Here is a 114,143-nt window from a genome sequence, read left to right as displayed (position 1 = left end):
CTCCGACAGCCTGGCCACCGTGCTCTCCAAGACCGTGCCCGGCATGGCCGACTCCAGCCGCACCATGACGGACTACGGCCAGACCCTGCGCGGCCGGGGCGTGCTGGTGCTGGTGGACGGAATCCCGCTCAACACGAACCGGGACTCGTCGCGCAATCTGGCGAACATCAACCCTGCCACCATCGAACGGGTCGAAGTGCTGCGCGGCAGCAGCTCGATCTACGGCGCTGGCGCGACGGGCGGCATCGTTTCCATCACCACCCGGCCCGCCGGCGGCGAGCCGGTATCCGAAACCACGGTGACGGCAGTCAGCCCCCTGAGCCGCCTGCGCGCCGACGGCCTGGGCGGGCAGCTGCAGCAGCACTTCGCGGGCAGCCAGGGCAAACTGGACTATGCCCTGGACCTGGGCGCGCGCCACAACGGCGCCTCGTATGACGCGCAAGGCAGGCGCATCGCGCCCGAGCCCAGCCAGGGCGACCTGTTCGACTCCAACATATACAGCCTGGGCGGCAAGCTGGGATTGCGCATCGACGACCAGCAGCGCCTGCAACTGTCCGCCAGCTACTACAACGCGGACCAGGACTCCGACTACACCTCGGATCCCTCCGTCGGGCGCCTGCCGCCGGGTTCGGCCCGCGCCCTGCCGATGAACGGCCTGCAATTGGCCGATCAGAACCAGATCCGCAACACGCTGTTGAACCTGGAATACGAGCATCTGAACGTACTGGGCAGCAAGGTCACGGCCCAGATGTATTACCGCGACTACTTCACCCGCTTCACACCCTTCGACGCGCGCGCCGTCGTCACGCGCGGCAACAACGTGGACCAGGTCACACAGAACACCAAGGTATTCGGCAGCCGGCTGACCGTGGATACGCCGCTGGGCGAGCAATCCAAGGTGCTATGGGGCGCGGACTTCAACCAGGAACGCAGCGACATGCCGATCGACATCTTCGATCCGGCGGCCTACGATCGCAGCGGCGGACGGGTGTTCAACAGGATCGGCAGCCTCACCTACATGCCCGAATTGACGACCCGCAGCACCGGCCTCTTCGCGCAGCTTGAACACCGTTTCAACGAGCAATGGTCGGTACAGGGCGGCGCGCGCTACGAATACGCCTCCGCGCGGTTCGGCGACTTCGTGCCCTTGTCGCAGCTGCGCGTACCCTCCCCCGGCACGGTCCAGGGAGGCACCGTCAACTATGACGCCTTGCTGTGGAATTTCGGCATCGCGTACGCTCCGGTGCGCGGCCAGGAGTTCTACGCCAACTTCAGCCAGGGCTTTCAGCTGCCCGACATCGGGGTCCAGATGCGCAATGCGCGCCCCGGCTTCGACATCGGCTCGTCGGACCTGCAGCCGGTCAAGACCAACAACTACGAGCTGGGCTGGCGCGGCGGCGCGGGCAACACCTCGGCGTCGCTGGCCGTGTTCTACACCACCTCGAAACTCGGCGACGTGCAGAGCTTCAACAATGGACTGATCCTCACGCGCACCGAGGAACGTATCTACGGCGTCGAAGGCACCATCGACACCACCACCGACGACGAAAAGTGGGGCGCCGGCGGCACCTTCACCTGGATGAAGGGCCGCGAGCAGCCGGATGGCGGCAACTGGCAAGGCATGACCGGCTACCGCATTCCGCCGCTCAAGCTGACGGCCTATCTGCAATACCGGCCGAACGAGCGCTGGAGCGGCCGGCTGCAGGCCAATTACTTCGGCGCCAAGGACTACCGCCTGGACGGCAAGGACAGCTTCGGCCGCCGGGACGTCAGCAGCTACTTCACCGTGGACCTCATGGGCCGCTATCAGCCCAACCCGCGCAACACCTTCATCCTCGGCATCGAAAACCTCTTCAACCGCGACTACTACCCGCAGTACAGCCAGCTATTGCGCAGCAACACCAATACCAGCCGGCTCCCCGCAGCCGGCTCCGTGCTGACGCTGACCTACCAGCACAGGTGGTGACCCGGGTCGCTCGAGTTCAACGGCCGCGGCCGGACCCGCCGCTACGCGATCGGCCATTTCGGCAGCCTGGCCTTGCGGTACGGCAGGCTGCGCCAATCCGGGCTGGCGGAACCGGGCGCGGCCACATACAGCACTGCCTTGGCCAGCGGCGCGTACTTGGCATGGAAGTGATGCGCGGACTTCACCACGATCAGGCGCTGCGCAGTCAGATCGCAGCCCAGCTGGGTGAACAGGTCCGTGTGATAGGCCTGGGTACGCAGCGAGACCAGCGCGACCAGGATGCCATCCACGTCGACCAGCGCACAGTCGCCCAAGGCGATGCGGGTGTTGGAGTTGCCCGTCATGAACATGTCCGCATGCGTGGACACCACCACGCAGCGCGCATCCACCGGGCTGCCGGACAGCGGACCGACCTTGCCGCCGATGCGCAGGTCCAGCGTCGCACCGGGGCCGGCGTCGAAGGCGATGCGCGCCGCCACCGGATCCCACATGGGACCGATGGCGGCATTGCGCATGCCGCGCTCGCGCATCCTGGCCAGCAGATAGGTAGAGTCGCCGGCCGCGCCGCTGCCGGGGTTGTCCGAACGGTCCGCCAGCACCACGGGACCGTCGCCGTAGGCCAGGGCTTCGTCCAGCGCCTGGTCCACGCCGCGGTACGGCACCATCAACTGTTCGCGCATCGCGATGAGTTCATCGGCCAATTGGCGCGCCAGCGCTTGCGCGCGGGCCGCGTCGCCATCGGCGTAGACCAGCACCTTGGTGCCCATTTCCGGCACGTCGCCGGTGGCGAAACCCTGCGCCGCCGAGACCGACAGGATGCCGTCGCGGCCTTCCAGCGCCTTGATGCGGCTGACGAAGCCCTGCGCCGGTTCGCGCGTGGTGTGCATGGGCACGATCATTTCGCAGTCGATCAATGCCGCGACGGGCCGCGTGCGGCCGGCCTGCGCGTCCAGGCACAAGGCCAGCAGGTCTTCGGCGCGTTCCAGCACGTCGATGTGGGGATACTCCTTGAACAAGACCAGCACCGTAGCCTGCTCGACCATCAGCGGACTCAGGTGCGCATGGGGATCCAGTTCGGCGCCCACCACCACGCCGGGGCCGACGATCTCGCGCACGCGGCGCAGGAGGTCGCCTTCGCAATCGTCGTAGCCGTCGGCCACCATGGCGCCGTGCAAGCCCAGCAGCACCATGTCCACCGGCAGCGCCGCGCGCAGGTCGGCAAGGAGTTCGTCGCGCAGCGTTTCATAGGCGGCGCGCGTGGTCGTGCCGCCGGGCTGCGCGGACGCCACCAATCCTTCGATCAGCGTCCACCCGCCGTCCCGGGCGCGCTGGCGCGCGGCCCACAGCGGCCCCGCGTAGAACGTCATGTGGTCGGGATGGGTGCCGCCGGGCAGATACTCCCGCGACTTGAACGCGGCAAGTCCGGTCGGCAAGGGCGAGAACGTGTTGGTTTCCGTGGCAAGGGCGCCGGTGAATATGCGCATGGGAGCGGCTCCAGGGCGCGGCGCGCCGCGCCGCTCAGGGATGGAAAGACAAGGGGCCGCGCTAGGCATGCGGCCCGGATCAGGGTTTGATTCTGGTCCGGCCTGCGCAAGCCTACAAATTCCAAATCGTGAACTGTCCATAACCTTTCATATGCGCGCGCAAAGGCTTCCGGCCGCCCTATCGTTTTCCCTTAAAAGCCGCCGATCTGCGTGCTTTTCACCGCGATTTCCCCCGAAAAACCGCACACCATAACCTTGGGTTATCCATGGGCGCACGTTAGCTATTTGTGCCGCGCTTGTGTGCCACCGATGATCCGCGGTACGGAACGCAAGGCCCCCTTTCATGTGGCGGCAGTGACGAATTTCCGATCCATACAAGGGGAAAACGATGTCGTCGACCTGGAACGCCGCGCGCGCCGCGGCGCATGCAGCAGCCTGTCCGGGGGCCCGGCCATGAAGATCTTCAGCGCCGGCCTGGGCACGGAAACCAACACCTTCGCGCCCATGCCCACCAGCCTCGCCTCCTTCCAGGACCGCGACTACTATCCGGCCGGCACGCATCCGGACACGGTGACCTTTGCAGGCGCGCCGCTATACGTGGCGCGCCAACGCGGCCGCGAAGCCGGCTGGACGCTGGCCGAAGGCCTGGTCACCTCCGCGCAGCCCGGCGGCACGACCACGCGCGCCGCCTTTGAGACGCTGCGCGACCAGATCCTGGCCGACCTGCGCGCGGCGCTGCCGGTGGACATGGTGCTGCTGGGCTTGCACGGTGCCATGGTGGCCGACGGCTACGACGATTGCGAAGGCGACCTCCTGCGCCGCGTGCGCGAGATCGTCGGCCCCGGCGTCGTGGTGGGTGCGGAACTGGACCCCCATGCGCACCTGAGTCCGCTGATGGTGGAACAGGCTACGGTGCTGGTGCTGTTCAAGGAATATCCGCACACCGACATCCGCGAACGCGCGGAAGACCTGCTGGCCTTGTGCCTGGACGCGCAGGCCGGCCGCACGCGGCCCGTCGCGGCATTGATCGACTGCGAAATGATCGTGCCCATGCACACCACGCGCGAACCGGCGCAGGGCTTCGTCAGCCGCATCAAGGCGCAGGAAGGCCGCGACGGCATCCTGTCGATCTCGGCGGCGCAGGGCTTCGCCACCGGCGACGTGCCGGAAATGGGCACCAAGGTGCTGGTCTACGCCGATGGCGATGCCACTCTTGCACAAACGCTGGCGCGCCGCCTGGCCGATGAGCTCATCGGCATGCGCGAACAGCTCATGGTGCCCTACCGCAGCGTGGACCAGGCGCTGGATGAAGCCCTGGCCTTCGGCGACGGTCCGGTGGTGCTGGCCGACCGGCCCGACAATCCCGGCAGCGGCGCGCCCGGCGACGCCACCTTTGTCCTGAGCCGCATGCTGGAACGAGGCGTGACGAACGCGGCGCTAGGCCCCATGTGGGATCCGGTGGCGGCGCGCATCGCCTTCGACGCCGGCCCCGGCGCCGAGCTGGACCTGCGCATCGGCGGCAAGGTCGGCCCGCTGTCCGGCGATCCGCTGGACCTGCGCTGCACGGTCAAGGCCATCAAGGCCGACATGATCATGACGGGCCTGTCCGGCGCACCGGCGGCCATGGGCGATTGCGCCCTGGTCGAGACCCAGGGCATCGAGATCGTGCTGACCTCGCTGCGCAACCAGGCCATCAACATGGACCTGTTCACGCAACTGGGCTGCGATCTTTCTTCCAAGAAGATCGTGGTGGTCAAGTCCGCCCAGCATTTCCATGCCTCATTCTCGAAAGTCGCGCGCCACATCATCTATGTCGGCGGCAAAGGCGTCGCCACGCCCGACTGGAAGACGCTCACGTACCGCAATATCCGGCTGCCCAAGTGGCCGCTGTAAGACCCTGCCGGCGCGCGGACGCCGGCGTATCCACCAACACGATGGGAGCCTAGCGCGATGAAAAAACGCCTGCTTTGCCTGTTCTCGACGGCCACGCTCGGCCTGGCCTTTACCCTTGGCGCCGCGCCGGCGCACGCGCAGCAGGCCAAGACCCTGCGCATCGTGCCGCACGCCGACCTGAAAGTGCTGGACCCGACTTTCACCACCGCCTACATCACGCGCAACTTCGGCTACATGGTTTACGACACGCTGTTCGCGATGGACTCGCACAGCAAGCCGCAGCCGCAGATGGTCGAGAAGTACTCGGCCAGCGATGACAAGAAGACCTGGACCTTCACGCTGCTGCCCGGCCTGAAATTCAGTGACGGCCAGGCGTTGACCACGGCCGACGTGATCGCGTCCCTGCAGCGCTGGTCCGCGCGCGACAATATCGGCCAGGCCATCACGCGCGCCGGCGGCAAGTGGGAAGCCGTGGACGGCAGCACCTTCAAGCTGACGCTGGACCAGCCGTTCGATCTGGTGCTCGACGGGCTGGCCAAGGTCTCCAGCTACCCCGCATTCATCCTGCCTCAGCGCCTGGCTTCGCTTCCTGCCGACCGTCCGCTGACCGAGGTCGTTGGCTCCGGCCCCTACGTCTTCAAGCGTGCCGAATGGGTGCCCGGCAGCAAGATCGTGTTCGAGCAGAATCCGAACTACCTTGGCCCCAAGGCGCAGGCCGACGGCCTGGCGGGCAACAAGACTCCGCATATCCCGCGCGTGGAATGGCGCGTGCTGCCCGACTCCAACAGCGCGACGGCCGCGCTGACCAACGGCGAAGTCGACATGATCGAACAAGCGCCGGCGGACTACATCGACGCCTTGCGCGGCAACAAGAACGTCAAGATCGGCGTGATGGAGCGCGCCCAGGGTTACATCATCCTGAACCAGTCCATGCCGCCCTTCAACAATGAAAAGGCGCGCCAGGCCGTCGCCCATCTGGTGGACCAGGACAAGTTCACCGCCGCCATGGGCTACCCCGACGATCTGCGCATGAAGTATTGCGCCACGGTCTTCATCTGCGGCGGTCCTTATGACACCACCGCCGGCGCGGCGCCCTACGCCAAGCCCGATCCCGCCCTGGCCAAGAAGCTGCTGGCCGAGGCCGGATACAAGGGCGAGAAGGTCGCGATCCTGTTGCCCACGGACCTGGCCTACCTGAACTCCGCCACGCTGGTCGCCATCCAGGCGCTGCAGGATATCGGCGTGAACCTCGACATCCAGTCCATGGACTGGGCCACGCTGACCGCCCGCCGCGCCCGCAAGGAGCCCATCGACAAGGGCGGCTGGAACATCTTCCTGTCGGCCGCTTCCGAATTCAACGTCGACTCGCCCATCAGCAACACCTACCTGGGCGCGGTGTGCGGCAACAGCCTGCCCGGCTGGCCCTGCGACAAGAAGCTGGACGAACTGCGCGCCCAATGGATCGCGGCCACCAGTTCGGACGAGCGCAAGCGCGTCCTCGACCTGTTCCAGGAGCGCGCCTATGAAGCCTTCCCCGCAATCTCGGTGGGTCAGTATTCGCGCGCGTTCGCCTCACACAACAGCCTGAAGAACGCGGACAAGATCTGGAGCCTGCCCAACCTGTGGGTGCTGGACAAGTAGTCCGCCGCCAGCCTAATCGATACGCGAGACGACCATGGGTTACATCATCCGGCGAGTGCTAGCCATCGTGCCAGTCATGGCAGTGGTGGCGGTAATCGTCTTCCTGCTGATCCACCTGTCGCCCGGAGACCCGGCGGCGCTCATCGCCGGGGACTTCGCTTCAGCGGACGACATCGCCAAGCTGCGCGTGGCGCTGGGCCTGGACGAGCCGCTGTGGCGGCAGTTCGGGCTGTGGGCGGGCAAGCTGCTGCAGGGCGACCTGGGCACGTCCATCTTCACCCAAGTGCCCGTGACGCAGCTGCTGGCGCAGCGGGTGGAGCCCACCTTGTCCATCGCCGCGCTCACGATGCTGGTGTCCATCGCCGTGGCGGTGCCGCTAGGCGTGCTGGCGGCCTACCGGGCCGGCACCTGGATCGACCGCCTGGTCATGCTGTTCGCGGTGCTGGCCTTCTCGGTGCCGGTGTTCCTGGTCGGCTACCTGCTCATCTACGGCTTCGCCATCAAGCTGCAATGGCTGCCGGTGCAGGGCTACGTCAGCCTGGCCGAGGGCGTGATCCCCTGGCTGCGCAACCTGACCTTGCCCTGTATCAACCTGGCATTGGTGTACATCGCGCTGATCACCCGCATGACCCGCGCAACCGTGGTGGAAGTGCTGCACGAGGACTACATCCGCACGGCGCGCGCCAAGGGGCTGGCGGTGCTGCCGGTGCTGGAACACGCGCTGCGCAACGCCGCCATTCCCATCGCCACCACGGTGGGCGTGGGCATCGCGCTGCTGATCGGCGGCGTGGTCGTGACCGAGACGGTGTTCGCCATCCCCGGCATTGGCCGGCTGGTCATCGACGCGGTCCAACACCACGACTATCCGGTGATCCAGAGCGTGCTGCTGCTATCGGCGGGCACCTACGTGCTGATCAATCTGCTGATCGACCTCAGCTACCGGCTGTTCGATCCTCGCATCCGCTACTGAGCCGCGCAGGAAAAAACCATGTCTGAAAGTTCGATTTCCACCAACGCGCCAGGCTCGCCCATCGTGCTGCACGAGGCGCTGAGCGCCAGCGGCCGCCGCTGGCGCTGGATACGCAAGCACCCCACCCTGATCCTGGGCCTGCTGCTGCTGCTGATCGTGGCGGGCCTGGCGGCCGCCGCGCCCTGGATCGCCACGCACAACCCCATCACCATCAATCCCCTGCAACGCATGAAGCCGCCGTCGGCCGAACATTACTTCGGCACCGACGCGCTGGGCCGCGACGTTTTCAGCCGCGTGGTCTGGGGCGGCCGCGTGTCCCTCGTGGTCGCCATCGTGGTGGCGCTGATCGCCACCGCGGTCGGCGTGGTGCTTGGCCTGCTGGCGGGCTTCGTGCGCTGGGCCGACGCCATCATCATGCGCATCATGGACGGCATGATGGCCATCCCCGACATCTTGCTGGCGATCGCCCTGATGGCGGTGATCCGCGCCAGCCTGACCACGGTGATCATCGCGATCGCGATTCCGCAGGTGCCCCGCATGGTGCGGCTGGTGCGTTCCCTGGCGTTGACGCTGCGCGAACAGCTGTACGTCGAAGCCGCCCATGCCGTAGGCACGCGGCTGCCCGTCATCCTGCGCCGCCACGTGCTGCCCAATATGGTCACGCCGCTGGTGGTGCAGGCCACGTTCATCGCCGCCACCGCGGTGCTGACCGAGGCCGTGTTGTCGTTCCTGGGCGTCGGCGTGCCGGCCCAGGTTCCCAGCTGGGGCAACATGATGGCCGACGCCCGCAACTACGTTGCGGTGGCGTTCTACACCATCCTGTATCCCGGCATCATGCTGGCCATCACCGTGCTGGCAATCAACCTGATGGGCGACGGCCTGCGCGATGCGCTCGACCCACGTCTGGCCAACCAGCGCTAGGAGCACGCCATGGCAATATCCCCCGCCGCCGTCGCCCCTGGCGACGTGCTGCTCGAAGTCGACAACCTGCGCACCTACTTCGATACCGTGTCCGGCACCGTGCGTTCGGTGGACGGCGTGTCCTACCAGGTGCGGGCCGGCCGCACGCTGGGCGTGGTCGGTGAATCCGGATGCGGCAAGAGCGTCACGGCGCTGTCCATCCTGCGGCTGATCCCGACTCCCCCCGGACGCTATGCCGGCGGCCAGATCCGCTACCGCGGCACCGACCTGCTGGGCCTGACCGAAAAGCAGATGCGCCAGATCCGCGGCAACCGGATCTCGATGATTTTCCAGGAGCCGATGACCTCGCTGAACCCGGTGCTGACGGTGGGCCGCCAGATCGCGGAAACGGTCATGCTGCACCAGAAGCTCGGCCGCCGCGACGCCTACCGCCGCGCCGAGGAAATGCTGCGCCTGGTTCAGATCGCCGAGCCCGAGCGGCGCGTGCACGAATATCCGTACCAGCTGTCCGGCGGCATGCGGCAGCGCGTGATGATCGCGCTGGCCCTGGCCTGTAACCCCGAGGTGCTGATCGCCGACGAGCCGACGACGGCGCTGGACGTCACCATCCAGGCGCAGATCGTGGACCTGCTGCGCAGCCTGCAGCAGAGCCTGGGCATGGGCATCGTGCTGATCACGCATGATCTGGGCGTGGTGGCCGAATGCTGTGACCGCGTGGCGGTGATGTATGCCGGCCGCAAGGTCGAGGAAGCGCCCGTCACCGAGTTGTTCGACCGCCCCTTGCACCCGTACACGCGCGCGCTGATGGCGTCGATGCCCTCGATGAACACCTCGACGCAGCGGCTGGCCGAAATCCCCGGCATGGTGCCCGCGCCCAGCGAGCTGGGCAAAGGCTGCAGCTTCGCGCCGCGCTGCGTCTACGCCACCGACCGCTGCCGCGCCGAAGCGCCGCAGCTGATGGAACATGGCAGCGACCACATGGTGGCCTGTCACGAAGCGGCGCGTGTCGCCGCGCAACCGGCCCCGCAGGCGGCGGCTGCCGCGACGCCTGGCGCCGCCCTCACTGGAGTCCAAGCATGAGCGCCCGCAACGAGCCCGCCGCCCCGGCCACGCCTTTGCTGGACGTGCGCGACCTGAAGATGCATTACGCCGGCGCGGGCGGCTGGTTCAAGCCGCGCCGCAAGGTGATCCAGGCCGTGGACGGCGTATCCTTTTCCGTGTCCAAGGGCGAGACCCTGGCGCTGGTGGGCGAGTCCGGCTGCGGCAAGACCACCACCGGCAAGTCCGTGCTGAGGCTGATCCAGCCGACCTCGGGATCGGTGCGGCTGGAAGGCGAAGAGATCCTGGCGCTGACACCCGAGCAGATGCGCAACCGTCGGCGCGACATGCAGATCATCTTCCAGGATCCGTATGCCTCGCTGAATCCCCGCCTGACCGCCGGCGACATCGTCGGCGAGCCGCTGGAGAACTTCCCAGCCTCGGGCGGCCGTTCGCGCGCGGACGAGATCGCCTGGCTGTTCGCCAAGGTAGGCCTGCGTCCGGAAGCGATGAAGAAGTTCCCCCATGAGTTCTCCGGCGGCCAGCGGCAGCGCCTGGGCATCGCGCGCGCGCTGGCCCTGCGGCCCAAGCTGATCGTGTGCGACGAGCCCGTGTCCGCGCTGGACGTGTCGGTGCAGGCGCAGGTGATCAACCTGCTGATGGATCTGCAGGAAGAAATGGGCATCGCCTACCTGTTCGTGGCGCATGACCTCGCCGTGGTGCGGCACATCAGCCATCGGGTCGCGGTGATGTACCTGGGCCGCATCGTCGAGGTCGCCGACCGCGACACGCTGTTCTCTCGTCCACTGCATCCCTACACCGAGATCCTGCTGTCCGCGGTGCCGGTCCCGGATCCACACAAGCCCGCGCAGCGCAAGCTGCTGCAGGGCGACCCGCCCAGTCCGGCGAATCCGCCCAGCGGCTGCCGCTTCCACACGCGCTGCCCGCTGGCGCAGCCCCTGTGCAAAGAGAAGCAGCCGGTCCTGACGCAGCGGCCGGGCGGCTCGGAAGCCGGGCAGCATTGGGTGGCGTGCCACTTCCGATGAGCGCGCCGCGCCTGCTGGCGGGCCCCTTGCCTGGCCGCGACCCGGTCTTTGGCCGCGGCATTGCCGAGCTGCGGGCGTCCATGGCGGCCGGCAGGCTCAGCGCCATGGACCTGGTGCGCGCCTACCTGGCGCGCATCGCGGCGCACGATCAGGCCGGACCGGCGCTCAACGCGGTCATCGCCTTGAACGGCCGGGCGCTGGCCGAAGCCGCCGAGCGGGATGCGCAGCGGCAACGCGGCGCGGCGCTGGGGCCCTTGCACGGCATGCCCATCCTGCTCAAGGACAACATCGATGCCGCGGGCATGCCCGCCACCGCAGGCTCGCTCGCGCTGGCCGGGCGCCGACCGCGGCGCGATGCCGACATCGTGCACCGGCTGCGCGAAGCAGGCGCCATCGTGCTGGGCAAGACCACGCTGCACGAACTGGCTTGCGGCATCACCAACGTTTCTTCACTATCCGGCCGCACGCGCAACGCCTACGACGCCGCGCGCGTGCCGGGCGGATCCAGCGGCGGCAGCGCCGTTGCGGTGGCGTCCAGCTTCGCGGCGGCGACGATAGGCACGGACACCAGCGGCTCGATCCGCATCCCCGCGGCCTTCAACCAGGTATGGGGCCTGCGCCCCACGGCCGGACGCTACAGCAATGCCGGCGTGGTGCCGTTGTCGCCAACGCTGGACACTGTCGGCCCCATGGCCCGCAGCCATGCGGATCTCGAAATCCTGTGGTCGGTGATGGCAGCGTTGGACAGTCAGCACGACAGCAGCCGCGGCGCGCACCCAGGCTGGCGCGTAGGCGCGCTGGACGCGTTCTTCGGTTCCGCCTCCTCAGAACAGGAAGTCTCCCGGCATGCCCAGGCGGTTCTCGCCTGCTGGGAGGCCGACGGTGCGCATATCCAGCCTGTCGCGCTGGCTCTGGAAGACGCGCGGCTGACGGCCGCCAACGTCACCGGCTATGAATTCCGCGATGCATTGGCGCGCTGCCTGCGCGAAGCCGGCCTGTCCGTGCGCAGCCTCACCGACATCCTGGACGGTGGCTATCCCCACCCGGAAGTCGCGCCGTTGCTGCGCGAACGCGATGCGCTGCGCGATCCCGATGGCAGCGGCCGCTTGGCGGTACTGGCACGCGCCCAGACGCTGCGCGACGAGGTGTTGGCGGCCATGGAGCATGGCCAGCTGGACCTGCTGGCCTATCCCAGCGTGCGCGGCGCGCCGGTACTGCTGGGCGAAGCGCAGCGCGGCGGCAATGGCCTGCTCGCGGCGGTGACGGGACTGCCGGCCTTGAGCGTGCCTGTCGGTTTCACGAAAAGCGGCATACCCGTCGGCCTGGAACTGCTGGGCCGCGCGGACAGCGAGCGCCTGCTGTTGCAGGCAGCGCAGCGCTTCGAGATCGGAGGATCGGTCGCGGTGTAGGAAATAGCGCGCAGCGTTTGCAGGGGAAACGCTGCGTCATTTTAGATTTCCTAAACTCAACATCGAGAAATGATCGCTGTACTCGCTCTAGCGGGGGAAGGAGAATTTCTGGATCGCAGCGGATCCTGAAAATTTAGCCAACCTCAAATGAGCAAGCGCATGCTGAATCTATACACCGATAGTTCTCCGAACGGCTACAAGGCCACGATCGCCCTCGAGGAACTGGAACTGCCCTATCGCCTGCATCACGTGCGCATCGCGCAGGGCGAACACCGCCAGCCCGACTTCCTGGCCCTGAACCCGCATGGCCGCATCCCGGCCCTGACCGACGAAGACACCGGCGTCGCGCTGTTCGAATCGGCGGCCATACTGCTGTATCTCGCGGAAAAAACCGGGAAGCTGCTGCCCCCTGACACCCAGGGCCGGTGGGAAGCGATCAAGTGGCTGCAATTCCATTCCAGCAGCGTCGGCCCCATCATCGGACAGCGCGTGAATTTCGAGGTGTTCGACAAGGCGCGCAACCCCGCCGCGCTCGAACGCTACCAACGCCTGACCGAGGATGCGCTCGCGGTGCTGGACCGCAGGCTGGCCGAACATCCCTATCTTGCCGGCGACACCTACTCCATCGCCGACATCGCGCATTTCGGCTGGAGCCACATCGCGCGGATCATCGATTTCGATTTCAGCCATCACCAGCATCTGAGCGCATGGCACGAACGCGTGGCGGCCCGGCCCGCGGTCGCCAAAGGCATCACGCTGCCCGCGCCGGCAACGGGCGCTTGAAAGAAACAAGGACAGTCGAAATGGATACCACCCACTCTCTCCACGGCGCGACCGGAGCGTCATACTTCGCCTTTTCCGCGCACCCCGGCTATCGGCGGATGTTCGCGCCCGAACGCCTGACCCTGGGCATCTTCCTGCCGCTGCGCTTTTATGAAGGCAGCATGGCGGTCCTTGCGGGCCAGGCGGAACTGGTGCGGCAGATTGACCGGCAGGATTTTGCCGCCGTCTGGGTGCGCGACGTGCCCTTGTATTCCCCGTCCTTCGGCGATGCCGGCCAGGTCTTCGATCCATTCACCTACCTGGCTTTTCTGGCGGCGCAAACGAAGAAGATTGCCTTGGCGACGGGCAGCGCGATCTTTTCCCTGCGCCACCCCATCGATCTGGCCAAGGCGGCGAGCACCATCGACCAACTGTCGGGCGGCCGGCTGGTGCTGGGAATCGCCTCGGGAGACCGGCCTGTCGAGTTTCCCGCTTATGGACTGCAGCATGACGACCGCGGCACGCGTTTCGCCGAAGCCGTCTCGTATTTCCGCCAGTTGATACGCCCAGGGCGTCTTGAGATCGATTCGCCGCTGGGGCGTTTCAGCAATGCGGAATTCCTGCCCAAGCCCGCCGCAGGCGTCATTCCGCTCATCGTCACGGGTTCATCGGGGCAGTCGCTGGCGTGGATTGCCGAACACGCCGATGGCTGGCTGACCTATCCCGACGCCACCGATACGTCGATAGGACCAAAACGCCTGGGGGAAAAAATCCGCGCCTGGCGCGCCCAGATACCCGACGGCGGCTTCCGTCCGCACATGACCAATGAATGGCTGGACCTCGCCGAAGACCCCGACCATCCGCGCACGCCCTTGCACAACGGCTTCGTGCTGCGCACGGGCAGGAAGGGCTTGATCGCCTTGCTGGAAGAATGGCAGGCGGCAGGCGTCAATCACGCCGCGATCGGAATCCAGTTCTCGCAACGGCCCGCCGCGGAAGTACTGCAGGAACTGGCTGAAGAAGTGCTTCCGCATTTCCCCACGCATCAAGGGCCGGCCAACATGCCGGACGCTTGGTAACTCACGCAGGCCGCTACGCTATGCTTGACGGTTTTCATTCCGAATCCCGTCATGGCGCAGCCCTCCGCCCGCGTACTCGAAGGAACCTTCGATCAGCTCCGCCTCGCGGTGCCGCTCGTGCGGCGCGATGCGTTCCTGCGCATCGGAGCAGAATCCGTGATCGCCGCCGGGCTGGAGGCGCCGCAGATCAACCAGCTGCATCGCTTGCATCAGCAAGGCATCTCCGCGCGCGTGGGCGTGATGGACGGCGAAGAAGGACTGGCGGTCTTCTCCTGGGCCGTTCCAGCGCGCGGAGAACCCATCCCGCCGCGCTGCTACCAGACCCTGAAACGGCGCGGCTGGCGCGAGGTCGCCGTCGGCGGCGCGGTCGGCGCGGCGTTCGTGTGGCTGGCGTGGCTGCTCGGCATCGGCAGTCTCACACGCGTGTTCCTGATGGTCTTCTCGCTGGTCGCCGCCCTGGTGGCGCTGGTGGTGGCGGGATCGGCCTTGCATGGCCTTTGGCACAACCGCCGCCACCGCCCGCTGATCCTGGCGAGCGAAGCGCTCTACGACCCCAAGCAACGGCCGGCGGCCGGCACGCCCGCCCCGCCGCCGCAGCCGCCCCGCCAGGAGCCGCTATCGGCGCAGGACGAGGGCGAGCCGCCCATCGGGCATGTCCGCGGCCACCTTGCCGGCCTCACGCACGAAATGCGCCAGGTCCACAAAGGACCCAACTACGGCATCTACCGCTACGCCGTCAACGGCGTGGACTACGCGATGATTGCCCAGGAAGCATTCGGCGACGCCCTGCCCTTCCTGGCCGAGGACGACCGCGTCGAATTGGCGGTGCGCGCGGCCCCCGTCCACCCGGATGGCCGGCGCGCCGTCTATGCGCTACGCAATCTGGAAGATGGCCGCTGCTATATGTGCCACCGCTACTACGGCGGCGAGCAAGGCAGGGACACGCCCATCCGCGTAGGCATGAGCCAGCGCGCGCGCATGCTCAAGCTGATAGGCGGGCTGCTGCTGACGGCGTGGCTGTTCGTGGTCGGCCTGCAGTTTTTCGCCGAACCCGGCGATGGCTCGTTCCAGGACTTGCCCGAACTGGCGGTCTTCCTGCTGGCGCTCTTCTTCATCGTGTGGCTGGGCTTCGCCCTGCCCCTGCTGTGGCTGGACACCCGCTGGCGCATGGGCAGGCCCACGCGGCGCCAGCGTTTCACGCAACGGATCTACGCCATGCTGGATCTGGGCACGCCCTTGGCGCCGTCGCAGCGCATCGAAGACCTGTAGGGCGCACGCAGGCTTCAGTTGTCCAGCAGCTTCACGGTCTGCGGGTTGTAGCCGAAATACGCGCCGCCGCAGCCCGTATAGGCTTGCGCGGCGGCGGGCAGGCCGGTGGAGCGGATGGAGAGTTCTCCGCGCACGCGGATCTCCCTGTAGCGCTCGGCGGCCACCGTTTCATCGGGCAAGAAGTACAGGCGCACGCGCACCAGGCCCTTGTCCGGATCTTTCCTGCTCGCCGCGCTGAAGGCCGGCACGGTCGCCATCGCCTCGCGCCAGGTCCCGGGCGCTTCCATCGTCTGCCAACGCACCCGCAAGGGCTGCTCCAGATCGAGCAGGACCGGACTGCCGCCGCGCGCCGGATCGCAAGGGCCCGGCAACACGCCGCGCGCCGCGTACGAACCCATGTCGTAGGCCTGGCCGTTGATCTCCACCCTGGCGATGGTCTGCGGCGTCAGGTTCTCCAGACCGAATATCGCCAAGCCGGGAATCCCGGCAGCCTCCATCTGGTCCTCGGTCGTGCCGGCGAAGCGCGCAATACCCGGCGCAACCTCGACGTGGTCGGCATAGTGGTAGTACTGGTAGACCACCAGCGCCGCCTCGCCATATGCGAACGCCGAGGGCAGCTTGCCGAGATCCGGGTATGGCAAGCGCTGCAGCGGCACGGATGCGCCGGGCGTTCCGTCCTGGCTGGAGTACACGTAGCGGTCCACGCCGCCCTTCAGGCGCGCGCCGTCGTAGGGAAACGTCTCTCTGGCCGCTGGCCCCTGATTCGGATAGCGGTGAAAGCGCGAAAACATGCGTTGCTCCGCCGACCCGGGCTCCAGGTACGGCGATGCGCCGGAAGACAGGCTCCCGCCGCGACTGTCCGGCCAGACGGTGCGGCCGCTCAGATTGATGTGCGTCTCCGCGATCGCGGGGTGTGACTCCCGAAAGCGGTCCTGCCTGCCCTGCTCGATGGAGTCGCTGACGGGCACGATGGCCAACGCAAGCACCGAGGGCACGAACAGCAACGCATGGACGCGGCCCGGCACCTGGCCCTTGTCGCGCACCATGTACACGATCCAGCACAGCGCCAGCGTCACGGCCAGCGGTCCGCCGAACAACACGCCATAGCCCAGCAGCGCCTGCGCGCCCCAGCCGAGGTTGGGGCTGGAAACGAACACGATGCCGAGGAATGCCAGCAATCCTGCCAGCAGGAGGGAGACGATGATGCCAAGCAGGTAGTGCCGGATTTGCTTCAAGTGCGCAGTCCTCGCCGGTTGCGGCCTCGGCGCCATCCCGCTGGGAATGGCAGCCGACGATCTAGTCTGGCGGCAGGATAACGCTAATTCCAGTTCCGTTCTGGATCAGAAGCGGGCCTATCAGCTAGCGGGGCTTGATCCCCGCCGCGGAAATCTCCTTGCCCCATACCTCATAATCGTTCTTGATGCGCTGCTGCAACTCTGCCGCAGTGGACGACTGTGGCTGCATCCCCATCGATTTCAGGCTTGCCGCCACCGACTCCTGGCCGACCGCTCGTTCCACGGACGCCTGCAGGCGCTGAACAATCGGCGCGGGTACGCCAGCGGGCGCGATCACGCCGTACCAGGAGTTGAGGCCGAATGGTATGCCGAGTTCCAGGAACGTCGGCGCATCGGGGAACATGCTGGCCCGCTCGGGAGACGTCACGGCCAGGATCCGGACAGCCCCCGCCTTCGCCTGCGCAGAGGCCAGCGCCCAGCCTCCGAACGTCGCGTCCAGATCCCCGCCCAGCATTCCCATCAGTGCCTCGCTCGACCCCTTGTAAGCGACGTGCTGAATGCTGATATTGGCGTGCCGCTTCATGATCTCGCCGCTAATGTGCCCGGCGCTGCCGTCCCCCCAGGAGCCGAAGTTCATCGTTCCGGGACTGGCCTTGGCGCGCTGTACCAAGTCCGCATAGGAGGAAATGGGCGACTTCGCGGGAACCATCAGCGCATTGCCGGAAACTGAAATCAGCCCGATGCCCGCAATGTCCGTCAAAGGGTCGAAGAGCTTCTTCACGAGCAGGTGCGGCGACAACGACAAGGCTGCCTGATAAGAAACGCCTATCGTGTAGCCATCGGGCTTGGAATTGGCCAGGGCGGCGATTCCGATCAATCCGCCCGCCCCCGCCTTGTTCTCCACGATGACAGGCTGCCGCAGATCGGCGCTCATCTGCTGCGCCACCAGCCTTGCCAGCGTGTCCGGCTCTCCGCCCGCGGGTGACGGAACAATCAGTCTGATTGGTTTCGTGGGGAAGGCCGCATCACTTTGCGCCCAGGCGGGAGCCGTGACGCAGCAAAGTGATGCAAAAACGATGAGTCCTCTGATGTGTTTTTTCATGGTTTTTCTCGAAAATTGTTATGCGTGGCCTGCATCTTCCAGAATCATGTCAACCGCCTTCTCCCCAATGGCGATCGAGGGTGCGTTGGTATTTGCCGACGGCATGGTCGGCATGACGGAAGCATCTGCTATCCGCAGGCAGGAGACTCCCCGCACGCGCAAGCGTTCGTCTACGACCGATTCCGCATCGGTTCCCATACGGCATGAGCCGACCGGGTGATATGAGGTCTGGCCCAGCGCACCGACGTAGTCCAGCAAGGCTTCATCCGAAGTGCAGCCAGGACCCGGCCTCGTCTCCCGTACGATGAATTTCGACAACGCGGGCTGTTCGGCGACCTGGCGCGCGAGCCGAAGCGCTCCCAGCGTCGAACGCACATCTTCGGGATGATGGAGATAGTTCCCACGGATGGAGGGAGAGGCGTTGGGATCCTTCGATGTAATGTGAACCGAGCCTTGTGACTTCGGCCTCAGCGCGAAGGTGCCGATCGAGAATCCGGGGAAGTCGTCGAGCACCAGCTTGCCTGCGGTTCTGGCATCCTCGCTGGACAGATAGTGCAACTGCAACTTGGCGTCGGGTTGATCCAGTCCGGGATCGGTCCGGACCAAGGCATGAGCAACGGCGCTTGCGCTGCTCATCAAACCGTCTCCGCTCGCCGCCAGCCGCAATGCCATCAGCGCCTTACGCCACGGACTGGGCACAATCTGGTTGAGCGTCCGCGCATTGCGGCATTCATAGGTCAGCCGCACATGAAGATGATCGCGCAAGCCCTCGCCCACCAATTGCGCATGATGCCGGACGGAAATCCCCAACCCGGAGAGACGCTGCGGGTCGCCTATCCCTGAGAGCTCCAACAATTGCGGCGATTGCAGCGCGCCCGCTGACAGGATGACTTCCTTGGCTGCAAGGACTCGGCAACGCGCCCCATCCTTGCGGTACTCGACGCCGCATGCGCGACTGCCTTCGAACAGGATTTGCTCAACCATCGCCCCTGTAATCACATGCAGCGCGCTCCCGCGCGGCAGCGACTTGAGATACGCGTCGCGAGCGCTGACCCGGAGTCCTCGCCGGGTGTTCATCTGCAGATATCCGACTCCCTCGTAGTCCTTCCCGTTGTAATCGGAATTCGCCGGTACGCCGGCTTGCACACACGCGGCCACGAACGCATCCATGAGCGGCTGGCGAGGACCATACTCGCTGACGACGACGGGACCTCCCCGGCCGCGGATCGCAGGGTCTCCAGCCCGGAAATTCTCAATGCGCCGCAGATAGGTCTTGAACGAATCACCGTCCCAGCCGGAAAGGCCGTACTCGTCGCGCCAACGGTCGTATTCCTTGGGATCGCCATGTACCCAGATCATGCCGTTGACCGCGGACGATCCGCCCAGCACGCGACCGCGCGGCCAATAGATCGGGCGATCCTTGAGACGGGTCTCCGGCTGCGTGTAGAACTTCCTCACGACCCGCTCGTCACGGATGAGGTAGGCGACCCCTGCGGGCACTCTTATCCAGATGCTCCGCTCGGCCTTTCCGGCCTCCAACAACATGACACTGTGCTTGCCGCAGCGGGCCAATCCGGCCGCAACGGCGCAACCTGCCGACCCGCCTCCAACCACCACATAGTCTACGATTTTTGGCGAACCCATCATGCCGTTCCCAGCGCGCGCATCAATCGCCGCGCTTCCGTTCCCATGCGCGCGAAGCGCGCGTCGCCTTGTTCCGGTTGCGCAAGTTGCGGGCCGAATCGGGCCGGGATGGGTTCAATCTCAAGCTCGATCAGCACGGGCGCCGGCGCTGCAAGCCATGCGCCTATTCCAGCGCGAAGCTCGTCCTCCTGCCTGAACCGGATCGCGCCCGCGTAGCCCGAAGCCAAGGCCGCCGCCCGGAAGTCGACCCTCCCTTCCCCCGCCACCGCCAGGTTTGCGCCGCCGTTGAACTGCACGCCGTTGGCGAACACGAAATGGTAGAAATTCGACGGCCGCATGCCCGCCACCGTGGCAAGCACGCCAAGCTCCATGAGCAAACTGGCGTCGCCATCGAGAATGATGATTTTGCGTTCTGGACAAGAGAGCGCCAGGCCCAGTCCCAGGCCGGCCGCCCCCCCCATCAGCGGGACCGATGAAAGGCCGAAGGCGTATTCTGGATCGATCTGGTCCATGCTGTGCATGGCCGACATCGTGCTGATCACGATGGCATCAGCCCGTGCTTCTCGAATTATCTTGCAGGCGTCTTGCGTTGAAATGCTCATGGCTAGTTCCAGGCTGTGTAGTGGCCGATCAGCACCGCGGCAGGCCCCGACCGGGCAGCGCAGGATTCGATTGCCATGTCGATGTTGGGCAAATCTTGCGGGCCGTCCAGGCGCCAATGATCGATGCCCATGACGTCCAGGACGGGTTCCACCAGGTTGACTACGCGGCGCCGCGACAGGGAGGGATCGTTCCCGACATTGGAATACTCCCTGCCAAATTGGCCGATCATCAGCAGCATGGACAGGCCCGCATCCAGGCCCACCGCCCGCAGGCTGTTGAGGCAATTGAGCAAGCCCTGGTTCTGTATCAGCACGGCGACTCTGTGGCCTCCGATATGGAGACCTCCCGCGACATGGATCGCCTGGTTTTCATCCGAGCAGCGGATAACCTGGAAGTTCGGCGTCTTGTCGATCAGGTCATGGACCGAGAGCTGCACGAAGTCGGGCACGGTCACGATCTTGTGGAATCCGCCTGCATCGAGCCGTTCGACGATGGCGGTGGCGGGCACGGAGGCTAGCAAAGTGGTCACGGTGTCATCTCATCTACGCAGTGATCCAAATTCTAGGAATCTGATCAATAATCCACCATTCATTTAATTTGATACATCGATACGAAAAACGGATCGAGGAGATGATGGAAAACGCTGATTCCAACCTGCTCAAGCGCCTGAGGATCCGGCACCTGGAACTGCTCAGCCATTTGCGGGAAGTTTCGACGGTGCATGCTGCGGCGGAACGCATGCATCTCTCCCAACCCGCCGTGACGCGGATGATCAAAGAGATAGAAGAGGTCTTCGGCGGCCCTCTTTTTGACCGCATGGCGCGCGGCATAGCCGCAAACCACATCGGGGCAGAGCTGATACGCCGTTCGGACGTCTTGATGGCCGGCCTCGGCGCGGCTCAGGAAGAGGCGGCCATCATGAGGTCCGGCGGGTCCGGGCTGATCCGGATCGGAACGTTCTCCGGTTCCAACATGCTGCCTTCCGGCATCGTGGAACTGCGCCGCCGCATGCCCAATCTCGTGGTTCAGATCCGCGAGTTCCAGATAGACCTGTTGATCGCGGAGCTGTTGCGGGGAGAGCTCGATTGCATCGTTGGCGCGCTGGCGCCAGACGAGTTCAACAACGAACGCCTGGACAGGCTGCAGGTCAATCTGCTGGCCAGCGACCGCCTCAGCGTGGTGGCGGCCAGAACGCACCCGCTTGCACGCCGGAAGAAAATCTCCTGGGCCCAACTGGCCAACGAGGACTGGATCCTGCCGCCACGCGGATCGCTGCTGCGACGCGCGGTCATAGCGGCCTGCCTGACCGAGGGGGTCACGCCCCCTCAGCCCAGCATCGAATGTCTTTCCACGCTGACGGTGTTGACGTTTCTTCGTTTGGATCCGGGCGGCATCGGACCAATGCGGGAACAACACGCATTGGAAGAAACCAGACTGAACAAGGAAATGGTCATTCTTGACGTAAGGCCGGGCGCCACCATGCCGCCATTGGCGTTGATTGCGCGCAGCGGCCCGGAGGCAATGCGTCATCCCGTCAAGGAATTGCTCGACATCCTCAGGGGCCTGTCCTCACCCCCAAAAGGGGCTATCGACTAATCTGCCTGCGGCAGGAGTACGGTCACTACTTTCCGGCGCCCCGGCTGGTCGCCTACTTGCCCTTGCGCAGCGACAGCGGCACGCCCCAGACCGGATCCTCCATGCCCTGCTTGACCAGGGGCGTGATCTGCATGGGGATCATTTTGGACAGCAGCTCACGGTGTTCCGCGCTTACGTTCGCAAGCCGCTCGATGTACTTCTGCGTGAACTCCATGGGCGCCGGCCGAGTGTAGACGGTCAGGTCTTCAAGCGGACATTCGATCATCTTGGGATCGACCGCGCGGCAGGCCGATTGCCGGTATTTGTAGCTTGGCGTCTTCAGATGCATGCGCTGGCTCAGCACCAGTTGGCCGCCCTGGAGGGTGAAGCTTGCCAGCGCCTGCTGCGGCGGGATGCGCGCCTGCACCTTGATCGCGGGAATATCGCGGGAATCGGTCTCTTCGCGGTAGCCGGCGGCGCCGAGCTGCGTGGTCTCGCTGTACTGCTGCTCGCCCCAGCTCACGCAGGCGCCCGAGGCCATGTGCACGGCGGTGCAGACCTTGCGCGTCTTGGTCTCGGTGCCATAGGTGGCGTCGCGCCAGTTGGTTTCCCTGTAGAACTCGCGATAGAGCTCGGGCGACAGGTAGGCGGTGCCGTTGGCGCCTCGGCCCGACCCGACCTTGCCGTCCTGGGCGCCGACCTGCTCGAGCAGCGCATTCAACTTGTAATCGTCACCGCCGGTCAACAGGTATTTTCCGGGCGGCAGGATATGCACCTCGAAGGCCTGGAACAGGTAGGTCGTCTTCTTGTCCCGCTGCAGCGAATTGGTCTCGAAACCTCGGCTGAAGGTTATCCGCGGATCCTTTTCGTACATCCAGATGACGCGCGAGGTCCATTTGGTCATTTCCAACGCGTCGCCCAGCGAACGATGCGGCATGATATCGGCCACCAGCACCACGGCCATGTTGTCCTTGAGCGCCGCGTCGATCAGGTCCAATAGCTGGGCATAGCGCGGATCGTTCCGGGTGCCCTCCGCGCTCAGGAACGGGTGGGGCGCGCAGCCCGACAGAGCCAGCATGAGCGTCAGGGCGGACAAGGCTAGTCGCGGTCGCATCAGGGTCATGGAGCGGTCCTTGGGTTAGGCGGGATCGGTTTGTTGTGCGCGGATACTAATGGCTTGGGGCTGGATCGCAACGTTTACCTGAGGCCTGAAACATGGCGCAGATAGGGCCGCTCCGAGCCGCTGCGGCCCCGCGCCAGCGGCCTGGCACGAAACACGGCTGCAGCGCCAGCAATGGCGCGGCCTGCTGGCGCGTCAAGTCTGGCAGCCACAAAAAAAAACGTAACGGCTGACACAAGCGGTTTGAAATTCTTTGTTGCGATTGTTTCTCGTCTCGGCGATGCTAGGCCTCGTCTGTCGCCATCCCGCCTGGAGACCCCGCCATGTCGCTCGCGCTTTACGGTCATCCCTTCTCTTCCTACACGCAGAAGGTGCTGATCGCGCTATACGAAAACGGCACCCCGTTCGAGTTCCGCTGCATCGGCCCCGACACGCCGCAACACGCGGCCGAATGGCTGCGGCGCTGGCCCCTGCACAAGTTTCCGCTGCTGGAAGACGGGGACCGCAATGTCGCCGAGACCAGCATCATCATCGAGCACCTGCAGCTGGAGCACCCCGGCCCGCAGCCCCTGCTGCCGGCCGATCCCAAGGCGGCGCTGGAGGTGCGCTTCCTGGACCGGTTCTTCGACCTGCACGTCATGAACTGGACACAACATGCCGTCGGCGGCGCACTGTCGGGCGACGAGGCCAAGCGCCGGGAAGCGCTGGCGCTGGCCGTCGAAAAGCTGGAAGTCGCCTACGCCTGGCTGGAGAGCCATCTGGCCGGCAGAACCTGGGCCGCTGGCGCAGACTTCACGCTGGCGGACTGCGCCGCCGCGCCCTCGCTGTTCTATGGGGACTGGACGCACCGTATCGCCGAGACATATCCGGTGCTGCGCGCCTATCGGGCACGTCTGCTTGCGCGCCCATCGTTCGCGCGGGCCGTGGAAGAAGCGCGGCCGTATCGGCCGCTGTTCCCGCTGGGCGCTCCGGACCGGGATTGAGCCCGGCCCGGCAGACACATCACTCGTTGCCGGCCGCCATGTCCCATACTTTCTGGGCGATGGGGTTCTTCTGTTCCTCGATGATGTGGGCCATCAGGCCCACGGAGCGGCCGATCATCGTCAAGGCCTTGCCCAGTTCAGGCGTCAGTCCCATGTCCAGCACGATGGCGCCCTTGGCCCCGGTGGCATTCAGCGGAATCTTGCGGCCCGACTGGCGAGCGGCCGCCGCGGCCAACTCCACGGCAAAGCGCGAATAATTGCCGTAATAGCCGCAGTCCCTGGCGATCTCGAACATCTTTTCACAACGGGGATCGCCATCCACGTGTATCGGATGCCCCACGCCGGGGATCTTGCGCTTGGCCGCCTTGTTGGCCGCGACGCATTCCTCGGCATAGCGGCGCAGCTCCTCGTCCGTGTAGCTGTCCTGCTTGGGCAGCGCATCGCGCAGAAAGCGCGCGGCGTATTCGATCACGCCGAGAAAGCGGCTGCCGGCGCCCAGCAGGCCCGCTGCAAGGGCGCCCTGCATGGCCTCGGGCGCGCCGTGCAGGGTCAGCCGCGCCGACAGGGCGCTGGGCGTGAGGCCGTGGTCGGTGGCGCTTACCAGGAACAGGTTGAGCATGGTCTTGAGCTGGGGCGTGGGAAACTCGCCCAGCAGCTCCAGGGCCAGCACGTCGATGAAGTCGCGCTGGAACAGGTCTTGCACCAGATCATGGCCACGCACCAGGATGGTATGGGCGTCGCCGCCTCCAATCTTGCTGTCGAACATCAGAAATCTCCGTATTTTTTTGTGGGCTGCGCCCGCTTGCTATTCGATGACCGCGTCCAGAGCCACCACACCCCGGCCCTCGTCCAGCACCACCAGCGGGTTGACTTCCAGCGATTGCACGCCGTCGCCCAGGGCGGTGAACAAGGCCGCGATGCGCTGCACGGCGTCCACCAGGGCCGCCCTGTCGCGCGCCGGCAGGCCGCGATGGCTGGCCAGGCGGCGCGCGATGCGCGTCTGGTCCAGCGCGCGCCCGATCTGCTTGCGGCTGGCCGGCAGATGGCAGCGCGCCACATCGGCCTCGACCTCTACCCACACGCCGCCCGCGCCCACGCTCAACACGGGACCGAAGACCTCGTCGCGATGCAGGCCCACCAACATCTCCACGCCGTCCACCACCATTTCCGATACCAATACGCCACGGATGGCGGCGGCCGGCACCTGATGCCGCGCCGCGTTCGCGAGGATGCTCGCGAAGGCCTGGCGCACTTCGGCTTCATCGCGCAGCCGTAGCTGCACGCCGCCGATCTCGCTCTTGTGCAGCACGCCGTCGGCCACCAGCTTGAGCGCCACCGGAAAGCCGATGGCGCGCGCGGCTGCAGCCGCCGCTTCGGCGGTGGCAGCCTGGGATTCGCGGGGTGCCCGCACGCCGTACTGCGCCAGCAGCGCCTTTGCCTGCGCTTCGTTGCACGGTAGCGGCACGGCAGGCGCGGCAGCCGGCAAGCCCGCGGGCGGGGCATCCTGGACCTCATCCGCGGCCTGCTCCGCGTACGCGCTGACGCGCTTGAGCGCCTGCATGGCGTTGCGCAGGCTGTAGACCGGTGCGAATCCTTCCTGGATGAGCAGGTCGTGCGCCGGTCCGCGGCGGCTGCTCATCCAGACAGGCACGAAAGCCTTGGCGCCGCCCTGCGCCACCGCCAGCATGTTGCGCACCAACCCCTCGGTGCTGGCTGAGTAGTTGGAGGTGATGGGATAGAGCACGGCATCCACGCCCGGGTCCGCAAACAGCGGCGCCAGGCAGCGCCGCGCCAGATCCGGATCGGTGAGCGCCTTGGTGGTCAGGTCCACGGGGTTGGTCAGGGCCGCATAGGCGGGTGCATGCCGCGCCATCTCGGCCACGGTTTCATCCGCCAGCACGGCCATGGACAGCCCGGCTTCGCCCACCTTGTCGGCCGACAGCACGCCCGCGCCGCCCGACGACGAATACACGCAGATATTGCGCAGACTTCGCACGCCCACGCGCGATATCAGGCTGGCGACGTCCAGCAGCTCGTCCAGGTCTTCCACGCGGATGACGCCGTACTGCGAGAACACCGCGTCGTTGACGGCGTCCTCGCCGGCCAGCGACGCGGTATGCGACTGCGCCGCCTTCTTGCCGAAATCCGAGCGGCCGATCTTCAGCGCGATCAGCGGCTTGCCTGCGCGGCGCGCGGCGGCCGCGGCCGCGATGAAACGCGGGCCGCTGCGTATGCCTTCCATCACGGTGCAGATCAGGTCAGTGCCCGGATCATGCGCCAGCCAGTTGATGAAGTCGGCGCTGTCCAGGTCCAGCTCGTTGCCGGTGGAGAACCAGCGCGAAAAGCACACGCCCCGCTCGTTGCCCTGCATGAGCGAACGGCCCAGGCCGCCGCCCTGCGTCACCAGGCCGATGCGCGAAAGCTTGCCGGTCCTACCGTCGTTGCGGAATTCGGTGGAAAAGGTCAGGCCCAGACGCGGCGCCAGCATGGTCATGCCCGCGCAGTTGGGACCGTACAGGCGCATGCCGCTGCGCTGCGCCAGCGCCAGCATCTCGGCCTCGACCGTGCGCCCCGCCTCGCCCAGTTCGGCAAAACCGCCCGTGAACACGATGACGTAGCGCACGCCCTTGTCGGCGCAGGCGCGCAGCGTGGCGACGGCGGACTCCGCCGGCACCAGCAGCAAGGCCACGTCGATGCCTTGCACCGGCACCGCGTCCACGCTGGCATGCAAAGGCTTGCCGAAGAGTTCGCCGCCCTTGGGGTTGACGAGGTGTACCTCGCCGTCAAAATCCGAGTGCTCCAGCACATTGACCACGGTGGTATGGCCCAGCGTGCCCGGCTTGCTGGAAGCGCCCACGATCATGACCGAACGCGGCCGCGTCAGCGCCACCAGATCGTCGAAGCGGACGTTGGGATCGAACGGGGACGAACTGGCGCTCATGCGGCCTCCGGTCGGCATTTCATCAGGGTGGTCCATTCCGACTCCACCACGACCTCGTCGTTCTGGTTCTTCACCGTGCGCAGCATGGTCACGCGGCCCGTGCCGGGGCGCTTCTGCGACAGTGTCTTCTCACCTATGCTCAGTTCGACGTGGATGGTGTCGCCGATGAGCACCGGCTTGCGCCACACGCAGCGCAGTTCGGTCAGCGCCAGCCGCGTGCCGTCCATCAGGCGGTACACCGGCATGCGGGTGGTCAGGCCCGAGGCGATGGCCAGGGTCAGCATGCCGTGCGCGGCGCGCTGGCCAAAGGGATGGCCGGCGGCGAACACGGCATCCGTATGCAGCGCGTTGTAGTCGCCGGACAGCCCGGCGAACTGCACCACGTCGGCCTCGGTCACCGTGCGGCGCGGGCTTTCCCAGGACTGCCCGGACGCCAGATCCTCGAAGTACAGGCGGCGGCCCAGGTGTTCGTCCAGATCGAATGGCGTGCTCATGCGTAGCGCCCTCCGGTCACGTGCACGGTCTCGCCCGTGGTGAAACCAGCCAGGCGCGATGCCAGGAAGGCCACCGTGGCGGCCACGTCGGCCGGATCGCCCAGGCGGCCGACCGGCGTGTTGGTCTTGGCGCGTTCAGTCAGCTCTTCATAATCCGGACGCTTCTGCATGCGCGGCGTCGAAATGACGCCCGGGGCGACCGCGTTGGCGGTAATGCCGAACTTGCCGGACTCCAGCGCCAGCGAACGGGTGAAGCCGATCAGCCCCGCCTTGGCGGCCGAATAATTCGTCTGCCCCGGATTGCCCAGGTGGGCGCGCGAGGCGATATTGACGACGCGGCCGAAGCGCTGCTCCATCATCAGCGGCAACACGGCGCGCGAGCAATGGAAGGCGCCCAGCAGCGTCACGTCCAGCACCGCGTGCCAGTCTTCCTCCGACATCTTGGTCAGGTAGCGGTCGCGCGCGAAGCCCGCGTTGTTGACCAGGATGTCCACCTTCTTCCAGCGCTCGACCGCCTGCTGCACGGCGCGGCCCACCTCGTCCTTGTTGGTCACGTCGGCGCGCACGCCCAGGACGTTCCCGCCCAAGGCCGACAGTTCCGCGCAGGCGGATTCGATCGCCTCTTCATTGGCGTCGCACACCACCACGTTGCAGCCTTCCTGCACGAAGCGCCTGGCCATTGCCATGCCCAACGTCCCCGCGCCGCCCGTGATGAAAGCGGTACAACCATTCAGTTCCAGATCCATGATGCCATTCCATTCGAGTTTCGATGTTCCTGCCGCGCCGGGCCCCGAAGGGCCCGCCGTTCAATCGACCTGCAGGCGCGCCTGCTCCACCAGCGCGCGGGCGCCGGCTCGTTCCTTGGCCCAGAACGCCGCGAAGGCTTCGGGCGTGCTGCCCACCAGCGGCGTGTAGATGCGTGCAAAGCGCTCGCGCACTTCCGGCATCTGCAGCGTTTCACGCAGCGCGCCGGAGAACTTGTCGACGATGGGCTGGGGCGTGCCCGCCGGCATGACCACGGCCTGCCAGGTGGTCACCTTGAAGCCGGGCACGCCGGATTCCGCGACCGTGGGCAGGTCGGGCATGTCGGCCACGCGCTGGTCGCCGCTGACGGCTAGCGCGCGCAGGGTTCCTTCCTTGATGAAGGGCGCGGTGGTGGAGCGGCTGTCCACCATGAAGGACAAGCGCCCGGCGATGAGGTCCTGCAATGCCGGCGCGCTGCCCTTGTAGGGCACGTGCGTCATGGGCGCGTTCAGGGCCAGCGACAGCGCTGCGCCAGCTACGTGCATGGAACTGCCGTGTCCCGCGGACCCATACGACAGCCCCGCGTCGGGCTTCTTCGCCGCCTGCACCAGATCCTGCATGGTCTGGAACGGCGAATCCTTGGGCACCACCACCACCAGCGGCGAATCGGTCAATTGCGTGACCGGCGCGAAAGCCTTGCCCGGATCGATCTGCACACCCTTGTAGAGATAGGTGTTGATGGCCAGCGGCCCGACGTTGGCCCACAGCGCCGTGTAGCCGTCGGGTTCGGCCGTGGCGACTGCCTGGTTGGCGATGTTGCCGTTGGCCCCGGGTTTGTAGATAGGCACGACAGGCTGCCCGAGCTTTTTGGACAGCTCGTCCTGCACCATCTTGAAAGCGATGTCCGAAGCGCCCCCGGGCGCGAAGCCGATGACCATGCGGATGGGACGGTCGGGCCATTCCGCGTGCGCGCCGGCCGCCAGCATGCAGGCGGCCAGGCCCGAGGCCAGTTTGACGATGAACTTCATGTTGTCTCCTGTGGGCGCTACGCTAGATCGTGGTGTCGTACTTGATGTTCTTGAGCTGCGTGTTTTCGTAGATGGCTTCCAGTCCGCGCTCCTTGCCGATGCCGGACTGCTTGTAGCCGCCGAACGGCGCGTCGAACGAGGTGCGCAGGCCGGTGTTGATGGCCACGCTGCCCGACTGCAGGCCGCGCGCCATGCGCAGGGCGCGGCCGCCATCGCGCGTGTACAGCACCGCCGCCAGCCCGTAGCGCGTGTCGTTGGCAATGCGCAGGGCGTCGGCCTCGTCGCGAAATCCGATCACGGATTGCACTGGGCCGAAGATCTCGTCCTGCGCGCTCTGCATGCGTGCATGGGAGTTCAGCAGCAGCGTGGGCGGCACGAAGTAACCGTTTGCCGTGTCGCCTTCCAGCTGCATCTTGCCGTGGCGCGCCGGCTGCGCACCCTCTTCCTGCGCCAGCGCCACGTACTGCTCGACGCGCTGCTTCTGGGCCGCACTGACCAGGGGACCCATCTCGGTGGCGGGGTCCGTGGGCGATCCGATGCGCACGGCGTCCAAGCGCTGTTGCAGCAGGCCGAGGAATTCCTCGCGCACGGAATCCTGCACCAGCAGGCGCGTGCAGGCGATGCAGACCTGACCGGAATTCTTGATGATGTCGCCCGCGGCCACGGCCGCGGCCTTGTCCAGCGGCGCATCCTCGAACACGATCAGCGGCGATTTTCCGCCCAGCTCCAGCGTGACACGCTTCACGTCCGCGGCCGCAGCCGCCTGGATGCGTGCGCCGGTCACCGTGCCGCCCGTGAACGACACGCGCGACACCAGCGGATGCGTAACCAACTGCTGACCCACCGTGCCGCCCGGGCCGTTGACCACATTGATAACGCCGGGCGGAAAGCCGGCTTCCTCGAACAATCGCGCCAGCGCCATAGAGGACAGCGGCGTCACTTCCGAGGGCTTGAGAATGACCGTGTTGCCCGCGGCCAGCGCCGGACCGAGCTTGTTGACGGTCAGCGTCATCGGGTAATTCCACGGCATGATGAGCGCGCACACGCCCAGCGGCTCGCGTATCGTGAAATTCAGCACATCGGCATTGCCCACCGGTATGGTCTCGCCGCGCAGGGCCGGGATGATGCCCGCGAAGTATTCCAGCGATCCCGGCATGCCCTTGAGCGAATCCAGCGAATGCGTGATGGGCTTGCCCACGTTCAGCGTTTCGATCCAGGCGAGCTTTTCCCGGTCCCGCTCGAAGAGTTCGGCCAGGCGCCGCAGCAGCTTGCCACGCTGGGCCGGGGTGGTCTTGCGCCAGTGCGTTTCAAAGGCGTTGTGCGCGGCCTGCACGGCGGCGTCGACGTCGGCCGCCGACGCCTCATGCACGCTCGCCAACACCTGCGCCGTGGCCGGATTGCAGGTATCGAACGTGCGGCCTTCGGCGCCAGCGCGCCAGTTTGCCCCGATCAGCAGTTCATAGGGTTGGGAATCAATGACATCCATGCGGGCGCTCCTTACGCGGCCATTTGCAGGTATAGGGATTGGATTTCTTCGAGCGCAAGCACGCGCGGATTGATGGGCATGGACGCGCTCAGCATGGCCTGGCTGGCCAACTGCTGGGCGTCCTGCTCCGACAGCGACAAGCCGGTAAAGCGCAGAGGGATGCCCGCCAGCCGCGCCAGCGACTCGACCGCCTCGATCAGGGCCAGGGCGTCCTGCTGTTCATCGCCCGTGGCGGCGATGCCCAGCGCGCGCGCGGCTTCGGCGTAGGGCGCGGCGGCGGTCTGCGCCGTATGGCGCGACACCACGCTGAAGATCGGGCCCAGCGCTTCCGCGTGCGCCATGTGGACGCGCGATTCCAGCGGCGTGCACATGGCATGCACGGCATCGACCTTGCTCATGCCGATCGCAAGCCCCGCCATATAGGCGCCCATCTGCATGTCGGCGCGCGCACGCAGGCTGTCCGGCGCGCGCAGCACGTCGGGCAGCGCCCGCATGCACAAGCGCAAGGCCTGCAAGGCCATCGCCTTGCCGACGGGGGAAGGATCGGTATTGATCCAGGCGCCCAGCGCATGCAGCACGGCGTCGAAACCGCCCTGCGCGGTGGGGCGCGGCGGCAGGCTAAGTGTGAATTCGGGCTGCAGCGCCACCAGGGACGGACGCGCGCGGAGAGAGCGGTACAGGCGCTTGCGCCCGTCATCGCCTTGAATCAGCGCGGCCGAGCTGCTTTCGCTGCCAGTGCCCGCAGTCGTGGGCACGGCGATGAAGAGCGGGTCGTCGGTCCCAGCAGCGGAATTCAGCCAGGCTTGCCCACGTGGCGCCTGCAATTCGTCGGCATCCAATCCGCTCGCCAGGCAGGCGTAGACCGCCTTGGCCACGTCGATGGCGCTGCCCCCGCCCACCGCCAGCACGCTGGCGCAGCCCTGCTCGCGCGCCACGCGCAGCGCGGCCCGCACCTGATCCATGGCGGGATTGGGCACCACGCCGTCAAATACATGCCATTGCAATCCCGGCACGGCGGCAAGCGCCTCCTCGACGGCGGAGCCCACCGCGCCCCAGGTGCCGGCGTCGGTCACCACCAATGGCAGGCGCAGGCGCCGGTCCGCGGCCGCCAAGGTTCTGGCCAGGGCATCCTCGCCCCAATGGCAAACGCCCGGCCAGGCCATCACGCCCTGGGCCCGTAGCGCACAATCCAGCTCACCGCTCACATCGTCCTCCTGATCTTGCATAATTTGCTATGCGAATTTATAATTCATTTAGTGAATTGATCATAAAAAAGGAGCTTGCCCATGTCAAGAGCCTCGACTCGCGCGTCCAAGAACGACGTGACTGAAGATTCCGCGGAACCCGACCGCCAATTCGTCACCGCGCTGGCCCGCGGGCTGGACATCCTGCGTTGCTTCAGCGCCGAACGGCGCATGCTGGGCACGACGGAGCTGGCCCATCTGACCGGCCTGGCCCAGCCCACGGTCTGGCGGCTGTGCCATACCTTGCAGAAGACCGGGTTCCTCACCGCGGTGCCGGGCAAGGACAAGCTGCAACTGGGCATCGCCGCCATCGCGCTGGGCGGCGCCGCGCTGGCTGGACAGGAAGCGCTGGACGTCATCCGGCCGCTGCTGCAGGCGCTGGCCGACCGCTACCAGGTGGCGGTGGCGCTGGGCCGGCGCGACGGCGACAGCATCGTCTACCTGCTTCGCTGCCAGGGAAATTCACCGCTGCTGATGAACCTGCGCGTGGGTTCGCGCATACCGCTGTTCCACAGCGCGATCGGCTGGGCCTACCTGGCCTGCTGCTCACCCGAGGAACGCGACGCCCTGCTGCAAGAGGCCCGCGCATCCGGCAAGGCTGGCGATGCCGCGGAACAGCAGGCCACCACCGACGCCATCGCCCAGTATCCCGAGCGCGGCTTCGTCTATCACGAGCGCCCCGCCTACCAGATCAACACGGTCGCCGCCGCCATCGAACTGCCTGCCGGCGAACGCTACGTGGTCAGTTGCGGCGGCCCGGCGGCGCTGCTGCCGCGTCGACTGATGCTGGACGAAGCCGGCCCCACGCTGCGGCAGCTGGCGCGCGAACTACAACCCATCCTGCTGATGGGGAGGCACGTGTGAGCCAGCCCCTTGCGCCGGCCATTCCAGAACGCTGGCCCACCCGCATCACCGAACTGATGGGCATACGCTGGCCGCTGCTGCTGGGCGGCATGATGTGGCTGTCCGATGCGCGGCTGGTGGCGGCCATGGTGCGCGCCGGCGGCATGGGTTTCATCACCGCGCGCAGCTCGCGCACGGACCAGGACTTCCGGCAGGCGCTGCGCGACTGCGCCGTGCTGACGGACGGCCTGCCGTTCGGTGTCAACCTCACGCTGTCGCGCCGCGCGGCCAGCAACGAGGCCATGCTGACGCGGCTGCGCATCGCGCTCGACGAAGGCGTGCGCCTCTTCGAAACGGCAGGCCTGCCGCCCACGCCGCTGCTGCCCGCCATCCGCGAGGCGGGCGCCATCCTCATCCACAAGTGCGCGCACGTACGCCATGCCGTCGCCGCCCAGAACATGGGCGTGGACGCGGTCACCCTGGTCGGCATGGAAGAAGGCGGCCACCCCGGCAGCAACCCGCTGCCCACTTTCCTCAATGGCGCCTATGCCCTGGAACAGCTGCGCATTCCGCTGGCGCTGGGCGGCGGCATCGGCCACGGCCGGCAGATCGCCGCGGCGCTGGCGCTGGGCGCCGACGCGGTGGTGATGGGCAGCGTCTTCACGCCGGCGCAGGAAACCCCGGCGCACGCGGCATACAAGCAGCGCGTGGTCGATACCAGCGAGCACGGCACTCGCGCCGTGCTCGGCAGCCTGGGCGACACCTGGCGCATTCTCGACAACGAAAATGCGCGCAAGGTTGCCGCCTTGGAACAAGCCGGCGCGAGCCGCTACTCGGACTTCGGCGAACTGATCAGCGGCGAGCGCACCCAGGCCCTGGCCTACCAGGCGGGCCAGCACGAAGAAGGCATGCTGTCCATGGGACCGGCGGTGGGCTTTGCCCGCGCTATCGAACCGGTCGAAAGCATCGTCCGGCGGCTGCAGCAGGAATGTGTGCAGGCCAGCGCGCGCTTCCTGCGCATGGTCGATTCCGCCTGAGTTCCGCCCCGCGCCAGCGGGATCTTGCAAGCCTCTCGCATCCCTGCCCCGCCCTGCGCGCGGCAGGGATTTTTCATGCGCCTGCGCGGACGGATCTGGCCATGGGCCGAAAGCCCGTTATTGCGGCGCCCCAAGGGCCGCAGTATCATCAATTCATTAAACGAATTAATAATTCGCAATGCGAATAATAAAGCGGATCACCCAAGAATCCGCCCGCGCAACGCAAGCGCGCTCAACCCAGAAAAACAGGAGACAGAAATGAAGTTCAGCAAGATGGTTGCGGCAGCCCTGCTGGCCGCCGGCTTCGCGGCGACGGCCTCGGCCGCGGACTGGCCGGACAAGCCGATACGGGCGGTGATCGGATTTGCGCCCGGGGGGCCTTCCGACATTGCGTTCAAGATGATGCAGGACGAGTTGAGCAAGAAGCTCGGCCAGCCCGTCATCCCGGAATACAAGCCGGGGGCCAACGGCAACCTCTCGCTGCTGGCCGCGGCCAGCGCCCCCGCCGACGGCTACACCATCCTCTGGACCAACGCGGCCACCATCGCCGTCAACCAGTACCTGTACAAGGACCTGAAGATCGACCCGGCCCAGGCTTTCGCGCCCGTCGCGCAACTGACCGATTCGCCGCTAGTGGTGGTGGTGCCCAAGGATTCGCCCTACCAGACCATGGCGGACCTGATCAAGGCGATCAAGGCGGACAAGCAGGCGACGATCACCTACGGATCGCCGGGCTACGGCAGTTCGGCTCACACCGCGGCTTCTTCGCTTGCGCTGGCCTTGGACACCAAGCTCACGCACGTGCCGTACAAGGGCAGCGCCCCCGCGCTGCAAGACCTGATCGCCGGACGGCTGACGTTCATGATCGACAGCCGCTCCAGTTCCCTGCCCTACATCAAGGACGGCATGCTGCGCCCCCTGGCGGTCAGCGGCGCCACCCGCGTCAAGGATCTGCCTGATCTGCCCACCATCGCCGAGTCCGGCGTCCCGGGCTTCAAGGTCACCACCTGGCAGGCCGTGGTCGTCCCCGCCGGCACGCCCAAACCCATCATCGACAAGCTGGCCCGGGCGTTGGAAGAAACCGCCGCCATGCCCATCGTGCAGGAACGCTTCGAACGCATCGCCACCCCGCTGGTCAGCAGTTCGCCCGAAGCGTTCGCCAAGTTCTGGGCGGAGCACCGCGAGGCCACCCGCGACCTCGTGGAACGCGCCAACCTGAAGCTGGAGTAAACGCATGAGCAACATCGACCTGACGCCCGAACAACAGGAACTGCAGCACAGCATCCGCCGCTTCATGCTGGCGGAAGTGGCGCCCATCGTCGCGCAGCACGAGAAGGCACGGACCTTTCCGTTCGAACTCATGCCCAAGCTGGCGGAGCTTGGCTACCTGGGCGGCAATCTGCCGGAGGACCAGGGCGGGCACGGCATCGACATGCCCACCTGGGCCATGATGATGGAAGAGCTGGGCTACCACTGGCTGTCGCTGCGCACCATCGTCAACATCACCAACGGCTCCATCAAGCGTCTGGCCGCCCACGGCTCGCCGGAGCAGAAAGAGAAGTACCTCAAGCCGCTGATGGCCGGCCGCCTCAAGGCCTGCACCGGCCTGACTGAACCGAACACCGGCTCCAACATCGCCGGCATCCAGACGCGGGCCGACCTGGTGGGCGACGAGTGGGTGCTGAACGGCCGCAAGCTGTGGATCACCAACGGCTGCGACGCGGACTTCGCCATGGTGGTCGCACGCACCTTCAGCCCCACCTGCGAAGGCAAGCTTTCGACCTTCATCGTCGAACGCGCGCTTGCCCACTATGACGTGCGCAAGCTCGACACCATGGTGCTGCGCTGCACCGGCACGGCCGAACTGGGCTTTGCCGACGTGCGCATCCCGAAGGAAAACCTGGTCGGCGTGGAAGGCGCGGCGCTCGCCGGCACGCTCAAGGGCCTGGACGCCGCTCGCCTGAACATCGCCATGGGCGCCGTCGGCGCCGCGCAGGCGGCCTTGGACATGTCCATCGACTATGCGAAGCAGCGCGAGCAGTTCGGCCGCCCCATCGGCAGCTTCCAGCTGGTGCAGAAGCACATCGTCGACATGACGGTCCGTGTCGAAGCGGCGCGCGCCCTGGGCATGCGCGCGGCTCACGCGCTGGAAGCGGGCAAGGACGTGCGCCAAGCCTGCTCCATCGCCAAGCTCTACGCCACCGAGGCCGCCCACGAAGTGGCCAACATGGCGCTGCAAGTGCATGGCGGGCTGGGCTACTCGGAGGAATATCCGATCGAACGCATCTTCCGGGATACGCGCGGCGGCATGATTCCCGAAGGCACGACGGAGATCCAGACGCTGATCGCGGGGCGGGAGATTCTAGGCATGAACGCGATTGCCTAGTCGGCGGGCGCGGCAGCGCTCCGGTTCCAGGACGCTGCCGCTCCACTCCTACCAGGCATAGCGCAGCGTTGCCAGCACCACCCGTCCCGGCCCATAGAAGCACAGATTGACGTTATTGCATGAGGCGACGTAACGCTTGTCGAAGAGGTTTGATGCGTTCAGGCTGAGGCTCGCTCCTTTCATCGCCGGACTGGCGCGGCCCAAGTCGTAGCGGATGGCGGCGTCCGCCAAGGTTGCGGCAGGCACCTTCACGGCATTGTCCAGGTCGCTGTACGTGGTACCGATATAGCGGGCGCCAGCGCCGAAGCCCAATCCCGCCAGCGGTCCCGCGTCTATCGTGTAATCCACCCACAACGACGCCATATGACGCGGCACCCCGGCGAAGGGCACCTTGCCCACCTGTTCGGGATAGTTGCTGGCGACCGTCTTGATGTCCGTGTAGGTATAGGCAGCAAGGATGTCCACATTGCGCGCCAACGAGGCCTTGCCTTGCAGTTCGAATCCTTCCGAACGCACAGCGCCCGTCTGCACCTGCGAGTTCGCATGATCGGGGTCGCGCGTCAGCACGTTACGCTGCTCGATCTGGAATACCGATGCCGTGATGAAGCTGTCGTAGCCCTTGGGCTGGAACTTCAGGCCGGCTTCGTACTGCTCGCCCTTGGTCGGCTTGAATGGCGTGCCGTCGTAGGTTGTGCCCGCCTGGGGCCTGAACGACGTGGCGTAACTGACGTACGGAGCCAGTCCGGTGTCCGAGAGGTACACCATGCCGATCCGGCCCGTGAACGCGTTATCGTTCTGCTGCGTGTTCTTCCCGGTGAGGTTGTTGCGGGTGCGGGCCTCGGACCAGTCCATGCGGCCGCCCGCCGTCACCACTACTTTATCCAGGATCTTCACCTGATCCTGCGCATACAGGCCGAGCTGACGCATGCGCTGGTAGGTGTCGTTATAGATGGGAGGCGCATCGATCTTGTAGCCATAGACCGGATCGAACGGATCGATCGGCGGCACGCCATCCATGCCGAAGCCCAGCTGGGTATCGAACGCGGACTGCTGATAGTCCAGGCCGACCAGCACCGTGTGCGCGAAAACGCCGGTACGGCCCTGGTACTGCAGCTGGGTGTCCAGGGCAAGCGTGCGCGCCTTCTCTTCGGAACTGAAGGCATAGCGCTGCAACGCATGGTAGTCGGGCGAACCATCCGGCAGCGTGCCCCAACCCAGCTCCGAAATTAGCGCGCGGTAGTGCGTGCGATTCTGGTTGTAGCGGGCGTTCTGGCGCACGGTCCAGCTGTCATTGAACTTGTGCTCGAACAGGTAGCCCACCATGGCCTGGTCCTTGTCGTAGCGGTCGAAATCCGGCTCGCCAGAGAAGAAACTGCGCGAAATCCGGCCATAGGGCGTCGGGCTGATGGTGCCCACCGAAGGCAGCCACTGATCCGTCGAGCCGGCGCGGATCTTCTGGAAATTGCTCAGGAACGTGAAATGTGTCGCCGCGCTGGGCTGCCAGGTGAAGGATGGCGCGATGAAGGCGCGCTTGTCGCGCACGAAGTCCACCTCGGTATCCGCATTGCGGCCCTGGCCGGTCAACCGGTACAGCCATTGCCGGTCTTCAGTTACCGGTCCGCTGAAATCGAAGCCCAGCTGGGCGCGCCCGGGATCGCCGGTGGTGAACTCCACCTCGTGCAAGGGAGTCTCGGTGGGGCGCTTGCTGACCTGGTTGACGATGCCGCCCGGCTGGTTCTGGCCATACAGCAGCGATGCCGGCCCGCGCAACACCTCGACGCGTTCCAGCGAGTACGGGTTGACGTCATACGAGCCGTAGTAGCGGGTGGCCAATGCCAGCCCGTCCAGATAGATGCCCTGGTTGGACGCCGCCACGCTGAATCCGCGCACGGAGATATTCTGGTGCCGCAGATCGTCCGCCGTCTCGGCCCGCACTCCCGCCTCGTAGCGCAGCGCCTGCTCTGTTTTCTGGATGGCTTGCCAGGTCATCTGATCGCGGGTCACGACCGAAATCGATTGCGGCGTTTCAATCAACGGCGTGTCCGTCTTGGTTGCAGTCAGGCTGTCGCGGGCCACGAAGCCGTCCACCGGCCCCCAGCCGCTGCTGGAGTAAGCGGCTCCCGCAACCTCGATCGGTGCCAAAGTCGAGACAGGCGCGCCGGCTGCCGGGCGCAGGAGGTAGCTGCCGTTGGCCAGACGCTGGGCAGCCAGCCCCGTGCCCGCCAGCAGGGCCGCCAACGCGTCGTCATTCCGGTAAGCGCCGTCGATGCCCGCGGACCGCTTGCCTTCGATATCGACGGCTGAGTACGAGAGCATCAGTCCCGACTCGCGGCCGAAACGCTGCAGGACGTCGGCCAATGGCCCGGCCGGAATACGGTATGAAGCGACGATGGCCTGCGCTTGCGCCACGCCAGGCGCCTGCAGCATGGCCATGCCGGCCCCGGACAGGCTCAGCGCCAGCGCCAGAGTGCGCAAGGCGGGAGGTTGGCCGCGACGGCGGGGAGAGGCGGAAAGGCTCATGGATTTTCTGTTCCGTAGGGATGGCGAAAGGACTTCAGGTCCTATGCCACGCGAGATCAAAAAACCCATCACCCAAAAAGCGAAATCTCCCGAAAAAGTTTCAGATGGCTTGTTCGCGCGGGGTCAATGTCACCCAATAGCGCGTCACCGACCCCAGCCGCACAGGCAAGGTCAGGGCCAGGGTTTCCAGCACCTTGCCGGTATCGTCCAGGGGATACACGCCAGATACCCGCAGATGCGCGATCCGCGGATCGCAACGGATGACGCCCCTGCGGTAGCGCGACAGCTCCGCCAGAAACATGTCCAGCCGCATGTCGTGCACCGCCAGCACGCCGTCGCTCCAACTCAGCGCGCTGTTCACGATGGGCTCGGGCGCCTCGACCAACATGGCCGTGAAAGCGGCCGCCTGCCCCGTCGCTAGCTCGCTCCAGGAACCCGGCGCGGCGGCAGGCGTCAACCGCAACGGGCCCGTCAGTGCATAAGCCAGGCTGCGGGCGGTTTCCAGGCGCACGGCCAGGCGCCCACCCAAGGTTTCGACCTCGCCATGCCGCGTCTGCACCACGAACGGCAAGGCAGCGGACACGCCCTCCTTGCGCACGGCATCCAGCAGCAATTCCCCGCGGGCCAGCCGGATCCGCCGCTGCTCGCCCATGACGATGTCGATCGCGCTATCGGTGTTCAGCAGCACCTGCGACCCGTCGGGCAGCGCCAGCCTGCGCTGCCGACCCACGCCGGTGCTGGCGTCGGCCAGTATCGGCTGCCAGGGTTCGGTCCGCATGGCCCAGTAGGCCGCGCCCGCCGTGGCAGCCAGCATGGTCGCGGATTTCAGGAAGCGGCGCCGGCCGCCGCCGGCGGGACGAGCCAACGAGGCACGGGCCAGGGGCGCGGACAGGCCGGAGACTTCACCCACGCACTGTTGCAGGTGGTCCCAGGCGCGCGCATGCTCGGGATCCCTCGCCAGCCAGGCGCTCCAGCGGCGCCGCGTCTCGGAACCGGCATCATCGGCATGCAAGCGCACGAACCACTCGGTGGCCTGCCGGGCGACCCGCTCGGCGATCGGCGCAGCGGGGGAAAAGCGCACAGGTTCCGCGACGCTCATCGGCACAGTCCTGGCGACCGGATCAAAAGAAGCACTGCTGCAAGGCCCGTGCGACGTAGCGCTGCACGGTGGGCAGGGATACCCGCAGCCGGGCCGCGATCTCCGACTGCTTCAGTCCGTCGATCTGGGCCATGTAGAACGCCTGGCAGACCGCGTCTGGCAGGCTGCTCATGCGTCTGTCTATCTCTATCAGCGTTTCCAGCACGATGGCGCGCGTCTCCGGCGAAGGCGCCTGCGCTTCGGGCAGAGCTGCCAGCGCACGCAAAAAGGCCTGTTCGACATCGCGGCGCCGATAGAAATTGGCCAGTATGCCGTGGGCGATGGTGCTGAGAAAGGCGCGCGGCTCGCGAATCTCCGGCCGGGTTTGCGTCAGCACCCGCAAGAACGTGTCATGCGCCAGGTCGGCGGCATCCGCTGGACTGCCCAGCCGCTTGCGCAGCCAGGCCAGCAGCCAGCCATGATGGCCGGAGTACAACGCCGCCATCGAATCCGCAGGATGAGGAGAAGGGGACTCGATCATGGAATTGGCGGCTCGCGGACAGATAGACGCAAATGAGAATAGATATTAATTTTAAACAAAGCCAGAATTTTCTGTATCCCCGCCTGATCGTGTCTCCATGCAACAACGCCACTCCATGCCGTCGGCAGGGAGTGGCGCAGGTCCGCGCCGTCAACCGACGGCGCGTGGTGATTCAGGGTCCGTCAGGCGCGCTCAGGCGCCCTGCTCATAATTGTTGATGAAGTCCGGCGGCAACGCCGGCCCCCACACGTACAGCGAATCCTCCGGCGGATAATTCCCCGATGGCCACCGCTGCCCTTCGGCGATGAAGTCGATGTCGTACGAGTACTCGGCGTAGCTGCCCCAGGGGTCGCGCACATAGCGGAAGTAGTTGGAGCCCAGCACATGGCGGCCCACGCCCCAACCATCCCCATACCCTGCCGCGCCCATCTGCTCCATGCCCAGCCCCACCGCGTCGATGGACGGCACGCACCAGCTGCTGTGATGCAGGCCCAGGCCATGGGACTTGGCGAGCGCGATCAGGTGGTGGTCGCTGCCATGCGGACTGTGGATGAAGGCGATGTTGTCGCCCGAGGTATCCGACACGCGCAGGCCGAGCGCGTCGACATAGAACCGGGTAGCGCGGACCACGTCGGCGCTGAACAGCAGGATGTGCGACAGGTACAGCGGCCGCACCTGCCGCACCTGGCTGCGCGCAGGCGCGCGGCCCTGGCCGCGGCTGGCCTGGGGCGCTTCCTGCGGCGCGGGGGCCGACGGCGACGACTTGGCGGCGATCCGCAGCTGCAGGGCCAGCCCGTCGGGCGCTTCGATCCAGAGCCCGTCGGGGTCGGCGCCCCGAGGCGCGTCGCGGCGGGCAATACGCAGGCGGTCCAGATGCGCGGCGAACCGCTCCATGTCGCCGGCGTGGATCCCCATGCTTACCCACAGCAGGCGCTTGCGCTCCCCCTGCAAGATGCGGGCCCAGCGATGCGGATGGCCTTCGGTGTATAGCGCCAGGCAGCCGCCTTCATCCCTCACATCCAGGCCGAAGCTCGAATAGAAGCGCCTGGCCTCTTCGAGATCGGGAACGCTGAACACGAACTCGTCCACCGAGTGCACGGCGAGCGGCGCTGTCTGCGCATTCGATTGCATGTCTGTCTCCAAGAATCTTGTTCTGGTTTCGGCAGGCTGCCCTGCCCTCACTGCTCGACGGCGACCTTCTGTGCCAGGCCCTGGTACAGCGCCGTCTCCGTCTCGTAGAAATCCCGCATGTCCGCCACCGTGTTCTGCGCCACCAGCTCCATGCCGGTGGCAACAACATACTCGCGAAACGCGGTGTCTTCCATGGCCTGGACGATCGCGCGGTTCAGGCTGGCGACGGTGGCGTCCGGCGTTTTGGCCGGCACCAGGAAGGCGATCCAGGTGCCGTACACGAAGTCCCGCAGCTTTTCGCTGGACGCGGACAGGGGCGGCACTTGCGGCAGCTTGGGACTGGGCGCGGCGCCGGTCGTGGCGTAGGCTCGTATGCGGCCTGACTCGATCAGGTCGAGCGTCGATCCGCCCAGCGGCAGGAAGCTCAGTTCTATCTGTCCGCCCATCAGGTCTTGCGTGACCGGCGGAACGCCCCGGTAGACGACATGGTTGAGCTTGAACTGGCTTTGCCGCGCCCATTGCTCGCCCAATAGATGGATCATCGAGCCCGGGCCGATATGGCCGAAGTTCAGCCCTTTTTCCCCCTGGGCCTGCGCCAGCTGGGTCAGTTCGCCCAGGTTTCTGGCCGCAAGCGCGTTGCCGCCCGTCAGGATGTAAGGCAGCCGCGCCACCACCGCCACCGCGCGCAGGTTCTCCGCCCGATACTTCACATGCTGCATCGTGGCCGGGGTCAGGATGGGTTCGGTCTGGGAGGCGATCAACAGCATGCGCCCGTCCGCCGGCGCGTTCAGCACCCGTTGTGTGCCGATGGAGCCGCCCGCCCCTGGTTGGTTCTCGACGATGATGGTCCTGCCCAGCGCGGCCTGCAGCAGCGGCTGCAGCTTGCGCGCGACGCCGTCCGTGGGATTGCCCACCGGCTGCGGAACCACGATGGAAACAGGCGGCGCGTCGCCCTGGGCGTGCGCGTTCGCGCATGCCAGAATGCCGATCAGGAACTGCAGACTCGCGGCAACGCCGCTACGCAGTGCTTTCATTGCTGGCCTTTCTGGTTGGACTCGTGGCAAAACCGGAGCCGCCGGGGATCATGCATCCCCGGCCCGGATTCATTCCAGCTGAAGGCGCGACACCATGGGGCCGAACTGCGCGAACTGCCCTTTCAGCAGAGCGCTCATCTGCTCGGGGCTGGAACCGCTGGCTTCGGCGCCCAGCTCGGCAAGGCGCTGGCGGATGGCAGGCTGCTGGACGGCCTTTGCCACCGCCGCGCCGATGCGCGCCACGACGGCGTCGGGCGTCTGCGCCGGCGCGAGCAAGCCGTTCCATCCCTCGGTATCGATGCCGGTGAAACCCAGTTCGCTGGCGGTGGGCGTGTCCGGCAGGGCCGGCGAACGTTGCGGCGACGTAACGGCCAGCGCGGTCAAGGAGCCGGCCCGGATGTCGCTCAACGACGAAGACAATTGGTCGCCGCCCATCTGGATGCGGCCCGCCAGCATTTCGCCCTTCAAGGGCGCCGCGCCCTTGAAGGGCACATGCGTCATGGACGCGCCCGTCTGTTCCTGGAACCACACGCCGAACACGTGGATGTACGAGCCGGGTCCCGTGGAGCCATAGGCGTAATGGGTGGAAGGATTCTTCTTGAGCAGTTCCGCGAATTCCTTCAGGTTGCGGGCCGGCACCGAGGGCGTGGACGTGATGACCAGCGGCACGTTGGCCACCACGCTCACGCTGCGCAGATCGGCCAGGGGATCGAAGTTGAGCCGCTTCGCGCCCTGCGCCACCAGCGCGGCCAGCGGATAGGAGATGTTGGCCATGAGCACCGTATAGCCGTCGGGCGCCGCCTTGGCGACGGCATCGGCGCCCAGCAGGCCTCCCACGCCCGGGCGGTTCTCGACCACCACCGGCTGCCCCAGCTCCTGCGACATGGGCGTCGCGATCAGCCGCGCGATGAGGTCGGTGGTTCCGCCTGCGGCGAACGGCACGACGATCTTCACGGGCCTCGCCGGCCAATCCGCGGCGCTGGCCACGCCCAGGCTGGACGCCAGGCCCGCGGCCAACAGCAGCCTGGCCCAACGGCGCCGGGCAGGATTGGCCACGGATGGCTGCACAAAAGAAGTTACGGTTCGCATGTCTGGAGTTCCAGGAAAGGATCGTGGCGGTGCGCCCCGACGCCATGGATGGCGCGGGGCCTCTGGATGCGTAGCGGAATACCTAGGCGGACTTCGCCTCGTCGCGGATGCGGTTGCGCAGCGTGCCGATGCGCTCGATGTCCACCTCGACCGTGTCGCCGTCCTTCATGTAGAGCTTGGGCGTGCGGCCGAAACCCACGCCCGCGGGCGTGCCGGAGAAAATGATGTCCCCTGCCTGCAAGGTGATGGCCTCGCTGACCGTCGAGATCACGGTGGCCACGTCGAACAGCATGTCGCGGGTATTGGACGACTGCATGGTCTCGCCATTGAGACGGGTCTCGATCCGCAGCCCGCTGCCGCCTGCCGGCAACTCGTCGGCCGTGACCACGTAGGGCCCCCAGGTGCCCGTGCCGTCGAAGTTCTTGCCCACTGTCCACTGCGGCGACTTGAACTGGTATTCACGCACCGAGATTTCATTGCCCACGGCGTAGCCGAATACGTGGTCCAGCGCCTGTTCCTTGGCGATCCTGCGCCCGCCCTTGCCCAGCACCACGACCATTTCACCCTCGTAGTCCAGCGTATCGCTGATGGCCGGACGCTCCACGATGGCCTCATGCGCGCCCAGGCTGGTCGACACCCGCAGGAACAGCGTCGGGTAATCGGGCTGGTCGTATGGGCTTTCCTTGGTGTGGTCGGCGTAGTTCAGGCCGACGCACAAGATCTTCGGAGGTTCGATCGACGGCGACAGAAAGGTCGCGGTAGCGGGATCGATGAACTGCGTGGCCGCGGCGGCCAGGCGTTCCAGGTCGGCCAGCGTCTTGCCCTGGCGCAGCAGCGTGCCCAGATCGACGCCGGGAGCGGACAGCAGCGCCAGGCGGCCTTGCACGAGGGCGGCGGCGCGAGGCGCGCCGTCGATTTGTAGGGTGGCCAGTTTCACGTGATCTCCTGATGGGTGAGGGTTGCATGCAGAATATGTAATTCATAAAAATATATATATTCTGGTTTTCCCTGGATAACTTGAGGTTCATAGATAAAAACCTTATCGTTTCGCATGACTTCCGTTTCCACCCCATTCCGGACCGCGGCATCGGCCCTGGCCAATGACATCCGCGCAGACATCATCACGGGCAGCCTGCCTCCCGGGGCGCGTCTGCGCATCAAGGATCTCTGCGAACGCTACGACAGCGGGGCCATCCCGCTGCGGGAGGCGCTTTCGCGCCTGGCCACCAGCGGATTCGTGGTCGCGGAAGACCAGCGCGGCTTCCGCGTGGCGGACGTGTCGGCGGAAGAACTGCTCGACATCACCGAAACCCGGATCCATATCGAATGCGAAGCGCTGCGCCGCGCCATTGCGCGCGGCAGCCTGGACTGGGAAGAGCGGCTGGCCGGCGCGCACTACCGCCTGAGCCGCCTGCCCCTGCATGCGGCGGACGGATCCGGGCTGTCGGCCGAGTGGGAACAAGCGCATTCCTCCTTCCATTCGGCGCTGATCAGCGGCAGCGATTCAAAGTCGCTCATCGCCATCGCCGAGTTGCTGCGCGACCAGACCGCGCGTTACCGCTACCTGTCGGTGCAGCTGAATGCCGGAACCAAAAGCGCCCCCGCCTCGAAAAAGGGCAAGGAACGCAACGTCGCCGACGAACACCGCAAGCTGCTGGAAGCCGCGCTTGCCCGCGACGCCGACACTGCCGCCGAACTGCTGGCCCAGCACCTGCGCCAGACCACCCAGCTCGTGCTGGCGCAGATTCCCAGCCACTAGGGCGCCCCGCATTCCACGGGACTGGCTGCCTCTCTGGGAACAGCCCCGCCTTTCACGTCAAAATCACAACCTACCAAAAGTAAGTTACTATCGGTAGGTTAATTATTTTGATGAAGTGGATACGCCATGCATGCGCTCATCGTTGTCGCACATCCCGATCCTGCCTCGTTGACCCATGCGGTCGCACGACAGATCGCGGACGGAATTTCCGCCGCCGATGCCCGGCACACTTTCGAAGTCGCCGACCTGGCCGCGGAAGATTTCGACCCGAGATTCACCCAGCCGGACACCGCGCTGGCCATGGGCAAGGGAGAGCCGCTCCCGGAAGTCGCCGCGGAACATGCGCGGCTCGAACGCGCGGATGCGCTGGTGCTGGTCTACCCCGTGTACTGGTGGTCTTTCCCGGGCTTGCTCAAGGGCTGGATCGACCGGGTGTTCACGCAAGGCTGGGCCTACGAAGACGCGGACGGCAAGCTGGTCAAGAAGCTGCAACACCTCGACGTGCATCTGGTCGCGCTGGGCGGGGCCAACCAACGCACTTATGCGCGGCACGGCTACTTCGGCGCCATGAAGACGCAGATCGACCACGGCATCTTCGGCTACTGCGGCGCCAACGTCGCCACCTCGGAATTGCTGCTGCCTTCGGACGCGGGCTTTCCCGCCGCGCATCTCGACGCCGCCCGAACCATAGGCCAGAAGATTTTCTCCTCGCGTGCTGTAATCCGCGAGGAGGAAGTCCAAGCATGACCACAAAACCGACTAGCACCGCCAAAGCCGTCCCGCAGCGCCGCCTGTCCCGCGACGAACGCCAGCGCCAGTTGCTGGACGTCGCCTGGAAGCTGATCAGCGGCGAAGGCACGGACGCGCTGACGCTGGGACGGCTGGCCGCGGAGGCCGGCATCACCAAACCCGTGGCCTACGACCACTTCGGCACGCGCAACGGACTGCTGGTGGCGCTGTACCAGGACTTCGACGTCCGCCAGACCGCGCTCATCGACGCCGCGATCGCCGCCAGCAAGCCGGTCCTGAAGGAAAAAGCCCGGGTCATCGCAGCGGGCTACATCGAATGCGTCATGACCCAGGGACGCGAGATTCCCGGCGTGCTGGCCGCGCTGGGCGGCTCGCCGGAACTGGCGGCGGTCAAGCATCAATACCAGTTGGCCTTCATCAAGAAATGTCAGGCCATACTTGCGCCTTACGCCGGACCCGCGGGCATTGCGCAGGCCGGCATGTGGGCGATGCTCGGCGCGGCCGACGGCCTGGCGCATGCGGCCGTGGCCCAGGACATCGGCATGGAACAGGCGCGCGACGAATTGATGCAGACCATCGTGGCGATGGTCAAGCGCAGCAAGTAATTCAGCGCAGCGGCATCGCCACCGGACGCAGTGGCGCCGCATCGCCGCCACGGATCTTCAGCGGCCCGCCGATGAAGGCGAACTCATAGACTTGGTCGCGCGACAGCTCGTCCAGCGCCGCCAGCTCGATGATGGGCACGCCCTTCTGCGCCAGCAGATAGGTGTGCAGCGGCACATAGTCGTCAGACACCTCGGACGGGAAGGTCTCGAAACTGAGGTTGTCCGCGCCCAGGATCATGGCGCCGCCCTCCTCGACCAGATAACGCGCCGCGTCCAGCCCCATGCCCGGCGGCTTGGCCATGTAGGCTGCCGGATCGTTGTACAGCTTCATGCGGCCGGTGCGGATCAGCACGATGTCGCCCTCGCGCAGTTCGGTCTTCTGGCGCGCCAGCGCGGCCTTCAGATCCTGCCGAGTAATGCGGTACTGGTCGGGCAGCATGTCCACGCCCTTGAGCGCGGCCACGTCGATCAAGACGCCGCGCGCCACCAGGGGCGGGAATTTCTCGATGCCCGTGCGTTTCCAGCCGCGGTCGCCCAGATGCTCGTCGGCACGGAAGCCGTTCCAGATCTTGCCGTGGATGCCGAAATGGTTGAGCGCATCGATGTGCGTGCCGGTGTGGCTGTACATCGAGAACGCCGTGCCGGTGTAGCTGCGCGTGGCGTTCATGTCCTTGCCCACGCCCATGGGGTCATCGACTTCGGTGCCGTGCGGCGTGTGCGTCATCCAGAATTGGTAGCGGGGATCGCCCGCGTCCTGCCAGCTGGGCATGCCCATGTAGTATTCCGTGGCCAGGTCATAGACCTTGCCGCCGGCCACGCGTGACATGACCGCGGCGCGCGATTCGGGCGTGATCAGGTTGAGGCGGCCGATCTCATCGTCGGGGCCCCAGGGGCTCACGCCCACCTCCTGTCCGGAGGCCGGCGCCCGGGCGGGCGCACCGTGCGCGAGCACATTGAGGCTGAGGGCGGCGCCCATTACCAGGCCAAGCAATTTGCGGGTGTAGCGGATAGTCATGATGCACCTTGTGCGTGTAGCTCCCGTCCTGCGGACGGAAAAAATGGAAAGAAGGGAAAACGTGGGCAGCGACGCGCGGCGCTCAAGCCTCGGCCGGCCCCGGTATCAGCGCCTGCAGCCTGTCCCGCAGATCGGCCGTCGACATGGTGCGCAGACGAGCCCGGTGCGGCCCGGCGATCAGCGTGGGAATGGAGTCGATGGCCAGCCGCGCGGCGGCGGCGCGGTCGGCCTGCACGCGTTGCAGCGCCTCCTCGCCCTGCATGAGGGCGGCGAATTCGTCACGGTCATGGCCCAGCCCGGCGGCAATGTCCAACAGCACGGCGCCATCGCCGACATTGCGGTGCTCGCTCAGGTGGGCTTGCTGGATCGCATCGAACATGTCCCAATGGCCCGCGTCGCCGGCCAGCAGATGCGCGGCCTGGCAAGCCAGCGCCCCGGCCATGCCGCTGGGATAGTCGAATGGTTCGGCGCGCATGCCCTCGACGTCGATGCGGGACTGGTCCTCATGGCGGGCGCAGGCTTCCCAGTGGCCCAGGATCACCTGCTTGGCGCGCGGCATCGAACCGAACACCTGGCACATCTGTTCAGGCGACTCCTGCAACACGAAACTGCGCTGGCGCACGGCAATGCCCAGTTCGGCGGCCACCTGGCGCAGGCGGGGAGACATGACATAGCACCAGCCGCAAACCACGTCATGGAAGAAGTCCACGGTGAGCGGCGCGGCGGGTGCGTGATCGGGTACAGAAGTCATGATGGCGTCCATCTCGTTTCAATGGACGCCAGCTTAAGGACGGGCCGGCGCGGGAGTAAGGTGTCCGCCGGCAGGACTTTATTCGCTGGGCGTCAACAATCGCCGCGCATGGCCGCCGGCAGATGCTCCACCATGAAATCCACGAAGGCCTTGACCTTGGGCTGCAGGTGGCGGCTGGTCGGATAGACCGCGTAGACGTGGCGTGGCGCGGCGGGCAGCTGCGGCAAGACGCGCGCGAGCCTGCCGCAGGCGATCGCGGGCGCGGCCAGGAACGACGGCAGCGCGCCTATGCCCAGCCCCGCTTCCAGCAGATCCCTCAGCATCAGGCTGTTGTTGACCTGCGCCAGGGCGGGTCCGGCAAACGGGTCCGCCTGCTGGCCGGCGTCCTCGTCCGCAACCGCGCCGGGGCTTTCGGCCAAGGTATAGCTGAGGAGGTCATGCCCGCGCAGCGCGTCCACGCTGTCGGGACGGCCGCGGCTGTCAAGGTAGGACGGCGCCGCGCACAGCACCTGCGTCAGCGACGCCAGCCGGCGCGCGATCAGCGAAGAATCGTCCAGCTGGGCCCGCAGCCGGATCGATACGTCAAAGCCCTGCCCCACCGCGTCGACCAGCCGGTCTTCCATCGCCAGGTCCAGCCGCAGCTCGGGATACTGGCGCAGAAAACGCGCCAGCAGCGGCGACAGCACGCTCAAGGCGAACGAGACCGGCGCGTTCACGCGCAGCCTCCCCGACACCAGGCGGGACTCCCGCTTGACGGATTTTTCCAGCGCATCCAATTCGTCGAGTAGCCGGCAGCACTCGGCGTAGTAAGCCGCGCCCGTGTCGGTCAGGCTCATCTTGCGGGTGGTGCGCTGGATCAGCACGGCGCCCAGGTGGGCCTCCAAGGCGCGCAGCTGCTTGCTGAGGCCGGCGGACGACATGTCCAGATCCTCGGCCGCCTTGGCCAGGCTGCCCAGTTCGACGATGCGCCGGAAGGCGCGCATGTAGTTGAAGGTGTCCATAAAGGTAACGAATGGAGACGAATTCCGGGATTTTCCAGGCATATCGAGTATTCGCCAAACGAGCGGCTCCAGTGCGACAGGCACGGTTCGCGCCGCGGCGCCTTTATCATCGAACCTGCGGCGGCGTTGCGACCGCGATCACGCGCCGCCTTTTTCTGGCCCAGATCACACAGGAGATTCTCTAGTGGTGAGATCCGCAACGACCGCATCGATCCCTTTCCCGCCCCGCCTTCACGCCGTAAGCCTCTGGCGGCGCTGGCGGGAAAGGCCCTGGCTGGCGGCCTTGTTGCTGGCTGCGATGCTGAGTTGCCTGTTTTTCACCTGGCAAGCCAAGGCCGCAACGCCGCTACTCGCACAGACGCCCCCCGCAGCCGCAGCGGCGCTGACTCCAGCCGCCCTGGCGGACTTGCTGGAAAATCCCGAAGCGCGCAAGGCGCTGGTGGATGAACTGCGGGCGCAGGCGTCCGGCGCAAAACCCGCCGCCTCGCGCCCCGCAGGCGCGGCGCCCGCGCAGCCCGCCGAACCCGGCTTGCAGGAACGCATGGCCGATAACGTCCAGCGCTTCCTGACGGGCCTCGCGACCGACATGGGCCAGGGCGTCGAAGACATGCGCGCACTGGCCTCGGGCAGCAGCCTGCGCATGGACAGCAGCGCCGCAGGCCATGCCTTGAAGCCTCTCGCCCTGGCCGCGGCCGCCACCATCCTCGCCTTCATCCTGCTGCGGATGATCGCCATGTATGTCTACGGACGCATCGACCGTTGGGTCGCCGAGCTGCGCCACGCCCCCGAAACGCCGCCCAGGCGCGGCGCGCCGGCCTCCATGCGCGTGCTGTCCCGCCGCGCGGGCGCCATCGTGGGCGCGCTGGCCATCGATGCGGGCGTGGTGCTGCTCGCCGCGATGGCGGGCGGCGCCGCGGCGCTGTGGGGTACGCCCGGGCGCGGCACGCTGGACACGCTGGCGGCGGTGTTCCTGCGAGCCTTCGTGTCGGTCGAGCTCGTCAAGGTACTGATCCGCACGGTGTTCGCCGTGAGGCATCCGCACCTGCGCCTTTTGCCCATGACGGACGAAAACGCCAGGTATTGGAATACGTGGCTGCTGCGCATCGCCACCGCAGCGGGCTACGGCACGCTGCTGATCGATCCGGTGGTGTCGGCCTCGCTGTCGCCCGCGCTGGGCCGGCTGGCCAATCTGCTGATCATGCTGGCGGTGTACGTGTACGCGGTACGCGTCATCTGGCGCAACCGCCAGACGGTGCGCGGACACCTGGACCGGCGCGCCGCCAACGCGACGACGTTCATGGGCTCGCGGCTGCACATCCTGGCGCGCGTGTGGCATGTGTTGGGCATCGGCTATTTCACCATCCTGCTGGTGGTCAGCCAGGTGGACCCGACCAACGCGCTGCCCTTCATGGCCCGCGCCACCGCGCAGACGCTGCTGGTGATCGGCGTGGGCAGCCTGTCGATCCTGTTCCTGAACGCCGTGCTGGCCAAGCCCATCCGGTTGCCGGACGACCTGCGCAAGCGCCTGCCCTTGCTGGAAGCGCGCGTCAACGCCTATGTGCCCGCCACGTTGAAACTGGTCGGCCTGATCATCCGCATCGTCCTGGTGCTGCTGGTGCTCGACGCGTGGCGCGCCTTCGACCTGTCGCGATGGCTGGCTTCGGATGCCGGCGGCGCGGCCATCAAGATGACGGTGAACATCGTCATCGTGCTGCTGATCGCGGCCCTGGCTTGGACCGTGATCGCCAGCATCATCGAGCACCGCCTCAGCCAGAGCGAAGGGCGCGGCATGCCCAGCGCGCGCGAGCGCACGCTGCTGGCGCTGTTCCGCAACGCCGCGCTGATCGTCATCGTGACGATGACGCTGATGGTGCTGCTGTCGCAGATCGGCATCGACGTCGGACCGCTGATCGCCGGCGCCGGCGTGGTCGGCCTGGCCATCGGCTTCGGCGCGCAGAAGCTGGTCCAGGACATCATCACGGGCATCTTCATCCAGCTTGAAAACGGCATGAACGAGAACGACGTGGTGCAAGTCGCGGGCGTGTTCGGCACGGTCGAAAAGATGACGATACGCTCGGTCGGCATCCGCACGCTGGACGGCGGCTACCATCTGGTGCCGTTCTCGTCGGTGGACGTCGTCGCCAACCACATGCGCGACTTCTCGTACCACCTGGGCGAATACACCATCGCGCACCGCGAAAGCGTGGACGACGCGATCGTGCATCTGCGCGCCGCCTTCGCCGAACTGATGACCGACACCGTGCTGGGACCCGAGATCCTGGAAGACATCACGGTGGCCGGCGTCACCGCGGTCAACGAGAAGGGCGTGACCATCCGGATCCTGATCAAGACCACGCCGGGCATGCAGTGGGCCGTGCAGCGCGGCTACAACCGGCTCCTGAAGAAGCACTTCGACGCCGCCGGCATCGAGCTTCCCTACCCGCACACCGTGGTGTACTTCGGCCAGGACAAGCGGGGCTACGCGCCGCCGGCGAATGTCTTCGTGCAATCCGAGCGCCCCGACGAAGGCGGGGACGCCCGCGCGGCCGGGCATACCCGGCGCCCGCTGGAACCCGCGCCGCGCGGCGAGGATTCGGCCGAAGTGCTGGGCAACGAGCTCGAGGCGCGTGAAGAGGGCGAAGCGCCCCGCGCGTAGCGGCGCGCGGCACGCTTCGGCGTGCCCGCCTACTTCCCGTACGTGGCGATCAACGTTTCCAGCGGCACATGGCCCTTGCATAGCCCCGAATAGAGCGGCAGGTGGCCGGCGCTGCTGATCTACTACCTCAAGGAAGGCACCAAGCGCTTCAGCGACCTGCGCCGCGACAATCCGACCATCTCGCATCGGATGCTGACGCTGGAGCTGCGCAAGCTGGAGTTGGCCGGCATCGTCCAGTGCACCGATTTCGACGGTTATCCGCGGCGCGTGGAATACGAGCTCACGTCTTCCGGAAGAACGCTCGTGCCGCTGCTGGATGCGCTGGGCGACTGGTGGGATGAGAACGGCGAGGCGTCCGAAGACGCCCGCTGAGCAGCCCTGCCAGCGTTCAAGCCGGGTTTATCCGCCGCCCTGCTTGCCGGTGCCGATCAAATCCAGCAAGCCATCCGACAACGTCCCGCGCCAGACCAGGTAATCGTGCCCGCCCGCCACCTCGCGGTGCGTCACCAGATAGCCCTTGGCGCGCAGCACGTCCCGCAGATGCCGGTTGGTCTCCAGGATGCCCGGCTGACCGCCGCGTCCGGATTCGAACAGGCCGGCGCCGAGAAAAAAGCGCACCGGCAGCTTGCGCACCGCGACGAACTGCCGCGTCAGCCACTGGTCCTCCTCGCCCGCGGGCGACCACCAATAGGAACCGGACTGGCTGAGCACGTTGCCGAAGACCTCGGGGTGGCGCAACGCCGCATAGGCCGACGCCAGTCCGCCGTAGCTGGACCCGCCGATGACGGTGCGCGCGGCAGGCGCGTTGATGCCTTGCTTGCGCGCCCACGGCATCAACTCTTTCGCGAGGAAGTCTGCAAAGTCTGGGTTGGGCGGCAATTCCTGGCTGCGGGATTCCGCCGTGGGGTTGTCGATGAGCAGCGCCGCCGTCGGCGGAATGACGCCCGCGGCGATCATGTTGTCCAGAATGGTGGGCGTAGGCACGCGGCCCAGATAGGCGCCGGCATCGAACAGCACCAAGACGTGATTGTTGGCGGCGCCAGGCTGCCAGCCCGCAGGACGGTACAGGTGGATCTTGCGCGTGTTGCGCATGAGATCGCTGCGCAGCTCCAGGGTCTCGACCGTTCCCTGCCGCACGCCCGCGCGGGGTTCGACCCAGGACTGCGGCGGCGCTTCCGCCAGTTCCAGCATGGAATAGGTTTGGTACGCGTCGACGCCCCGCGCGGGATATGCCTTGGCGTTGTTCGGATCGGCCTGCGCCGTGGCCAGGATGGCGCGGCGCCGCGCCATCCCTGAGCCTGGGAGCTCCGGCACATCGGGCGCCAGGCGATATGACAGACGCGTGGATCGGGGTACGACAAAGCTGGCATGCCAGACATCGGAATTGCCCAGGCGCGCCAACTGCGCATGGTCCGACGATGGTCCGCCGAACAGGCGCACATTGCGTTCGGCGCCCCGCCACAGGAATGTGACGCGGTCATGCCTGGCGTCCACGGCCTCGACCAGCGGCGTGCCGCGCCGCGCCACCTCATCCCAGAAGGCATCCGTCGTGCCGCCCCCGGCCAGCGTCGCCGCCAGCGCGGCCAGGCGCGGGCTCTCGAGCGCCGGCGCGGGCGCACGCTGTTCCGCAAGGGGCAGGCGTTCCGTCACGGCCCACCGGAACACGCCCTGGCCCTGCGCGCGCACGGTGTAGAGGCCGTCTGCCGGCGCCACCAGCATCAAGGTTCCGGCCGGCTTCTCCGCGTCACTCAGCCGGCGCACTTGCTGCCCGGCGCTGTCCAACAGATCCAGGGTCACGCCGGAATCGGCGGCCCAGGTTCCCGCCAGGAACTCTCCCTTTTGCAGGGAAATCCGTTCGTCTACTCGGGCCTCGGGCGTCACGGCGCCCTGCTTGGACTGTGCCGCTGCCATGCCCGGCGCCACGCCCATCAAGGAAACCGCCAGCGCCGCCGACGACATCCAATCCCGCCATTCCAAGCTGTTCTTTTTACGCATGTTCATCCATTCATTTGTTCAAGACATGGGCGCCGCGATCCGCTATCCCTCGCGCGCGGCAAGCCGCCTCGGCGCCCATGCGCTGTCGGCGTCGCCCTGGCCGATCCTGCGCGCGCTGACCTTCGCCATCCAGGCAAACCCCAGCGCTGCCGCCAAGGCCGTCGCATCCACTGCCAGCGCCGCGGCGGACGCGTGCGCCCAAAGCCCGGAGGCGGGAAACAGGCCGCCCACCAGCGAAGTCGCCGGTATCGCCAGCGTCAACGCCGCCGCCAGCCATAGCAGGTGTACCCCCGCCGCCGCGCCCCCGCGCAGAAAAGCCCAGGCCACGCTGGCGAAGAACGCCGCGTAGTACAGCCCTTGGAGCCAGGCATTCAGATCGCTCACATGCCCGCTCAGCCATTTGGACGCCACCATCATCAAGGAAATGCCGCACACGCACCCGAGACAGACGCCCACGGTCGCCGACGCCATCAGCCGCGTATCCAAGCGCTGCACCGGAATCTCGCCGGTCTGCCGGTTGGCGCGCTTGCGGCGGGTTTCTATCCACAGCAGATTGCCGCTATAGAACAGCCAGGCGCCCGCCAGTCCAAGCAGGAAATAGAGCCACTGCACCGCCGCGCCGCCGAAGGAAGCCATGTGCAGCGCGAAGAAGCTGCTGACCCAGAGGTTGGGCGCATCCTGCCCGCCCGGCAGATAGTCGCGGTTGAGCACCTTGCCGGTGTAGGGGTCCAGCGCCACGAAACCGCCCCGCGCCCGCGGCGACACCGCGCTGTCGTCCTTGCCCCAGACGCGCACGATGGCGCGCGGGCTGGTGACTTGCTGGTACTGCAGCGCACTCGGCTCAAAGCCTGGCGCCAGGCTGCGCGCCTGGGCTGCCAGTTGCACGGGCGTCAGCATGTCTGCGGGATTCCTGGCCTCTCCGGCCGGCGCGCCGCCGCCGGAGCGCTGGAAAACGGATCCCAGCTTGCCTTCGTACATCAGCTTGTCCTGCAGGTCATAGATCCCGTCGTGAAACGCGAACACCACGGAGCTGAGCGCCATGATGATGTGAAATGGCAGCGACACGATGCCCACCACGTTGTGCGCATCCAGCCACATGCGCTTCAGGTTCTTGCCGACCCGCAAGGCGAAGAAGTCCTTGACCAGCGACGGCAACAGCACGATCACCCCCGATACCAGGGCGATTGCATAGAGCGATGCGATGATGCCCATTAACCAGCGGTTGGGATCGCTGTCCGCGGGCAGGCCCACCACGCGGTGCAGCACGTCGATGAACGGCATCAGCCCGCTGGGTGCGGACTCCTCCAGCCGCAACTCGCCGCCCGCATCCAGATAGGCAACATAGTGGCGGATCGACGATTCATCGTGGTCGTCGGCCTGCCCGTCACGGACTTCCCAGCCCATGCGGGCCGGCACGTTTTCAGCGTCCTGCAGTTGGATACTGAACCCCTTGGCCACATCCGGCCGCGCTTGCAGGGTCCTGGCGATGAGGCCGGGCGCCTCTTCCAGCGGCACCGGCGAGACGGCCGCGGGCGGCGTCGCCCAACGGGTAAGCGGTTCCTTGAATATGGTCAGCGCGCCGGCGTAGAACGCGATGAACAACGCCATGCCGGTCAGGATACCCGTCCAGGTATGGACGGATTTGTAGATGCGTATGTAGTCGGCTCTCATGGTCGCGGACTCTCCTCAGATCGCCTTGGCGAAAAACAGCCCGCCATAAAGCAGCGCGCAAGCGCCGCCCAGCCAGATCCAGGCGCGCAGGCCGCTGGCGAAGAAGTAGACGGCGCTCGCGATGCCCAGCCAGACCGGCGGCACCAGCCACATGGCCAGCTGCGAGCGCGTCGCCAAGGGAATGCCCGCAGTCAACGCGGCAAGCGCCGCGCTGGCGCCCATGGCCAGCGCGAAACCCAGCAGCACGCCCGCCAGGCTCTTGGAGATCCAGTCGCGCCGGATCGGCGCGGGCTTAGCAGGCTTCATGGGTATCGCTTCCGCGCAGGCCCGCCAGCACGCCCAGATATGGCATCAGGCTGAAGAACAGCATCAAGGCCGTGCAGAACACGAACACGGCGGCAACGGCAGAGAATGCGCGCAGGCAGCCCCAACCTCCCAGCGCCAGCAGCAGGACGCCCGCGGCGCGGGCGGACAGGGCCGGCCAAGGCGCCACGCCCCATCGCTGATTGGGCGAAGCGCGATAGATACAGAAGCAGCCCAGGAACAGGCTGGCCAGGCTGAGAAGAGTTAGGACTTCCATGGTCATCCCTGGATGAAATCCCCGATACCTGCCTGCCAGCCCCTGCGGCGGATCGGCTGTCCGGTACAGGGGCGGACAGCGCAGCCCGCGTTCAGAAACTGATGCTGGCGGAGGCAGTCACGGTGCGCGCCGGACCCAGCGTCACGATAGGCGTCGTGTCGCTGAAACTGCCGGCGTAGTAGTGTTTGTCGAACACGTTGTTGACGTTCAGGCGCAGCACCACGTCACGGCCGTTGACCTGCGTGGCGTAGCGGGCGCCCAGGTCCAGTTGGCCCCAACCCGGAATCTGCAGCTTGTTGGCGGCATCCGCGTATTGGCTCGAGGTCGCCTGCACGCGCCCGCTCAGCGTCAGGCCGGGTACCCAGGGCATGTCCCATTCCAACCCGGTATTGGCCTGCCAACGCGGCGCGCCCACCGCGGTGTTGCCGTCATAGCGGCCATACGAGGTCTTGACCTGCGTGCCTTGCGTATAGGTGACGCCGCCCAGCACGCGCACACCTGGGGCCAGCTCGCCGAACGTGTTCCATTCCACGCCGCGTACCCGCTTTTCGCCGCCGTCCGCATACGTAGGCTTGGCCGTGGAACCCTCCGTGACCAGCATGGGTTTGTCGATCTGGAAGAACGCCAGGGTATTGGTGAAAGTGCCGGCGTTCCATTTGACGCCCAGCTCCTGCTGCTTGGTCTTGTAGGGCGCGAACACCTGGCCATAGTTGCTGGCCGTGGTGTCCGTGACGCTATCGCCCTTGCTCAGGCCCTGCACGTAGTTGGCATACAGGGAGACATCCGGTCCCCAGGGCTTGACGACGATGGCCACGGCGGGCGTCACGGCGTCCTCGTCATAGCGCGCCGTCGTCTTGCCTGTCTTGTCGAAGTTGGTGGTCTTCACGCGCTGGTTGCGCAGGCCGCCGGTCAGGAGCAGCTTGTCGTCGAAGAAGGACATGGTGTCCACCAGCGCCAGGCTGGACAGCGTGTTCTCCGCCGTCTTGGGCGCGCTGCCGGGCACGGCCGGCATGACCGGCGTGATCGGGTCGTAAATGTTGGACTTGAAGGTCGATGCGGTGCCGGTGGCCGACCCGTCTTCCAGCTTCAGCAAGGAGGCCTGGAGCACCAGCTCGTGCCGCACGCTGCCCGTGTTGAAGCGCGAGCGCAAACCCGCTTCGGCCGAGGTGGCGTCCGTGTAGGCGCGCTGGCCGATGATGGAGCCAGTGAAATTGCCGTTGGCGTCGATCTGCCGCGCGTGGGTGCCATTGATCAGGCCCGATTGATGGCTGTCGCGCCTACCCACGCCAGCGAAGGCCGATACGCTGTCATTGAAGCGGTACTCGGCGCGCGCCACGACGGCGTTGCTCTGGATGCTGCCATTGCCGGTGCTGAACTGGTTGATGCGGGGATCGGGCGCCTCCGGAACGACGGAGCCGCCGAACCAGAACATGGCCGGCGTGCCGCCCGAGAACGACTCCTGGCTGTGGTAAGCGTCTATCGACGCGCTCAAGGCGCTGCCGCGATAATCCAGCCCGGCGGACAGGAACTCACGTTTTCTGGATTGGCCGTCCAGCGTGGTGGCGCCGTCGCTGAACGAGCCGTTGACGCGCGCGCCCCATTCATTGGCGGAGCCGAAGCGGCGGCCGGCATCGATGGTCGTGCCCAGCTGGCCGTCGGCCTGCCAGTTCACGCCGAAGGTGGCGTTGGGCGTGTCTTCCGCCCGCTTGGGCACCAGGTTGATCGTGCCGCCCACCGCGCCGCTGGGCGCCATGCCGCTGAACAAGGCATTCGGGCCTTTCAGCACCTCCACCCGCTCGACGAACTCTAGCGGCGTGCGGCCCATGGGCGCCAGGCCGTACATGCCATTGATCGCCACATCGTTCTGGTTGACGTCGAAGCCGCGGATCCGGAAGTTCTCATAGGCATGCCCGCTCGACGTCGTGAACCGCACGGAAGGATCGTTGGCCATGACGTCCGCCAGGGTACGCGCCTGCTGATTCTGGATCAGCTCGGAGGTATAGCTGGTGACGTTGAACGGCGTGTCCATCACGTCCTGATTGCCCATCAGACCCAGGCGCGCACCCTGCGCCACCTGCCCGCCGGCATAAGGCGCGGGCAAGGCCTCCTCAGATACCGAACCCGCGGTCACGGTGACGGGCTGCAGCGTCGTGGTCTGAGCGCTGGCGCTGGCGGGAAGAATCAAAGACAGCGCAACGGCTGGGCTGAAGCACTGGACGCACAGCGCGATTGTCAACTGAGTTTTCTTGGGCACAATTCATCCATCCGATATCTAAATGCGAATGCTTATCAGATGAATTATATATTTAGAAAACCACAATGCGCTGAAGAATCGGGCATTCCACGCCGGAACTCATTCAAATTGGCGGAGCAATTCAATAAGAATCAACGATCTATATTTTTTTGATTGACTTTTTCACGATGAATTTTTCCGTCTTTTTGGCATAGGCTGCGTCGGGCCTGCCTTCAACCCGGCCAGGCAAGCGTTCTCACCGCCCCGCAGCTGGCCGTGGACGAAAGTTCGGCGACCTCTGCGTGGCAAAAGTCCAGGAAACCCGCCACCGGCCCAGACAGCCGCAGGTCCGGGCGCGTGAGCATTTCAAGCGATAGGCTCAGCGGCGTGCCCTCCGTTTCCAGCGCAGTCAGGGCGTCTCGATGCAGGGCGGGCTGTACGGCGTGGCGCGGCAGGAATGCCAGCAGATCGCTGTTCTGCACGATGGCTATCACTGCCTGGACCGAACCCAATCCGAGCGCCACGTCCAAGGCGCCAACGCCATGCTCGAATCTCTGCCGTACCGCATCCTGGGCGGTTTCCGATGCCGCCAGCCAGGCCCATTGGGCCTGGCGCAGCATGTCCAGCGATATCGGCCCCACGCCCTGCGCCAGGGGATGCTGCGGCCGCGCGACGACCAGCCAGGCTTCGTTCATCCAGCGACGAGCGAGCAATCCCGCCATCCCGACGGCACCATGCGTGAAGCCGATATCCAGCTCGTTCTCCCGCAAGCCGGCGCAAATGGCTTCAGCGCTGAGGACCCGCAGTCGGATGGGTACGCCGGGATGCGTTTGGGCCCAGCGGACCAACAGCGGCGGCAGAAGGCAGGAGGCAGTCGCCTCCGCCGCACCTATGCGTATCACGGCCCGCCTGCCAGCAACCGCTCCAGCACGGATTCACACATCCCGAGCTGGCTGCGCAGGATGTACTCATCCGCCGTGTGGGCTTGGTTGATGTCGCCTGGCCCGCAGACCAAGGCCGGAATGCCCGCTTGCTGATAGAGCCCGCCTTCCGTTGTGTACGCAACGTGCCCGCCAACTTGCGCTCCGGCCTGGAACAAGGCTTCCACCAGCATGTCGGTATCCGGCCTGGGCACCAATGCAGGCACCGATGTGCGCTGCATCAGCAGCACCTGCGATTCGGGAACCCTTTGCCGCATCGTCCGCTCAAGCTCCCCGGCGCGCTGATGGATGGGCGCCAATACGGCGTCGGGATCGACGCCCGGCAGGAACCGCAGATCAAAGTCGAACTCCGCCTCTTCGGGAATCACATTCGATGCATGTCCGGAATGCACACGGCAAACCGCCATCGTCGAGAAGGGCACATAGAAGCCCTCGTCACGTTTTGCGGACTGCAATGCCTGGGCCTGCGCCGCGACTTCCGCCGCGAGGACGCAGGCCGTCTCCGCGGCGTTCACGCCCGTGCCGCTCAGTGACGAGTGCTCTGCCCTGCCCCGGACATTGCAGCGCCAGGAGTGACGGCCCTTGTGCGCACGCACAACCTCCATGCGGGTCGGCTCGCCGACGATGCACGCGGACGGCTGAATGCCTTGCTGCCGCAGGCCTGCCAGCAGCCCACGCACGCCGACACAGCCGATCTCTTCGTCGTAAGTCAGCGCGATATGCACGGGCCGGGCCAGCCTGCCGCTGCCCAGGCGACCCACGGTCGCCAGCACACATGCGAGAAATCCCTTCATGTCGCACGTGCCGCGGCCATAGAGCCGTTCGCCTTCGTCGGTCAGGCGGAACGGATCCCGAGTCCAATCCTGTCCCGCCACCGGCACGACATCCGTATGGCCGGAAAGCAGGATTCCGCCCACGCTGCCCCCGAAGCTGGCGTACAGGTTGGCACGCTTGCGGTCCTCGCTGTAGGTGTAGCGCACCGCGAAACCAATCTTGCGCAGGAACGATTCCGCCTGCGCCAGCAGCTCAAGGTTGGAGTGGCTGCCGGATACGGTGGGGCAGGCGATCAGCGATTCCAACCAGGCTAGCGTTTCGCTGGAGCAATCAAGAGATTGATCAGTCAATTGGCCTCCAGGGAAATGTTGCCGGCGTTGGCGACACGGCGCCATTTATCCAGTTCGGATTGGATATCGGCCGCGAATGCCTCCGGCTGGCCGCCTTGAGGCACCGCGCCCAACTGCCTGATCCGGCTGGCCACCTCCGGATTTTTCAGCGCAGCCGCGGCCGCCTCGCTGACACGCTGCACAAAAGCCGCGGGCGTTCCCGCGGGCGCAACCAGTCCGAACCAGGCAGGATCATTGAGCGCCTGTACACCGACCTGCGCAAAGGTGGGAACGTCCGGCAACTGCTCCACCCTGCCGGGCCAGGCCACCCCCAGCGCGCGCAAGCGCTTGCCCTGGATATGGGGCAATGACGCGGGCAGGTTGTCGCACAGCACATCTACGTGGCCCGCGATGGCGTCCTGCAACGCCGGGCCGGCCCCACGGTACGGAATATGCCGCATGGGCGCGCCCGTGGCCTGGGCGAACAGTTCGCCCATCATGTGCCCCAGCGATCCCACGCCGGGCGACCCGTAGGTGATATCGCCGCCGCGCTGCTTGGCCAGCACGATGAACTCGGCCATGTCCTGCGCCGACAGGCCCGGATTGATGGAAATCACATTGGGCACCCGAGCCAAATTGGAGATGGGCGTGAAATCCTTCAGCGGGTTGTACGGCGGCTTTGCCAGCACGGCGGGCTGTATCGCATGCGTGCTGACGGTCGCCACCCCCAGCGTGAGCCCATCCGCCGGCGCGCGCGCCACATAGGTCGCGCCGATCACGCCGCCAGCGCCGGCCCGGTTCTCCACGATCACCGTCATGCCCAGCCGTTCCGACATGGCCGGCGCAACAATGCGTGGAATCAGATCGCCAGAGCCTCCTGGCGCGAACGGCACCACGATCCTGATGATGCGGTCCTGGGCCCGCGCCACCACCGGCGCCGCGGCCATCGATACAGCACATACCTTGAGAAAACAGCGTCGCTTCATTGGGCATTCCCCTTGGGTTTTTTGAAGCTGGAAGCACTTTCCTGCCTGGTTGCCGCAATCCGTCCCGCGCGTGCCTCAGATCCGGTTGTCGTACGCCTTGCGCGGGATGCGGCAAGAGATGATCGAATACGTCTTTGCCGCCAGGGCCGCGCGTATCGCCTGCGCCAGGCCCGCGCGGTCCTGCACGTCGAAGCCCAGGCCGCCCATGCTCCTGGCCACGGCCGCAAAGTCCGTCCCGGGGAAATCCACTCCCAGGTTCGGCTGCCCGGTGCCGCGCTGCTTGATCTCGATCAGGGACAGGGATTCGTCGGCGAACACGAAGACGATGACCGGGGTCTTGGCGTCCCGCGCCGTCGCCAATTCGCCCAGCGTCATCTCCAGGCAGGCATCGCCCGTGAAGACAGCCACGGGGCGGTCGGGCTCGGCCAGCTTGGCGCCTATGCCCAGCGGCAGCGAGCAACCCATGGTGCAGAGACCCGAAGACTGCATCAGGGTGCGGGGCTCGTAGCACTGCCAGGTCTGGGACAGCAGGATCCGGTGCGCGCCGCTGTCGACCGACGCCACGGTATTGGCCGGCATTTCCGCGCGCGCAACATCCACGATGGCGCCGGGGCCCCATTCTTCGTCGACGCGGTAGATGTCCGCCAGCGCACGCTTGATGGCTTGAACCTCGTCGCCCTTCCATTCAGATACCGTGCGCAGGCCATCGGCCAACACCTCCATCCCGTGTTTGATATCGCCCACGAAGCTGATCGCCGACTGGTGCATGTAGTGCGTATTGCGGTTCGAGGACAGCTCGATCACGTGCGCGCCGTCCTCCCAGATGTTGCGCCAGCCCACCCGCATTTCGATGGGGTCGTAGCCCAGCAACAGCACCACGTCCGCTTCCTTGATCAACGGCAGCACGATGTTGTCGGCCTTCGGCGAAAGGCCCATGCCGCCCACGGCCATATCGTCGCGCTCGTCGATGATGCCCTTGGCCTTGTACGTGGTGATCAGCGGGATCCGATGCTTCTGCACCAGCGCGCGGACCTGCTCCTCCGCGCGATGATGCAAGGCCTCCACGCCGGCGATGATGACGGGGCGCTTGGCTTTGCCCAACCACGACCGTGCCAGTTCGAGCTGCTCGGTATGCGCGGGAACGGCCGGGGCCGGCTGGACGCGCCGGGCGCCCCTGGCCACGGCGGCCTCGGCGATGGCAACGCTGATCGGCACGTCGACGTGAACCGGTCCCGGGGGATCATCCATGGCGATGGCAAGCGCCTTGTCCATGATGGCCTCGGCATTACCCGGCGTCATGCGCAACGACGCCTTGGTGATCGGCCGCATCAGAGCGGCATGGTCGAACACCTGGTGGGTGTAAGTGGCGGCTTCGTCCTCGTCGACGCAGCCGGTCAGGAAGATCATGGGCACGCGGTCCTGCAGCGCATTGGCCACCACATTCACCGCATTGGCCACGCCGGGCCCCAGGGTGGCGACCAGCACGCCCGGCGCGCCCGTGCGGTGGAACACGCCCTCTGCCATGAAGCCGCCGGAGTTCTCATGCTTGACCAGCGTGAACTTGACCCCTGCATCGTCCAATCCGCGCATGACGGACAGGACCTCGCCGCCAGGAATGCCGAATGCGTGGCGGCACCCCGCCTCGTACAGGCGTTTACCGATGATCTGCGAAACCGTGGACATGCAACATTCCCCTTTAGGAAAGCTCTGGTATGAGTGCTTGAAAAATGGCGGCGCCTAGCGTCGCGGCTATTGAAGATTGCCCAGAGAGGCGGCCATGCGGGCGGCGGCGACGCGCAGGTTTTCATCGGAGGTCGCGTACGAAAGACGCATGAATCCCGGCATGCCGAATCCCGAACCCGGCACGACCGCCACGCCCGCGCCCAGCAGGTATGAGGCCAGCGCAACGTCATCATCCAGGCGTAGTCCTGCTGGCGTCTTGCGGCCGATGAAACTGCGCACGTCGGGAAACAGGTAAAACGCCCCTTCCGGCCGGGGCGTCGCCAGGCCATCGATTTGCGCGAACTGCGCCAGCAGGTAATCGCGGCGCTGCTGGAAGATGCCGCAGCGCCGGCGCACCTCGTCCTGCGGGCCCGCGAGCGCGGCGGCTGCGGCCGCCTGCGACACCGAGGACGTGTGGGAGTTGATCTGCATCTGCACTTTCGTCATGGCATCGATCAAGAACCCGGGACCACAGGCGTAACCTACCCGCCAGCCTGTCATCGAGTAGGCCTTGGATACGCCGTTGACGGTCAGGATCCGATGCGCCAGATCCGGCGCGACCTGTGCGAACGTGACGAAAGTCCTGCCGTCATAGAGTATGTGTTCGTAAATGTCATCGACCATGATCAGGAAGTCCTGATTGCGGCTCCCCCGGATGACGGCGGCGAACTGCTCCAGCTGCTGTTGCGTGTAGGCGGTGCCGCTGGGGTTGCTGGGCGAGTTCAGGACCAGCCATTTGGTCTTCGGCGTAATGGCTGCCTCGAGCACCTCCGGACGCAGCGCATAAGCCTCGTCCGGCGCCGTCGCCAAGGGACGCAGCACGCCGCCATTCATCGACACGATATCGCTGTAGGACGCCCAATACGGCGCCGGGATCATCACCTCGTCGCCAGGCGACAAGGTGGCCAGGAAGGCCTGATAGATCACCTGCTTGCCGCCGCAACCCACATTGATCTGCGCCATCGTGCATTCAAGGCCGTTGTCCCTGCGGAACTTCTCGACGATCGCCTCGCGCAACAGCGGGGTGCCGTTGATCGGCGTGTAACGCGTCTGGCCGTCCGCGATGGCGCGCGCCGCGGCCTCGCAGATATGGGCAGGCGTCGGGAAATCGGGCTCGCCCAGCGTCATGTCGATGACGCTGCAGCCCTGCTGAATGGCCTGGCGGGTCTGCTCCGCCATGACTTGAATGGGAGAGGAACGCAGAGTGGCAACGAGTGGCGAGAGCATGGACTTTTTCCGGTGGCGACGGGAATAAGTCTAGAATTCAAAGGATTCAACAACAATTGAATTTGAATTCAATATGACATCTCCGCTTGGACCCAATGCGCCCACCTTGCGTCAACTGGAGCTATTCCTGTCGCTTGCGGCGTCGGACGGCATCGCCAGCGGCGGCTCCAAGATAGGCATGACGCCGTCCACCACCAGCCACGTGTTGCGTGCGCTCGAAACCACGCTGGGCACTGACCTGATCGATCGCAATGCCCCGCAGCTGGAACTCACCCATGCCGGGCAGCAGATACTCCCCCACGTGCGCGACCTGTTTGCCGCGATGCACCTCATCCAGGCAACCGCGGGAGCAAGCGCGGGCCTCAACAGCGGGATGCTTCGGTTGGGGTCGTTCGGCCTGAGTTCCTCGCTGCAGCTTCTGCCGCCGCTGCTGCAACGTTTCCGGCAGCTCTATCCCGGAATCGATGTACGGGTCTTCGAGAAAGCCGATGCCGAGATCGAACAGGATTTGATCGAACGCCGGCTGGAGATCGGCGTCGTCACCCTGCCCAAAAGCAATTTCGATACCCTGCAATTGGCCGAGGACGAATTGGTTGCGGTCCTGCCGGAAGGCCATGCGCTGGCCGCGGCGGCATCCATCGACATCCGCCATCTGGGCCGCTACCCCTTGATCCTGACCCACGCGGGATCACAGAGCCTGGTCGCCAAGATGTTCGCGCGATCCGACACCGCGCCGAAGATCTCGCACGAACTGACCCAGATGCTGTCGATTCTGGCGTTCGTACAGAAGGGCGAAGGAATATCGGTGGTGGCATCGATGGCATTGCCAGACGCCTATCCCGGCGTGGTCTATCGGCCTTTGCTGCCCAAGACGGCACGGCGCGTCGGACTGGCATGCCTGAACGAGAACCGCCTGTCTCCCGCGGCGGCAGCGTTCTGGAAACAGGCCAAGACCAGCCAGAAGAAGAAGTAGCCCGCGGCGCGGCACGCGTGACCGCGCGGACGGCAACGGCCCCAACAACGCCCGCGCCGGTACACTGCGCCGTTGTCTCGGCGCCTGCGGGCTGCCCGGACTTGCACACAACCTGGAGCCCTACACACGATGATCCGTCATCTGGTCTTTGCAGCATCGTTGGCCATGGCGGGCAGCGCCGCGGCTGCCCCCTCTTTCAACTGCGCCAAAGCCGCGACTCCGGTCGAAAAAGCCATTTGCGCCCACCCCGCGCTGGCCGACCAGGACGCGGCCATCGCGCAGCAGTACAAAGCAGTGCGTGGCAAGCTCGACGCCGAGGCGGTCAAGTCGCTGACCGCCGATCAACGTTATTTCCTGGGCGTGCGGGACAAGATCTATGCCGAGCCCTTTGCCGGAAGCACGCCGGTCAAGGAGATCGGCACCAGCATGCGCTACCGCCTGGAATTTCTGAAGGCCATCAATCCGCAGCCGCCTGCCGGCTTTGTCGGCAAGTGGAAGAACCTCGAAGGCGAAATCGAAATCACCCGAGCCGCCGACGGCCAGTTGTTCGTGGCCGCCAACTCGGCCCAGCCCTACAACGGCCGCTGGGTCTGCGACCTGAGCGGCAAGGCAGTCGCCGTCGGCGACAGCCTGATCGTCACCTACCAGGACGGGCCGCCCTGGACCCTGGACCTGACGCGCCGCGGCGCCGTGCTGGCGGTGCGCGAAACACCGCCCGCCGGAGTGGCAAACGACGGCTTCGGCCCGCCGTTCTGCGGCATGAATGGCAGTATGGAGGGGGCCTGGTTCGCGGTGCGCTGAGCGGCGCCGCACGATAGAGAGCGGCGCGGACCCATCACGTCACGCTCAACGACCGAAGCCCTCAAGCGTGGTTGATCAATGCGGCCGCGTCGAAGAGATTTGCCAAATAAGTGAGGGCTTCGGAAATATCGGTCTCTATCAATTGCCGAGCCTTGCCGCCGTCGCGCTCACGCAAAGCGTCGCATAGCTCATATCGCCAACCTGCGCGCACCTGTTGCACCATGCGGATGAAATCCGGATGCAACAACCGAATGTAGGGACCGGTCTGCAACCACAGCATTTCGATGTGCCGCACGAGTACAGGCATTTCGCTTGCTCGGTAAAGAGCGACCTGAAACTCGGCCACCTTTTGCGTGTCCTTTGCGATATCACCCGCACGACGGGCGGCCTCGACCTCGCCCGCCAACCGCTCCAGTACCTTGATATCGGCCGCCGTCGCGTTCGCGGCGGCGCGTTCGGCAGCCAGGCCTTCCAACGAAAGGCGGATGTCCCGTAACTCCAGCACCCGTGCTTTCGACAATATGGGCACGCGCACGGAGCGGCTGTGCTCCTGCGTCAGCACGCCTTCCGCAATGAGACGGTGCAGCGCTTCTCGAACCGGCGTCAGACTGACCTCGAATTCCGACGCGAGTTGCCGCAGCAGCAGTTTTTCTCCAGGCGCGAAACGCCCGCAGATCAGAGACCCACGAATGCCTTGATAGACGCTATCGCGCATAGCGGTTTCTGGGGTTGCTTCGGACATGGCACGCTGCATGGCGGAGTTGAATGTGACATAAAACAGGGCCAATTCTCCCAGAATTTCGCGCGGCGCACCCCGGCGTCACTGCCTGGCCAGGTCGCAAGGGAATTCCCTAGCCCTGTTTTGTGATCACATTTTATTTAATTGGTGATACATTAAAAGAACAACACCGACACTCCGGGGATTCGACATGGCCAACACCACGTCCCAGAATTGCAGCATCGATGCCAGCCCATGCGCGCGCATAGCCCTCGCCGCCTTCCTTGCCTTCTCCAGTCTGGGGACAGCCGCCGCGGCGGCGGACTTCCCCAAGAACGAAATTCACCTTGTCGTCAATTACGGCCCCGGCGGTAGCACCGACGTGGCTGCGCGCGTTCTGGCCAAGGGCATGGAAGCGAGACTGGGCCGACCCGTGGTGGTCGAAAACAAACCCGGTGCGCTCGGTACGCTCGGCCCAAGCTATGTCGCGCGCCAGGCGCCAGACGGCTATACCGTCGGCGTGGTCACTTATTCCACACAGGCCATCCTGCCGCACCTGATGAAGCTCCCCTATGCAGATCAGGATTTCGCCTTCGTGGCAGGCGTGGGACGGTACCGTTACGGCATCGTGGTACGGGCCGATTCCCCCTATCTCACCCTACAAGACTTACTGAACACCGCAAAGAAGGGTGATGGCGTTTTTCTCGGCTCGCCCAGCGCCGCTGTCAACCTCGCGGTGCTCGAGCTAAGCCGCCAGACCGGAGGCAAGTTCGAACAAGTCTTGTACAAGTCCGGCACCGAGACGGTTAACGCCCTCCTGGGCAAGCAAATAGACGTCACCGTCGCGAACCCCTCCGACGTTCTACCGCACATGCAAGCCGGCAAACTGCGAATGATTGCGTCAGTGGGTACTATGCGCTGGCCCGAGTACCCAGACATACCAACGCTTCGGGAGAGCGGCTGGCCAGTACAGATCGACGCCTCGATCGGGCTTGCCGCGCCACTCGGCACTCCGCCCGAGGTGCTTGCCATTTTGCAGGATGCAGCCATCGCGGCAGTCCGTGATGCCAAGACGCTCGAGTCATTCGACAAGTTGGGCATGGACGCAATGCCGCTGAACGGCGCCGAATATGCCGCACAGTTAAAAAAGGGCCTCCAGGAAATGGGGCAGATGATCCGCGACACGCAAATGCCGCGAGTCAACTGAGCGTCTGAACTGGCATGAAAACCGAATCCTTGAAGATTGTTGCTGGCGGCTTTTTCCACGAGACACATGCGTTCAGCCCTCGCCGGACCACTGCAACCGCATTTACATGGATCGAAGGCCCCGAGCTCATATCCAAGATGCAAGGCGCGGGCACTACCTTGGGAGGCATTGTTTCGGAGCTGACGCAGCGAGGACACACGGCCATACCGGCCCTCTTCGCCGAGGCTGCGCCTGGCGGCCCGGTCGATGAAGACGTGTACGAGAACCTCGTGGCGCGGTTCAAGACAAGCATAGCAAGCACTCTGGACCGATTTGGACGAATCGACGGCATCGCGCTGGAGCTGCATGGCGCCATGGCCACCGCGTCGATTAGCGATGTCGAAGGCCACTTCCTTAAACTCTTGCGCGCCTGGGTGGGCGAGGACGTGCCAATTGCCGTCGGCCTGGATCTCCATTGCCATATAACGGCCGACATGCTGACGGCGGCAGACATTGTCAGCGCCTGCAAGGAAAACCCGCATCGCGACGTCATGGACTGCGGCCGCCGCTGCGTCCAACTGCTGGAGGCTGCAATCCGAAGGAAGATCAGGCCGGTTTCGGTGCTCACCAAGGCTCGCATGATTCTGCCAGGGAATGCCGACACCAGTTCAGGCCCGCTCCAGGCGCTGCACGAGCAAGCCCGCCAGATGCAGCACCAACACCCAGCGGTACTGGATATTTCCCTACTCAACGTTTTTCCCTACGCCAACGGCCAGGCCATGGGCCAAGGCGCACTGGTCATCGCCGATGGCGATGCCGTGCTCGCCGCCAAGCTGTCCGCAAAGCTGGCGGGCGATTTCTGGCTTCGGCGTGATGAATTTCCAGATACGCTACCGACCACGGAAGCAGCTCTCGACAAGGTTCAGGAAAGTCCCAATGAACGCCCGTTTCTTCTGGCTGATATGGGAGATCGCGTGCTTGCTGGAGCGCCTGGCGACAGCATTGAAATCCTGCGCCATGCCCAGCATCGCCAGCGGCCGCTGCGCTGCGCCGTCACGGTGACCGATGCAATCGCGGTCCAGGATGCGTATGCGCTTGGCGTCGGCGCTCGCTTCGTCGCCAGACTTGGGGGCCTTGATACGCCTGGCCTGTCGTCACTGGAAACCGAGGTCGAGGTCATCGCGTTGGGACCGGGCAGCTACGTCGTGAGCGGGCCATACAAGCAGGGAACGTTGATTCAACTTGGCCTGACAGCGACCTTGCGCATACCCGATGGTTCCGTCGTCATCGCCACCAGCCAGCCTGGACTGATTCACGATCCGCAGGGGTTCCGCAGCCATGGCGTCGAACCGGGCGAATTCGATTTTGTCGGCATCAAGTCGGGCTACCACTTCAAGCTGAACTTTGCGGGCATCGGGACAGCGCTCGCTGTCGCCAGCCCAGGGCTTAGCATTTATGCTCCCCGCCGTTTTGCCTGGAATGACAGTCGGATTTGGCCCGAGCACGACGTGACGGCGGCGCCCCTCCTAGGGCCGTGGTACTCGATCGATCGTTTCGCCTAAGCCGGCGTGGCGTATCGCGGCGCATGACGCGCCCGTATCGGGCCGGCTATTGTCACTGCGGCCCGGCGCATCGACGGAAGCGCTCGGCACGGCAGTCCGTCTTGCCGCCCCGCGCTGTCGGAACGCGGCATCTTTCATGCCTCGCCGATAGGCCTTCTCGCAAAAGATCCAATCGCATAGAACGTCGACCTTCCGGCGGGCATACGCGCGCCCATGGAACTGGGCGTTCTCACGGAAATTTCGCGGATCCCCTGGATCGTCCTGGCCTCATACGGGAATTCCCGATCCATTTTTGTGATCACAAATTTAATCGTTCGTGATATCTTAACTTCTCATTCACCTTCACATAAAGCACCTGCCATGATCACGCCTCATTCCCCTCTATCCCCGCGAATCGAATTTCCAGCCACCGGCACGCCCTGGCGCGCGCTGGAGAAGCGCCTGGATGACGCCAAAAATGGGGACTACCGCTGGGACGAAGGCAGAATGGCGCTCTATGTCTATTGGCTGGATGACGCGCTCGGCGCCGTATCGAAGAACGCCTCGGCTAAGTACTTCATGGAGAACGGCCTGGGCCGCAAGGCGTTCCCCAGTGTCCAGCGCCTTGAATCGGAAGTCATCGACATGGCGCTTTCCCTGTTCAATGCTCCGGCTGGCGCCGCAGGCAGCTTCACTTCGGGGGGTACCGAGAGCATTTTCCAGGCGGTGAAATCGGCGCGTAGCCTGAAAAGGGCGACTCGGGTTGCCGCCAGCCATGAACGGCTCAAGATCGTGGTCCCGCGTTCAGCACACCCGGCGTTTAACAAGGCCGCGTATTACCTGGACATGGACGTACAGCGCATTGCCATCGGCGACGATTTCCGGGTCGACGTCCAGGCGCTGAATGCTGCCGTTGACGAGCGCACGGCACTCATAGTGGGTTCCGCTCCTGCATACCCGCATGGAGTCTACGATCCGATCGCCGCACTTTCAGAGGTCGCGTTGAAGCACCAAGTTCCACTGCATGTGGACGCGTGCGTGGGCGGCTTTCTCGGCCCGTTCATGAAGCTCAATGGCGAACCCATTCCTGACTTTGATTTCTCGCTGCCTGGCGTCACGAGCATTTCGGCCGACATCCATAAGTACGGATTCGCCGCGAAAGGCGCCTCGCTGATTCTGTACCGCAACGAAATCTTCAAACAACACCAACGCTTCGAATTCGACGATTGGCCGCGTGGCCACTACGAGACGGACACCTTTCTGGGTACACGCCCGGCCAGCCCCGTCGCCTCGGCTTGGGCGGTCTTGAACTACTTGGGCACCGAGGGATATCGGGGTATTGCCAAGATCGTGGCCGATACGCGCAATCGCATGATCCAAGGGATAGAGGACATCGAGGGCCTGGAAGTGCTCCGTCCTCATAGCGAGCTCTCTTTCGTGCTTTATCGATCGCAAGATCCATCGGTCGACATCAACGCTGTCGCCCAGGAACTGGACAAAAAGGGATGGTTCGTCGGCGTCGGCGTGGATCCCGTGGCAATCCACTTCATGGTGAATCCGGTGCACCAATCCATCATGGAAAGGTACCTCGACGACCTGCGCGCAGCCGTCAAAAACGTACGTGACAACAAGCTGACGGCGCAAACCAACGCCCATACCTACTGAGCACCCAAGCACTGTAGCGCCACCAAGAATAGGGGAGTCGATATGACAGCAATCACCATTGCCAAACTGTCCAAGCACTACGATGGCACGGCAGCCTTGCGCGATCTGAACCTGCACGTGGAACAAGGGGAGTTCCTAACCATCCTCGGCCCAAGCGGCTCCGGCAAGAGCACTACGCTGGCCTTGATCGCCGGGCTTACGCTGCCCAGCGAAGGAGCGATCCTCCTCGGCCCGCGCGACGTCACCCGACTCCCCCCTGCACAGCGCAACATCGGCCTCGTCTTCCAAAGCTATGCACTCTTTCCCCATTTGTCGGTGCGCGAGAACATCGCGTTTCCTTTGCGAATCCGGCGCAACGATGCCGGCGCAATAGACAAAAAGGTGAAGGACGTGCTCGCGTTGCTGCGCCTGGATGGTCTGCACAACCGTCGGCCTGGGCAGCTATCCGGCGGCCAACAACAGCGTGTGGCGCTCGCACGAGCCTTGGTTTTCCAGCCCGACATCCTGTTGCTGGATGAACCCATGGGAGCGTTGGACAAACAACTGCGCGAAGAGGTGCAGGTGGAATTGCGGCGCCTGCAGCGTTCTCTGGGTACGACGACCATCCTTGTTACCCACGACCAGGAAGAAGCATTGTCCATGTCTGACCGGGTAATGCTCCTGGCTGAAGGCATGATGCAACAGGTCGGGTCGCCGCAGGAAATCTACTCGCGGCCAAGCAATTCGTTTGTGGCCGGCTTTCTGGGTACCGCCAATTTCCTGCGCGGCCGTCTTGCGACGGCAGATTCCAAGCTCATTCTTGACCTTGGAAAAGGCGAGAGGCTGGTAGTCCATCCCTCGGGACTATCACAGCCACCAACGGACGGCGATCTCGTGCAGGCGATCGTCCGGCCCGAACGGACCACACTATCCGCCCCATCTGCCGGGCACACAGGCCTCAGAGGGCGCGTCCTGGAAATTGTCTATCTGGGGCAGTCCATACGCTATCACGTCCAAACCAGCCAGGCGCGTCCGTTCATAGTCGCCGCCAGCGACGAAAAAGTCCGGTTCGCTATCGGAGACCAGGTGGTTCTCTCATGGCCTGAAAACGCCGTCTGGCTGCTTCCGGAGAAACAACCCGCCAAATTGGCGCATCCCCCCGCCACTGTCACCCACCTGCACTAACGGAGTCCTTCATGGAACGTCGTACTTTCATCAAGTCGTCGCTGGCTACCATGGGCGCATGCGCCACACCCACACTGGTGCGTGCCGCAGCATCAGCGTCGGCAACGGTCAAGTCCATACGCATCATCGCGGCCGGGGGCCAGTCCGGCGAGGCTCTCCAAAGAGGTTACATCGATGCCTACACCGCGCGCACCGGCATCACGGTGCAACGGGAAGACACGACCGGAACGCCCCTGGGAAAACTGCGGGCGATGGTTGAATCCGGGCGCATCGACTCCGTGCTGCACGAAATCGGCGGCCCCGCCCTGGCCCAAGCCATGGCGCTCAACCTGCTTGCGCCTTTGGACTGGGCACAGATCGATCCCGCCGCGATGTTCCCCGAAGCCCGGCACACACATGGCATGGGATATCAGTATTTCTCGGTCACGCTATCTGGACGGGCCGATGCCGCTCCGTTGGCCAACTGGAAGGATTTCTGGGATACCGCGAAGTTTCCGGGCTGGCGCTCATTGCCCGATATCCCGTACTACTCCCTGCCCATCGCACTGCTTGCCGATGGCGTGGCGCCCGAGAACCTCTATCCCATCGACTTCGATCGAGCCTTTGCCAGCCTGGAGAGGATCAAATCGCACGTACCGGTATGGTGGTCCAGTGGCGCCCAGCCCGCGCAATTGCTGTTGGATAACGAAGTCCGCTACGCCGCCTCCTATTCGGGCCGCGTTGCGGGGAACCCAAAGCTGCGGCTGGAATTCAATCAGGGGCTGCTCAATATCGGTTACTTCGTCATGCCGCGAGGCGCCGCACCAGCCCAAGCCAGCGCCGCCTTTGGCCTGCTCCATCAGATGACGCTGCCAGCTTCCCAGGCGGAGGCGGCGAAGATTATCCCCTACACCGGCAATAGTCCCTACCTGGACAAGCTGCTCCCGCAGGACAAGCTGGCGCAGTTCCCGACGAGCCGCGCCAATCGGGAGGTACAGATCCTGCCCAATGAAGCATTCTGGGCCGCCCATGCCTCCGTGGTCGAAAAGCGTTGGCAACTCTTCAAGCTGGGGCTTTGAAAATGCACCCGACGAAGAAAAGCGCGGCACGGCAGCGCAACAGCCGAGCGGAGCTAAAGCTGGTCGCTCCGCTACTCATGCTGATGGTATTGGCTTTCAACCTGCCGCTACTCGACACACTGATCCGCAGCTTTGGCTGGCCGCATCCGACGCTGGCACACTATGGCGAGCTACTCGGCTCGCCGCTGTATATAAAGGTCATTGCCAATACCTTCATCATCTCCGCGCTCGCCACGCTGGCCTGCATGGCGCTAGGCTATCCGTTGGCATACTGGATCAGCGGCCTGACTCCCAGGGCGCAACTCTTCGCCCTTGCGCTCGTGGTCATCCCATTCTGGGTGAGCGTGCTCATCCGTACCTACGCGTGGATCATCCTGTTGGGCAATGCCGGCATCGTCAACGGCCTGTTGCAATCCGGGGGGCTCGTCGACGGCCCGATCGCTTTCTTGTACAACCGCGGCGGCGTAACCCTCGGCGTGGTCAATGCCCTGCTGCCCTTTCTGGTATTGCCCCTATACGCGGCAATGCGCAACGTCGATCCGAGACTCCTGCATGCCGCGCGCTCCCTGGGAGCGACGGAACGGACGGTATTTTGGCGAATCTTCTTGCCGCTGACGCTACCCGCGCTCGCAGCGGGAGGGCTGTTGGTGTTCCTGATGGCTCTAGGCTTCTACGTAACGCCCATGATTCTGGGCGGCGGACGCGTGCCGATGCTAGTCAACATGCTTGATTTGCTGATCAACCGCATGCCCGACTGGAACCTGGCATCCGCCATTTCCATCGCCCTGCTGCTTGCCTGCCTTGTTTTGTACGCCACAAGCAGAAGGCTTGGGCGGCTCAATCCACGTTCGTCATAAGGTCTCCCATGTCGTCAAGGCTTCTAGTGGAAGAATCCCAGGCTGTGCAGGACATCAAGAAGGTCCGCAAACTAGGCCCCGCCATACTGGCCGTATATGCATCTCTTGTCCTTTTCTTCATTTGCATTCCCGTCGTCATCGTGGTGCCGATGTCCTTCTCCAGTTCCAGCACCCTGGAGTTCCCTCCGCCTGGCTACTCGTTGCGATGGTACGAAGCATTCTTCGGCGATCCGCGATGGATCGAAGCACTCCGGAACTCCGTATTCATTGCGCTGCTTTCCAGCCTTATCGCTCTTTGCCTCGGCAGCGTCGCCGCATACGGACTGGTTCGCGGCAGGTTCCGTGGCCGGTCTCTGCTCGAGTTGAATTTTGCGGCGCCCATGGTGGTTCCGCACGTGATCACCGGCGTTGCACTCTATATCTTCTTTGCCAACATAGGCCTGCTCGGAACCATGGGCGGGCTCATTCTGGCACACGCAGTCCTGGCCGCGCCTTACGTTGTACTAGTGATATCAACCGGTCTTGCCACGCTCGATGTCCGTGTCGAGCAGGTCGCGTACACGCTTGGCGCATCGCGCACAACTGTACTTTGGCGGGTGGTCGCGCCGAACATGGCCCCCCATCTGTTCGCGGCATGGCTATTCGCTTTCATGATCAGCTTTGACGAAATCACTGTCACAGTTTTTCTGGCCGGGACGCACGACACGATACCCAAGCGCATGTTCACTCAGCTTCTCGAACGCATCGATCCCACCATTACCGCGGTGGCGACGATGCTGGTCGCGGTTTCCATCCTTATGGTCGCAGCAATTGCCGCGCTGATGCGACGCCCGAAATTAGCGCGCAGCAGCACCGAGTAGAGGTTGCCGACATACTATTGGCAGGTACTGAAAATCCTTGGAGAAAATTGTGGGGAACAGTGCATTTCCATGCGGGCCGTCAACTCGATCCGGCAGCCTTGGAGCGGCCGCTGGCCCCGTCTCCCCACCAGCACAGGCCCCTCGGGCAGCGACTCGCCGCCCTTGCCATTCAGCCCCGCCGGCCAAACAGCATCGTCAATCCGAATAGCGCTCCCAGCCCGCCAACGATAGCCAGTGGCATCGATGGCTCGCGCAAGCTCAGCGCCATGATCGCCGAGCCCGCCCCCAGGGCGGTAATCAACAAGCCCACCAGGCGCCCCGCCGTGGAGCCATAGAAATGCGTGCGGCGTGCCGCCTGCGTAGCGGCGGGCTGGCGCTTTTGCCACGCCGCCAACGACTGCTCGAACTCGCGCAACAGACGTTCACGCCTGGGCAGGTCCACTGCGCTGACCAGTAGCGTCGGCAGGCCGGGGCGAACCAGCTTGAGATAGTCGTCAGTGCCCCAGCTGGACAACTGGGCGAAGGCGACGGGAGAACGGCGCGAAAACTCCAGCCCCTCGGGTGTCACCTTGACGGTATTGCGTGTGGGAAAGCCCTTGAACGCCACCAGAGGCGGCACAAGCAACCCCAGCACCGCCAGCACGGCCGCCAAGGCGATCGGCCCGCGGTTGAACACCACCAGCATGAAACTTCCCGCCGCCAAGGCGAAGGCCAACGGCACCGACAACTGGTGCCATCGGGTATAGACCGACGCCTGGATGCCCTCGTTGCTAGTCATGTCTGAGCCAATTGCGTATCGATTTCCTCGGGACTGATGCACCGCTTATCGGCGCTGCCGCGCCTCGGCGCGACGCCGGCCAACGTGCATGATGGCCATGCCCGAGATCGCAAGGGCGGCGCCGATGAACAGATTCGCGGTGGTGGCTTCGCCCAGCCAAAGGCTGGAGAACAGCACACCGAATACGGGCACCAGCGTGATGTAGCCGGAGGCCGCGCCAGCGCCCAGCATCTTCACACCTTCGAAATACCAGGCATAGGCGATCGCGGTCGCACCGAACGCCAGGGCCAGCAAACTGCCCCAGGCGCTGGCAGGGGCCTGTCCCAATTTCGCCCAGGCGGGAATGCCTTCCACGATCAGGCTGGCGAGCAACAGCATCAGCGCGCCGATCATGGTGGTCACCGTGGTGGTGGTCAGGGCGTCCACGCCCTTGAGCACCAGCCGTCCGATCAGGGTGTAGGCCACCCAGCAGGCCACGCAACCGAGCAGCAGCAGTTCGCCGATGCCTACGCCGGAGCCGACAGCGGCTTGTGAACCCCCGCCGCCGATGGCGATATACGCACCGATGGCCGACAGGACCATGCCGGCCAGGATGGCGAAGTTGAGGTGTTCGCGGAACAGGATCGCCGCCAGCAACAGCGTCGCGCCGGGGTTCAGCGTCACCACGATCGCCGCCTTGCCGGCCGGCACCAGCTGCAGGCTCAACATGAAGAAGCTGGCGTAGCCGAAGACGCCCGCCAGCGCGGCGGCGGCCAGGCCGAGCCATTGGTTGAGCGTCAGGGACTTCAGGCCGCGCAGCGCCGAGACGCGATGCATCCACAGGACCAACACCACACTGGCAAACAGGAACCGCAGGCTGGCCGCGGCCAGTGGAGCCATGGACTGGGCGACGACCTTGCCCCAAGACCACGACGCGCCCCAGAGCGCTGCCATGCCGACCAGGCGCAGGTGCGTGGCCATCAACGTATTTTTCATCTGTGCTTCGAAGGTGAGGCGTGGTGGTCGCGCGAGGCGACGGTGCAAACGCAAGGCATCGAGGTTGTCCAACCGTGGCAGCCCTCAATGCGCATGCGGGATTTTAGCTGGCAGCGGCAGGCGCGCCGGCGGCCGAGAAGCGGGCAGCGAGGTTAGCTGCCGATATGCAACCCAGGCCTGGGATGGCACGCCGCGGCGCTCAAGCCTGCGCGCGGCGCGGCAGCCAGCGCCAGAATACGCCGGCCGCCACCAGGCCCAAGGTGCCGACGCCGAACGATGCGCCGCCGAGCGACACCAGGGCGGTCAGCATCGACAGCGCCACTGGGCCGCCGCTTGCGCCCAGGTCGGCCATGAAGCGCCAGATGCCGAGGAACTGCGTGCGCGCGCCCGCCGGCGCGGCGTCGGCGCCCAGTGTCATCACGATGCCCGATCCGATGCCGTTGCCGAAACCCAGCAGCGCCGACGCCAGGATGAAGCTCGCCACCCCTTCGGTGAGCGGGATCGCCATCAGGCTCAGCCCCATCAGCAGCGTGCACGGCAGCGCCACCCACAAGCGGCCACGCTGGTCCATCACCTTGCCCGCCGGATAGAACACTGACATATCGACTGCGGCGACCAGTCCGTAGATAAGCGAGGTAGTAGTGGCATCGAGTCCCAGATGGTCTGCCCACAGGGGAATCACCACCTGGCGCGACGCACGCAGCGCGCTGACCAGCATCACACCCACGCCGAGCGTGGCGTACACGCCGCGATGGTCGCGCGCGACCTCGCCGATGCGCGCCCGCGGAGCGCCCGCGTGTCCACCAGCCGAGGGCTCGATGTCGGGCGCCTTGATGGCGATGAATCCCGCGCCGAGCATGGCGCAGACGGCAACCCAATAGGCGCCGTCGAGCCCGACGAAATGGATCAGCGCCGCCCCCGCAAAGGGGCCGAAGAAGGTGCCGATCCGCGTCGTACCGCCAAGCGTGGACAGGGCGCGCGCCCTGTACGCCAGCGGCACGACTTCAATCATGTAGCTCTGGCGCGCCAGCTGAAACACCGACTGCGCGCATCCCTGCATCAGCATGGCCAGCGCCATCACCCAGAGGTTGGGCACGCCGATCACGAGCAGAAGACCGACCACGCTCAGCACAGCCGCACCGGCCATGGCCCGCTTCTCGCCGAAGCGGTCGGTGATCAGCGCGGACGGAATATTGGAAAGCAGCGAGCCGACCCCGATGAGGGCGGCTATCAGGCCGGCGGCGGCCATCGATGCGCCCTGATCGCGCGCGGTGAGCGCGATCACGGGAAGGATGGCGCCGTTGCTGATGCCATAGAGCAGCGACGGGCCGAACGCCGGCACGGCGATCTGTTTCAGATTGAACGAATCGGGTTGCGACATGACGAGAGAATGAGAGATCAACCGCCTGCCCGCCGCCTTGCCTCTGCGCACGGGGCCGGTCCGGCGGCCATCGGCGCGGGATGCCGAAAGTGTAGCGGTAGCTCCCTGGCGCTTGGCTGACAGCCGGAAACCCGGTCTACAACGCCGCCTCTGCCCGGGTTTTGTCCCGGCGCACAACACCCGAGCGGGTGTAGTTCAACGGTAGAACGGTGGCTTCCCAAGCTTCATGCGAAAGTTCGATTCCCTTCATCCGCTCCAATCCCTCTCTTATCACGCCGCCTCCCACAACGCCGCTGTCACACCCAGCAACAGCAGTATCGCCGACGCGATGAACCATCGCACGGTTTTCCGGTATTCATCCTCGGCTTCATCCTCCAAACGCAAGGCGCGGTAAAGAGCAATTATCTGCAGCAGGCTGGCGAGCAACAGGGACACGCCCGGCAGCACGGACAGCGCGCTCCAATCGCCCGGCGCGTCGAAGCCCCAGTAGCGCAGGAAACCCAGCGAAAAGCCAAGCAATACCGTGATGGCCGTAATCAATCCAGCCCGAAAGCCCTGGGGCAGGTCGCGAGGCCTGTGGCTGCGGGTCCGTACCAAGTCGTCGTCTGGCGTTTCCGGTGTCATCATTGAGATATTCCGCACTGAGTACGCTACGGCCCACCCGCTACCGGTTCATGTGGGAACGAAAACTGAACTCCTGCCGTCACTCGGGCCAGGTTGAATTGATTATGGCTGATATCGCAGCGCACTGGGGCTGTTGAATCCCCCCTGTTTCAGGCCTGTGCCTTGTCGCCTTGCTTGCCGGCTGCTCGCCGACCGGATCCAGGAACGATGCTGGGCCGGGGTGGTCGCGGAGCGGTCCGCGGGGTTGTTCTTCGGGGGTGTTCGTATTCATAGCCCGAACTGTAGTGGCAGGCTTGCGGCGCGGGTGTCGGCCAGATGGACTACATCAGGAGCATATTTCGAATATGGTGTCAGACTACGATTTCGCCATGTCGGCGTTGCGTAAATATAGTCTGACACCCTATTTTTGGATCGTTGTTCTATCTATTGTTCCTTTAGCCCCAACGAACGCATCAACGGGGCGAACAATTTCTTTTCGTCCTGCACGCGCGCGGCATAGTCGGCCACGCGCAGCGGTAGCGCCTCGGCGCCCGCATCCAGAAAGCGCGCCTGGATCTCCGGCCGCGCAAGCACTTTGTTAATTTCGGTGTTCATGCGATCGACCACCTCATCGCGGGTGCCAGCGGCGGCATACACGCCGAACAGGCTGTCCGCGAAAACACCGTCGATGCCGACCTCGGAAAAGGTCCGTATGTCGGGCGCCACGGCAGCGCGTTGCCGGCTCGCCACCGCCAGTACCTTCAGTTTGCCCGATTGCACCATGGGAAAGACCGTGGCAGGTCCAAACGCGAAGTCGATCTGGCCCGCTGCCAGGTCTTGTATCGCCGGCGCCACGCCGCGATACGGCGCATGGGTGGCCTGCATGCCAGTAGCCTGCTTGAGCAGCTCGCCGGCCAGATGCGGCGTCGTGCCGTTTCCGGCCGAACCGTAATTGAGAGGATCGGGCCGCTTGCGCGCGTATGCCACGAACTCCTCGAGCGTATCGACGCCAAGCGATGACCGGACAAACAGGAACAACTGGCTGTTGGCCAGCAAGGCAACCGGCCGCAGGTCCCGCTGCGGATCGAACGGCATGCTGGCGAACATCAGCGGGTTGACCGATTCGGTCGTCGATGGATTGAGCAAGAAGGTATGGTTGTCTCCACCATTGCGCACAACCTCGGCTCCCGCCACGTTGCCGCCCGCGCCGCCCCGATTCTCCACGATAACGGTCTGCTTCAAGGCCTCGGCCAAGTGCGGCTGCACCGTGCGCGCCAGCACGTCGACCAGCCCTCCGGGCGCCAGCCCCACGACCAGGCGCACGGGCTTGGCGGGCCAGGCCTGAGACGGCGTTTGCGCATGGCTGCCCGTCACCCAGCCAGTCAACGCCAGCATCATCATGGCCAGACAACGTCTACGCAACAGCATGCGATTCTCCTTATGGGGGGTCACCCCGCTATCCCGCGCGTGTGCGTCACTTGCCGCACCACGGTGAACCGCCTTGATGCCTCATCGCGGCGGCGGCCCTGCATCTGCCGCTCATTCTTCACAAAAGTTTAAGCATAAAGAATCCCGGATAACCCTAATTTTCCGGCGACAAGCGCGGCTTATCGAGACGGCTTTAGTCCGAACAAAAAAAACGGGATGACTCCAATTCGAGCCTCCCGTTCTTAGTGCAGGGTCTGCCGGTCGTGCGGACGCGTGCTATCGGGCGCTGGTCAAGCTGTTCTTCGATCATGGCATCTTCGTAGGCCCTACGCGTTGCAAGGCTCTGCCCTGAGCCTGCGCGACTCAGTTATGCATCTTCGTTTTTCCCAACAGTAGAAATACCAAAACTGCTGTCGCTGCCGCAGCCGCTGCCAACACAAGGAGCTGGAACTGAAAGGCGCTCTCATACACCCGCAGCAAAGAATTTTTCTCCATCATCGGTAGCTGGGCCATGGCGTTTTGCAGGTCGCTCATTGCCAGCCGATTCGAAGCCTTCACCAACTCGCTCGTTTTCATGTGACCTGACGCGCTATCCTCCGCTGCAGCTGCCAAGCCCGATAGAATCCGAGCAGACAGGATGGCCCCGACCGCTGCGATAGCGATGCCATCCCCAGCCAGACGAATCGCGTTGAAGATCCCCGCCGCCATGCCGGCCCGCTCTTTGGGTACCACGCTGACCGCCAGACCGTCCATAAGGCCCCATGGCAAACCGATACCCGCGCCGATCAGCAGCATCGCGGCCAAGCGGTTACTTTGGACATCGCCAGCGATGCCGTAACCCAACCAGGACAAACCGGCCGCAGCGATGGCAAGACCAATACTTGATAACACGCCAACATTGATCCAGCGCGCCAGTTGGCCTGCGATGAAAGGAACCACCAGTAATGGCGCAGATAACGCAATCATCATCTTCCCCGCCGCCAACGCGCTATAGCCTTCCATCCCGATGAATCGGGCGGGCAATATGATGAGCAGCACGATATACGCATAGGCCGGCGCAACCGCCAACACCTGCACTCCTACAAACCGCGCGTTGTCAAATAGGGAGAGGTCGAGCATAGGCTTGGCTCGCCGCAGTTCAATGAAGGCGAAGGCCATCAACAGTCCAACGGCACTCGCCAAGGAAGTAAGTACCGACGTGTGGCCCCAGCCCTTCTCGGGGGCGAGAATGAGGCCGTAGGTGAGTACAGCGAGCCCGATAGTGAAGGTGATAGCTCCAGGCCAATCCAACCCTGTGGCTTCGGGATCACGTGTTTCACGTGCGAATAGCGAGATCAGGACGGAAGCAAGCAATGCAACCCATGCCGGCAGTAGAAACACCCAATGCCAACCCACGGTATCGATCAAGAGTCCGGCTAGGAACGGACCAAATGCAGCTCCCGCGCCAAAGGTCGTCCCGATCAAACTGAAAACACGAGTGCGCGCGTGGCCGTCGAACTCCTGTGTCAATGCGGCCATTGCGCCCGCGAACGCTGCAGCTGCCCCTAGCCCCTGGATCAGCCTCAAGATGTCGATCCACAGAACGGATGGCATAAAAGGAATTGCAGCCGTTACGAGCGCGAACAGAACCATGCCAGCCAACCACAGCCGCTTGCGCCCATACGTGTCCGCTAGACTCCCTGCAGCTAGAGTCGCGCTGCCGTAGGTAAGGATGTAGGCGTTGATGATCCAAGTAAGTTCCGCGGCGCTCCCCCCAAGAGCCTGATTGATTGAGGGCACCACCACGGCGGGGCCGGCGATGCTCAATGGGATGACCGCTGCTGTCAGGCAGCCAGTCAAGATTAGTGGTGCTTTGTAGGCTGTCGAGCCTGCGGCTGAAGTGCTGGCTGTCATCGGGTATCCAGGCAATAGGCTAAAGCCACGCAGAATCCTCACGCCGCCGCAGGCCAAGGCGTGGGCGGAGTTCCGCTGTGGCACTCCCAATTAATGCTACATGGGAATCAATTTGCCAAAAATATGGGTAAATTCATCGCTAACATGACTAATTTGTCACTTATTGGAGGCGAAATGGATAGCCTGAGTGGTATGACAATTTTTGTTCTGGTCGCTGAGGTGCATAGCTTCGCGACTGCTGGGCGCCAATTGGGCGTCTCCGCGTCGGCAATCAGCAAGGGGGTAGCCCGGCTTGAGGAAAAGCTCGGCGTGCGCCTGTTTCAGCGCAGTACCCGCAGCGTCAGCTTGACACCAGAAGGCACACTGTTCCTTGACCGCTGTCGACGAATCCTGGCTGAAATCGCCGCGGCGGAGAATGAATTGGCCAGCACAACCGCCAGTCCTAGAGGCCGCCTGCGGGTGAGTCTGCCATTGGTCAGCGGTCTGATGCTGCCGGCGCTATCGGCCTTTGCTCATCGCTACCCCCAGATTGAGCTGGATCTGGACTTCAGCGACCGGCTAGTGGATGTCATAGCCGAAGGCTTCGATGCCGTGGTGCGTACGGGCGAACTCAGCGACTCCCGTTTGTTGAGCAAGCGCCTGGGCAGCAGCCGCTTCGTGTATGTCGGTGCGCCTGGTTACTTCGCACAACGAGGTACTCCGCTGCATCCGGAAGAACTGACGCAACACGCCTGCCTGATGCACCGATTTCCGACTACCGGCACGCTAGAGAAATGGCCATTGATCCGCCCCCCGTCGGAAACGGTGATTCGTCTGACGGCCAGCATGACCAGCAACCATGTCGAGACGCTTCTGCATATGGCTGTGCAGGGCCACGGCATTGCCTGCCTGCCGGACTTTGCCGTTCAACCGGCATTGGAAAGTGGCGCGCTTCAGAGTGTGCTGGATCGGTGGGCGGGTAGTTCCAGCACGTTTTGGGTTTTATGGCCGTCCAATCGGCAGCTATCCCCCCGGGTCCGGGCATTTGTAGATTTCATGGCAGAGAATCTATTTCCCGAACCGAATCTTGTTTAGCCCCGTTTCCGACCCATCGCGGTCCATTTGTGACGGACTCAAATCCTCGCTGCTTCCGCGCCATCCTTAGCGAACTTTTTCGGCCGATTCCCAAGTTGAATGAACCATTTCTTTCGTTTTTTCCAACTTCAATGAACCAGAAGTTCGCCATAGCGCTCCTGTGCCGAAATGCGCAGGGCGAGCAACTTTTGGGCTGAAAGGGGCAGCACTCCGCTAGAAGCCGCACGCCAGCGCGATCTACCTGTTACATGCCAAGTTCAATGAACCAAATCTCCAGTTGAATGAAATTCGACATGAACTTCGACCTCAGTGAGGTTCGACGCTCGCCAGCTTCCCCCAATATGTAACAACCCGCCCCCTCCCCCTTGAACCCTAGAACATCATCCCTATAATTAGCACTCGACACCGGTGAGTGCTAACAAGCGTTCCCGGGCCTAACCGATCATTCCCTTCTCTTTTAGCAACAGGAGTTCCTCATGGCCTTGCGTCCCCTGGGCGATCGCGTGATCGTCAAACGCCTCGAAAACGAGCGCAAGACTGCATCGGGCATCGTTATCCCCGACAGCGCCGCTGAAAAGCCCGACCAGGGTGAAGTCGTGGCCGTCGGCCCCGGCAAGAAGACCGAAGACGGCAAGATCCTGCCGGTCGACCTGAAGGCTGGCGACAAGGTGCTGTTCGGCAAGTATGCCGGCCAGTCCGTGAAGGTTGACGGCGAAGAGCTGCTCGTCATCCGCGAGGACGAAATCCTCGCCGTGGTCCAGTAAACCCCGCCTCAAACGAATTTTCGAAGGAAGCTAAGAAATGGCTGCCAAGCAAGTATTGTTCGGTGACGACGCCCGCGTGCGCATCGTCCGCGGCGTGAATGTTCTCGCCAACGCTGTCAAGACCACCCTGGGCCCCAAGGGTCGCAACGTCGTGCTGGAGCGCTCGTTCGGCGCCCCGACCGTGACCAAGGACGGCGTGTCCGTCGCCAAGGAAATCGAACTGAAGGACAAGTTCGAAAACATCGGCGCGCAACTGGTCAAGGACGTTGCCTCGAAGACCTCCGACAACGCCGGCGACGGCACCACCACCGCCACGGTGCTGGCTCAAGCCATCGTCATGGAAGGCCTGAAGTACGTTGCCGCCGGTTTCAACCCGATCGACCTGAAGCGCGGCATCGACAAGGCTGTCGCCGCCGCCGTCGCTGAACTGAAGAAGCAATCCAAGCCGGTCACGACCAGCAAGGAAATCGCCCAGGTCGGCTCGATCTCCGCCAACAGCGACACCTCCATCGGCCAGATCATCGCTGACGCGATGGACAAGGTCGGCAAGGAAGGCGTCATCACCGTCGAAGACGGCAAGTCGCTGGAAAACGAGCTGGACGTCGTCGAAGGCATGCAATTCGACCGCGGCTACCTGTCGCCCTACTTCATCAACAACCCGGACAAGCAAGTTGCCGCTCTGGAAGATCCGTATGTCCTGATTTTCGACAAGAAGATCAGCAACATCCGTGACCTGCTGCCCGTGCTGGAACAAGTTGCCAAGTCGAGCCGTCCGCTGCTGATCATCGCGGAAGACGTCGAAGGCGAAGCCCTGGCCACCCTGGTTGTGAACAACATCCGCGGCATCCTGAAGACGACCGCCGTCAAGGCTCCTGGCTTCGGCGACCGCCGCAAGGCCATGCTGGAAGACATCGCCATCCTGACGGGCGGCACGGTGATCTCCGAAGAAACCGGCATGTCGCTGGAAAAGGCCGGCCTGGCTGAACTGGGCCAAGCCAAGCGCATCGAAGTGGGCAAGGAAAACACGACCATCATCGACGGCGCTGGCGACAGCAAGTCGATCGAGGCTCGCGTCAAGCAAGTCCGCATCCAGATCGAAGAAGCCACTTCCGACTACGACCGTGAAAAGCTGCAAGAACGCGTGGCCAAGCTGGCCGGCGGCGTTGCCGTGATTCGCGTTGGCGCTGCCACCGAAGTCGAAATGAAGGAAAAGAAGGCTCGCGTCGAAGATGCCCTGCACGCCACCCGCGCCGCAGTGGAAGAAGGCGTTGTGGCTGGCGGCGGCGTTGCACTGCTGCGCGCCAAGCAAGCCATCACCGACCTGAAGGGCGACACGCCTGACCAGAACGCCGGCATCAAGCTGATCCTGCGCGCTGTGGAAGAGCCCCTGCGCACCATCGTCACCAACGCCGGCGAAGAAGCCAGCGTCGTGGTCAGCAACGTGCTGAACGGCAAGGGCAACTACGGCTACAACGCCGCGACCGGCGAGTACACCGACCTGGTCGAGCAAGGCGTGCTGGATCCCACCAAGGTGACCCGCACCGCCCTGCAAAACGCTGCCTCCGTCGCCAGCCTGCTGCTGACGGCTGAAGCCGCCGTTGTGGAACTGGTCGAAGACAAGCCCGCTGCTCCGGCCATGCCCGGCGGCATGGGCGGCATGGGCGGCATGGACTTCTAAGTCCCGCCACCCTTGCAAGGCCTCCCCGGCTTCGGCCGGGGAACGCAGTATCCCGAGAAACCCCCGGACCTTCGCCCCGGGGGTTTTTCTTTTTTCAGGCAACGCAGCCTCGCCAAAGAACACGTTTGCGCACAATCTGCGGGTTTCGCGGCAGAGCATGCGTCCCTACAATGAAGGCTCCCTTAGAACGAGCCGAGTCCCATGCGTTTGCCCCCGACCCTGTTGCGTGCCCTGCGTCCCTCCGAAATCGGCGGGCTGTTGATGGACTCCGCCAAACAGTGGTCCACCCATCGCGCGTCGAGCAAGGGCGCGGCGCTGGCGCTGTACATGGTGTTTTCGCTGGCCCCCATGCTGATCCTGGTGATCGCGGTGGCGGGCGCATTCTTCGGCGAAGACGCGGTGCGCTCGGAGTTGTTCTCGCAGTTGCGTGAGCTGACCGGCGAGCGGGGCGCTGAAGTCATCCAGACGGTGCTGGCCAGCGCCCATGAGTCGGGCAAGGGCTGGATCGCGGCGCTGATCTCGATTTTCGTGCTGATCTTCAGCGCCACCACGGCCTTCGCGGAACTGAAGGCCAGCCTGGACGAATTGTGGGAAGTCTCCGCGAACCAGAAAGGCGGGCTGCACGGCATGGTCCGCAGCCGCATGCTGTCGTTCGGGCTGGTGCTGGTGCTGGCGCTGTTCCTCTTGATATCGCTGACGGTGAACGCCGCACTGGGGGCGGCGCGCGGCTATTACGGCGACTTGTGGACGGCTTCGTCCTTCGCCCTGGTGGCGGAGTGGATCTCCAGCCTGTTTTCCTTCTCCATCGTGGTAGCGCTGTTCGCGGTCATCTACAAGCTGCTGCCCAGCGCGAAGATTTCATGGCCGGACGTGATACCCGGCGCGATCGTGACCGCGGCGCTGTTCCTGGTCGGCAAGTGGGGCATCGGCGTCTATCTCAGCCGGGGCGCGGCGGTGTCCGCCTACGGCGCGGCGGGATCGCTGATCGCGCTGCTGCTGTGGATCTACTATTCGGCGCAAATCTTCTTCTTTGGCGCCGTGTTCACGCGCCAGTTCGCGCTGCGCTTCGGCAGGAAAAACCCGCCCACGCCGGCCCCGGCGGACTCGACGCCCGCAACGGACGCCTGAGCCCGGCGCCATCAGGCGGCGGTGTCGTCCTGCTGCTCCAGCCCGGCCATCAGGCGCAGGCATTTCAGGAACACGGGGCGCAGATCCTCGGGTATGGGCGCCAGCACCTGCGCCTCCACGGCGGCGTCCTGCGGCAGGATGCGGGCCAGCAGGGCGATGCCCTCTTCCGTGATCTCCAGCGCGTAGGCGCGCCCGTCCTGGGTTGAGCGCTTGCGGCGCACATAGCCTTTCTTGGTCATGCGCGCGATCATTTCGGCGAAGGAGTTGCGGTCCAATGCGATCAGTTCGGCGATGCGGTTCTGGGTCGCGCCGGGATTCTGGTAGACGGTGATCAGCAGCGCCTTCTGGCGCGGGGTCAGGTCTTCGTCGGGAAAGGCCTGCGCGAACAGGGCTTCGGCCCGGAAATGAGCCCGGCGCAGCAGATGGGACGCGACCAGGGTCAGATCGAACGCCTGCAAGGCCTGGGGAGCGGCCTGGTCGGCGGGGACACGTCGGGGTGTAGCGGTCATCGGGCTTCCAAGGGATGGATGTCGGCGGTCATGGCATTGCTCCGCAGTCCTATAAGATAGCTCACGCCTCTTTCAGACTTCATCATGCCCTGCCTTTCCGGTAGTCGGTCAACCCCATGCCGGTATGGCGCTTGAAGAACTTGCCCAGATAGGAGGCGTCGGCGAAATGCAGTTCCTCCGCAATCTGCTGCACGGATTTCCTGGGCTGGCTAAGGCGCTTTTTTATCTCCAGCACGACCTGCCTGTCGATCAGCGTCTTGGGCGCGTCGTTGAAGAACCTCCTGCTCAGCTGCGACAGATAGTATGGAGTGATATGCAGCAGCCCTGCATAGAATGCCACCCCGCGCTGTTGCACGCAGTGCACCGAGATCAACTCCCAGAATTTCCAGCAGACCGCTTCCGATCTGCTGAAGTCATTCCTCGTGCCGGCCCCAAGGCCGTCCGTCTTTTCGCAGATCCACAAGAACAGGTTCTGGACATGGTTGACGATCATGGTTCGCTGGTAGGTGACACACTGCTCATGGATCAGCGCGGCCTGGCTCTCCCAGGCCCTTGAATACTGTGGCGACAGCGTTTCGGCGGCGAAGAACGGCGAACGGCTCAAGAAGGAAAACAGGCTGTTGGGCAGGGCGTGCGCAACCTCCGCGGCGATGGACCGGTTCATCAAATAGCAGGCGCACGAAAAGTCATCCGACTTGCGTTTGATGAGCGCGATGGAGTCTTCCGCCAGGACCAGCAGATCGTTCTTCTTCATCCTGTGCGGCTTGAAGTTCACTTCCCACTCGGCGCTGCCCTCGCGGCAGATCAGCACCACCACATACGCCAACGCCAAGGGGTGCCCCACCTGTGCGTCGAACCTATTGAGGCCGATGGCGAGGTCTGAGATGCCTGTATCCGAGAGCTGAGAGAGTGTTTTCATTTGTGCGGAAATTTTAAATTGGCCTCTGTAAATTCCGTATTTTTGTTTTCATAATTACCTAATCTACTCAAACTTGTCTGTTATCAGTTGCGCCCTCTGATCCTAGAATTCCAGCTGCTGTTTTCATTGCTGAAAGGAAGGGAAATCATGCTGCGCACTGAACGCCTCATCTTGCGGCCCTGGCACACCGACGACGCGCCGAGCTTATTTGAGTATGCGAGCGACGAGCGGATCGGCCCCGCCGCGGGCTGGCCTCCGCATACAAGCGTCGAACATAGCCAGGAGATCATCCAGACGGTTTTTTCGCGACCACTGGCCTATGCCGTGACACTGAAGCAAGACAACACCGCCATAGGCCTGGCGGCGTTGCTCATGGGGAAGGACAGCAATTTCGATATTGCCGATGATGAAGCCGAAATCGCGTATTGGATCGGCGTGCCGTTCTGGGGCCAGGGACTGATTCCTGAAGCCGTCAAGGAACTGATGCGCCACGCGTTTGATGAGTTGGACTTCAACGCCCTGTGGTGCGGCTACTTCGCCGACAACGAGAATTCGCGCAAGGCCCAGGAAAAGTGCGGCTTCAAGCACCATCACACCGAGGAAAACAAGTTCAACCCGTTCATGAACGACTACCGAACGGAGCATGTCAGCCGCATCGGCAAGAAGGAATGGCAGGCGCTGGCGGCTTCGAAATCGCATTGACTTGAGGCGGGCCGCTGTCTATGATCCAAAATATAGTACGTATACGTATTTATTTTGCATCCCGAGCGAGCCCTGCACATGACGATCCGACAATTGCGCAACTACATCGACGGCCGTTTCGAAGACGGCGCGGCCACCTTCGACAAGCACAGCCCGGTGGACGGGCGCCTGATCGCCCAGGTCCACGAAGCCAGCCGCGACCAGGTCAACCGCGCGGTAGTGGCGGCGCATCGCGCTCTGCCCGCCTGGGCCGGACTGCCGGTTGCCGCGCGCACCGACCACCTGCTGGCGCTGGCCGACGGCATCACGCGACGGTTCGACGATTTCCTGCAGGCCGAGATCGGCGACACCGGCAAGCCGGTGGGCTGGGCCGGCAAGATCGACATTCCGCGCGGCGCGGCCAATTTCCGCGCCTTCGCGGAGCTGGCGCGCACGCTGGACATGGAAAGCTATATGACGGACACCCCGGACGGCAGGCAGGCGCTGAACTACGCCTACCGCAAGCCGCTGGGCGTGGTGGGCGTGATTTCGCCCTGGAACCTGCCGCTCCTGTTACTGACCTGGAAGGTGGCGCCCGCGCTGGCGTTCGGCAATACGGTGATCATGAAGCCGTCGGAAGTCACGCCCTCCACGGCCACGCTGCTGGCAGAGGTCGCCCACGAGGCCGGACTGCCTGCCGGCGTGCTGAACCTGGCGCATGGCTTCGGGCCGAACTCGGCGGGCGAATTCATGACCACGCACCCGGACATCGACGGCATTACCTTCACCGGCGAATCCGCCACGGGCGCCGCCATCATGCGGGCCGTGGCGCCGGGCGTGAAGCCGGTGTCCTTCGAGCTGGGCGGCAAGAACGCGGCGCTGGTGTTCGCCGACGCCGACTTCGATGCGGCCGTGGATGGCGTGACGCAATCGGTGTTCGCCAATTGCGGGCAGGTCTGCCTGTGCACCGAGCGCGTCTATGTCGAGCGCCCGATCTACGAACGCTTCGTCGCGGCGCTGGCCGCTCGTGCCGACGCCTTGCGCATAGGCTGGCCCATGGATCCCACCACCGAGATGGGACCGCTGGTGTCGCGCGAGCATCGCGAAAAGGTGCTGTCGTACTTCGCCCTGGCGCGCGAGGAAGGGGCGACGGTGGCGGCGGGCGGCGGCGTGCCGGTGTTCGGCGACGCACGCGACGAAGGCGCCTACGTGCAACCCACCATCTGGACCGGCCTGCCCGAGACCGCCCGCTGCATCAAGGAGGAAGTCTTCGGCCCGGTCTGCCACGTGGCGCCCTTCGATACCGAAGAAGAAGCCATCCGCCTGGCCAACGACACGCGCTACGGCCTGGCCGCGGCCGTCTGGACCCAGAACCTCACGCGCGGCCACCGGGTGGCGCAAGCCATGAAGGTCGGCCTGGCCTGGGTCAATTGCTGGTTCCTGCGCGACCTGCGCACGCCGTTCGGCGGCAGCGGCCTGTCGGGCATCGGCCGCGAAGGCGGACGCCATTCGCTGCATTTCTATACCGAACCCACCAACGTCTGCATTAAGCTCTGACCCACCCCACGCAAAGGAGGACGCGATGAACCCGTCCCAGACAAGTCAACCCGGCCAGCCCGGCGTCAGCGCCACCGTCGTCGCCGGCAAGGCCACGCCGCGCGGCAAGTATCCGCACATCAAGCGCGCCGGCGATTTCCTGTATGTCTCTGGCACCAGCTCGCGCCTGCCCGACAACCGCATCGCGGGCGCCGAGGTCGACGCGATGGGCACCGCCACGCTGGACATCCGGGTGCAGACCCGCGCCGTCATCGAGAACATCCGCGACATCCTGGCCACGGCCGGCGCCACGCTGGCCGACCTGGTGGAGATCAGCACGTTCCTGGTCAACATGAACGATTTCGGCGGCTACAACCAGGTGTATGGCGAGTACTTCGACTCCGATGGCCCGGCCCGCACCACCGTTGCCGTGCATCAGCTGCCGCACCCGCAGCTGCTGATCGAGATCAAGGCGGTCGCCTACAAGCCGCAGGCGCGCTAGCGGCGCATGTCGGACTTCCGCATCACGCCCAATGCGCTCAGCCGCAAGCTGAAGCTGCACCAGTTGCAGATCTTCGAACGCGTGCTGGCATGCCGCTCGCTGTCGCGCGCCGCCAGCGAACTGCACCTGACCCAGCCGACGGTCACCAAGGCCATCCACGAACTGGAGACCTTCTTCGGCGCACCGCTGTTCGACCGTTCCAACCGTGGCGTCACGCCGACGGAACTGGCCGTGGTGCTGGGCCGCCGGGTCCACGCCATGATGGCCGAGATCCGCTATATGGCCGACGACATCGACGCAGTGCTGGGCGGGGCCAGCGGCCACGTGGTGGTGGGCACGCTCATCGCCGCATCGGCCAAGCTGCTGCCCGAGGCGATTGCGCGGCTGATGACCGCGCACCCCGGCATCCAGGTCAGCGTGCGCGAAGGACCGACCTCCCAGTTGTTGCCGGCGCTGGCCACGGGCGACCTGGACATCGTGGTCGGCCGCCTGCCCGGCGCCGACATGGCGTCCATCTCCGGCGTGGCGGTGGACCATCACAAACTGTACCGGGAAGAGTTGTGCCTGGTGGCCCGCGCCGCCCATCCGCTGGCCGGCGCGCCGGCCGCGGCGTTGGCCGACCTGGCCGGCCATATCTGGATCCTGCCCGCCCCCAGTTCGCCGCTACGCGCATCGATCGAGCGCAGCTTCCTGGACGCCGGCCAGCGCCTGCCGGCCCGGCATGTCGAATCGCTATCCCTCTTGACCAACATCGGCGTGCTCATGCACAGCGACGCGCTGGCCCTGCTGCCCTACGACGCGGCAGCGCCGTTCCTGGCCACGGGCATGCTGGCCCGCCTGCCCACCAATGCCTTCGGCGCATTTGGCGACGTCGGCTACTCGGTGCGCGCGGACCGTCCGCTGACGCCGGCCTGCCAGCGCCTGGTGGACTATCTGAAGCAGATTGCGGCGCAGCGCGCTGAAACTAACGGCTGACAGGCTGATCAGGGTTATCCCGCCATAGACAAGCCGCATACCCGGCGGCGTAATTTCTATTGTGCAGGCCCGCAAGGTCCCGCCTAGACTGCAGGCTATGGGGCAGCCCCGGTCCGCCCCCAGACTTCCGGAGATCCTCATGCCTGCCTATGGCCCGCCGTTGAATTTCCAGCGCTGGATAGACGACCACGCGCACCTGCTCAAGCCGCCGGTCGGCAACCAGCAGATCTGGCAGGACGCCGACTTCATCGTCACCGTGGTCGGCGGCCCGAACCATCGCACCGACTACCACGACGATCCGTTGGAAGAGTTTTTCTACCAGCTGCGCGGCAACGCTTGGCTGTCGCTGTGGGTGGACGGCAAGCCCGAGCGCGTGGACCTCAAGGAAGGCGATATCTTCCTGCTGCCGCCGCACGTGCGGCATTCGCCGCAACGGCCCGAAACCGACAGCGCCTGCCTGGTCATAGAACGCCAGCGCCCGCTGGGCCTGCTGGACGGCTTCGAGTGGTATTGCCCGCAATGCGGCAACTTGGTGCATCGCGTGGAGGTGCAGCTCAAGAGCATCGTGACCGACCTGCCGCCGCTGTTCCAGGCCTTTTATTCCAGCACCGAGAAACGCACCTGTCCCGGTTGCGGCGAGATCCATCCCGGCAAGGGGCATGCGCCTTCCGCTCAAGCGGCGCCGGCCTAGGCCCGCTCTCCTCCTGTCTTGCCTTGCCGCGATCGGCCAGGCGTCCGACCGACCCATCTTGTTCTGCACATGACCCAGAAAATCGATATGCACGCGCACTTCTTCCCGCCGATCACCCGGCAGGAAGCGGCGGCGCTGGACCCCGTCAACGCGCCCTGGCTGCGGCTGGACGGCGATGGCTCAAGCGGCCAGATCATGGCGGGCGAACGCCCCTTCCGCCCGGTGGACGCCACCTTGTGGGACCCGGCCCTGCGCCTGGAGCAGATGGACCGCAACGGCGTGGACCTGCAGATCCTGTGCGCGACGCCCATCATGTTCGGCTACTCCTATCCCGCGCAGGCCGCGGCCGACTGGGCCGCCCGCATGAACGACCTGGCGCTGGAGCATTGCGCCCATGCGCCGGCGCGCCTGAAGGCGCTGGCGCAGGTGCCGCTGCAGGATCTGGAGCTGGCCTGCAAGGAAGCGTCGCGCGCCCGCGCCGCCGGCCACCTGGGCGTGCAGATCGGCAACCACGTCGGCCCGCGCGACCTGGACGACGAGACCCTGGTGCAGTTCCTGGTCCACTGCGCCAACAACGACATCCCGGTGCTGGTGCATCCCTGGGACATGATGACCGACGGCCGCATGAAGAAATGGATGCTGCCATGGCTGGTCGCCATGCCGGCGGAAACGCAGCTAGGCATTCTGTCGCTGATCCTGTCCGGCGCATTCGAGCGCATCCCGCGCAGCCTGAAGCTCTGCTTCGCGCATGGCGGCGGCAGCTTCGCCTTCCTGCTGGGCCGCGTCGACAACGCTTGGCGCCACCGCGACATCATCCGCCAGGACTGTCCGCAGCTGCCCTCTTCCTACACCGACCGCTTCTACACCGACAGCGCGGTGTTCGACCCGCGCGCGCTGCGCCTGCTGATCGACGTGATGGGCGAAGACCGCGTGCTGCTGGGTTCGGACTACCCCTATCCGCTGGGGGAGCAGGAAGTGGGCAAGCTGGTGACCCATGCCGGCCTGCTGCCCGATGTGCAGCAGAAGATCCTGTGCCGCAACACCATGACGTTCTTCGGCCTGAATTCCTGACACGCTTTGCGACGCAAGACGGCTGCGATCAGGCCTGGACGTCCAACGGCGCGAATGGCGGCAATGGCAGCCCCAGCCTGCCGCTCCATTCGGCCATTTCAGCCTTCAGCGCCGACGGCACCGGAATCCCCGTGACCTGGCGCTGCGCCTGCGAGGCCAGTTCGGGATCGCCGGGCATGCGTGGCGATCCGGGCTGTGCAGCCAATTCCGCCGCCATGCCCGCCGCCACCGCAGCCAGCGCCGCGCCGCCCGCAAACCGGGCGGGATCGATGACGATGAAGAACGCCCCGAGTTCGCGCGGACGATCCAGCTGCTCGTACATGGGACCGATGTGCGGCCCGTGGGGATTGCCGTTGAGCGGCCCGCACAGCAATTCGACCATCATCGCCAGGCCGTAGCCCTTGTGGCCGTACTCGCCGCCCAGCGGTGTCAGGGCGCGGGCATGCGCCGCGTCGGTCACGCCCAGTCCCTCGCCATCCAGCGCCACGCCCGCGGGCAGTTCCGCGCCGTCGCGACGCGCGTTCATGACGCGATTCCACGGGATCGAAGTCGTCGCCATGTCCAGGCACAGCGGCTCGCCGCCCTGCCTGGGAAAAGCGAAGGACACGGGATTGGTGCCGAAGTACGGCAGCCAGCCGCCGAATGGCGCAGCGATGGCGTCGGAATGCGTGAAGGCCATGCCTATCAGGCCTTGCCGGGCGGCCGCGCGCGTGTACAGGCCGATGGCCCCGCAGTGCGAAGAGTCGCTGACGCCGACGGCGCCCACGCCCGCCTCGCGCGCCAGCGCCATGGCCGCTTCGTTGGCGCGGTGCGCCACCACGATGCCGTGGCCCCTGCCGCCATGCGCCTGTGCGCTTGCGGGCCCGCTCTGCTCGATACGGATGTCGGGCCGCGCCAGGATGGATCCATGGACGACCCGGTTCAGATAGTGCGGCAGCCGCGCAATGCCATGCGAATCGATGCCCCACAGACTGGTCTGCGCCAGGCTGGAAGCCAGGCAGCGGGCGTCGTCCTGGTTGAAGTCCAGGGCCCTCAAGCATCCCTCGCCCCAATGCCGCCACTGCTCCGCATCCACGCTTTCCAGCCTTGCCATGCTGCGCTCCTTGTGGATGCTGGCGGCGCGCCGCCAGCGGTCAAGCGGCCGGCACGGACTGCGCCGAGCCTTGCCGGGCGGCGTCCCGCTCCAGGGCCTCCAGGGCGCCCAGCACGCCGAGCGTCCGCAGGCGCTCCAGGTGTAAGGCCAGCGCCTCGACAAAGGCGGGCTTGCTGCCCAGGTCGCCGAAAACAGGCCGGAATCCCGCCATCACCGTGGCGCGCCGATGCGCCGCCTGCGAGGGGGCCGAAGCCGTGGCGGCCACCTCCGCGCGCGCCAGCAGTTTGGCGAGCGCCCCGGCCAGCGGATCCTGAATGGCATAGGCGTTGCCCAGTTCGTCGTATCCGCGCAGGTAGTGCAGCCAGGCGGCCACCGACATGGCCAGCCGGCTGAAATCGTCGCCCCGCTGCTTGCGGTCGCGGATGGCGGCGAGCAGGCGCTGCGGCACTTTCTGCGAACCGTCCATCGCGACCTGCCGGGTGCGGTGCGGCAGCGCCGGATTGGCCACACGCGCCAGGAAGCGCAGGCGATACTCATCCAGCCCCGACTCCGGAACGCCGCGCAGCGTGGGCCCGAGCTCCAGCCGCATCATGTCGTCGACATAGCGGCGCAGCGCCGGCGTGGCGGCGGCCTCGCTATTGGTGCGCAGGCCCAGCATCGAACCCAGGTACGCGAATGCGGAATGCGGCGCGTTGACCATGCGCAGCTTGAGGCGTTCATACGGCGCGGCGTTGCGCACAAAGCTCGCGCCGGCGGCGTCCCAGGCGGGCCTGCCGGCCGCGAACTTGTCTTCGATGACCCAGTTCAGGAAGGGCTCGCCCACCACCGGCCAGGCGTCCTCGAATCCCAGGCGCTGCGCCACGCGTGCGCGGTCTTCGTCCTGCGTAGCCGGCACGATGCGGTCCACCATGGAGTTCGGAAAGGTGCAGTGGTTATCGATCCACGCGGTCAGGCCCACGTCGACCCGCAGCGCAAAGGCCAGCACCAGGCTGCGCAGCGTGTCGCCGTTGGCGTGCAGGTTGTCGCAGGACAGCAGCGTGACGGGAGGCAGGCTGCGTTCGCGCCGCAGCGCCAGGCCGTACACCAGCATGCCGATGGCGCTGCGCGGCCTGACCGGATGCGCGAGGTCGTGCTCGATGTCCGGATCGTCCCAGCGCAGATGGCCGGTGGCCGGTTCGTGGCTGTAGCCCTTCTCGGTGACGGTCAGGCTGACGATGCGGGTCTGGGCGGAAGCGATGCGCTCCAGCACTGCCTGGGGATCTTCCTCGGCCACCACGATGCGCAGCACCGATCCGATCACCCGCAGCTGTTCCCGCAGCTGCCCGTCCGGGCCGGCGTCGCGCAGCGCCAGCATGTACAAGCCATCCTGCGGCGTCAGCGCGTCGCGCGTGGCCGGGCTGCGCAGCGAAACGCCCACGATGCCCCAGCTCAGGTCCCCGCTGGCGGCCATGGCCAGGTCGGTCACGGCCGCCTGATGGGCGCGGTGGAAGGCGCCGATGCCCAGATGCACGATGCCGGGCGTGACCCTGCCGCGGTCATAGGCGGGAGATTCCACATCCTCGGGCAGATGCGCCAGGGACTCCGAGTTCAAGCGTTCGAGCATGGATTACCAGTGCCATAGTGCGCCGTCATGCGCCTGCCGGTTGACCGGCAGGTAGGCGCGTTGGTAGGGATATCTGGCGGCGAGCTTTTCGTCGATGTCGACACCATGGCCCGGCGCGTCGCCAGGGTATAGCATGCCCTGGTTGAAGCTGTAAGCATGGGGAAACACTGCGTCCGTTTCGTCGGTATGCCGCATGTACTCCTGGATGCCGAAATTCGGCACCCACAGGTCGAAATGCAGGGCGGCTCCCATGCAGGCCGGTGACAAGTCGGTGGCGCCGTGGCAGCCGGTCCGCACCTGATAGAGCGCGGCCAGATCGGCAATGCGGCGCAGATGCGTGATGCCGCCTGCGTGCACCACCGTGGCGCGGATGTAGTCGATCAGCTGGTTTTCGATCAGGTCCTTGCAGTCCCAGATGGTGTTGAACACTTCGCCCACGGCCAGCGGCGTGACGGTGTGTTGGCGGATCAGCCGGAAGGCTTCCTGGTTTTCGGCGGGCGTGGCGTCCTCCATCCAGAACAGGCGGTAGGGCTCCAGCGACTTGCCCAGGCGGCCTGCCTCGATGGGCGTGAGCCGGTGATGCACATCGTGCAGCAGATGGGTGTCCCAGCCCACCGCGTCGCGCACCCGCTGGAACAGGCGCGGCGCATGGTCCAGGTACTTTTCCGTGGACCAGTCGTGCTCGGACGGCAGCGAGCCGTCGGCCGGCTCGTAGAACATGCGGCCGCGTCCCACGCCATAGACCGAGTTCAGCCCCGGCACTCCGCTCTGCGCGCGGATGGCCAGATAGCCCATCTCCCGGTAGCGCAGCACCTCGTCCACGGTTTCGTCGATGTCGCGGCCATTGGCGTGGCCGTAGACCATGACGCCCGAGCGGCTCTTGCCGCCCAGCAGCTGATATAGCGGCATGCCCGCGGCCTTGGCCTTGATGTCCCACAGCGCCGTGTCCACGGCGGCGATCGCGGACATGGTGACCGGGCCGCGCCGCCAGTACGCGCCGCGGTACAGGTATTGCCAGATGTCCTCGATCTGCTGCGGGTCGCGGCCGATGAGGCAAGGAATCACGTGCTCGGTCAGATAGGCCGCCACGGCCAGCTCGCGGCCGTTGAGCGTGGCGTCGCCGATGCCGTACAAGCCTTCATCGGTTTCGATCTTCAAGGTGACGAAGTTGCGGCCGGGGCTGCAGACGATGACGCGCGCTTGAGTAATCTTCATGTATGGTCCTGTGGAATGCTGGAAACCCCTGGCCGACGCCGGGCGCCTACATCACCGCGCCCAACTGCCAAGGCACGAACTCATTCTGGCCGTAGCCGTGTTCCTCGCTGCGCGTGCGCCGGCCCGAGGCAGTCTCCAGCATCAGACGGAATATGCGCTCACCCATCCCGGCCACGCTTTGCGCGCCGTCAACCACTTCGCCGCAATTGATGTCGATGTCGTCGGATTGCCGCTGCCACAGCGCCGTGTTGGTCGACAACTTCAACGATGGCGCGGGCGCACAGCCGTAGGCCGAGCCGCGGCCGGTGGTGAAGCAGATCAGGTTGGCGCCGCCGGCGACCTGGCCGGTGGCGGACACAGGGTCATAGCCCGGCGTATCCATGAACACCAACCCGCGTTCGCGGACCGTCTCGGCATACTCATACACATCGGCCAGGCGGGTCGTGCCGCTCTTGGCGATGGCGCCCAGGGACTTTTCCAGGATGGTGGTCAGCCCGCCCGCCTTGTTGCCGGCAGAAGGGTTGTTGTCCATTTCGGCGTCGTTGCGGGCGCAGTAGTCCTCCCACCAGCGCAGCCGCGCCAGCAGCTTGGCCGCGACCTCGGGCGTGGCCGCGCGCCGGGTCAGCAGGTGCTCGCCGCCGTAGATCTCCGGCGTCTCCGACAGGATGGCGGTGCCGCCGTGGCGCACCAGCAGGTCCACCGCGGCGCCCAGCGCGGGGTTGGCGCTGATGCCCGAGTAGCCGTCGGACCCGCCGCATTGCAGGCCCACGGTCAGCTTGCCTGCGGGCACGGGTTGGCGGCGGACGCGGTCGGCCTGCGCCAGCATGGCGCGCACCAGCTCGATGCCATGCTCCACCGTCTTGCGCGTGCCGCCGGTCTCCTGGATGTTGAAGGTGTGCAGCAGGCCGCTTTCGCGCAGCCCCTCCTGCTCCATCAGGCCGCCGATCTGATTGGTCTCGCAGCCCAGGCCCAGCACCAGCAGGCCCGCGAAATTGGGATGGCGGGCGTAGCCGCCCAGCGTGCGGCGCAAGAGGCGCAGCGGCTCGCCTTCGCTGCCGGTGGCGCAACCCGCGCCATGCGTCAGCGCCACCACCCCGTCCACGTTGGGATATCCGGCCAGCGCTTCCGGATGGATGTCGCGGCGGAAATGGTCGGCGATGGCGCGCGCGGCCGTGGCGGAACAGTTCACGCTGGTGAGGATGCCGATGTAGTTGCGCGTGGCGACGCGGCCGTCGGCCCGCACGATGCCGTCGAACTGCGCGGGCGCGTCGACATAGTCGGTGGCGCGCGCATCGGCGCCCACCGCGTAGTCGCGCTCGAAGTCGGAGAACTCCAGGTTCTGGGTGTGGACGTGCGAGCCGGGCTCGATGTCGCACCGGGCCACGCCGATGACCTGGTTGTAGCGCCGCACCGGCTCGCCGGCGGCGATGGCGCATGTCGCCACCTTGTGCCCAGGCGGCACCAGCCCGCGCACGACGACGTCTTCGCCGGCCAGACGCGTGCCGCCGGCCAGCTGGCGCCTGGCGATCACCACGTTGTCCGCCGGATGGATGCGTATGACCGCGGTATCGGTTTCTGACATGAGGAGACTCCTGGCGTGCGTGCGCCGCTAACCGTCGATCAGCGAGGGATCCCAGGCGTGGACGCGCTGCCGCTGTTCGCCCAGGCCGGCAATGCCTAGCCGCATCTCGTCGCCCGCCCTCAGATAGACGGGCGCTGGCTTCTGGCCCATGCCCACGCCCGGTGGCGTGCCGGTACTGATCAGGTCGCCCGGATACAGGGTCATGAAGCGGCTGACGTAGGACACCAGTTGCGCCACGCCGAACACCATGGTGCGCGTGCTGCCGTTCTGATAGCGCTTGCCGTTGACGTCCAGCCACATGTCCAGCGCCTGCGGGTCGGCGATCTCGTCGGCGGTGACCAGCCACGGGCCCACCGGGCCGAAGGTGTCGCAGCCCTTGCCCTTGTCCCAAGTGCCGCCGCGCTCGATCTGGTATTCGCGCTCGGACACGTCGTTCACCACGCAAAAGCCAGCCACGTGGTTCATGGCGTCGGCGACGCTGACGTAGCGGGCCCGCTCGCCGATCACCACGCCCAGCTCGACCTCCCAGTCGGTCTTGACGGACTCTTGCGGCAGCACCACCGGATCGTTGCAGCCAACCACGGCCGAGGTGGGTTTCATGAAGATCACAGGCTCGGCCGGCACCGGCAGGCCCGACTCCGCCGCATGATCGGCATAGTTCAGGCCGATGCAGATGAACTTGCCCATGCCGCTCCAGGGTGGGGCCAGACGGCCCGGGCGATCCACCAGCGGCAGGCTGGCCGGGTCCAGCGCGCGCAGCGGCGCCAGGCCGGCGCGCGTGAGCGTGGCGGCGGCTATGTCCGGCAGGACGGCCGACAGGTCCCGCACCTGCCCGCGGGCGTCCAGCATTCCGGGTTTCTCCGCGCCTTTCGCGCCATGGCGCAACAGTTTCATCGCATGTTCCTCTTGAGTGTGTAGTGGATATTCAGTTTGACCAGCCGCCGTCGATGACCTGGGCGGTGCCGGTGGTGAAGGCGGACTCGTCGCTGGCCAGGTACACCGCCAGCAGGGCGATTTCGCTGGCGCTGCCGATGCGGCCCATGGGCTGGCGGGCGACGAAGGCGGCCTCCACGGCGGCCAGCGTCTGCCCGCCGACGCTGGCCTGCGCTTCGATGCGCTGGCGCAGCGAAGGCGATTCCACCGTTCCCGGGCAGATGGCGTTGCAGCGTATGCCCTGGCCCACGTAGTCCGCGGCCACGGACTTGGTCAGTCCGATCACCGCCGCCTTGGTGGCGCCGTAGACGCAGCGGTTGGGCGCGCCCTTGATGCTGGACGCGACCGAGGCCATGTTGACGATGGAGCCGCCGCCGCGCGCCAGCATGCCGGGCAGGCAGGCGCGGATCATGCGATACATGGACTTCACGTTCAGTTCGAACGAAAAATCCCAAGCCTGTTCGTCGCAGTCCAGGATGGTCCCGGCATGCACAAAGCCGGCGCCGTTGAACAGCACGTCCACCGGCCCGGCCTCGGCGGCCAGCGCGCCGATGGCGGCGGCGTCGGTCACATCCAGCATGCGGCGCCGGCATCCCGCCAGCGTCTCGAGCGCCCCGCCGTTGAGGTCCAGCGCCAGCACCTCGGCGCCTTCGCGGACATAGGCCTCGGCCACGGCGCGGCCTATGCCCTGGCCCGCGGCGGTGACGATGGCGGTCTTGCCTTGCAGCCTTCCGGTCATGACGTTTTCCTTTTTACTTGGCCATGCCCATGACGGTGGGCAACCAGAGGGTGATCTGGGGGATGTAGGTAATCGCGATCAGCGCCAGGAACAGCGGCACCAGCCAGGGCAGGATGGCGACCGTGGTCCGTTCCACCGACAGCTTGGATACCCGCGCCAGCACGAACAGCACCATGCCCATGGGCGGATGCAGCAGGCCTATCATCAGGTTCAGCGTCATGATCAGGCCGAAATGGATCGGGTCGATGCCAAGCTTGAGCACGATGGGCAGCAGGATAGGCACCAGGATGGTGATGGCTGCGATGGTGTCGATGAAGCAGCCCACGATCAGGATCAGCACGTTGGCCATCAGCAGGAACACCCATTTGTTCTGGGTCACGCTGAGAATGCCGTCGGTCAGCGCCTGGGCCGCCTGGGTGGTGGTCAGCAGCCAGGCAAACACCGACGCAGCGGTGACGATGAACAGCACCGAAGCCGTGGTCTCGATGGTGTCGAACGTGGCCTTGGCCAGGGTCCGCAAGGTCATGGAGCGATAGCGCACCAGCCCCAGGAACAACGCCCAGATCACCGCGGCCACGGCGGCCTCCGTGGGCGTGAACCAGCCCAGCGTCATGCCGCCGATCAGGATGACGGGCGCCATCAACGCCATCACCGCCGAGAAGTTGTAGCGCCAGTCCAGCGCCAGCAACACGGCAAAGGCGACGCCCGCGGCCAGGTTGGCCGACATGCCGGCCTCGGTCATGAGCCAGATCGCCAGCGGAAACGCCAGCACGATGCCGACTTCCAACCCGGCGGCGCCCAGCCGCTTCCAGTCGAAGGACACATCGCCGCCCCAGTTGTTGCGGCGCGCGTAGTAGGCCACGGTCAGCATCATCAGCACGGTCAGGACCGCGCCTGGAATCAGGCCGGCCAGGAACAGCGAACCGATGGACACGTTGGCCATCATGCCGTAGATGACGAAGGGCAGCGACGGCGGGATGATGGGACCCAGCGTGGCCGAGGCGGCCGTCACGCCCACCGCGAACTCGGTCTCGTAGCCGTGGTCCTTCATGGCCTTGATTTCGATGGTGCCCAGGCCCGCGGCGTCGGCGATGGCGGTGCCCGACATGCCGGCGAACACCACCGAGCCGATGATGTTCACCTGCCCCAGCCCGCCTCGCATCCAACCCACCAACGCCACGGCGAAGTTGTAGATGCGGCCGGTGATGCCGGCGATGTTCATCAGGTTGCCGGCCAGGATGAAGAACGGCACGGCCAGCAGCGGGAAGGATTCCACGCCCGCGATCATGCGCTGCGCCACCACTACGTCGGGCACGCTGCCCGAAATCAGCACGAACAGCAGCGACGCGCCCGCCATGGCCACCGCCACCGGCAGGCCAAAGATCATCAACAGCAGAAAGGTTCCGATCAGTATGCCCATGTCTCGCTTCCGGTTGTCGTTGTCGGATTCCGGGGCCGCCCCGGCTAGTCCTGCGACTCGTAGGCCGCGGGGTTTTCCAGGATGGAGTAGCCCTGGCGCCAATTGCTCATCGACACCTGCACCGAGCGCAGGAACATCAACGCGAATCCCGCCAGCGCCATCCAGTAGACGTAGGCCTTGTTCCAGAACAGCGTGGTCATGGGCTCGTCTCCGACCAGGGTGATGTAGCGGTACGTGAGCCACACCGCATAACCGAAGAATGCCGTGCGCAGCAGGTCGATGACGGTAGCCAGCGCGCGGCCGGCGGGACGCGGCAGATAGCGGTACAGGAAGTCCACCTGGATGTGGCGGCAGGCGCGCACGCACATGGCCGAGCCGATGAACACCACGCCGATCAGGCAGTAGACGGCCAGTTCCTCGGTCCAGGCGTAGGAATCGTTAAGCACGTAGCGCGAAAAGAACTGCAGGAAGACCAGCAGCGCCATGGCCCAGAAAATGCCCAGGCAGATCCAGTCCTCGGGCTGGTAGCCTGCCAGGCTGACCTCGTGGTGGTCGGCTTCCTCGAAGCTGTGGACGATCTCCTGCGCCGTGGCGGGCGGCTGGTGCCCGGCGGGATGGACAGGGTTGTTGCTGGCGGCCGCCATGACGGCGGCCTTGGCATCGGAATGCATGGCGTTCCCCTTGTGCGGAATCGGACAGGTCGGCGCGGAGCCGCCGCGGCGGCTCCGCATGCGTTTACTTCACGGCCTGGATCCGTTCCCAATCCGATTTTTCGTAGCCGTATTGCTTGAACGGCACTTTTTCCAGCACGGTTTCGCGGAAATCCTGGACGTTCACCTCCGCCACGCTCAGCCCCCGCTTGCGGAACACTTCAACCATCTTCTTCTCGCTTTCGGCGACCTCGGCGGAGGCCTTCTCGGCGGCCTGCTGCGCGACTTCGGAGAAGATCTTCTTGTCCTCATCGGACAGGCTCTTCCACAGCTTGCCGGAGATGACCGTGTTCAGGTGATCGACGATGTGGCCGGTGAGGATGATGTTCTTCTGCACCTCGTAGAACTTCTTGGCCTCGATGGTGGTAAGCGGGTTCTCCTGCGCCTCCACCGTGCCGTTCTGCAAGGCCAGGTAGACCTCGGCGAAGGCGATCGGCGCGGTATTGGCGCCGCAGGCGCGCGGCATGGCCAGGTAGGCGGCCACGTCGGGCACGCGGATCTTCAGGCCCTTCATTTCGGAGCACTTGGTGAAGGCGCGGTTGGACGTGGTCTGGCGCGTGCCGTAGTAGGTGGTGGCGACGATGTGGTTGCCGCTCTTCTCGTCGTAGCCGCGCGTGAGCTCCTTGTAGATGTCGCTCTTGGTGTAGGCGATCAGGTGCTCCGGGTTGCGGAAGATATAGGGGTAGTAGGTGACGCCGATGCGGGGGAAGCTCTTGGCCGCGAAGCTGGAACCCGAGATGATCATGTCGACCGTGCCCAGGGTCAGGCCCTGGTTGATGTCGTTTTCCTTGCCCAGCTGCGAGGCCGGGTATACGTCGATCTGGTAGCGGCCGTTGGTGCGCTTGCCGATCTCCTGCGCCGCCCAGACGGAAGCGGTATGGAAGGGTTCGGATGTCTCGTACACGTGGGCCCACTTGAGCTTGGTCTGCGCCATTGCGCTGCCGCTGGCGGCGAGCGCCAGGGCGGCAACCAGCGCCTTGACGGCGTTGCCTAGGTTCATGTCGTCTCCTCGTTGTTTTTTGAATGCCCGGCCTGGCGGCCCATGGCGAGCCGCCAGCGGGTCACGCTTCAACTACAAGTTGCACCTTGGTACTGCGACTGCGATCCGCCGCCAGCTCGAAGGCCTCGAACGCCTGCGACAACGGCAACTGCGCGCTCATCAGGGGCCGCACGTCCACCTTGCGCGCGCGCAGGTAGGAGACGGCCCAATCGAACTCCACGCCGGCGCGGAACGCGCCGACATAGTCGAGCTCCCGCGCCATGATGTTGTTGGCCGGAAACGCGATGCCCTCGGCGGGCAGCGTTCCCACTTGCACGATGCGGCCGCCGCGCCGCGTCGCCGTCAGGCAGGTCGCCAGCGCCGCGGGGCTGCCGGCGGCTTCGATGCTGATGTCGGCGATATCGGCCAGATCGGCGGGCGCGAGCCGGTCGCTGCGCACGGCCTCGTCGGCGCCGACCTGGCGCGCCATGTCCAGCGGCCGGTCGGCCACGTCCACGACCGTCACGTGGGCCGCGCCCGCCAGCCTGGCGGCCAGCACGGTCATGCAGCCTATGGTGCCGCCGCCCGTGACCAGCACGCGCTTGCCCATCATGGGACCCGCCCTGTTGACGCCGTGCAGGCCGATGGACAAGGGCTCGGCACAGGCGATCTCGCCCAGCGTGACGTCTGCTTCCGGCACTGGCGTGAGCTGCCGCTCGCCCATCACGAAACGCTCGCGGAACATGCCTTGCACGTGCGGATAAATGCTGGCGCTGCCGAGAAAGCGCATGTTGCGGCAAAGATTGTCGCGGCCGGCGCGGCAGTAATCGCAGCCGCCGCAAGGGTGGGAGGGATTGATGGCGACCTTCATGCCCGGGGCCACCGACCGCACGGCATCGCCCGTCCGCAGCACCACGCCCGAAGCCTCATGGCCGGGGATGAGGGGCTCGCGGATGACGAAGGCGCCCACGCGGCCATGCAGGAAATAGTGCAGGTCGGATCCGCAGATGCCCGCGGCCCCCAGCCTCAGTTCCACCTCGTGCGGCGCCAGCGGCGCGACTTCGTCCGGTTCCAGGCGCAGGTCGCGCGCCCCGTGGATGCGACAGGCCAGCGTCATGGCGACTTGCTCCTTGGCATGGCGGACGGCGGGCGCCTGCGTGCGATGTTCATGGTTCGGCCTGCTCCCGGCTGTCCAAGGGCTGGCCGGACGCGTCCGCGCCGGGCCAGCTTGCGGTGAGGCGATCGTGCGAGCAGGCCAGATGGTGATGCATGGCGGCGCGCGCGCCGCGGTCGTCGCCGGCGCGGATGGCATCGATCACCTTGCGGTGTTCAGCGATGGCGGCAGCCCAGCTGGAGGGATTCTCGAAGTAGTCGCCCAGCTTCACGGACAGCGGGTTGTGGCGCTCGTCGAACAGCTCGCTCACCACACGCACCAGCACGGCGTTGTTCGCCATCTCGGCCACGCGCAGGTGGAACAAGCGGTCTCCGCGGATGGGCACGTTGCCGGCCTGCGCCTCGTCTTCCATGGTGCCGACGGCTTCGGCCAGCCCGTCCACCAGCGCGGGGGTGTTGCGCAACGCGGCCTGCGCGGCCAGCTCGCCTTCGATCACCTGGCGGGCTCGTATGGTTTCCAGCGGGCTTTCCGCCGTCAGGCTGGCGCGCGGCCCCCCGGCCAGGCTTTGCACATAGACGCCCGAGCCCATGCGGACTTCCACCCAGCCCTCGACCTCCAGGGCGATCAGCGCTTCGCGCACCGACGGACGCGACACGCCCAGCTTGAGCGCCAGATCGCGCTCGGGCGGCAGGCGCGCGCCGACCGGGAACTCGCCCGACTCGATCAGCAGGCGAAGCTGGTCGGCGATCTGGCGATACAGGCGGCGGGGTTCGATGGTCTGGATGGGCATGGACTGCGGAGACTCGGGTAGGAAATTTAGGCCAAAAGGTAAAGTGGCCTTACCAATTGACCAAATATTGCGCCGGTCCCGGATGCGTCACAATTAGGGTTTGCCCAAAGATGCTTGCGATGGCCTCGCGGGCAATGCTTATCTGTTAAAAAGCCGCCACACCCAGCCCACTTTCCGTACCCATGTCACACAATCCGCATCATTCGCCCTTCAAGAGCACAGGCGGCCTGCGCCGCATCCTGAATGCGCTGCGCTACTCGCTGCAGGGCCTGCAGGCTGCCATCAAGTACGAGGCGGCATTCCGCCAGGAGCTGGCGCTGGCCGTGTTGATGATCCCGGCCGCGTTCTTCCTCGGCCGGACCACCGTCGAGGTGTTTTTCCTGGTGGGCACGGTGATCATGGTGCTGGCGGCGGAGCTGCTGAATTCCGCCATCGAGGCGCTGGCCGACGCGCTATCCGTCGAATCGCACCCGCTCCTGGGACGCGCGAAGGACCTGGGCAGCGCCGCCGTGATGCTGCTGCTGATCTTCGCCGGGGCAGTCTGGATCGGCGTGGCCATCAGCCGATTCGTCATGCATTGACGCGGCTAGTCATCTCCGCGGAGATGCGCCGCTATTTATACTGGGAGCCATGATGCCTAGATCGACGCCCGACTCCTCCGAGCGCATTGTCATCGTCGGCGGCGGCGCCGGCGGCCTGGAATTGGCCGCCAAGCTGGGCCGCCTGCATGGCCGGCAGCACATCACGCTGGTCGACAGCCGCCCCTTCCATATCTGGAAGCCCTCGCTGCACGAAGCGGCCGCGGGCACGCTGGACATCCACCAGGAAGGCCTGTCCTACCTGATGCTGGCCCACATGAACGGGTTTTCGTTCGCGCAGGGCCGCCTGGAACAGGTCGACCGCGAGCAGCGCCGGATCACGGTGGGCGCGGTGAGCGACGCGCAGGGCCAGGAAGTCCTGCCGCGCCGCGAACTGGCCTACGACACCCTGGTGCTGGCCCTGGGCAGCACCTCCAATTTCTTCAATACGCCGGGCGCGGCCGAGCACGCGGTCACGCTGGACTCCACCGAAAACGCAGAGCAATTCCGGCTGACCATGCTCAAGGCCATGGCCCTGGTGGACCAGGCCAAGGTGCGCAATCCCTCGGCCCGCCTGGATCTGGTGATCGTGGGCGGCGGCGCCACCGGCGTCGAATTGGCCGTGGAACTGGTCGAGGCCAGCCACGTGGTCAGCGCCTACGGCCTGCCCAACTTCCGCGCCGAACGCGACCTGGCCATCACCCTGGTCGAGGGCGCGCCGCGCATCCTGTCGGCCCTGCCCGAGAAGATCTCGGTGGCGGCCACCAAGCGGCTGACCGAGATGGGCATACGGGTGGAAACGTCCTGCCGGGTCTCGGAAGTCACCGCCGACAGCGTCAGGACGGCCGACGGACGTGAATTCCCCGCCCAGCTCTGCATGTGGGCGGCGGGCATCCAGGGCCCGGCCCTGCTGGCCGACCTGGACCTGCCGCTGAACAAGGTGGGCCAACTGGAAGTCAACGAACGGCTGGAAACCGCCGATCCGCACATCCTGGCGCTGGGCGACTGCTGCGCGGCGCCGTGGCGCGACGGCCGCAGCGTGCCGGCCCGCGCCCAGGCCGCACACCAGGAAGCCGACTATCTGGCCAAGAAGCTCACCGCGCGCCTGCGCCACGCGCCCGAGCCCACCGCGCCCTACGTTTACGAGGACCACGGCTCGCTGGTGTCGCTGGGCCAGGACGCCGGCGTCGGCAGCCTGATGGGCAAGCTCGCCGGACGGGGGCTGTTCGTAAGCGGTACACTGGCACGCCTGATGTACATGAGCCTGCACCTGATGCACCACAAAGCGGTGCTAGGCATCTCTCGTACCGCCTCCCTTGCCCTGGCCCGCCTGCTCATGCGGCGCACGCGCCCGCGGGTCAAACTGCACTGAACTCCCATGAATTTCCTGCAAAAACTCGAACACGCCTGGACCACCAGCAACTCGCTCCTGCAAGTCGGGCTGGATCCCGATCCGCAGCGCTTTCCCCGCGAACTGCAGGACAAGCCGGACGCCATCTTCCAGTTCTGCCGCGACATCGTGGACGCCACCGCGCCCTATGCCTGCAGCTTCAAGCCGCAGATCGCCTACTTCGCCGCCCACCGCGCCGAAGACCAGCTGGAAGCGCTGTGCCAGCACATCCGCGAAAAGCATCCTGACCTGCCCATCGTGCTGGACGCCAAGCGCGGCGACATCGGCTCCACCGCCGAGAACTATGCCCGCGAAGCCTACGAACGCTACCAGGCGCATGCGCTGACGGTCAGCCCCTACATGGGCCTGGACTCGGTCGAGCCCTACCTGGCGTGGCGCGACCGCGGCGTGATCGTGCTGTGCCGCACCTCCAATCCTGGCGGCTCGGACCTGCAGTTCCTGAAGATGGACAATGGCGAGCCGCTGTACCTGCACGTCGCGGGCCTGGTTGCCGACAAATGGAACGCCAATGGCCAGTGCGGCCTGGTGGTAGGCGCGACCTTCCCGAATGAGCTAGCCGCGGTGCGCGAACGCATCGGCGATGCGGTGCCCCTGCTGGTACCGGGCATCGGCGCCCAGGGCGGCGACATCACCGCCACGGTCAATGCCGGCGCCAACGCCGCCCGCAGCGGCATGATGATCAACTCGTCCCGCGCCATCATCTACGCCAGCGGCGGCGACGACTGGCGCGAAGCCGCCGGCACGGCGGCCAAGGGCCTGCGCGACGCAATCAACGCGGTGCGCTGATCCGGCACGGGGGCCTCGCGCCCCCAGCCGCGCGAGCCTCGTCCTTCAGCGCCGGTTGACCGGCGCTCCCAACAATTCCAGCACCCCGCGCAGCGCGTAATCCACCGCCGCGTTGCGCACTTGCGCGCGATCGCCGGGGAACACGTGCGTGACGGCGCGGCTGCTGATGCCTTCGCCCGCGCGCAGCGCGAAACCGAAGCACACCATGCCCACCGGCTTGCCGGGCGTCGCGCCGCCGGGACCGGCAATGCCGGTCGTGGACACCGCCACATGCGCGGCGGGGGACGCCAGCAGCACGCCGTTGGCCATCTCCAGCGCCACCGGCTCGCTGACGGCGCCGAAGTGGTGCAAGGCGTCGGGCGACACGTCCAGTTCAGAAACCTTGGCCTCGTTGCTGTAGGTCACGAAGCCGCGCTCGAACCAATCGCTGGAACCGGCCACCGCTGTCATGGCCCCGGCCAGGAGGCCGCCGGTGCACGACTCGGCCGTGCCCAGCATCCAGCCCTTGCGCCGCAGCGTTTCGCCCAGCCGTTCGGCCAGCGCCAGCGAGGTGGCCTGCGCCAGCTGTTCGGCCGACAGATTGGGCCGGGTGCCTTCTTGTTGTCCGCTCATCCCAAGACTCCTGTGCGCACGACCAGCGCCATGACCAGCAGGGCGTATCCAGCCGCCACGATATCGTCCCACATCACGCCGAAACCGCCCTTGATGTGGGCGTCGAAGAACTTGATGGGAGGCGGCTTGACGATGTCGAACGTGCGGAACAGCACGAACGCCAGCGCCTGCGGCAACCAGCCCGCGGGCGTCAGCCAGAGCACCAGCCAGAACGCCACCATCTCGTCCCAGACCATTCCGACATGATCCGACTGCTGGAGTTCACGGCCGACGCGATGGCAGGCCCAGCATCCGTACAAAAAAGCCAGGGCCAGGAATGCGCCGATCGCCCAGTCCGACGCGGCGGGCGCGGCCGCGACCCAGATCGCCCAGGCCAGCAGCGTGCCCCAGGTGCCCGAGGCCGGCCGGATCAGGCCGCTGCCGAAGCCGAAGGCGATGAGCCGTCCCGGATCCCGGCAGACCCAGGACAGCGGCGGGTAGGCGGTCCGGGCGCGGTCGCGCATGGAGGTGGGACGGTTGTCGGTGGACGGCATGGGTGTGCGGGTTGGGGCGCGGCGGATCAGGCCGCGGGAAAGTGATCGAAACCGGCAGGCAAGTCGCCCAGGGGCTGACCCTGGCCGTCCAGCACGGACAGGCCGTGCTGCGCCTGGATCTGCCCCACGCGGGTCACGCGGACGCCGGCCTCAGCCGCCGCGGCAAGCACGGCCTCGCGCCGCGAGGCGGGCGCGGTGAAGCATAGCTGGTAGACGTCGCCCCCACCCAGCACCGCGCGGCGCAGCGGCGCATCTTCCAGGGCAGCCAGGGCGGCTGCCGCGGGCAGCTCGGCGTAGTGCAGCGTGGCGCCCACGCGGCTGGCGGCCAGGATGTGGCCCAGGTCCTGCAGCAGGCCGTCGGAGATATCGATGGCGGCATGGGCAATGCCGCGCAGCGCCAGGCCCAGCGCCACCTGAGGTTCTGGCCACTCCAGCGCGCCGCGCGTCGCCGCGAGCAGCGCCGCATCGGCAGGGTACTGCCCGTCCAGCAGGCGGTAGGCCACGTCGGCCGCCCCCAGCTCGCCCGATACCCAGATGTCGTCGCCAGCCTGGGCGCCGTCCCGGCGCAAGGCCAGTCCGGCCGGCACGGCGCCGAACACGGTGACACTGATGGCAAGGTCGTGCGCGCTGCGCGTGGTGTCGCCACCGATCAACGGGCAGCCGTGAGCGGCGGCCAGCGCATGGAAGCCTGCGGCGAAAGCCGCCAGCCAGGGCTCGTCCAGCCGCGGCAAGGCCAGGCCCAGCACGCAGCCGATGGGGCGCGCGCCCATGGCGGCCAGGTCGGACAGATTCACCGCCAGGGCCTTGTGCCCCAGCGCTTGCGGATCCACATCGGGAAAGAAGTGGCGGCCTTCCAGCAGCAAGTCCGTGCTGGTGGCCACCTGTTCGCCGGGCGGGACCGGGAACAGGGCGCAATCATCGCCCACGCCCAGCAGGCCGGCAGGGGCCGCGCGGGTGAAATAGCGCGCGATCAAATCAAATTCGGACGCCAAGGCAACTCCGCAGTCCGGCGCAGCCGGCCGGCGTTGAAACCCACACGGCACGACAGCCAACATCAATCATGCGCCGCGCCATACACAACCGAAGATAAACCCGCGCGTCGCAAAAAACAGGTGCCTCCCAATCCGGGCCGCGCGGATCCGGCTCCGCCGGTCCGCAGCGGCGCCCCCTTGGGGGGGAAGCGCGCAGCGCTTCGGGGGGGGGCCTACCTTCTAGCCGCAGCCTGGACTTCGTTCGCGCGCACGTCGGCCGCCAGCTTGTCGAGCACGCCGTTGACGAACTTGAAACCGTCGGTGCCGCCGAATGACTTGGCCAGTTCGACGGCTTCATTGATGGCAACCTTGTACGGCACTTCGACATGATGGATCAGTTCGAAGCTGCCGATCAGCAGGATGCCATGCTCGACAGGCGACAGTTCGGCCAGCGGACGGTCGACGTAGGGCGTGAAACGCTCGCGCAGCGCAGGCGCTTCGCGCAGCACGCCATGCAGCAAGGTCTTGAACCACTGCGCGTCGGCCTCGGAAAAATCCTCGGTGTCGCGCAGATGGGCGTCGATCTCGCCGGCGTCCTGCGTGCCTTCGCCGCCGCGCAGCAGCCACGCGTACACGCCCTGCAGGGCAAATTCGCGGGCGCGGCGGCGCGCGCTGCGCGCGTTGGCGCGGGCTTGCGCCGCGCTATCAGCGCTGGTCGTCGTCTTCTTCGTCGTCAAAATCTTCGTCCTCGTCTTCGTCGTCTTCGTCTTCTTCCTCGGGTTCCAGGGCTGCCACCAGGTTGGCCATTTCAACGGCCACCTGGGCGCAATCGCGGCCCTTGCCGGCGGCGCGCGCCTGCGCCTGCTCGTCGGTGTCGACGGTCAGCACGCCATTGGCGACGGGGATGCCGGTTTCCAGGGAAATACGGGTGATTGCAGTGGCCATTTCATTGCTGACCACTTCAAAGTGATAGGTCTCGCCGCGAATGACCGCGCCCAGCGCGATCAGGGCGTCGAATTCAAACGTTTCGGCCATATGGGACAGGGCCACGCCCAGTTCCAGGGCGCCGGGAACGGTGACGACCATGACGTCGCGCTCGTCCACGCCCAGTTCGGCCAGTTCCTTCAGGCACGCTTCGAGTTCGGCCTGACCGATTTCCTCGCTGAAGCGGGCGCGTACGATGCCGATGTGCAGCCCTTCGCCGTTCAGGTCGGGGGTAAGGATGTAAGGGTTCATGTGTCGGCCTTCAGTGTGTTGCGGGAGTATTCGGAGGGTCGCAATCGTAACCCGTAATGGTGAGCGAGAAGCCCGCCATGCTGGGCATCTTGCGCGGCCGGGCCAGCAGCTTCATCTGGCCCACGTGCAGGTCACGCAGAATCTGGGCGCCAATCCCGTAGGTACGCAGGCCGTAACGGTCGGCGTTGGCGGAGTTGGCCTGGGCCTTCGGGTCATTCCAGCCGGCGATCTGGCCAAACAGGTGTTCCGTGGACGATTGGCAATTCATCAGTACCAGCACCCCCGCGGGCGCGGCCGCGATGGCCTGCAGGGCCTGCGCCACGCCCCAGCTGTGCGGGCTGGCGCCGGTGTCCAGCACGTCCAGCACGGAGGCCGGTTCGTGCACCCGCACCAGCGTCTCGGCGTCGGGAGTCACGTTACCATGCACCAGCGCCAAATGGGCGGAGCCGGTGGCGGCGTCTTCATAGGCCACGGCCTCGAATTCGCCCCAGGCCGTCTGCATGGTGCGCTTGCCCACGCGCTTGACGATGGATTCGTGTTCGCTGCGGTACTGGATCAGGTCGGCGATGGTGCCGATCTTCAGGCCGTGCTCGCGGGCGAACTGCACCAGGTCCGGCAGGCGGGCCATGGTGCCGTCGGGCTTGAGGATTTCGCAGATGACGGCGGCGGGCGTCAGGCCGGCCATGGCGGTCAGGTCGCAGCCCGCCTCGGTGTGGCCGGCGCGCACCAGCACGCCGCCGGGCACCGCACGCACCGGGAAGATGTGGCCGGGCTGGACCAGGTCCGCGGGCTTGGCGTCGCGCGCCACCGCCACCTGGATGGTGCGGGCGCGGTCGGCGGCCGAAATGCCGGTCTCGACGCCTTCGGCGGCCTCGATCGACTGAGTGAAGTTGGTGCCGTAGCGCGTGCCGTTGCGGGCCGCCATCAGGGGCAGGTCCAGCTGGCGGCAACGCTCTTCGGTCAGGGTCAGGCACACCAGGCCGCGGCCGTGCGTCACCATGAAGTTGATGGCTTCTGGCGTGACGAATTCGGCGGCCATGACCAGGTCGCCCTCGTTTTCACGGTCTTCCTCGTCAACCAGGATGACGATGCGGCCGGCGCGCAGCTCGGCGATGATTTCGGCGACCGAGGCGATGCCGAAGGATTCCGGCTCGGAGCCGGGCAAAGGGGACAACTGGACGGACATGGCGGGCACGTAAACCAGGCGGGAAAGCCCGGATTTTACCGCCCCTGGAGGCGGAACCCCTATCTGGCCCTGCCAGCCCCGCCAGCCGGGGGTGTCCGGTAAACTTTCGCCCGGAGACCAACCCTTAAAAACCGAGCCAAGGAAACCTCACATGCAAGCCCTTGCGGCCATGCCTTTGACCGTCGCGGCGGCCGTCCGCGTCGTGCTGACCGACATCGACGACACGCTGACCACCGAAGGCCGCCTGCCGGCGGACGCCTACGCGGCGCTGGAACGCCTGGAACTGGCTGGCATCCAGGTCGTGCCCATCACCGGCCGCCCGGCCGGCTGGTGCGACCATATCGCCCGCATGTGGCCGGTGCGCGCCGTGGTCGGCGAAAACGGCGCGTTCTACTACGCCTATGACCGCCAGGCCCGCCGCATGACCACCCACTACTGGACGGACGCCGCCTCGCGCCAGGCCAGCCGCAGAAAGCTGGACGCCATCCGCGACCGCGTCCTGGCCGAAGTGCCCGGCGCCGCCGTGGCCAGCGATCAGGACTACCGCGTGGCCGACCTGGCCATCGATTTCTGCGAGGACGTACCCGCCCTGCCCGATACGGCGATCACCCGGATCGTCCAGATCTTCGAGGAAGCCGGCGCCCAGGCCAAGGTCAGTTCCATCCACGTCAATGGCTGGTTCGGCGACTACGACAAGCTCACCATGACGCGCACCATGTTCCAGCGCGAATTCGGCGCGGACGTGGCGAACGCCCTGGACAGCACCCTATTCATTGGCGACTCCCCCAACGACGAGCCCATGTTCGCCTACTTCCCGATTTCGGTCGGCGTGGCCAACATCCAGGCTCAGTTGCACCGCCTGACGCACCGCCCCGCCTTCGTCGCCGCCTTCCACGGCGGCGCGGGTTTCGT

Annotated in this window: 105 protein-coding genes (2 of these 105 only partly in view); 45 read left to right on the top strand and 60 right to left on the bottom strand. The window is 65.6% G+C overall.

Going from position 1 to position 114,143, the window contains the following annotated elements:
- Window positions 1-1,966, top strand: the 3' portion of a protein-coding gene (locus FOC84_RS18600) for a TonB-dependent siderophore receptor (protein WP_173145719.1). The gene continues 425 nt to the left of window position 1, outside the view; 1,966 of the gene's 2,391 nt are visible here — the last part of the coding sequence; the start codon falls outside the window, past its left edge; it ends in the stop codon at window positions 1,964-1,966.
- 41 nt (window positions 1,967-2,007) lie between these two features.
- On the opposite strand, the gene FOC84_RS18595 is transcribed toward FOC84_RS18600, so the two are convergent.
- Window positions 2,008-3,450, bottom strand: a complete 1,443-nt coding sequence (locus FOC84_RS18595; protein ID WP_173145718.1) for a M81 family metallopeptidase — start codon at window positions 3,448-3,450, stop codon at window positions 2,008-2,010.
- A 453-nt stretch (window positions 3,451-3,903) separates the two neighbouring features.
- Here FOC84_RS18595 and FOC84_RS18590 point away from each other — a divergent pair, with 453 nt between their 5' ends.
- From FOC84_RS18590 to FOC84_RS18545, 10 genes are all read left to right on the top strand, one after another.
- Complete coding sequence (locus FOC84_RS18590; RefSeq protein WP_173150243.1) at window positions 3,904-5,343, top strand: M81 family metallopeptidase; 1,440 nt, start codon at window positions 3,904-3,906, stop codon at window positions 5,341-5,343.
- Window positions 5,344-5,400: 57 nt separating this feature from the next.
- Window positions 5,401-6,984: an ABC transporter substrate-binding protein gene (locus FOC84_RS18585; protein WP_173145717.1), complete on the top strand. Its 1,584-nt coding sequence runs from the start codon at window positions 5,401-5,403 to the stop codon at window positions 6,982-6,984.
- 34 nt (window positions 6,985-7,018) lie between these two features.
- Window positions 7,019-7,954 (top strand): ABC transporter permease, encoded by a 936-nt coding sequence (locus FOC84_RS18580; RefSeq protein WP_173145716.1) that lies wholly within the window; start codon window positions 7,019-7,021, stop codon window positions 7,952-7,954.
- Window positions 7,955-7,972: 18 nt separating this feature from the next.
- Window positions 7,973-8,875 carry an ABC transporter permease gene (locus FOC84_RS18575; protein ID WP_173145715.1) on the top strand — a complete coding sequence of 301 codons (903 nt, stop codon included), beginning with the start codon at window positions 7,973-7,975 and terminating at the stop codon, window positions 8,873-8,875.
- 9 nt (window positions 8,876-8,884) lie between these two features.
- Window positions 8,885-9,955: an ABC transporter ATP-binding protein gene (locus FOC84_RS18570; RefSeq protein WP_173145714.1), complete on the top strand. Its 1,071-nt coding sequence runs from the start codon at window positions 8,885-8,887 to the stop codon at window positions 9,953-9,955.
- The gene (locus tag FOC84_RS18565; protein WP_173145713.1) at window positions 9,952-10,959 is read left to right on the top strand and encodes an ABC transporter ATP-binding protein; all 1,008 of its coding nucleotides are present in this window, start codon (window positions 9,952-9,954) and stop codon (window positions 10,957-10,959) included. The genes FOC84_RS18570 and FOC84_RS18565 overlap by 4 nt, the downstream gene beginning before the upstream one ends.
- Entirely contained in the window at window positions 10,956-12,368 is a 1,413-nt protein-coding gene (locus tag FOC84_RS18560) for an amidase (protein WP_173145712.1), read from the top strand. Before FOC84_RS18565 ends, FOC84_RS18560 begins: the two co-directional genes overlap by 4 nt.
- 159 nt (window positions 12,369-12,527) lie before the next feature.
- Window positions 12,528-13,151, top strand: coding sequence for a glutathione S-transferase family protein (locus FOC84_RS18555; RefSeq protein WP_173145711.1), 624 nt, complete (start codon window positions 12,528-12,530; stop codon window positions 13,149-13,151).
- A 98-nt stretch (window positions 13,152-13,249) separates the two neighbouring features.
- A complete protein-coding gene (locus tag FOC84_RS18550) occupies window positions 13,250-14,209 on the top strand; it encodes an LLM class oxidoreductase (RefSeq protein WP_438800888.1) in 960 nt (319 codons plus the stop codon).
- Between the two features lie 51 nt (window positions 14,210-14,260).
- Window positions 14,261-15,478 (top strand): hypothetical protein, encoded by a 1,218-nt coding sequence (locus tag FOC84_RS18545; RefSeq protein WP_173145709.1) that lies wholly within the window; start codon window positions 14,261-14,263, stop codon window positions 15,476-15,478.
- Between the two features lie 14 nt (window positions 15,479-15,492).
- Here FOC84_RS18545 and FOC84_RS18540 read toward each other — a convergent pair whose 3' ends face one another.
- The 5 genes from FOC84_RS18540 to FOC84_RS18520 form a co-directional block, all read right to left on the bottom strand.
- Window positions 15,493-16,713: a hypothetical protein gene (locus FOC84_RS18540; RefSeq protein WP_173145708.1), complete on the bottom strand. Its 1,221-nt coding sequence runs from the start codon at window positions 16,711-16,713 to the stop codon at window positions 15,493-15,495.
- A 124-nt stretch (window positions 16,714-16,837) separates the two neighbouring features.
- Window positions 16,838-17,815 (bottom strand): Bug family tripartite tricarboxylate transporter substrate binding protein, encoded by a 978-nt coding sequence (locus tag FOC84_RS18535; RefSeq protein WP_173145707.1) that lies wholly within the window; start codon window positions 17,813-17,815, stop codon window positions 16,838-16,840.
- Window positions 17,816-17,833: 18 nt separating this feature from the next.
- A complete protein-coding gene (locus tag FOC84_RS18530; RefSeq protein WP_173150241.1) occupies window positions 17,834-19,459 on the bottom strand; it encodes a GMC family oxidoreductase in 1,626 nt (541 codons plus the stop codon).
- A complete protein-coding gene (locus FOC84_RS18525) occupies window positions 19,459-20,061 on the bottom strand; it encodes a thiamine pyrophosphate-dependent enzyme (protein WP_173145706.1) in 603 nt (200 codons plus the stop codon). The genes FOC84_RS18530 and FOC84_RS18525 overlap by 1 nt, the downstream gene beginning before the upstream one ends.
- Before the next feature lie 2 nt (window positions 20,062-20,063).
- Window positions 20,064-20,591 (bottom strand): thiamine pyrophosphate-binding protein, encoded by a 528-nt coding sequence (locus FOC84_RS18520; RefSeq protein WP_173145705.1) that lies wholly within the window; start codon window positions 20,589-20,591, stop codon window positions 20,064-20,066.
- Between the two features lie 101 nt (window positions 20,592-20,692).
- On the opposite strand from FOC84_RS18520, the gene FOC84_RS18515 reads away from it, so the two are divergent.
- A complete protein-coding gene (locus FOC84_RS18515) occupies window positions 20,693-21,658 on the top strand; it encodes a LysR family transcriptional regulator (RefSeq protein WP_173145704.1) in 966 nt (321 codons plus the stop codon).
- Between the two features lie 52 nt (window positions 21,659-21,710).
- Here FOC84_RS18515 and FOC84_RS18510 read toward each other — a convergent pair whose 3' ends face one another.
- Window positions 21,711-22,760, bottom strand: a complete 1,050-nt coding sequence (locus FOC84_RS18510) for a hypothetical protein (RefSeq protein WP_173145703.1) — start codon at window positions 22,758-22,760, stop codon at window positions 21,711-21,713.
- 320 nt (window positions 22,761-23,080) lie between these two features.
- On the opposite strand from FOC84_RS18510, the gene FOC84_RS18505 reads away from it, so the two are divergent.
- The gene (locus tag FOC84_RS18505) at window positions 23,081-23,740 is read left to right on the top strand and encodes a glutathione S-transferase family protein (protein WP_173145702.1); all 660 of its coding nucleotides are present in this window, start codon (window positions 23,081-23,083) and stop codon (window positions 23,738-23,740) included.
- Window positions 23,741-23,759: 19 nt separating this feature from the next.
- Here FOC84_RS18505 and FOC84_RS18500 read toward each other — a convergent pair whose 3' ends face one another.
- The 7 genes from FOC84_RS18500 to FOC84_RS18470 are packed head-to-tail and all read right to left on the bottom strand — an operon-like array spanning window position 23,760 to window position 31,638.
- Window positions 23,760-24,506 (bottom strand): citryl-CoA lyase, encoded by a 747-nt coding sequence (locus FOC84_RS18500; RefSeq protein WP_054451836.1) that lies wholly within the window; start codon window positions 24,504-24,506, stop codon window positions 23,760-23,762.
- Between the two features lie 39 nt (window positions 24,507-24,545).
- Window positions 24,546-26,681 (bottom strand): acetate--CoA ligase family protein, encoded by a 2,136-nt coding sequence (locus FOC84_RS18495; RefSeq protein WP_173145701.1) that lies wholly within the window; start codon window positions 26,679-26,681, stop codon window positions 24,546-24,548.
- The gene (locus tag FOC84_RS18490; protein WP_173145700.1) at window positions 26,678-27,175 is read right to left on the bottom strand and encodes a MaoC family dehydratase; all 498 of its coding nucleotides are present in this window, start codon (window positions 27,173-27,175) and stop codon (window positions 26,678-26,680) included. The genes FOC84_RS18495 and FOC84_RS18490 overlap by 4 nt, the downstream gene beginning before the upstream one ends.
- Window positions 27,172-27,921, bottom strand: coding sequence for an SDR family NAD(P)-dependent oxidoreductase (locus FOC84_RS18485; protein WP_173145699.1), 750 nt, complete (start codon window positions 27,919-27,921; stop codon window positions 27,172-27,174). Before FOC84_RS18485 ends, FOC84_RS18490 begins: the two co-directional genes overlap by 4 nt.
- Window positions 27,922-27,981: 60 nt before the next feature.
- Window positions 27,982-28,947, bottom strand: coding sequence for a Bug family tripartite tricarboxylate transporter substrate binding protein (locus FOC84_RS18480; RefSeq protein ID WP_173145698.1), 966 nt, complete (start codon window positions 28,945-28,947; stop codon window positions 27,982-27,984).
- Window positions 28,948-28,969: 22 nt separating this feature from the next.
- A complete protein-coding gene (locus FOC84_RS18475; RefSeq protein WP_173145697.1) occupies window positions 28,970-30,433 on the bottom strand; it encodes an aldehyde dehydrogenase family protein in 1,464 nt (487 codons plus the stop codon).
- 11 nt (window positions 30,434-30,444) lie between these two features.
- The gene (locus FOC84_RS18470) at window positions 30,445-31,638 is read right to left on the bottom strand and encodes an iron-containing alcohol dehydrogenase family protein (protein ID WP_173145696.1); all 1,194 of its coding nucleotides are present in this window, start codon (window positions 31,636-31,638) and stop codon (window positions 30,445-30,447) included.
- A gap of 81 nt (window positions 31,639-31,719) precedes the next feature.
- Between FOC84_RS18470 and FOC84_RS18465 the strand changes: the two genes are divergently transcribed.
- From FOC84_RS18465 to FOC84_RS18450, 4 genes are all read left to right on the top strand, one after another.
- Window positions 31,720-32,541 carry an IclR family transcriptional regulator gene (locus FOC84_RS18465; RefSeq protein ID WP_173145695.1) on the top strand — a complete coding sequence of 274 codons (822 nt, stop codon included), beginning with the start codon at window positions 31,720-31,722 and terminating at the stop codon, window positions 32,539-32,541.
- Window positions 32,538-33,557, top strand: a complete 1,020-nt coding sequence (locus FOC84_RS18460; protein ID WP_173145694.1) for an NAD(P)H-dependent flavin oxidoreductase — start codon at window positions 32,538-32,540, stop codon at window positions 33,555-33,557. Before FOC84_RS18465 ends, FOC84_RS18460 begins: the two co-directional genes overlap by 4 nt.
- Before the next feature lie 258 nt (window positions 33,558-33,815).
- The gene (locus FOC84_RS18455; protein WP_173145693.1) at window positions 33,816-34,787 is read left to right on the top strand and encodes a Bug family tripartite tricarboxylate transporter substrate binding protein; all 972 of its coding nucleotides are present in this window, start codon (window positions 33,816-33,818) and stop codon (window positions 34,785-34,787) included.
- Window positions 34,788-34,791: 4 nt separating this feature from the next.
- Window positions 34,792-35,943 (top strand): acyl-CoA dehydrogenase family protein, encoded by a 1,152-nt coding sequence (locus FOC84_RS18450; RefSeq protein ID WP_173145692.1) that lies wholly within the window; start codon window positions 34,792-34,794, stop codon window positions 35,941-35,943.
- 48 nt (window positions 35,944-35,991) lie between these two features.
- Here FOC84_RS18450 and FOC84_RS18445 read toward each other — a convergent pair whose 3' ends face one another.
- The 7 genes from FOC84_RS18445 to FOC84_RS18415 all read right to left on the bottom strand — a co-directional run bounded on the left by FOC84_RS18445 (window position 35,992) and on the right by FOC84_RS18415 (window position 44,273).
- The gene (locus FOC84_RS18445) at window positions 35,992-38,463 is read right to left on the bottom strand and encodes a TonB-dependent siderophore receptor (protein WP_173145691.1); all 2,472 of its coding nucleotides are present in this window, start codon (window positions 38,461-38,463) and stop codon (window positions 35,992-35,994) included.
- A 100-nt stretch (window positions 38,464-38,563) separates the two neighbouring features.
- Entirely contained in the window at window positions 38,564-39,562 is a 999-nt protein-coding gene (locus FOC84_RS18440; protein WP_173145690.1) for a DUF4880 domain-containing protein, read from the bottom strand.
- 22 nt (window positions 39,563-39,584) lie between these two features.
- Entirely contained in the window at window positions 39,585-40,082 is a 498-nt protein-coding gene (locus FOC84_RS18435; protein ID WP_173145689.1) for a sigma-70 family RNA polymerase sigma factor, read from the bottom strand.
- A 192-nt stretch (window positions 40,083-40,274) separates the two neighbouring features.
- Window positions 40,275-41,213, bottom strand: a complete 939-nt coding sequence (locus FOC84_RS18430) for a VOC family protein (protein ID WP_173145688.1) — start codon at window positions 41,211-41,213, stop codon at window positions 40,275-40,277.
- Between the two features lie 47 nt (window positions 41,214-41,260).
- Window positions 41,261-42,247: a tripartite tricarboxylate transporter substrate binding protein gene (locus FOC84_RS18425; RefSeq protein WP_173145687.1), complete on the bottom strand. Its 987-nt coding sequence runs from the start codon at window positions 42,245-42,247 to the stop codon at window positions 41,261-41,263.
- A gap of 69 nt (window positions 42,248-42,316) precedes the next feature.
- Window positions 42,317-43,303 (bottom strand): Bug family tripartite tricarboxylate transporter substrate binding protein, encoded by a 987-nt coding sequence (locus FOC84_RS18420; RefSeq protein WP_173145686.1) that lies wholly within the window; start codon window positions 43,301-43,303, stop codon window positions 42,317-42,319.
- 115 nt (window positions 43,304-43,418) lie between these two features.
- On the bottom strand, window positions 43,419-44,273 hold the full coding sequence (locus FOC84_RS18415; protein ID WP_173145685.1) for a fumarylacetoacetate hydrolase family protein: 855 nt from the start codon (window positions 44,271-44,273) through the stop codon (window positions 43,419-43,421).
- 114 nt (window positions 44,274-44,387) lie between these two features.
- Between FOC84_RS18415 and FOC84_RS18410 the strand changes: the two genes are divergently transcribed.
- The 3 genes from FOC84_RS18410 (at window position 44,388) to FOC84_RS18400 (ending at window position 46,450) form a co-directional block, all read left to right on the top strand.
- Window positions 44,388-45,095 (top strand): GntR family transcriptional regulator, encoded by a 708-nt coding sequence (locus FOC84_RS18410; RefSeq protein WP_173145684.1) that lies wholly within the window; start codon window positions 44,388-44,390, stop codon window positions 45,093-45,095.
- Between the two features lie 126 nt (window positions 45,096-45,221).
- Window positions 45,222-45,842 (top strand): NAD(P)H-dependent oxidoreductase, encoded by a 621-nt coding sequence (locus FOC84_RS18405; protein WP_173145683.1) that lies wholly within the window; start codon window positions 45,222-45,224, stop codon window positions 45,840-45,842.
- Window positions 45,839-46,450, top strand: coding sequence for a TetR/AcrR family transcriptional regulator (locus FOC84_RS18400; RefSeq protein WP_173145682.1), 612 nt, complete (start codon window positions 45,839-45,841; stop codon window positions 46,448-46,450). Before FOC84_RS18405 ends, FOC84_RS18400 begins: the two co-directional genes overlap by 4 nt.
- Window position 46,451: 1 nt before the next feature.
- On the opposite strand, the gene FOC84_RS18395 is transcribed toward FOC84_RS18400, so the two are convergent.
- From FOC84_RS18395 to FOC84_RS18385, 3 genes are all read right to left on the bottom strand, one after another.
- On the bottom strand, window positions 46,452-47,465 hold the full coding sequence (locus FOC84_RS18395) for a cyclase family protein (protein ID WP_173145681.1): 1,014 nt from the start codon (window positions 47,463-47,465) through the stop codon (window positions 46,452-46,454).
- A gap of 82 nt (window positions 47,466-47,547) precedes the next feature.
- Window positions 47,548-48,216 (bottom strand): DsbA family oxidoreductase, encoded by a 669-nt coding sequence (locus tag FOC84_RS18390; RefSeq protein WP_173145680.1) that lies wholly within the window; start codon window positions 48,214-48,216, stop codon window positions 47,548-47,550.
- A gap of 92 nt (window positions 48,217-48,308) precedes the next feature.
- Window positions 48,309-49,217: a LysR family transcriptional regulator gene (locus FOC84_RS18385; protein WP_173145679.1), complete on the bottom strand. Its 909-nt coding sequence runs from the start codon at window positions 49,215-49,217 to the stop codon at window positions 48,309-48,311.
- A gap of 298 nt (window positions 49,218-49,515) precedes the next feature.
- Between FOC84_RS18385 and FOC84_RS18380 the strand changes: the two genes are divergently transcribed.
- Both FOC84_RS18380 and FOC84_RS18375 read left to right on the top strand, forming a co-directional pair.
- A complete protein-coding gene (locus FOC84_RS18380) occupies window positions 49,516-51,873 on the top strand; it encodes a mechanosensitive ion channel domain-containing protein (protein WP_173150239.1) in 2,358 nt (785 codons plus the stop codon).
- Between the two features lie 111 nt (window positions 51,874-51,984).
- A complete protein-coding gene (locus FOC84_RS18375) occupies window positions 51,985-52,245 on the top strand; it encodes a winged helix-turn-helix transcriptional regulator (RefSeq protein ID WP_367949501.1) in 261 nt (86 codons plus the stop codon).
- A gap of 27 nt (window positions 52,246-52,272) precedes the next feature.
- Here FOC84_RS18375 and fes read toward each other — a convergent pair whose 3' ends face one another.
- The 10 genes from fes to FOC84_RS18325 all read right to left on the bottom strand — a co-directional run bounded on the left by fes (window position 52,273) and on the right by FOC84_RS18325 (window position 64,331).
- Window positions 52,273-53,868: an enterochelin esterase gene (fes, locus tag FOC84_RS18370; RefSeq protein ID WP_254241701.1), complete on the bottom strand. Its 1,596-nt coding sequence runs from the start codon at window positions 53,866-53,868 to the stop codon at window positions 52,273-52,275.
- A 42-nt stretch (window positions 53,869-53,910) separates the two neighbouring features.
- Complete coding sequence (locus tag FOC84_RS18365) at window positions 53,911-55,539, bottom strand: PepSY-associated TM helix domain-containing protein (RefSeq protein WP_173145678.1); 1,629 nt, start codon at window positions 55,537-55,539, stop codon at window positions 53,911-53,913.
- 15 nt (window positions 55,540-55,554) lie between these two features.
- Window positions 55,555-55,845 (bottom strand): hypothetical protein, encoded by a 291-nt coding sequence (locus tag FOC84_RS18360; protein WP_173145677.1) that lies wholly within the window; start codon window positions 55,843-55,845, stop codon window positions 55,555-55,557.
- Window positions 55,832-56,119, bottom strand: a complete 288-nt coding sequence (locus FOC84_RS18355; RefSeq protein ID WP_173145676.1) for a hypothetical protein — start codon at window positions 56,117-56,119, stop codon at window positions 55,832-55,834. Before FOC84_RS18355 ends, FOC84_RS18360 begins: the two co-directional genes overlap by 14 nt.
- A 91-nt stretch (window positions 56,120-56,210) precedes the next feature.
- Window positions 56,211-58,355 (bottom strand): TonB-dependent receptor, encoded by a 2,145-nt coding sequence (locus tag FOC84_RS18350; RefSeq protein WP_254241700.1) that lies wholly within the window; start codon window positions 58,353-58,355, stop codon window positions 56,211-56,213.
- 230 nt (window positions 58,356-58,585) lie between these two features.
- Window positions 58,586-59,254 (bottom strand): substrate-binding domain-containing protein, encoded by a 669-nt coding sequence (locus FOC84_RS18345; protein ID WP_173145674.1) that lies wholly within the window; start codon window positions 59,252-59,254, stop codon window positions 58,586-58,588.
- Window positions 59,251-60,417, bottom strand: coding sequence for an acetylornithine deacetylase (gene argE / locus FOC84_RS18340; protein WP_173145673.1), 1,167 nt, complete (start codon window positions 60,415-60,417; stop codon window positions 59,251-59,253). Before argE ends, FOC84_RS18345 begins: the two co-directional genes overlap by 4 nt.
- On the bottom strand, window positions 60,414-61,382 hold the full coding sequence (locus FOC84_RS18335) for a Bug family tripartite tricarboxylate transporter substrate binding protein (protein WP_173145672.1): 969 nt from the start codon (window positions 61,380-61,382) through the stop codon (window positions 60,414-60,416). The genes argE and FOC84_RS18335 overlap by 4 nt, the downstream gene beginning before the upstream one ends.
- Before the next feature lie 75 nt (window positions 61,383-61,457).
- Window positions 61,458-63,065, bottom strand: a complete 1,608-nt coding sequence (locus tag FOC84_RS18330; protein WP_173145671.1) for a thiamine pyrophosphate-binding protein — start codon at window positions 63,063-63,065, stop codon at window positions 61,458-61,460.
- A gap of 66 nt (window positions 63,066-63,131) precedes the next feature.
- The gene (locus FOC84_RS18325; RefSeq protein WP_173145670.1) at window positions 63,132-64,331 is read right to left on the bottom strand and encodes a pyridoxal phosphate-dependent aminotransferase; all 1,200 of its coding nucleotides are present in this window, start codon (window positions 64,329-64,331) and stop codon (window positions 63,132-63,134) included.
- 73 nt (window positions 64,332-64,404) lie between these two features.
- Between FOC84_RS18325 and FOC84_RS18320 the strand changes: the two genes are divergently transcribed.
- Both FOC84_RS18320 and FOC84_RS18315 read left to right on the top strand, forming a co-directional pair.
- On the top strand, window positions 64,405-65,304 hold the full coding sequence (locus tag FOC84_RS18320; protein ID WP_173145669.1) for a LysR family transcriptional regulator: 900 nt from the start codon (window positions 64,405-64,407) through the stop codon (window positions 65,302-65,304).
- Window positions 65,305-65,433: 129 nt separating this feature from the next.
- On the top strand, window positions 65,434-66,105 hold the full coding sequence (locus FOC84_RS18315; RefSeq protein ID WP_173145668.1) for a lysozyme inhibitor LprI family protein: 672 nt from the start codon (window positions 65,434-65,436) through the stop codon (window positions 66,103-66,105).
- A 61-nt stretch (window positions 66,106-66,166) separates the two neighbouring features.
- Here FOC84_RS18315 and FOC84_RS18310 read toward each other — a convergent pair whose 3' ends face one another.
- A complete protein-coding gene (locus FOC84_RS18310; RefSeq protein WP_173145667.1) occupies window positions 66,167-66,847 on the bottom strand; it encodes a GntR family transcriptional regulator in 681 nt (226 codons plus the stop codon).
- A 187-nt stretch (window positions 66,848-67,034) separates the two neighbouring features.
- Here FOC84_RS18310 and FOC84_RS18305 point away from each other — a divergent pair, with 187 nt between their 5' ends.
- From FOC84_RS18305 to FOC84_RS18275, 7 genes are all read left to right on the top strand, one after another.
- Entirely contained in the window at window positions 67,035-68,030 is a 996-nt protein-coding gene (locus FOC84_RS18305) for a Bug family tripartite tricarboxylate transporter substrate binding protein (RefSeq protein WP_254241699.1), read from the top strand.
- A 14-nt stretch (window positions 68,031-68,044) separates the two neighbouring features.
- A complete protein-coding gene (locus tag FOC84_RS18300; RefSeq protein ID WP_173145666.1) occupies window positions 68,045-69,571 on the top strand; it encodes a M81 family metallopeptidase in 1,527 nt (508 codons plus the stop codon).
- Between the two features lie 213 nt (window positions 69,572-69,784).
- Complete coding sequence (locus tag FOC84_RS18295; RefSeq protein WP_217278770.1) at window positions 69,785-71,215, top strand: pyridoxal phosphate-dependent decarboxylase family protein; 1,431 nt, start codon at window positions 69,785-69,787, stop codon at window positions 71,213-71,215.
- A gap of 42 nt (window positions 71,216-71,257) precedes the next feature.
- The gene (locus FOC84_RS18290) at window positions 71,258-72,379 is read left to right on the top strand and encodes an ABC transporter ATP-binding protein (protein WP_173145665.1); all 1,122 of its coding nucleotides are present in this window, start codon (window positions 71,258-71,260) and stop codon (window positions 72,377-72,379) included.
- 11 nt (window positions 72,380-72,390) lie between these two features.
- A complete protein-coding gene (locus FOC84_RS18285) occupies window positions 72,391-73,437 on the top strand; it encodes an extracellular solute-binding protein (RefSeq protein ID WP_173145664.1) in 1,047 nt (348 codons plus the stop codon).
- Window positions 73,438-73,439: 2 nt separating this feature from the next.
- Window positions 73,440-74,294, top strand: coding sequence for an ABC transporter permease (locus FOC84_RS18280; protein WP_173145663.1), 855 nt, complete (start codon window positions 73,440-73,442; stop codon window positions 74,292-74,294).
- A gap of 26 nt (window positions 74,295-74,320) precedes the next feature.
- Complete coding sequence (locus FOC84_RS18275; protein WP_173145662.1) at window positions 74,321-75,154, top strand: ABC transporter permease; 834 nt, start codon at window positions 74,321-74,323, stop codon at window positions 75,152-75,154.
- A 169-nt stretch (window positions 75,155-75,323) separates the two neighbouring features.
- Here FOC84_RS18275 and FOC84_RS18270 read toward each other — a convergent pair whose 3' ends face one another.
- From FOC84_RS18270 to FOC84_RS18245, 6 genes are all read right to left on the bottom strand, one after another.
- Window positions 75,324-75,932, bottom strand: a complete 609-nt coding sequence (locus FOC84_RS18270; protein WP_173145661.1) for a hypothetical protein — start codon at window positions 75,930-75,932, stop codon at window positions 75,324-75,326.
- Between the two features lie 45 nt (window positions 75,933-75,977).
- Window positions 75,978-76,907: a DMT family transporter gene (locus tag FOC84_RS18265; protein WP_254241698.1), complete on the bottom strand. Its 930-nt coding sequence runs from the start codon at window positions 76,905-76,907 to the stop codon at window positions 75,978-75,980.
- A 199-nt stretch (window positions 76,908-77,106) separates the two neighbouring features.
- Window positions 77,107-78,288 carry an MFS transporter gene (locus FOC84_RS18260; protein WP_173145660.1) on the bottom strand — a complete coding sequence of 394 codons (1,182 nt, stop codon included), beginning with the start codon at window positions 78,286-78,288 and terminating at the stop codon, window positions 77,107-77,109.
- Between the two features lie 270 nt (window positions 78,289-78,558).
- The gene (locus FOC84_RS18255; RefSeq protein ID WP_173145659.1) at window positions 78,559-78,915 is read right to left on the bottom strand and encodes a hypothetical protein; all 357 of its coding nucleotides are present in this window, start codon (window positions 78,913-78,915) and stop codon (window positions 78,559-78,561) included.
- Window positions 78,916-79,335: 420 nt separating this feature from the next.
- Complete coding sequence (locus FOC84_RS18250) at window positions 79,336-80,319, bottom strand: Bug family tripartite tricarboxylate transporter substrate binding protein (RefSeq protein WP_173145658.1); 984 nt, start codon at window positions 80,317-80,319, stop codon at window positions 79,336-79,338.
- 363 nt (window positions 80,320-80,682) lie between these two features.
- Complete coding sequence (locus FOC84_RS18245; protein WP_217278769.1) at window positions 80,683-82,212, bottom strand: MFS transporter; 1,530 nt, start codon at window positions 82,210-82,212, stop codon at window positions 80,683-80,685.
- 174 nt (window positions 82,213-82,386) lie between these two features.
- Between FOC84_RS18245 and FOC84_RS18240 the strand changes: the two genes are divergently transcribed.
- The 4 genes from FOC84_RS18240 (at window position 82,387) to FOC84_RS18225 (ending at window position 86,856) form a co-directional block, all read left to right on the top strand.
- A complete protein-coding gene (locus FOC84_RS18240; protein ID WP_173145657.1) occupies window positions 82,387-83,286 on the top strand; it encodes a LysR family transcriptional regulator in 900 nt (299 codons plus the stop codon).
- A gap of 476 nt (window positions 83,287-83,762) precedes the next feature.
- Window positions 83,763-84,050 (top strand): co-chaperone GroES, encoded by a 288-nt coding sequence (gene groES / locus FOC84_RS18235; RefSeq protein ID WP_006221616.1) that lies wholly within the window; start codon window positions 83,763-83,765, stop codon window positions 84,048-84,050.
- 37 nt (window positions 84,051-84,087) lie between these two features.
- Window positions 84,088-85,728, top strand: coding sequence for a chaperonin GroEL (groL, locus tag FOC84_RS18230; protein ID WP_173145656.1), 1,641 nt, complete (start codon window positions 84,088-84,090; stop codon window positions 85,726-85,728).
- Window positions 85,729-85,929: 201 nt separating this feature from the next.
- Window positions 85,930-86,856 carry a YihY/virulence factor BrkB family protein gene (locus FOC84_RS18225; protein WP_173145655.1) on the top strand — a complete coding sequence of 309 codons (927 nt, stop codon included), beginning with the start codon at window positions 85,930-85,932 and terminating at the stop codon, window positions 86,854-86,856.
- 11 nt (window positions 86,857-86,867) lie between these two features.
- Here FOC84_RS18225 and FOC84_RS18220 read toward each other — a convergent pair whose 3' ends face one another.
- Both FOC84_RS18220 and FOC84_RS18215 read right to left on the bottom strand, forming a co-directional pair.
- Window positions 86,868-87,365 carry a MarR family winged helix-turn-helix transcriptional regulator gene (locus tag FOC84_RS18220; protein ID WP_173145654.1) on the bottom strand — a complete coding sequence of 166 codons (498 nt, stop codon included), beginning with the start codon at window positions 87,363-87,365 and terminating at the stop codon, window positions 86,868-86,870.
- Window positions 87,366-87,447: 82 nt separating this feature from the next.
- Window positions 87,448-88,284 carry a helix-turn-helix domain-containing protein gene (locus FOC84_RS18215; protein ID WP_173145653.1) on the bottom strand — a complete coding sequence of 279 codons (837 nt, stop codon included), beginning with the start codon at window positions 88,282-88,284 and terminating at the stop codon, window positions 87,448-87,450.
- Between the two features lie 147 nt (window positions 88,285-88,431).
- On the opposite strand from FOC84_RS18215, the gene FOC84_RS18210 reads away from it, so the two are divergent.
- The 6 genes from FOC84_RS18210 (at window position 88,432) to FOC84_RS18185 (ending at window position 93,740) form a co-directional block, all read left to right on the top strand.
- Window positions 88,432-88,986, top strand: a complete 555-nt coding sequence (locus tag FOC84_RS18210) for a GNAT family N-acetyltransferase (RefSeq protein WP_254241697.1) — start codon at window positions 88,432-88,434, stop codon at window positions 88,984-88,986.
- Between the two features lie 78 nt (window positions 88,987-89,064).
- Complete coding sequence (locus FOC84_RS18205; RefSeq protein ID WP_173145652.1) at window positions 89,065-90,522, top strand: 2-hydroxymuconic semialdehyde dehydrogenase; 1,458 nt, start codon at window positions 89,065-89,067, stop codon at window positions 90,520-90,522.
- Between the two features lie 25 nt (window positions 90,523-90,547).
- Window positions 90,548-91,003, top strand: a complete 456-nt coding sequence (locus tag FOC84_RS18200; protein WP_173145651.1) for a RidA family protein — start codon at window positions 90,548-90,550, stop codon at window positions 91,001-91,003.
- Window positions 91,004-91,009: 6 nt separating this feature from the next.
- Window positions 91,010-91,978, top strand: coding sequence for a LysR substrate-binding domain-containing protein (locus FOC84_RS18195; RefSeq protein ID WP_173145650.1), 969 nt, complete (start codon window positions 91,010-91,012; stop codon window positions 91,976-91,978).
- A gap of 139 nt (window positions 91,979-92,117) precedes the next feature.
- Complete coding sequence (locus FOC84_RS18190; RefSeq protein ID WP_173145649.1) at window positions 92,118-92,669, top strand: 3-hydroxyanthranilate 3,4-dioxygenase; 552 nt, start codon at window positions 92,118-92,120, stop codon at window positions 92,667-92,669.
- Window positions 92,670-92,738: 69 nt separating this feature from the next.
- Window positions 92,739-93,740 carry an amidohydrolase family protein gene (locus tag FOC84_RS18185; RefSeq protein WP_173145648.1) on the top strand — a complete coding sequence of 334 codons (1,002 nt, stop codon included), beginning with the start codon at window positions 92,739-92,741 and terminating at the stop codon, window positions 93,738-93,740.
- A 28-nt stretch (window positions 93,741-93,768) separates the two neighbouring features.
- Here the strand turns inward: FOC84_RS18185 and FOC84_RS18180 are convergent, their stop codons facing one another.
- The 11 genes from FOC84_RS18180 to FOC84_RS18130 all read right to left on the bottom strand — a co-directional run bounded on the left by FOC84_RS18180 (window position 93,769) and on the right by FOC84_RS18130 (window position 105,918).
- Window positions 93,769-94,833, bottom strand: coding sequence for an Ldh family oxidoreductase (locus FOC84_RS18180; protein WP_173145647.1), 1,065 nt, complete (start codon window positions 94,831-94,833; stop codon window positions 93,769-93,771).
- Window positions 94,834-94,873: 40 nt separating this feature from the next.
- Entirely contained in the window at window positions 94,874-96,436 is a 1,563-nt protein-coding gene (locus FOC84_RS18175; protein WP_173145646.1) for a mannitol dehydrogenase family protein, read from the bottom strand.
- Between the two features lie 3 nt (window positions 96,437-96,439).
- Complete coding sequence (manD, locus tag FOC84_RS18170; RefSeq protein ID WP_088142648.1) at window positions 96,440-97,651, bottom strand: D-mannonate dehydratase ManD; 1,212 nt, start codon at window positions 97,649-97,651, stop codon at window positions 96,440-96,442.
- Between the two features lie 46 nt (window positions 97,652-97,697).
- The gene (locus FOC84_RS18165; protein WP_173145645.1) at window positions 97,698-99,233 is read right to left on the bottom strand and encodes a UxaA family hydrolase; all 1,536 of its coding nucleotides are present in this window, start codon (window positions 99,231-99,233) and stop codon (window positions 97,698-97,700) included.
- A gap of 27 nt (window positions 99,234-99,260) precedes the next feature.
- Complete coding sequence (locus FOC84_RS18160) at window positions 99,261-100,127, bottom strand: fumarylacetoacetate hydrolase family protein (RefSeq protein ID WP_173145644.1); 867 nt, start codon at window positions 100,125-100,127, stop codon at window positions 99,261-99,263.
- A gap of 31 nt (window positions 100,128-100,158) precedes the next feature.
- A complete protein-coding gene (locus FOC84_RS18155) occupies window positions 100,159-100,905 on the bottom strand; it encodes an SDR family oxidoreductase (RefSeq protein WP_173145643.1) in 747 nt (248 codons plus the stop codon).
- A 13-nt stretch (window positions 100,906-100,918) separates the two neighbouring features.
- Window positions 100,919-102,325, bottom strand: a complete 1,407-nt coding sequence (locus FOC84_RS18150) for a TRAP transporter large permease (RefSeq protein WP_173145642.1) — start codon at window positions 102,323-102,325, stop codon at window positions 100,919-100,921.
- A gap of 44 nt (window positions 102,326-102,369) precedes the next feature.
- Window positions 102,370-102,996, bottom strand: a complete 627-nt coding sequence (locus FOC84_RS18145; protein ID WP_217278768.1) for a TRAP transporter small permease — start codon at window positions 102,994-102,996, stop codon at window positions 102,370-102,372.
- Between the two features lie 64 nt (window positions 102,997-103,060).
- Entirely contained in the window at window positions 103,061-104,035 is a 975-nt protein-coding gene (locus tag FOC84_RS18140; protein ID WP_173145641.1) for a sialic acid TRAP transporter substrate-binding protein SiaP, read from the bottom strand.
- 61 nt (window positions 104,036-104,096) lie between these two features.
- Window positions 104,097-105,131, bottom strand: a complete 1,035-nt coding sequence (locus FOC84_RS18135; protein ID WP_173145640.1) for an L-idonate 5-dehydrogenase — start codon at window positions 105,129-105,131, stop codon at window positions 104,097-104,099.
- Window positions 105,132-105,180: 49 nt separating this feature from the next.
- Entirely contained in the window at window positions 105,181-105,918 is a 738-nt protein-coding gene (locus tag FOC84_RS18130; protein ID WP_173145639.1) for a FadR/GntR family transcriptional regulator, read from the bottom strand.
- A 182-nt stretch (window positions 105,919-106,100) separates the two neighbouring features.
- On the opposite strand from FOC84_RS18130, the gene FOC84_RS18125 reads away from it, so the two are divergent.
- Genes FOC84_RS18125 through pyrF form a run of 3 tightly spaced genes read left to right on the top strand, consistent with a single transcriptional unit; the run spans window position 106,101 to window position 108,693 of the window.
- Window positions 106,101-106,499: a diacylglycerol kinase gene (locus FOC84_RS18125; protein WP_173145638.1), complete on the top strand. Its 399-nt coding sequence runs from the start codon at window positions 106,101-106,103 to the stop codon at window positions 106,497-106,499.
- 49 nt (window positions 106,500-106,548) lie between these two features.
- Window positions 106,549-107,868, top strand: coding sequence for an NAD(P)/FAD-dependent oxidoreductase (locus FOC84_RS18120; RefSeq protein WP_173145637.1), 1,320 nt, complete (start codon window positions 106,549-106,551; stop codon window positions 107,866-107,868).
- 6 nt (window positions 107,869-107,874) lie between these two features.
- On the top strand, window positions 107,875-108,693 hold the full coding sequence (gene pyrF, locus FOC84_RS18115; RefSeq protein WP_013396159.1) for an orotidine-5'-phosphate decarboxylase: 819 nt from the start codon (window positions 107,875-107,877) through the stop codon (window positions 108,691-108,693).
- 45 nt (window positions 108,694-108,738) lie between these two features.
- Here pyrF and FOC84_RS18110 read toward each other — a convergent pair whose 3' ends face one another.
- From FOC84_RS18110 to ribBA, 6 genes are all read right to left on the bottom strand, one after another.
- A complete protein-coding gene (locus tag FOC84_RS18110) occupies window positions 108,739-109,305 on the bottom strand; it encodes a CinA family protein (RefSeq protein WP_088153433.1) in 567 nt (188 codons plus the stop codon).
- Window positions 109,302-109,808, bottom strand: a complete 507-nt coding sequence (locus FOC84_RS18105; RefSeq protein ID WP_054452311.1) for a phosphatidylglycerophosphatase A family protein — start codon at window positions 109,806-109,808, stop codon at window positions 109,302-109,304. Before FOC84_RS18105 ends, FOC84_RS18110 begins: the two co-directional genes overlap by 4 nt.
- Window positions 109,809-109,864: 56 nt before the next feature.
- Window positions 109,865-110,830 (bottom strand): thiamine-phosphate kinase, encoded by a 966-nt coding sequence (gene thiL, locus FOC84_RS18100; RefSeq protein ID WP_173145636.1) that lies wholly within the window; start codon window positions 110,828-110,830, stop codon window positions 109,865-109,867.
- A gap of 212 nt (window positions 110,831-111,042) precedes the next feature.
- Window positions 111,043-111,546, bottom strand: coding sequence for a transcription antitermination factor NusB (gene nusB / locus FOC84_RS18095; protein WP_173145635.1), 504 nt, complete (start codon window positions 111,544-111,546; stop codon window positions 111,043-111,045).
- Window positions 111,515-112,045 carry a 6,7-dimethyl-8-ribityllumazine synthase gene (gene ribH / locus FOC84_RS18090; protein WP_173145634.1) on the bottom strand — a complete coding sequence of 177 codons (531 nt, stop codon included), beginning with the start codon at window positions 112,043-112,045 and terminating at the stop codon, window positions 111,515-111,517. Before ribH ends, nusB begins: the two co-directional genes overlap by 32 nt.
- A gap of 10 nt (window positions 112,046-112,055) precedes the next feature.
- Window positions 112,056-113,231 carry a bifunctional 3,4-dihydroxy-2-butanone-4-phosphate synthase/GTP cyclohydrolase II gene (gene ribBA / locus FOC84_RS18085; protein ID WP_173145633.1) on the bottom strand — a complete coding sequence of 392 codons (1,176 nt, stop codon included), beginning with the start codon at window positions 113,229-113,231 and terminating at the stop codon, window positions 112,056-112,058.
- Window positions 113,232-113,382: 151 nt separating this feature from the next.
- On the opposite strand from ribBA, the gene FOC84_RS18080 reads away from it, so the two are divergent.
- Window positions 113,383-114,143, top strand: partial view of an HAD-IIB family hydrolase gene (locus FOC84_RS18080; RefSeq protein WP_173145632.1) — the 5' portion only. It continues 55 nt past the right edge of the window; 761 of the gene's 816 nt are visible here — the first part of the coding sequence; it begins with the start codon at window positions 113,383-113,385; its stop codon lies off the right edge, out of view.

Source organism: Achromobacter pestifer (assembly GCF_013267355.1).
In the GTDB taxonomy this organism is placed as follows: domain Bacteria; phylum Pseudomonadota; class Gammaproteobacteria; order Burkholderiales; family Burkholderiaceae_B; genus Achromobacter; species Achromobacter pestifer_A.
This window is presented reverse-complemented; position numbering and strand designations above follow the sequence as displayed.

Coding starts and splice junctions, on each gene's coding strand:
- FOC84_RS18595 (WP_173145718.1), bottom strand. CDS start 3,450: ATGCGCATATTCACCGGCGCCCTTGCCACGGAAACCAACACGTTCTCG.
- FOC84_RS18590 (WP_173150243.1), top strand. CDS start 3,904: ATGAAGATCTTCAGCGCCGGCCTGGGCACGGAAACCAACACCTTCGCG.
- FOC84_RS18585 (WP_173145717.1), top strand. CDS start 5,401: ATGAAAAAACGCCTGCTTTGCCTGTTCTCGACGGCCACGCTCGGCCTG.
- FOC84_RS18580 (WP_173145716.1), top strand. CDS start 7,019: ATGGGTTACATCATCCGGCGAGTGCTAGCCATCGTGCCAGTCATGGCA.
- FOC84_RS18575 (WP_173145715.1), top strand. CDS start 7,973: ATGTCTGAAAGTTCGATTTCCACCAACGCGCCAGGCTCGCCCATCGTG.
- FOC84_RS18570 (WP_173145714.1), top strand. CDS start 8,885: ATGGCAATATCCCCCGCCGCCGTCGCCCCTGGCGACGTGCTGCTCGAA.
- FOC84_RS18565 (WP_173145713.1), top strand. CDS start 9,952: ATGAGCGCCCGCAACGAGCCCGCCGCCCCGGCCACGCCTTTGCTGGAC.
- FOC84_RS18560 (WP_173145712.1), top strand. CDS start 10,956: ATGAGCGCGCCGCGCCTGCTGGCGGGCCCCTTGCCTGGCCGCGACCCG.
- FOC84_RS18555 (WP_173145711.1), top strand. CDS start 12,528: ATGCTGAATCTATACACCGATAGTTCTCCGAACGGCTACAAGGCCACG.
- FOC84_RS18550 (WP_438800888.1), top strand. CDS start 13,250: ATGTTCGCGCCCGAACGCCTGACCCTGGGCATCTTCCTGCCGCTGCGC.
- FOC84_RS18545 (WP_173145709.1), top strand. CDS start 14,261: ATGGCGCAGCCCTCCGCCCGCGTACTCGAAGGAACCTTCGATCAGCTC.
- FOC84_RS18535 (WP_173145707.1), bottom strand. CDS start 17,815: ATGAAAAAACACATCAGAGGACTCATCGTTTTTGCATCACTTTGCTGC.
- FOC84_RS18530 (WP_173150241.1), bottom strand. CDS start 19,459: ATGGGTTCGCCAAAAATCGTAGACTATGTGGTGGTTGGAGGCGGGTCG.
- FOC84_RS18525 (WP_173145706.1), bottom strand. CDS start 20,061: ATGAGCATTTCAACGCAAGACGCCTGCAAGATAATTCGAGAAGCACGG.
- FOC84_RS18515 (WP_173145704.1), top strand. CDS start 20,693: ATGATGGAAAACGCTGATTCCAACCTGCTCAAGCGCCTGAGGATCCGG.
- FOC84_RS18510 (WP_173145703.1), bottom strand. CDS start 22,760: ATGACCCTGATGCGACCGCGACTAGCCTTGTCCGCCCTGACGCTCATG.
- FOC84_RS18505 (WP_173145702.1), top strand. CDS start 23,081: ATGTCGCTCGCGCTTTACGGTCATCCCTTCTCTTCCTACACGCAGAAG.
- FOC84_RS18500 (WP_054451836.1), bottom strand. CDS start 24,506: ATGTTCGACAGCAAGATTGGAGGCGGCGACGCCCATACCATCCTGGTG.
- FOC84_RS18495 (WP_173145701.1), bottom strand. CDS start 26,681: ATGAGCGCCAGTTCGTCCCCGTTCGATCCCAACGTCCGCTTCGACGAT.
- FOC84_RS18490 (WP_173145700.1), bottom strand. CDS start 27,175: ATGAGCACGCCATTCGATCTGGACGAACACCTGGGCCGCCGCCTGTAC.
- FOC84_RS18485 (WP_173145699.1), bottom strand. CDS start 27,921: ATGGATCTGGAACTGAATGGTTGTACCGCTTTCATCACGGGCGGCGCG.
- FOC84_RS18480 (WP_173145698.1), bottom strand. CDS start 28,947: ATGAAGTTCATCGTCAAACTGGCCTCGGGCCTGGCCGCCTGCATGCTG.
- FOC84_RS18475 (WP_173145697.1), bottom strand. CDS start 30,433: ATGGATGTCATTGATTCCCAACCCTATGAACTGCTGATCGGGGCAAAC.
- FOC84_RS18465 (WP_173145695.1), top strand. CDS start 31,720: ATGTCAAGAGCCTCGACTCGCGCGTCCAAGAACGACGTGACTGAAGAT.
- FOC84_RS18455 (WP_173145693.1), top strand. CDS start 33,816: ATGAAGTTCAGCAAGATGGTTGCGGCAGCCCTGCTGGCCGCCGGCTTC.
- FOC84_RS18450 (WP_173145692.1), top strand. CDS start 34,792: ATGAGCAACATCGACCTGACGCCCGAACAACAGGAACTGCAGCACAGC.
- FOC84_RS18445 (WP_173145691.1), bottom strand. CDS start 38,463: ATGAGCCTTTCCGCCTCTCCCCGCCGTCGCGGCCAACCTCCCGCCTTG.
- FOC84_RS18440 (WP_173145690.1), bottom strand. CDS start 39,562: ATGAGCGTCGCGGAACCTGTGCGCTTTTCCCCCGCTGCGCCGATCGCC.
- FOC84_RS18435 (WP_173145689.1), bottom strand. CDS start 40,082: ATGATCGAGTCCCCTTCTCCTCATCCTGCGGATTCGATGGCGGCGTTG.
- FOC84_RS18430 (WP_173145688.1), bottom strand. CDS start 41,213: ATGCAATCGAATGCGCAGACAGCGCCGCTCGCCGTGCACTCGGTGGAC.
- FOC84_RS18425 (WP_173145687.1), bottom strand. CDS start 42,247: ATGAAAGCACTGCGTAGCGGCGTTGCCGCGAGTCTGCAGTTCCTGATC.
- FOC84_RS18410 (WP_173145684.1), top strand. CDS start 44,388: ATGACTTCCGTTTCCACCCCATTCCGGACCGCGGCATCGGCCCTGGCC.
- FOC84_RS18405 (WP_173145683.1), top strand. CDS start 45,222: ATGCATGCGCTCATCGTTGTCGCACATCCCGATCCTGCCTCGTTGACC.
- FOC84_RS18400 (WP_173145682.1), top strand. CDS start 45,839: ATGACCACAAAACCGACTAGCACCGCCAAAGCCGTCCCGCAGCGCCGC.
- FOC84_RS18395 (WP_173145681.1), bottom strand. CDS start 47,465: ATGACTATCCGCTACACCCGCAAATTGCTTGGCCTGGTAATGGGCGCC.
- FOC84_RS18390 (WP_173145680.1), bottom strand. CDS start 48,216: ATGACTTCTGTACCCGATCACGCACCCGCCGCGCCGCTCACCGTGGAC.
- FOC84_RS18385 (WP_173145679.1), bottom strand. CDS start 49,217: ATGGACACCTTCAACTACATGCGCGCCTTCCGGCGCATCGTCGAACTG.
- FOC84_RS18380 (WP_173150239.1), top strand. CDS start 49,516: ATGCTGAGTTGCCTGTTTTTCACCTGGCAAGCCAAGGCCGCAACGCCG.
- fes (WP_254241701.1), bottom strand. CDS start 53,868: ATGCGTAAAAAGAACAGCTTGGAATGGCGGGATTGGATGTCGTCGGCG.
- FOC84_RS18365 (WP_173145678.1), bottom strand. CDS start 55,539: ATGAGAGCCGACTACATACGCATCTACAAATCCGTCCATACCTGGACG.
- FOC84_RS18360 (WP_173145677.1), bottom strand. CDS start 55,845: ATGAAGCCTGCTAAGCCCGCGCCGATCCGGCGCGACTGGATCTCCAAG.
- FOC84_RS18355 (WP_173145676.1), bottom strand. CDS start 56,119: ATGGAAGTCCTAACTCTTCTCAGCCTGGCCAGCCTGTTCCTGGGCTGC.
- FOC84_RS18335 (WP_173145672.1), bottom strand. CDS start 61,382: ATGAAGCGACGCTGTTTTCTCAAGGTATGTGCTGTATCGATGGCCGCG.
- FOC84_RS18330 (WP_173145671.1), bottom strand. CDS start 63,065: ATGTCCACGGTTTCGCAGATCATCGGTAAACGCCTGTACGAGGCGGGG.
- FOC84_RS18325 (WP_173145670.1), bottom strand. CDS start 64,331: ATGCTCTCGCCACTCGTTGCCACTCTGCGTTCCTCTCCCATTCAAGTC.
- FOC84_RS18320 (WP_173145669.1), top strand. CDS start 64,405: ATGACATCTCCGCTTGGACCCAATGCGCCCACCTTGCGTCAACTGGAG.
- FOC84_RS18315 (WP_173145668.1), top strand. CDS start 65,434: ATGATCCGTCATCTGGTCTTTGCAGCATCGTTGGCCATGGCGGGCAGC.
- FOC84_RS18310 (WP_173145667.1), bottom strand. CDS start 66,847: ATGTCCGAAGCAACCCCAGAAACCGCTATGCGCGATAGCGTCTATCAA.
- FOC84_RS18305 (WP_254241699.1), top strand. CDS start 67,035: ATGGCCAACACCACGTCCCAGAATTGCAGCATCGATGCCAGCCCATGC.
- FOC84_RS18300 (WP_173145666.1), top strand. CDS start 68,045: ATGAAAACCGAATCCTTGAAGATTGTTGCTGGCGGCTTTTTCCACGAG.
- FOC84_RS18295 (WP_217278770.1), top strand. CDS start 69,785: ATGGAACTGGGCGTTCTCACGGAAATTTCGCGGATCCCCTGGATCGTC.
- FOC84_RS18290 (WP_173145665.1), top strand. CDS start 71,258: ATGACAGCAATCACCATTGCCAAACTGTCCAAGCACTACGATGGCACG.
- FOC84_RS18285 (WP_173145664.1), top strand. CDS start 72,391: ATGGAACGTCGTACTTTCATCAAGTCGTCGCTGGCTACCATGGGCGCA.
- FOC84_RS18280 (WP_173145663.1), top strand. CDS start 73,440: ATGCACCCGACGAAGAAAAGCGCGGCACGGCAGCGCAACAGCCGAGCG.
- FOC84_RS18270 (WP_173145661.1), bottom strand. CDS start 75,932: ATGACTAGCAACGAGGGCATCCAGGCGTCGGTCTATACCCGATGGCAC.
- FOC84_RS18265 (WP_254241698.1), bottom strand. CDS start 76,907: ATGAAAAATACGTTGATGGCCACGCACCTGCGCCTGGTCGGCATGGCA.
- FOC84_RS18260 (WP_173145660.1), bottom strand. CDS start 78,288: ATGTCGCAACCCGATTCGTTCAATCTGAAACAGATCGCCGTGCCGGCG.
- FOC84_RS18255 (WP_173145659.1), bottom strand. CDS start 78,915: ATGATGACACCGGAAACGCCAGACGACGACTTGGTACGGACCCGCAGC.
- FOC84_RS18250 (WP_173145658.1), bottom strand. CDS start 80,319: ATGCTGTTGCGTAGACGTTGTCTGGCCATGATGATGCTGGCGTTGACT.
- FOC84_RS18245 (WP_217278769.1), bottom strand. CDS start 82,212: ATGACAGCCAGCACTTCAGCCGCAGGCTCGACAGCCTACAAAGCACCA.
- FOC84_RS18240 (WP_173145657.1), top strand. CDS start 82,387: ATGGATAGCCTGAGTGGTATGACAATTTTTGTTCTGGTCGCTGAGGTG.
- groES (WP_006221616.1), top strand. CDS start 83,763: ATGGCCTTGCGTCCCCTGGGCGATCGCGTGATCGTCAAACGCCTCGAA.
- groL (WP_173145656.1), top strand. CDS start 84,088: ATGGCTGCCAAGCAAGTATTGTTCGGTGACGACGCCCGCGTGCGCATC.
- FOC84_RS18225 (WP_173145655.1), top strand. CDS start 85,930: ATGCGTTTGCCCCCGACCCTGTTGCGTGCCCTGCGTCCCTCCGAAATC.
- FOC84_RS18220 (WP_173145654.1), bottom strand. CDS start 87,365: ATGACCGCTACACCCCGACGTGTCCCCGCCGACCAGGCCGCTCCCCAG.
- FOC84_RS18215 (WP_173145653.1), bottom strand. CDS start 88,284: ATGAAAACACTCTCTCAGCTCTCGGATACAGGCATCTCAGACCTCGCC.
- FOC84_RS18210 (WP_254241697.1), top strand. CDS start 88,432: ATGCTGCGCACTGAACGCCTCATCTTGCGGCCCTGGCACACCGACGAC.
- FOC84_RS18205 (WP_173145652.1), top strand. CDS start 89,065: ATGACGATCCGACAATTGCGCAACTACATCGACGGCCGTTTCGAAGAC.
- FOC84_RS18200 (WP_173145651.1), top strand. CDS start 90,548: ATGAACCCGTCCCAGACAAGTCAACCCGGCCAGCCCGGCGTCAGCGCC.
- FOC84_RS18195 (WP_173145650.1), top strand. CDS start 91,010: ATGTCGGACTTCCGCATCACGCCCAATGCGCTCAGCCGCAAGCTGAAG.
- FOC84_RS18190 (WP_173145649.1), top strand. CDS start 92,118: ATGCCTGCCTATGGCCCGCCGTTGAATTTCCAGCGCTGGATAGACGAC.
- FOC84_RS18185 (WP_173145648.1), top strand. CDS start 92,739: ATGACCCAGAAAATCGATATGCACGCGCACTTCTTCCCGCCGATCACC.
- FOC84_RS18180 (WP_173145647.1), bottom strand. CDS start 94,833: ATGGCAAGGCTGGAAAGCGTGGATGCGGAGCAGTGGCGGCATTGGGGC.
- FOC84_RS18175 (WP_173145646.1), bottom strand. CDS start 96,436: ATGCTCGAACGCTTGAACTCGGAGTCCCTGGCGCATCTGCCCGAGGAT.
- manD (WP_088142648.1), bottom strand. CDS start 97,651: ATGAAGATTACTCAAGCGCGCGTCATCGTCTGCAGCCCCGGCCGCAAC.
- FOC84_RS18165 (WP_173145645.1), bottom strand. CDS start 99,233: ATGTCAGAAACCGATACCGCGGTCATACGCATCCATCCGGCGGACAAC.
- FOC84_RS18160 (WP_173145644.1), bottom strand. CDS start 100,127: ATGAAACTGTTGCGCCATGGCGCGAAAGGCGCGGAGAAACCCGGAATG.
- FOC84_RS18155 (WP_173145643.1), bottom strand. CDS start 100,905: ATGACCGGAAGGCTGCAAGGCAAGACCGCCATCGTCACCGCCGCGGGC.
- FOC84_RS18150 (WP_173145642.1), bottom strand. CDS start 102,325: ATGGGCATACTGATCGGAACCTTTCTGCTGTTGATGATCTTTGGCCTG.
- FOC84_RS18145 (WP_217278768.1), bottom strand. CDS start 102,996: ATGCATTCCGATGCCAAGGCCGCCGTCATGGCGGCCGCCAGCAACAAC.
- FOC84_RS18140 (WP_173145641.1), bottom strand. CDS start 104,035: ATGAACCTAGGCAACGCCGTCAAGGCGCTGGTTGCCGCCCTGGCGCTC.
- FOC84_RS18135 (WP_173145640.1), bottom strand. CDS start 105,131: ATGACGCTGGCCTGTCGCATCCACGGGGCGCGCGACCTGCGCCTGGAA.
- FOC84_RS18130 (WP_173145639.1), bottom strand. CDS start 105,918: ATGCCCATCCAGACCATCGAACCCCGCCGCCTGTATCGCCAGATCGCC.
- FOC84_RS18125 (WP_173145638.1), top strand. CDS start 106,101: ATGTCACACAATCCGCATCATTCGCCCTTCAAGAGCACAGGCGGCCTG.
- FOC84_RS18120 (WP_173145637.1), top strand. CDS start 106,549: ATGATGCCTAGATCGACGCCCGACTCCTCCGAGCGCATTGTCATCGTC.
- pyrF (WP_013396159.1), top strand. CDS start 107,875: ATGAATTTCCTGCAAAAACTCGAACACGCCTGGACCACCAGCAACTCG.
- FOC84_RS18110 (WP_088153433.1), bottom strand. CDS start 109,305: ATGAGCGGACAACAAGAAGGCACCCGGCCCAATCTGTCGGCCGAACAG.
- FOC84_RS18105 (WP_054452311.1), bottom strand. CDS start 109,808: ATGCGCGACCGCGCCCGGACCGCCTACCCGCCGCTGTCCTGGGTCTGC.
- ribH (WP_173145634.1), bottom strand. CDS start 112,045: ATGAACCCTTACATCCTTACCCCCGACCTGAACGGCGAAGGGCTGCAC.
- ribBA (WP_173145633.1), bottom strand. CDS start 113,231: ATGTCCGTCCAGTTGTCCCCTTTGCCCGGCTCCGAGCCGGAATCCTTC.